This is a genomic window from Janthinobacterium sp. GW823-FHT01H08, from assembly GCF_058797855.1.
Genome location: NZ_CM179504.1, coordinates 1 through 115,343 on the forward strand (window position 1 = coordinate 1; position 115,343 = coordinate 115,343).

Sequence of the window (115,343 nt, forward strand, 5' to 3'; positions counted from 1 at the left end):
ATGGATAATTTCTGGCAGGCCTGTTCCGCGCAGTTGGAACTGGAGCTGACACCGCAACAATTCAGTGCGTGGATCAAACCGCTTATCCCTCTCGATTACGAAGAGGGCAAGCTGCGCATTGCTGCGCCCAATCGCTTCAAGCTCGATTGGGTCAAGACCCAGTTCGCCAGCCGCATCACGGCGCTGGCCATACAGTATTTCGAAGCGCCGACGGAAGTGCAGTTCGTGCTCGACCCGCGCCTGGCCCTGCCGAAAAAGCCAGTCACCGCCAGCACCCCGGCCAGCGATCCGAATGGCGGCGCGCCCAGCGCGCGCCCGGCAGAGCCGCAGCCGAGCGTGCCGGAACTGAGCATCGGCGCCGCGCCGCGCCGCGAGCAGAGCCGCATCAACACCGACCTGACCTTCGACAGCTTCGTGACCGGTAAGGCCAACCAGCTGGCGCGCGCCGCCGCCATCCAGGTGGCGAACAATCCGGGCGTGTCGTATAACCCGCTGTTCTTTTACGGCGGCGTCGGCCTGGGTAAAACCCACTTGATCCACGCCATCGGCAATCAGGTGATGGCCGACAATCCGGGCGCGAAGATACGCTACATCCACGCAGAACAGTACGTTCGCGACGTAGTGACCGCTTACCAGCGCAAGGGTTTCGACGATTTCAAGCACTACTATCACTCGCTCGACATGCTGCTGATCGATGATATCCAGTTCTTTGGCGGCAAGAGCCGCACGCAGGAAGAGTTTTTCTATGCGTTCGAGGCATTAATTGCTGCGAAGAAACAGATCATCATCACCTCGGATACGTATCCGAAGGAAATCACGGGCATGGACGACCGCCTGATTTCGCGCTTCGACTCGGGCCTGACGGTGGCCATCGAACCGCCGGAACTGGAAATGCGCGTGGCGATTCTGTTGAAAAAAGCCAAGCAGGAAGGCGTGACCTTCTCCGACGACGTGGCCTTCTTTGTCGCCAAGCACTTGCGCTCGAACGTGCGCGAGCTGGAAGGCGCGCTGCGCAAAATTCTGGCGTACTCGCGTTTCCATGGCAAAGACATCACCATCGATATCGTCAAGGAAGCCTTGAAGGACTTGCTGTCGGTGCAGAACCGTCAGATTTCCGTGGAAAACATCCAGAAAACCGTGGCCGACTTCTTCAATATCAAGGTGGCCGACATGTATTCGAAGCGCCGCCCCGCGAATATCGCCCGGCCGCGCCAGATCGCCATGTACCTGGCCAAGGAATTGACACAGAAGAGCCTGCCGGAAATCGGCGAGCTGTTCGGCGGCCGCGACCACACCACGGTGCTGCATGCCGTGCGCAAGATCGCGCTGGACCGCACCAAGAATCCGGAATGCAACCATGAATTGCATGTACTGGAGCAAACATTGAAAGGCTAAGAACGCCTGACCAAACCTGCTGCGCGTCGCGATTCGCGGCCTCCGATGCTCACTGTGCTAAAGCACAGCTCCGCGTCTCGGCCACGACTCACTGCCGCTCGCTACGGTTTTGTCAGGCGTTGCAAGCACGACTGGGCAAGACTGGCTCAAAACGTGCTTTACCCTTATTATCTGGGAGGGCGCCGCAGCCGGTCTGTCGGGGCTCCCCATGGCGAGAATTGTTAAATTAATACGTTAAACGTCGTACTGTTCAACCTATACATTGAGGATAAATATGCAATTGGTCAAAACCACCCGAGATACCCTTCTCCGGCCACTGCAGATCGTGAGCGGTATTGTCGAGCGTCGGCACACTATGCCGATTCTGGCCAATATCCTCATCCGCAAAGACGGTGAAAATGTGTCCTTCCTGTCGACCGACACTGAAGTGCAGATCACCACGCACGCGGAAATCGGTTCCGGCGCGGACGTCACCGGTACCACCGTGGCCGCGCGCAAGCTGCTCGACATTTTGCGCGCCCTGCCCGAATCGGGCGACGTCACGATGACCCTGCTCAACAAGCGCCTGACCGTGCAAACGGGCAAGTCGCGCTTCGCCCTGCAAACCCTGGCGGCGGAAGAGTTTCCAACCGTGCAACAGGCGGAGAGCTACAACGCGTCCGTCACCCTGCCCCAAAAAACGCTGAAGCACCTGTTCAACATGGTGCATTTCTCAATGGCGCAGCAAGACATCCGCTATTACCTGAACGGCTTGCTGCTGGTTCTGGATGGCAATAATGTCATCGCCGTGGCCACCGACGGCCACCGCCTGGCGTTTTGCCAGGTCGCCACCGAGCAGACGTTCGCGCGCCAGGAAGTCATTATTCCGCGCAAGACCATCATCGAACTGCAGCGCCTGCTGGAAGAGAACGATGAGCCGGTGCAGCTGGACATCGCCGCCAACCAGGTGAAACTGACCTTTGCCGACATCGAGCTGATCTCGAAGCTGGTGGAAGGCAAGTTCCCCGACTACACGCGCGTGATTCCTAAAGGCTACAAGAACGACTTCACCATCGGCCGCGATGAACTGCTGCGCTCGCTGCAACGTGCCGCCATCATGACCAGCGACAAGTTCAAGGGCGTGCGCTGCATCATCACCCCGGGCAGCATGAAGATCAGCTCGACCAATGCGGACCAGGAAGAAGCCGTCGAAGAGCTGGAAATCGACTACGGCGGCGATTCCGTCGACATCGGCTTCAACGTGACGTATCTGCTGGACGTGCTGAACAACCTGAAATGCGAATACGTCAACATCGCGCTGGGCGACTCGAATTCGTCCGCCCTGATCTCCATCCCGGACAATGCCGACTTTAAATATGTCGTCATGCCGATGCGGATCTAAAGACCACAGCAGTGACGTAGGTCGGATGAGCGCAGCGTCATCCGACATGCTGAGCGCCGTCTGTCGGGTTACGCCGTTCCGGCTAACCCGACCTACGGTCATCAGCCAGCAGCCCCGAATCAATCAGCAATCGTTATTTGAGAAAGCAGTCCATGTCCGAGAATCCACAAGACACCCCGATCCAGGCCAAAACGGAAGAATACGGCGCCTCCTCCATCCAGATCCTGGAAGGCCTGGAAGCCGTACGCAAACGCCCGGGCATGTACATTGGCGACACCTCGGACGGCACCGGCTTGCACCATCTGGTATTCGAAGTGCTGGACAACTCCATCGATGAATCGCTGGCCGGCCACTGCACGGAAATCCACGTCACCATCCACAGCGACAATTCGATCTCGATCACCGACAATGGCCGCGGCGTGCCGACCGGCCTGAAAATGGACGACAAGCACGATCCGAAGCGTTCGGCGGCGGAAATCGTCATGACGGAACTGCACGCGGGCGGCAAGTTCGACCAGAACTCCTATAAAGTCTCGGGCGGTTTGCACGGCGTGGGCGTGTCCTGCGTGAATGGCCTGTCGAAATTGCTGAAACTGACCATCCGCCGCGACGGCAAGGTCCATTACATGGAATTCGTGCGCGGCGTGCCGCAAGACCGCCAGATCGTCATGGTCGGCGACGTCGCCACCTCACCGATCAAGGTCATCGGCGACACCGACAAACGCGGCACCGACGTGCACTTCTGGGCCGACGAAGAGATTTTCACGCATGTGGAATTCCACTACGAAATCCTGGCCAAGCGCATCCGCGAACTGTCCTTCCTGAACAATGGCGTCAACATCAAGTTGTCCGACCAGCGCACGGGCAAGGAAGAAATCTTCGCCTTCGAAGGCGGCACGCGCGGCTTCGTCGAATACATCAACAAGGCCAAATCGGTCTTGCACCCGACCATTTTCCAAGCTACGGGCGAGCGCCTGTCGGACCAGAATACGAACATCTCGGTCGACGTGTCGATGCAGTGGAACGATGCCTACAATGAACAGGTGTTGTGCTTCACGAATAACATCCCGCAACGCGACGGCGGTACCCACCTGACGGGCTTGCGCGCGGCCATGACGCGCGTGATCAACAAATACATCGATGAACACGAGTTCGCCAAGAAGGCGAAAGTGGAAATCAGCGGCGACGACATGCGCGAAGGCCTGACCTGCGTCCTGTCGGTAAAAGTGCCGGAACCGAAATTCTCGTCGCAGACGAAAGACAAGCTGGTATCGAGCGAAGTGCGCGGTCCTGTCGAAGAGATCGTCGCCAAGACCCTGGCCGATTACCTGCAAGAAAAACCGAACGACGCCAAGATCATTTGCGGCAAGATCGTCGAAGCGGCACGTGCCCGTGAAGCGGCCCGCAAGGCGCGCGACCTGACGCGCCGCAAAGGCATCATGGATGGCCTGGGCCTGTCGGCCAAGCTGGCCGACTGCCAGGAAAAAGACCCCGCCCTGTGCGAACTGTACATCGTCGAGGGTGACTCGGCAGGCGGCTCGGCAAAACAGGGACGCGACCGCAAGTTCCAGGCGATCCTGCCGCTGCGCGGTAAAGTCTTGAACGTGGAAAAAGCCCGTTTCGAAAAAATGCTGTCCTCGGAGCAGATCACCACCCTGATCGCCACCCTCGGCACCTCGATCGGACCGGACGAATTCAACGTCGAGAAGCTGCGCTACCACCGCATCATCATCATGACCGATGCGGACGTCGACGGCGCCCACATCCGTACCCTGCTGCTGACCCTGTTCTACCGCCAGATGCCGCAACTGGTCGAGCGCGGCCACATCTACATCGCGCAACCGCCGCTGTACAAGGTGAAAGCGGGCCGCGACGAGCGCTATCTGAAAGATGACGCCGAGGAAGCGAGCTACATGATGACGGTGGCGCTGAACACGGCCGTGCTGGTGCCGCGCACAGGCGCGGAAGGCATTTCCGGCGACACCCTGACGGAACTGGTGCGCAAGTTCAACCTGTCGAACACCATCATGACGCGTCTGACGCGCGTCATCGACCGCGCCGCCCTGACGGCCATCATGACGGGCGTGCAGCTGGACCTGTCGACCCTGGACCTGGCGGAAGCTTCCGCCCTGGCCCTGCAGACGGCCATCAACGACAGCGCCGTGAAAGTGCATGTGCGTTCCGACGACTTGTCGGAAAAACACATGCTGCGCATCGAGCGCATGCACCACGGCAACATCAAAGTCAGCGCCATCGACGCCGACTTCGTGCAAGGCCCGGACTACGCCGTGCTGAGCAGCGGCGCCGCCACCTTCGAAGGCCTGATCGGCGAAGGCGCGTTTGTCCGCCGCGGCGAAGGCGAGCGCATGAAGGAAATCGCCGTGGTCGACTTCCACCAAGCCATGCAATGGCTGCGCGACGAAGCCGAACGCACCGTCTCGAAACAGCGCTACAAAGGTCTGGGCGAAATGAACCCGGACCAACTGTGGGAAACCACGATGGACCCGACCGTGCGCCGCCTGTTGAAAGTGCAGATCGAAGACGCCATTGCGGCGGACCAGATCTTCACGACCCTGATGGGCGACGACGTGGAACCACGCCGCGCGTTTATTGAAAATAATGCGCTGCGCGCGGGCAATATTGACGTGTAAGCGGTGGTATTTGTAGGATCTCAAAATACATGAAATAAATCTCATTATTTGAAAAAACGGCGGCTACCTAAAATGGCCGCCGTTTTCATATATTGATTTGGAAATTACCGAATGATGAAAGTTGATTTCGCAAACTATCCTTACAATATGAACGTGCCCCTCTATCCACGTAGCGGCACTAGTCAGTCATGACTACGTATTCATCTGAGAGGGGGACGTGCGTCTCAACGTGCAGCTCGCATCCGGTCAAATAGACGGTTACGCTGCTATACGAGCAAGGTTGTCCCAGACGACGGTCCAACATCCGCGAAACTCAACCGATAGTGAAGTAGGTGTGGGATAGGCAAATTCCTTCAAGCCCTAGCCATCATGGAGCAGCGAAGATACGAAGCTCAACATCGAGATTGGAGCATGCTCCAATCCATCCCTGGATTAGCTGATAGGCTTGAAGCGATTCGCTGCTCCCGGCTGCGCCGTGATTCATTTGAGCGGCAAAGTGATTTCTTGAGAAGCTGTTTGCAGCAACAATCCACACCTCTTTTTTCACCGCGTGATTCCTCCGCCTATCGGCGATGAGTTCCCATAGGCGAGTCATTTCCGACTCCAAATCCGACGTTGACTCATCGAAACGCTTGCGATCTAGCATACGAATGCGACTCTTGAGGCGATTTGCCGCTCCATTCGTTGGCCAGTCATTGAGCAGCTCAGACCAGTTCGCGGCAAGCAAATTTCGGTCGCTTGTAATTAGCATCTCCAAGTTCTTCACCGCCTGTGAACCAACTTCAGCAATTGCACCAGCAGACGACTCCGGGCGCTTGCTTGAAGACCCGCATTTCACATGAATATAAACAAGTTTTTCTGCTGAGGAGACGACGAAGTCAGCCGGCTCTGTTCCCATATCTGAACACAACAGAATGTCCGGATGAGCGACATAATCGTAAAAGGGCCCCAAGTCTGCGAGTGAAGGATTCGCCAACGAGAAATTTTTCAACTTGTCGATCAGGTAGAACACGGACAACGAATCAAACTCATCGTTTAACGGTCCGGAACTCGCCCCCTTCTCGGTCAGACCTATCTGCTGTAAAGCTGGGAGTCCAACAATAATATTACCCAGCTCAGACTTCTCGATTTCAAATCCCCCCTGTGTTGGCAAACGCAATTCGTAAAATCTACCTCCAGAATATGTGATGCCATCTTTGAACAATGCTTTGCTCAACTTCTGAGTCAAAAGGTCGCTAATGTTGTCCACCCCATCGGCATACACATCCATATTTCCCCGGGGTGAGAACGCCAGGTAAGGCTCCTGCAGGTCCACGCTAACATCGATGAGCGTTCCCTTAACTCCTTCGATCAGTTCAAACTGATTTACGCATGGATAGAAGACGAACTCATCGTCGAATTCGCTTCGTATCCCATCAACCTCTACACTAATAGGATTTTCTCCACCATCAAATTCAAACATTAGTGCTTCGAGTTCAAGCGGTCTACTAGGAACAATTGGCTTCGCGAATGCGCTTAGTACGCGACTTGTTGCTACCTCGTTCGATGTGAGACACCTTTCGATCATCTCAAACCACTCGTCCAAGTCGGATAAACTGAATTGGTGATCTTTGTGGTCTGAGATTCGCCCGGCGTCCACGCCGACATAGAAAGTTCCAGATTTCTTCCCTTGATTGTTCAAGGTGTCACACTTCAACGTTGACATCCGGTAGCCGGAAAATTGTTGCTGTCCTCCGAGCTCATCTAGATTGGGGCTTTTTAGGTGCATTGACTCTGGTCGGCGAGCTGGCCTTCCGATGGCACGTGTGCTCGTCTCCTTTGGGCGCATCTTGCCATCTCTTATCATTACCTTCAACAGCTGTTCCTGCGACAAGGGAAGTGTTAGTCCAAGTTCAGTATCGCCAGAGAATGATCGGCCGCGGCTGTCAAACACAGCAACCACATCATTCTTCAACACACGCATCAATGTGATTTCGAGGCTAGGCTCAAAGAAAAGTTCGTTCGCCAAGAACCTGGATTTATTGAATGCTACGGATAACACAACATGTATTGAAGTACCATTCGACTTAAAGGTCTTGCACAATTCTCCACAATTTGTCGAACGCCAATATAGGGTGTCTACCGCCTGATTGATGGAAAAACTGCCCTGCGTAGTGAGGAAACAAATCGACGCCGTCGGAATGACTAGAGCCTTGTCTGGTTCAAAATCGTTAATGTCAAATTTTCCGACGAAACGGCTCTGATGATAGCTATAGTTTGGGAATGCATCCAAGTACATTTCGATCAACTTCGCACTGTCTAACGAGTTAAGGAACTTCGACACGCCGGCTGCTGTTCTTAGCGACTCGTCAAAATCACGATAGCTCTCCCACATGACCAGGTTTGAGTCGTCATCCAATTCGACCACAACCGGATCGACCCCTTTGAATGCACGGACCACTCGACCGATTGTTTGAACGAGTTCTCTGCCACTACCAACTACGTAGGTTAGGACGAGCATCTTCGCACATGGGATATCAACGCCTTCATCAAGCTTATGCTGATGAACAAGGATGCGGTACGAACTCGTGGCGATGTCTTGAGGAACCGACACGCGTTCATTTTGACGCGAGTCATTCTTATAAGCATCGTGCACTGCAATCGTCGGCGCGAGCTTTGAAAGTCGGTCGAAATACTGCTGGACCTCGTCAAAGTTCTTACACTTGACGATGCACTTTAGCTCTGAATCCCTCGCTAAGAAAGCCGAAATAACAGCGTCGAGTTCATACTCAGTCACTGACTCGATGCTCGGAGCGTATAAAACTCCGTCCTCCGCAGCCTCCGCAAAAGTGTAGATGTAACTCGCTTGCGTACCAACGTCAAACTGGAAGAGATCATTACGGTAAGGGGTCGCAGTGACTATGATTCGATGGGCGTGCGTTCCGCGGACCAAGGTGCGCCACACGGGCGACGGTTCAGAATGTCCTTCATCAATGATGATGAGATCAAATTGGTCTCTAATCTTTGTAAGGTGCTCTGGTGTCTGGCGCAAGAGCATCTGGAAAGTCGTCACAAATATGCCATTCTGATCAATTTCCTTGATTGAGCGATGAACCTTTCGCTGTGCAGTCATGGAAACTGGCGCCGCCTTCTTAAAGAACTCGCCCGCGATCTGCTTGGCGAGCTGATTGCAGACGTAACGCCTATGGCAGAGTACAAGTACTTTGTGTTGTGGTGCATAGTGAGCAAGCGTCGCTATAACTCCTGATTTCCCTGCACCGGTGGGGAGACTGAGCAAGCAAGCTTTGTGCTCCTGTTGATCTAGCGGAGTGTTGAGATAACCTACACCGCAACGGACTGCGCTCCTCTGGCATTCACGTAGCGCGGCCCATATTATTTTATCAATTCCGAGGTCGTTCGTTATGGCTTGATCCACTATTTCCTTCCCGCGCGTTTACTGCGCTGGGTAACTTCGCGCACGAACATCGTCATTCAGAGCTTTACAATTTGTGCAAGATGTAATTCCGCTATTAGACTTTATCCTTATAACGTCGTTTTTTTGGCTCGCTTCGGTCGGGAGCTCTTAGGTTTCTGTTCGCTCTCTAGATTGAGATCCAACTGTGAAGCTCTCGAATTTTGCAAAACTCCCTCCACATAGTGACGAGTCTTACTCGCCAAACTTACAAATTGGGCGAGTGCTATTTCTAACTCAGCTTCGCGAACGCTCTTTTCCGGTGTCAATGGAAGTTCGCGCTCTCCTTCCTGAATGTCCGATACAAAGCGGAACTGACATGAAGCCCCTGGTATAACTTCTATGGACAAAACACGAGGGTACGCTTTAGGAATTGACTTAAAAACTTCAATTCCATCAAAAACGGAACTCATCCAAGCATATTCAACCCAGCAAATATCTGTCGTAGGTACTTCTGCCCAGTCGAATTTTGCTCTAAGTGCCCGTTCAATTCCTCTTGAGACCCGAGCCCAATTCGTGTCCCAGGTCACTGAACCAGAAAGCGCCGCCATTAGACCAAACCAGACATATGCGGCAGGGAACTGTCGCCGAAGCCGCCCAAGCAGGAAGCTATGAGAAGTTCCGCGCCCCACTAAGAATGCTCCTGCCGCAATTGTGGCTGTAATTTTCACATCAGAACTATGTAAGGAAGTTGCCTTCGCAGTAAGCCGCTGAAAACTAAGCACGCGCTCCTCAACCGAGTCACTGAAAAGCTCAGGGAAATCCCCTAGCTGCGGCACTTGTGTAGGAGCCACAGCATTGGGTGATACAGAGCTGAAATCAAATAGAGCTTCTACAACTAGCGGAGCAATTTCTGTGGGAGAAACGATTTCATCTTGGAGCGCGTTCGCTATTGCCCAGACCGGCAAGAGATCATCCACAGCAACTACGCGTCGCACAAAACGTCTATCTGCCTCCAATTTTCGCAAACGATCTACGCATGTCACTGACGCTACGTTTCCACCATAAATTAGTGAAGTGCGCGCAATTGCAGTCGAAAAACACCCCCCTGCGCGTGACAATGGCAGTGAAAGCAAATCGGCTTCGCCATCTCCTTGGGCGAGCATTTCGCCCAGAACAATGCCGGCCCACCGACTTGCATGCTGCGGGCGATGAGCTATATCGGATTCGGTGGTAGTTACAAAGCGTTCCCAATCTGTATTCGTAATCACGCGTGCAAATTGACTCAACGGCGAAGTAGGCGGTGCGAAAGTTCTCAGCCATGAGAGAGTATCGGCCGATGTCGATTCCTGTATCACGATCATCGATGGAAGACTGCTATGGTCAGCTCTCTCTTGCGATGCATGTCCTACTAAAAGTCGACCTTCTTTGAAAATCGGCGTATTTGCGCCAGCATTCCCAAGACTGCCTGCCTGAAGCTCCCCGTCAAGCAACGCTCGAGCGAACGTGTCACGCAAGTATGAGTGCCAGTAAAAATCAGTGCCAATCATGTTTTTCATGCATCACCAGGGAAAAGTTTTTTTGGGTCAAAGTGCTTGGGCTCAGAAAACGCATTTTCAAGCGCCACGCTTGTGGAACCGGTTCGGTATGCATTCAATGCCGTCTTTGCACGAGTCACGGCCGTGTAGGCCAGTTTGGTCCGGCGAAATGGATGGTTTGCGAGCTCTTCTACTCCGAACAAGTGAACTGCTCTAAACTCTGTTCCTTTACACGCATGTATTGTCATTACATGAATCCGAAAGTCTCCCCCAAAAGTCGCATCCTTGTCCTGTCCATGAACGCAAACGATAGAAGAAAATTCTGTTGAATCGAAATATTCACGCAACTGCTGCCGCGTCTCTCTAGTGGCGCAAAAAACTCCAATAGTATCTTCATTGAAAGCATCGAGCTGAATTCGTATCAACTCAAGCATAGCGGCGAATTGCGTGTCACGCGATGTGCATTCGTGCATTTTTGCAGTGGCAGTTCCTTGCTCTTGAGGATCATAGTTTGATGTTGCCTCCAACGTGTCACTTCCTGCCACTGGAGGGAGCAACCTATCAGCAACACGTGCAATTTTCTGACCTATGCGGAAATGGCGGCTAAGGACATGCCGTTCAAGATTTAGAGCAGATGCAGCATCCATGCCGTCTCGCTGATAGATGCCTTGCCTTGAATCGCCGCAAATACAAACTTTATCACTCAAGCATAACAATGCAGCTAACTCGGAACTGGTGAGGTCTTGCGCTTCATCAACGAATATCGCGCTGTACGGGTACTCTGAGGGACGTTGAGCATTTGCTTTCTGAATAAACTCAAGTATCTTTAGCCTCGCAGCATCATCAAATTCATCAGACTTTGAGATTGGAGAGCTTCCCAAACTATTGATGATGTAATCAAACGCCCAAGAATGGAATGTTCGAATTTGTCCGTCTGATATTAAACCCTCTGTGGTAATTCCAGTACGAATAAAATCAGCAAGAGCCTTCGTATATGTCAAGATCAATATATTACGTTCACCTTCTCCCGCCATATATTGAGCTCGGAGCAACAGCAAATTAGTTTTGCCTGACCCTGGAGGGCCCTCGAGCAAATGCCGCCCCTCTCGCGGAAGGTTTACGAACTTAAGCTGGTCATCATCCAGCTGCTTCATCGAACGCCACCAAGTCGAATTCATTGCGAATTTCCTTTGCCATAGTCCAGGCCCAGATCTAAGCCGTGCAGTGCTTCAATTTCAGGATGAGCCTCAATTACATCCAGCCCTCGACCGACTAGACTCGATATTACTCGAAGCACACTATTTGCTGCCTCATCTTCGCCATCCTGAATAACTGCCATAGCTGCCGCAATTTTGCTTTTGGGTTCTGCGTTTAGATCGCTCGAAGAGCAGCGCAGGTGCGCACTAATTGACACGCTGGCGGCTCGCTCATAGATTCCAATTTGCCATTCAACGTGCACGTAGCAGTCGATTTCTATTTCTGATCGAACTCCAAAAACGAGCAAGTATTCACCACCCAGGTCGCGCAACGTAAGCGGTAATTTTGGCCCGCATGTAGCTATAAGTTGATTTCGAATCCGGTCAATAAATCGACTACAAAATTGATTCCTGTCAAAGTCAAGACGCGACTGTATCGATGCACGAGCTTGCTCACCAGCTGTGCTCAATCCACGAGACAACCTTGCACTTAGAGCCATGAGCGGGTCCTGCGCACCCTCCAATACAAAGTCATCCCAACCGACTAGCTGGAGTCGAAGGTCCAGGTCCTTAACCAAACATCGAGATGACAGCGCCTTAAGCGCGCTTAGTCGACCAGGTTCGGCATCGGTGAACTCAGGAGTCTTTGTTAGCACTGCCCTCGCGACCAGCCATCGGTTTCCCATATTCATCTCGCTAGTAAACAGCGGACGTTTCATGATGAGATCGTGTAGGACCGCTCCCACTTGGTAGATATTGATTCCCCTCCAAAGTCTGGTGGAGGGTTCATCTAAGCGAAAAAGATATTCTGGCGGACTGTACTGCGCTGTTGCGAGAAATGGACGCTTGTTCCCATGATCCGTTATCGCCGCTTCATCGTTTTCAGACGTATCTATATCGCGGACCACTCCAAGATCCAGCAATTTCAGTAATTTGAAATCCGGAGAAACATGAATATTTTCCGGTTTAATATCACGATGAACTATTCCTAGCTCTTCGAGATATCGGACCGCTTCGACGAGTTGAGTAATCAGAGCGACCACGGCACCGTCTGGCAGTGTAGCAAGCTGGCCAGTCAGTTCGGGCCATGCCACGAACTCCATCTCTACAAAGGCAGTTCCCTCTGCTTCCTCCACACAGTATGTCTGTATAAGTGAAGGACAACTATGACCAATTAGGCGATTCTGGATTTGAAGCCGCTTTCGCTCGGCCGCGCCAGAAGGTCCGATTAGGAAAATCGGATCAAACACCTTGACAGCCCGGACGCCATCAGGAGTATCGACACGAAATACGCCAGCAGAACCGCCAGCCTTTAGAAAAGATGGCTTTCCCCACCCATTCTTTCCAGCGAGATAGCGATCTAGTCTAGCTGAAATGTCCTTGATTACTCCTTCATCCAGTGCTGGCATTACATCTCCGAAAAAATGCTGGGGCGAAAAGACTAAACAATGAAGGCAGGAAAGAACGGTCTTCAGACGCATGTATCCTTTCCTACCGGAAAGGCAATTTTATTACTAATTTAGGGTTAAAGTGTCAAAATTTTATAATGACCAGTTTTTTTACAATTGCACAACTGCGACCGATATGAGAATCGGCCATTGACCTGATATCTCACGCATAGCCATCTACGTTGGTAACCCTCACATTTTTTCCAACGTCAGAATTCTGACATTTTTATATCACAATTCCTTTAAAATCAAAGACTTATTGACATTTTTTACGCTAAATACTATCTTTTGGGTATTACACACGTTAGAACAGCAATAAAATGAGCCCCTTCTCGGTTTATCTTTCGGACCTTAGGAACCGCTTTGGCCTTCGCCAAACGAAGCTTGCCGAAATGCTGGGCTATGAGCAGAGCTACATCTCCGGCCTCGAACTGGGCACGAAGAACCCTTCAAACCAGGAATTCATCGCACGTCTAAGCAGTGCATTCAAGATGACAACTCAAGAGCAGGAAGAGCTCGCCAAGGTTGTTAAGCAATCACAACAACGGTTCGTTCTTCCACGCGAGGTGCATCCCGAAGCGTTTCGCCTTTGCAGCGAATTATGGGACAAAATTGATCGCATTCCGCTCCCTCAACTTCAGGCAATTCGAGCAGTCTTGAACTTGGACGTGCCCATGAACGGTCTGCCGTTGCCTGAGAGGGATGGTTCGAAAGAAACGGAGGCGCAGATGTAAAAACGGGACAAACCTATTGGCTTGCCCCGTTTTTGGTAAGCCATAGCTGCGTGCTACGGGAACCTAGGAATCTCCAGTATCGCGCTACCGACTGCGCGCGTCAAGCCGCCCCCCTCCATTCGTTACACGATCGCTTTGGTCTATTTCCCAAGGTAGGGAATTTTTCGTCCCAAATTTCGTGTTTTTTATATACGCGACGTCGACTAAAACGTCGCGAGGGCGCCGTTACGCCTGCAAATTTGACGAGGTAACAATTATGGCAATGAGGAAGGTTGTCACACCATCTGGCCGGGGCATTCGCGGCTTTTTCCCATCCACCAAGAACCAGCGAATGGTCGCGTGGGAATCCTTGCTCGAGCGCGACGCGATCATCCTGTTCGAGCTCTCACCTGGCGTTGTCTCATATGAGGAACAGCCATCCATTGAGCTGTACTACGACGGCTCTGTCCCTCGAAGGTACTACCCCGACTTCGCATTGACTCTGCGAAACGGATCTATTGCACACGTAGAAGTTAAGCCCAAGAAAAAGCTCTCTAACAAACTGGTTTACGAGCGCTTGCACCTGATTGCAGCCAGCTATCAACGGCAGTCGCGGCAATTTTGGATTTTGACTGACGATGAAATCCGCAAGCAACCCAGACTATCCAACCTAACACAGTGCGCATATCACATCAAAGCTGCACGCGTCGACCAGCCGCCAGTTTGGCAGTTGCATGAGCTGAAAAACCGTGAGGACTGGACCGTTGAGACATTAGCGAAGACGCTTGGCGGGATTTCTTTCGTGTTTCGCTTGCTCGCTTCCGGTCTGGCCTTTTGCGACCTAAGCCAACCAATCCAGCATTGCACACGTATATCCTTTACGCACGGAGAAGCACCAAATGATTCGCTTTACTTTTAGAAAAGGCCTGCGGTTTCTTGAACGTCAACGTACGTGGACGCTGATTCGACGACTGGCGAATCAAAAACTACAACTCGAAGATGAGGCCGGCGAGATCGTCACCTACACGGAATCGGAACTGAATTGCAAGTGGCTCAGACGAGAGCTCGTTATTGATGAGAGCTGCATTTCTGAGTCGAGCAGCGCTTTCTACCTGACCACACCCCGTGACTTATCCACTTATCCAGAGCACGTTCGTTCGTCCTCACTAAGGCGGCTGAAGTATCTAGTTGCCCTCGAAGGATATCTTGGTACCTACGTGCCGAAGGTACTTCAGCCGCAGATTACTGCCATCGCAGCGCAAATTGGTGATCTTAATCCGCCAAGTCCAATCACCGTGTATCGGTGGTGGAAATGCTATCGCTATTCAAAGTCAGGGGAGTCAACAGTTGACATGCGTCATCGTTCCGGGCGCCCGAAGTGCGATGCCGCAGATGCACTTTTGGAAGAATCCATCTCCACGCTCTTTTTAGATCAGCAACAGCATCCAGCCTCGGCAGTGTACGACGACTTGTGTACTCGTGTTGAGCAAGTCAACAGGCAGCGCGATCACGCCTCGCAAATCCACTGCCCATCCAGGGCAACAGTTTATCGTCGCATAGACGATTTGGAAAAGGAAATTGTCGATCGTTCTCGTCTAGGTAAGCATGCCGCTGAACGCAAGTATCGACCAGTGCTAGGCACGGTCAAGGTCAGCAAGGTGCTAGAACGCCTTGAAGTGGACCACACGCCACTGGACCTGATCATCATTGATGAAGACACAGCGTTGCCACTTGGAAGACCATGGCTTTCAGTCGCAATCGACAGATACAGCCGAGTCATCATGGGTTTCTATGTGTCCTTCAACGAACCTTCATCGTTCTCCATTCTTCAATGCTTGAAACGAGCGATCCTGCCAAAAGATGATTGGCTGAGCAACTACCCGGATATCCAGGGAAAATGGCCCTGCCATGGCATCCCAGAGTTAATCGCTACCGATAACGGCATGGATCTTCACTCTGCTGCATTTCGCGATATTTGCCTCGAGTTAGGGATCCAGTTGCTTTATTGTCCGGCGAAAAAACCAGAATACAAAGGTTCAGTCGAGCGTTTCTTTCGAACGATCAGCCAGGGCCTCGTTCATAGGCTGCCTGGTACCGTTTTCTCTAATGTAAAACAGCGGGGTGACTATCCGTCGGAAGAGCTGGCCGCAATCGATCTTAAAACCTTGATGCACTTGCTGACGAAGTGGGTAGTTGAGGTGTATCACTGTTCGAAACATCGAAAGTTACGCATGACACCGCTTGAGAAGTGGTACGAGAGCATTCCCAACCGCACCGTAGAGCTCCCGGCTTACCCCGAACAGATGGATGTTTTAGTTGGAATTCCTGCCGAGCGCACTTTGTTTCACTATGGCTTGGAAATAGACAATCTCATGTACAACAGCGAGGAGCTGCAAACCATCTTTCGCAGAAATGGGACGGAAGCAAAGACCAAAATTAAACTCAAATACTACGAAGACGACGTGTCATACATTCATGCCTTCAACCCATCCAACGATTCTTATGTACGCGTGCCCGCTGTGGATTGGGACTATGCCACGGGCCTAAACAGGCATGTCCATAATTTAATTCAGGCTGCGGCAAGAGAGAAACATGGCAGCCGGCCCGGTATCAAGCGTTTGCTTGAGGTCAAGACAGAGATACAAGAGATTGTATCTAACGCCCTGAAGAGCAAGAAAATGAAGGATCGAAAACGCGGTGCCAAGCTGACGCAGCATAACAGCGAAGGAATACTCCAGCGCAATAGCTCTCCTATCGAAAAAGCCATGTCGCCAAAAAAATCAGCCAAAGCGACTCAGCCAGTACAGGTAGATCCTGGATTGGATGACGAACTTCCATCATTCAAAGTTTCAACTCGGACGTTGCAAAGGAAAGGAGAAGGCAGTGCATAAAGATGCCATGGCGAAGCGCAAGGTGCACTCTAAGGGCCCCGATCATTACGAGAATTACACAGGCTTTTCAATCCGCCATCAAGTGATTGAGTTCAATGCATTTCGTGAAGGCTGGCAAAAAATTGCCCAAATCCATCGTCGTGGCTGTGATGCCAGAATTGCAGGTGGGCTGCTTTTAGTAGGGCAGTCGGGCGCAGGAAAAACTACCCTTATCGAACACTACCGTGACAAATTCCCCAACGAACTTCGCCCGGAGCAGACCATTGTGCCTGTCCTGATAGTTCAAACCCCAGCGATGCCAACGGTGAAAAACTTGGCAGAAGCCATACTGCATGCATTGTACGATCCGGACGTGAACAAAGGATCGACAGAAGAAAAAACCCGCCGGATCTTCAAGCTCTTGCAGGCCTGCCGCGTTGAACTACTCATCATCGACGAATTTCAGCACTTTAGTGACACGCATCGTCGTAGCGTTGCAAATCAGGTCGCGGATTGGTTGAAAAGTGTTTTGAATGTGGCCCAGATACCGGTCGTAGTAGTGGGACTACCGCGGGCTGAGAACGTGATTCACTTAAACGAGCAACTTGCCAGACGCTTCTCGTCAGGCTTTGAACTTCGCCCTTTTAGCTTCCACACGGGCGAAGGGCAAGTGGAATTCAGAGGGCTACTGAAAACCATACATTCCCATATACCTGTTCAATGTGTTGAATTCCACGAAGCCAATCTAGCATTAAGATTCTTCGTCGCAACGAATGGGCTCATCGACTACATCGCGAAGATCATTGATGAGGCAGTACAAATAGCTGGTCGTCGTGGAATATCTTATATTGATTGGAGCATACTCGCCCAAGCGTTTGAGGAGTCTGTCTGGAGAAATGTCCCAAAAAAGCTCAATCCGTTCAATCCTGATGCTGAACTTCGGCAGTTGAACAAAGTTGGCGAACCGTTTGAGCATTGGGACCCATTACGCTTACCAGGCGTAGAGTTGGAGGAAGGGCGATGAACAAGCTGCGATCGGAAAGTCACCCTGGCGATAGTATGTTACTTTGCAGGCCGCCCCGCGCGCCCACTGAGGGGATGTATGGTTTCCTATTACGCTTGGCCGAAGCAAACGGTTTGATTGGCATCGCCCAGCTTTTACCCGGTCGAAAACCTTCGATTGATGCGCTGGAACGCCGGCTTGGCACACAACGCTGGCCACAAAATCGAACAATGCTCGATGCAATTCGTCCGCAGCTAACTTGCCGCCCAGGACAACGGTCACTATGGAACCAACGGCATAGCCGTTATTGCCCTTGCTGCCTAACTGAGTCGCCGCAATGGAGATGGGAGTGGGAATTAACGCTCTTCACTAGCTGCCCCCAACACGGCGTTGCGCTGATAGAGCGCTGTCCCGGATGCAGCAAGAAACTAAGCTGGGGACGTCAAAGCCTGACCAATTGTGATTGTGGTTTTTCCTTAACTTCGGCTGAACCTATGCCCGTCTCACAGGCGGAGCGCCAGTTAGCGGAAATTTTCTATGCGAAGCTTTACCGGTGCCCGACGACGCACACACACCTGTCTGAATTATCACTTGAGCAATTAAACAGGGTTGCGTTTATACTTGGCGCATACGCAAAAAATGATGGACGCAAGTTCTCGCAGAAAATTAGAAATTTACATGACATAGATGTTGTGCGCCCACTCACGCATTCAGCCGCAAGCATACTTATGAACTGGCCTAAGAAGTTCCACAATCTGCTTGCATCGTTGCGCAAGGCGGGTGAGATCGACATACAAGATCAGCGACTGTCAAAGCGTTTCGGATTTTTCTATCAATACGTCTATAAAAACCTGAGGGATCCTGAATATTCGTTTCTTCTGCAAGCATTCGAAGGGTATATTTCACGCACATGGCGGGGAGCACTTGCTGAACGAAATTCAAGACTTTCTGTTGATATGCGCCGACGTCATACCTGGATCCCGATCAGCGCAATGGCGAAAGAGCTTAAGACGTCACCGCGTAAACTCCAACTCCTCATCAACGACGGTCGTATCGACTCCAATGTTAGTAAGACCGATACCGGCCGATCTCTCATTTGCGTGAATCGCCAGCAAATTGCAAAAATGCGGATGGAGTTAGACAACGTACTTGATCTCCAGCAGACATGCCATTTATTAGGGCTTACGAAGTCACGAACAACTCAGCTCGTGCACGGAAAAATAATTGAATCAATCTTTCAACCAAAAGGTTCAGGGACATCACGTTGGGGGATACCTCACCAGCATGTGAAAGCTCTTATATCGTTTGGCTCTGATCTACCGGTCATCGCGGAACGTGAGAGGCCTGAACTTGTTTCGCTTGCTCATGCGCTTCGTTACCTGCTTCGGGAAAAATTTCTATTTCCTTCCCTAATAATCGGAGTCATACACAGAGAGATCATGCCGTTGGCTGTCTCTGACTCCATTTCCGGCCTACCCAGTTGGCTATTCGATCGCAATGCACTTGTTGCCTGGATAAATGAGCAGCGTCGAGTTGGCATGCATGGGTGCATATCCGTTCCAGATGCAGCTCGGAAACTGGGTATACGCCAAGAGGCTATTTATCAATTCGTACACAGGTCACAATTGCGCTTCGTCCTCCATAACGAGCGCCATCACGTTCTCATCTACGAAAAAGATTTGGAAGAATTTGCAAATAAATTCGTTTTTAGTCATGAGCTTCAGGCGCAGTTCAACTTGGTTCCGTCTTACTTTATCCCACGTCTTATAGCACGTGGCGTCAGACCGGCCAGCGGCCCAAAAATCGATGGTGGGCAAATCTATCTATTTCCCCGATGTTTAGATCTTTTCGATGCAATGAACGACGTAGTCAAAAATCGTAAATCCGCGTATGGAGAAGCATCCGATTGTTCAATGTGATCGACAACTACAACCGTAAGGGCGGCGGCATCGCGGTTGATTTCTGATTGCTGCTCGAACAGGTAATCTGGCTCCTGGACAGGATCATCGAATGGCGTGACCAACCCCAGATCATTTGCGGCGATAACGGCCCGAGTACATCAGCGCTGTCCCTCTGGCCTGAGTCGCCAAGCGTGGCATACGCATTGACTTTACACAGCCAACCAGCCGCAGCAGAACGCTTATGTTGAGCGCTATAACCGCACGGTCCGCTACGACTGGTTGGCCCATCACCTGTTTGAAACGCTCGATGCGATTCAGGATTTTGCGACCTGCTGGCTGTGAACTTACAATCACGACCGGCCCAACATAGCACTTGGCGGCCACACGCCAAAACAGAAGCTTGCCATGGCCGCTTAACCTCTACTTTTAGCACGCTCTAAAAATAGGGAGTTACCCGTATATCGCTATGAACACAACTCGGCACCTGAAACTGCACTTCATAAGCTCAGCATCGAAAATGAGATAAAAAAGTAAAACGCCTCTACAGCCAGAGGTCGCTACGTACACTTCCCAGCTGACGAGCCAATTGAGCAACGCTTACCCAAATTTTTGCCGGTGAAACAGCTTCTAGGTGGGCGGTTTCCTCAACTGCCATCACCACCACTTGCAGGGGTGCTTCATCTAGGAAGTGCAGTAAATAGGACATATGATTGGCAGATACTTGTCCGGTAATCAAAGCTTGCTGCAGCTCGTCGCTAGTCAGCTCCCCCCTGTAACTAACGCTCGCGTTTTTTGCCGCCATCCACAAACCGTTTTTTTTTTGCCTCGCCTTGATCGATGGCGGAGCAAAATTGAGTCCGAGTATCCCCAGCAGACTCACCAAGCGCCCGAAACTCAGATCTCCAATAGTTCCGGCCTCCAGCTGTTGCACTGTCTGTCGCGACAGTCCAGCAAGTTTCGCTAGGCGTTGCTGCGTCAACCCAACGGCATGACGACGAACGCGGATTGATTTTCCGACCTCAGAGATGTTCATCAGCTACCACTCTATAAATGTACAAAATATCTTACATCCATTTGCAGCACATACATATACTTAACTTGCCTACTTGAAGCAATGGAAACGTCAGTCTGCAATTGAGCGGAGTGGGCGTTAGGAAATTTTCATCTATTGTGAGATTTCATGAGGAAATTTTCATGTTTTATGAGAATGGCACTGCCTTTAGTCTCAAAATACATGGATAACTTGTTGATTTTTAAAGCGTTATATTTCATCTATTTTGAGATCCTACAGTATTGTTGATAGAGGGGGCGACACAATGTGTCGCCTTTTTTTTGATCAGATTGAACAGCACGATGACATCTACCCTGAGCTACTACAATCAAAACGCGACGACTTTCTTTACTAATACAATTAGCGTCGATATGTCGGTATTGCATGACCGATTTTTATCTGCGGTGAGCGCAGGCGGAAACGTTTTGGATGCCGGTTGTGGCTCGGGGCGAGATAGCAAGGTATTTTTGGACAGAGGCTATCGTGTTACCGCTTTCGATGCCTCACATGAACTTGCGCGTTTAGCAGAGGAACACACTGGCATTCAGGTTCAGGTGCGTAGTTTTATCGATGTCAAAGAGCAAGTGTGCTATGACGGCATTTGGGCCTGCGCCAGCTTGCTGCATGTTGAAAAAGCGGAATTGCCAGCTGCTCTTGCCTGTCTGTGGAATGCACTGAAACCCGGCGGTGTGTTTTATCTCAGTTTTAAAATAGGCACGGGAGAACGTGTTCAAGATGGGCGTCACTTTACTGATGTCGAAGAGCAGCAGTTGCGTACATGGTTTACTGCCTTGCCCGAGGTGGACACCATGGCTTGCTGGCAGTCAATAGATCAACGTCCAGGCCGCAAAGAGCAATGGCTAAACGCACTCGTGCGCCGTGCAGTCGCATCACAAAATCATCTGATTACGGGTGGGAGCGATCCGTTTTTGCCGCACCTGAGCAGTTCCATTAATCAAGCATCCGAGGTCGACTTAGCTGTTGCTTTCGTTAAGACGACAGGACTGCGCTTGCTGCTGCCAGACCTGCAAAGCGCACTCAAAGGTGACAAGGAATTGAATCGCCAGCCGGCGCGTGTACGGGTGCTGACGAGCGACTATTTAGATGTGACAGATACCGAGGCCTTGCGCTTGTTGATGCTGCTGCAGGCCAAAGGCGCGCAGGTCAAAGTGCACCAATCGGCTGGCAGCAGTTTTCACCTCAAAGCCTATCTGTTCGCTCAACTCAATGACCAGCGCGTTCTAAGCGGCACGGCATTTATTGGTTCCAGCAATATCAGTAGGCAAGCGCTAACGAATGGCGTGGAATGGAACTATCGCATTGATTATCCGGGCGACAATGGCTATCTGGAAGCACGCTCCAGATTCGAAGAGTTGTTCGCTCATCCTCGCTGCGTCCCCCTAACGGATGAGTGGATCGCCCAGTATGATGCCCGCCGCGTTCCCTTACCGATGGCTGTAGCTCCAGGTAGCCTGGAACAAGATGCGCCCCCCGTTCCAACTACCGTCCAAATCGAAGCCTTATTCGCTCTGAGAGCGACACGCGATGAAGGGTTTCGACGCGGTTTAGTCGTGCTGGCAACCGGCCTTGGAAAAACATGGCTTGCCGCCTTCGATGCCAAACAGCTCGGAGCGCGACGGGTGTTGTTTGTCGCTCACAGGGAGGAGATTTTGAATCAAGCCGCCGAAACGTTCCTACGCATTCGCCCCGATGCACGCGTCGGCTTTTACGCTGGTCAAACCAGAGACAGCGAGGCCGATATCTTATGCGCTTCGATCCAAACGCTGGGGAAAGAAGTCCATTTGGAGCGATACTCGCGAGAGCATTTCGACTATATTGTCGTTGACGAATTCCATCATGCGGCCGCTCCCACCTATCGACGCTTACTGGCCTATTTCTCACCACGTTTTCTGCTGGGTTTAACGGCGACGCCGGATCGTTCAGACCAGTCCGATATCTTGTCGCTATGCGATGACAATCTGGTGTTCACGCGGGGGCTATTTGCCGGTATCCAAGCCAAGCTCTTGGTACCGTTTCACTATTATGGCATCTTCGACAGTTCCGTCGATTACACCGAGATACCTTGGCGTAGCGGGCGCTTCGTTCTTGAGCAACTGAGCAATAAATTAGCGACGCTGGCTCGTGCTAAGCATGCGCTGACGGAGTGGCAGCGCCATAAGCAGCAACGCACGCTGGCATTTTGTGTCTCGGTCGCGCATGCTGAATTTATGACCGCCCAATTTTCCAAGGCGGATATCGCTTGTGCTGCCGTGTATGCCGGTTCGCCGCTGAGTCGTGCCGATGCGCTGGAGCGCCTGCGTGACGGACGGCTCGCAGTGATCTTCTCTGTTGATCTGTTTAACGAAGGCGTGGATTTGCCGGCCATCGATACGGTCATGATGCTGCGCCCTACAGAGTCCAAAATCCTATTTCTCCAGCAGTTGGGCCGAGGCTTGCGCAAAAGCGAAGGCAAGGAACGCTTGGTTATTTTGGACTTTATCGGCAATCACAAGAGCTTTCTGCACAAACCCGAGGCCTTGTTTGAGATCGACGCCAGCTATAAAAAATTAGCGGATTTCGCACGCAAGGCAGAGGCGAATCAGCTCGATCTGCCCGAGGGATGCTTCGTCAACTACGATTTGAAATTGATCGAGTTTCTCAAGTCGTTGGACAGCGAAGGAACGAAAAACGAGTACATCGCCTTGCGCGATAGCTTAGGCCGGCGCCCGACCTTGACCGAGTTTTACCGGGCTGGCGCCAGCATGCCAGCGATGCGTAAGGAGTACGGTGATTGGTACGCTCTCGTTCAGGCAATGGATGACCTTAACGCAGACGAGCAAGTCATCGCGGCCAAGCATCGCAGCTTCTTGCGCGAACTGGAAATAACCTTGATGAACAAGAGCTTCAAGATGGTATTGCTTGAGGCATTACAGGAAATGGATGGTTGGCATACGCCACCAACAGCGGCCGCACTGTCTGAGCGCTCATGGCAAGTGCTGCAACGGCGACGCGCGCTTCTGGCAGATCTTCCGCAGCCACTGCGCGTAGGGAATGGTCAAAGCGAAGCATGGCTGCGCTACTGGTCCAGCAATCCCATCAACGCTTGGATAGGTGGCAATAGCACTGCTAAGAATAGTGATTTCCGGATGAAAGATGGGCGATTTGAAGCCGTCTTTAAGCTTCATGACGGCCATCGGGAGAACTTCGAACTGATGGTGCAAGAGATTATTGACTACCGCTTGGCTTCCTATGAAATCCGTCGCATCCAAGCAGATTTAACAAATAATGTGATTCCTTTTGTTCGCAGCGAAAAGGCGAACAATCTGACGGCACTGCCATATTTTCCAAATTTAAAGATCGCTTGCGGCCACTTTAAGACCGGGACTGTGGATGCGGAGGAGTACCGCAATCTGCCTACCAGCTACGGAAATATCGATCCGCATCGACACTTTATCGCCCGAGCATCTGGCAATTCCATGAACGGTGGAAAACACCCGATTCAAGATGGCGACTACCTGCTACTGGAACATATTACGCCCACCAATGCGGGCTCGATCACTGGCTCGGTGATGGCAATCGAGCGTCAAGATGAGTCTGGCGATGGCTTCCAGTATTTACTGCGCCATATCGTTAAAACACCTGACGGCGGCTATGTACTACGGGCAACGAATACAGACTATCAAGACATGGGCGCTACCGAGGATATGCACACTTTGGCGCGTTTCAAAGCCATTGTCAGCCCGCTCGATTTGGCCGTCGGACAGGCATTCAAGCGCGAGGATATTGCGCCGTTATTTGGCGAAACCTATAGCATCGGCAATTGGAATGTCGGGCATGTGACGCTGGCCGGCAAGAACGCAATGGTGTTGCTGGTAACGCTGAATAAGCAAGGCAAGACCGCAGATCATCGGTACGTCGATCATTGGGTCGATGACAGCACCTTTCATTGGCAAAGCCAAAATTCCACAACACCGATTAACAAAAGAGGACGGGACATTATCGAACACGAGCAAAAAGGACTCACAATCCATCTGTTTGTGCGTGAATCTAAGCTACACAACGGTAAAGGTGCGCCCTTCGTTTATCATGGAGCGGTACGCTACGTGAGCCACACAGGCAGCAGTCCGATGAGTGTCGTATTTAGCTTGGCTACGCTATAAGCATCTGATCTATCGCAGCGTGAACGCTAGTGTTGGCGCTATCAAGCCGCCTTCGGCAACAGCACTTCCCCAAAGGTTTGCAACACTTGTTCCAACTTGCCGTCCATCATCGCGTTAAGACGCCGACGATGCTGGCGGCGATATCCGGCTTGGTCTTGCTACACCAGACGGTTTGCGGCATGGCGTCGGTGTAGCTATGTTGATCGAGCAATAAGCGCACTTCCTTCATACTGTGGCGACACGAAGACACTGGCCGCCGTTTTCCTCGCCCGGATCACCACTGCCCCCAAGAAACCAGTACACTAGTTCCTGAGCGCAACTAATTTTGTACGCGCGTCATGCCGCCTGCTGTTGCCGGGAGGCGCCCCTGCCGCAAGGCGTGTTGTCTCTGGACAAATGCAATGTTCACTTCGCGCAGCCTGTCGCCTGCCTTCTATTACCTGTTCTTTTCAGGAGAACGGGAGCAGCAGCAGCGCTTTTTCAAGGAACTGCATTTCATTTCGATAGCCATCCTGACGTTTGGCCTGGCTTGCTGGCTGGTCACGTTCAGCCTGACCTTGTCGCGCGCGTCGCTCGATCATGCGCAGGCGGCGCTGGGCGTGACGGGCATGCTGGCCGGGCTGCTGCTGACTGTGTATGCGAAGTCCTTGCAGGCCATCATCACCAGCGGCACCATCAGCGTGCTGTTTATCGCTTTCGGCTTTCGCGTGCTGATGCTGGGCACGGAAGACCCCGCTTTTTGGGTATTACCGCTGGGCGTGATGATCACCCTAACGACGGCGCCCATCTTCAGCGGTATCGCGTATTACCTGGGCGTGTCGCTGTGCGTGTGGGCCATCCTGGGGCTGGGGCAGTTTCCCGTGCATGCGGGCCAGGCCGACCAGCATTGGCCCGTACTGGCCGTCACCATCAGCGTGATCATCGGCCTGGCGCTGAACATCTATTTTCTCATCTTGCGCATCCATAACTACCGCGCCCAGCGCGAGCTGGCGACGATGGCCTACAAGGATGGCTTGACCGGACTCAATAACCGGCGCATGTTCACGCAAAGCGCCCGCGTCCTGCAGCGCACGGCGCGCACGCCCGCGTATTTCCTGATGATCGACATCGACGACTTCAAGCAGATCAATGATGTGCATGGCCATGACGTGGGCGACGAAGTGCTGAAAAGGATCGCCGAGGTGATCGCGGGGCTGTCGGGCGATCACCTGTGCGGCCGCCTGGGCGGCGAGGAATTTGCCGTCATCTACGTGGGTGAAAAGAACGCGGCCTGCGCCTTTGCCGCGCAGCTGGTCGATGCGGTCGAGGCGGCTTTCGTGCCGGAACGCAAGGTGTCCGTCAGCATCGGCATGGCGGAACTGATCAAGGAAGCGGACTTGTCGCACAGCTACCGGCGCGCCGATGAATCCTTGTACCAGGCCAAGAAAAACGGCAAGAACCGCTACGTGTTCAACGCCGCCTGAATACCGCCGTCCGGCGTCGCGTCGAGCAGCGCCAGCAAGGCTTGCGGCGCAATCTTCCACGGATCGCGCTGCTCGGGATCCACCTCGCACCAGCTGTCTTGCGCGCCGATCTTGAGGATGGTCAAGGGAATGTTCTTGCTCTCAAAGAAGGCCAGCATGCGGCGGAGCAGCTGGCTGACCCTGGCATGGTCTTCCAGGTATAAAGAACACGTATAGAAACAGCCCTTCTCTCCCATGCGCAATTTCCTGGCCGCCCCGACACGCGAGTGGAGCACGTACTTGTGCAGGAACTCGGTCACGACCTCATCGTCAACGGGCGTACTGCAGGAAATGGTGATCTTGGCCATGGCAAGCGGGGCAGTGATTCAATAGACTAGCTTAGCAGAAAGCTTTTCATTCCTGAAATGCTAAGATCGCGGCGCGCGCATGCCGGCAAGCCGACCGGCTTGGCGTCTCGACAAGGATTGCCATTGAACACCCCAGGAAAATTCACTCTGCGCATGCTATCGCTGTACGCCGCCCTGTGCCTGCCGCTTGCCAGCATGGCACAAGCCATTCCTACCGAAGACGCCGCCTTCGTGGCCGCCACCGTGCCTGTCTCCGTGCCATCGCCGCCGCTCAGCCTGAACGAGCATCCACAAATCCGCGCCGGCGTCTTCAAGCTGCTCGGCTATGCGCGCGGCAACTACACGCAGGGCGATACCCTGATCGCGCTCCAGGTACTCGACAGCATGCGTTCGCTGCCAGACATCCAGCGCACCATGCTGCCCGACGGGCGTTCCGTGCTGGCGTCCATCAACCCCGACACACACGGCGCGCAGCGCGCGGCGATGCTGTTCGATCCGCAACGCAAGCTGTTGGCCCTGGGCCTCGTCAACGGTCATTGCCAGGCCGCCATCGGCGATGCCGTGCCCGCCTGCCTGCCGTCCACCCACGCCATGTTGACGGTGTTTGTTCCGTCGGGCGCGGAGGACGAGATGGCCGCGCCGCTGCTCGTGTGGGCGCGGCAACTGCCGCCCATGCTGGCGCAGGCTGCGCCGGAACAGCGGCAAAGTATTGCTGCGGTGGAATACATCACCACTCTTCCCGGCCAGCCCGGCTGGGAGCCGCGCGACGTGCCGCCCGGCTTTCCCCCCAGCTTGCTGCACCTGTTGCTGCCGGACGCGGAATTGAATAGCAGCGCCAGCGGCGGCAAGCTCATTGCACCTGCGGGCCTGGTCGGTTTGCCCATGCGCACGCCTGCGGAAGCGGCCGAGGCCGGTGACGAGCCCCTGCCCGATGCCAGCATCACCCTGCGCAGCTATGCCGATTTCCACTGGGTGCTCAACACCTATGCCAAGCTGGCCAAGGGCGCGCAAGTGCAGGGCCATGACGACAAGGTCGTGTTCACGGGCAGCGATACGAGCGGCCGCTACACGGTGACCTTGCGCGAACCGGGCAAGAAAGACAGCGTGTTCATCACCGTGGCCATCTGGCGGAAAAATTAAGGAAGGCGAACAGGGAAAGCATTGCCATTACGCACAAGAGCATAGCATTTTGGCATTTTGCGGTATGATTTCCGGCCGTGCGGCGCGGCCTCATCCCTGCCTTGCCCACCCTGCCCTTCAAGCCAGCCACGCTTGCGTCGCATCCTGCCCTAAGGAATTCATATGTTCGGTTTTAACTTGCGTGTTGCCAAGATGGTGTGGACGGCGTTCCTCATCACCTTCCTGCTCTTTCTCACCTACAAGGTCTCGTCGACCCTGATCGTGGTGGTCTTTGCCATTTTCTTCAGCTACCTCGTGTATCCGCTGATCGGACTGCTGGAACGCCATGGCCCGAAGCGCCTGCCGCGCACAGCCGCCATCGGCATCGTCTTCCTCGTGGTGATCTTGCTGGTGGCGGTGCTGGGGTCCATCTTCGGGTCGCGCATCGAGGAAGAGGCAATCAAGCTCAGCGATCAGCTGCCGACCTTGCTCAAGGGGAATAATTTTGCCGAACGCCTCCCGTTGCCCGAATTCATGGAGCCCTTGCGCGCGCGCCTGCTGTCCTTCATGCAGACGCAGCTGAGCAGCGGTACGGGACAAGCCATGCCGCTGGCGAAGGAACTGGGCTTGACCGTCATGCATGCGGCCAGCAACCTGATCTATCTGGTGCTGGTGCCCGTGCTGAGCTTTTTGCTGATCAAGGAAGGCCCGGACATGCGCGACGGCTTGCTGTCCCTGCTGAACCGCCCGAACAAGAAACTCTGGGGCGCCATCATCGATGACCTCGACATCCTGCTGTCGCGCTATGTACGCGCCCTGCTGCTGTTGTCGATCGCCACGTTTGTGTCTTACAGCATCGCCTTTTCCCTGATGGGCGTGCCGTACAGCCTGCTGCTGGCCGGCGCGGCCGCCTTGCTGGAATTCATCCCGTTTGCCGGTCCGCTGGCGGCGGCCGTCATCGCCGTGGTCGTGGCCGGTTTCAGCGGCTTCGAGCACGTGTTCTGGCTGATCGGCTTTATCGCCGCCTACCGTTTGTTCCAGGATTACGTGGTCAACCCGTATTTGATGAGCGAAGGCGTGGAAGTGAGTCCACTGATGGTGATCGTCGGCTTGCTGGCCGGCGACCAGTTGGGTGGCGTGGTGGGCATCTTCCTGTCCGTGCCCGTGATGGCGGCCATCAAGATCGTCTTCGTACGCGCGCGGGCAGCCTTGCAGGCGCGCCACGATGCACTGGAGAAAGCCGAACAGGCGGCAGAGGAAGCGCGCGCCCAGGCCCTGGCCGAGGCGGCGCTATTGCAGGAACAGGGCAGCAAGGTGGCCCTGTAACCCCGCTAGATTAAAACTCTTCCCATTCGCCGCTGCTGTCTGCGGCGGGCTTGGCAGCACGTGGCTGCGCCGGAGCGGCTGCCGAGGCAGTACGGCTTGGCGTCAGGCGCAACGCCGGGCGTTTCAAGGCCGTGCTGGCGGCGGCCACGACAGGCTTGCGCAAGGCAGGCTTGGCCGCTGCCGGGCCGCTGTGGTTGGCGTCGAGTTTAAAAATGCTGACCATCTCGGCCAGCGCCGCCGCCTGCTCCTGCATGGATTCCGAAGCGGCTGCCGCTTCTTCCACCAGCGCCGCATTCTGTTGCGTCACGGTATCCATTTCCGCCACGGCTTGATTGATCTGGCCGATGCCCAGTTCCTGCTCGCGGCCGGCGGCGCTGATTTCGCCCATGATGTCCGTCACGCGGCGGATGCTGGACACGATCTCGTCCATCGTCGTGCCCGTCTGGCTGACCAGCGCGCTGCCGGCACCCACGTTTTGTACCGATGCTTCGATCAGCATCTTGATGTCCTTGGCGGCGGAAGCCGAGCGGTGCGCCAGGTTGCGCACTTCCGTGGCGACGACGGCAAAGCCACGGCCTTGCTCGCCGGCGCGGGCCGCTTCCACGGCCGCGTTCAGGGCCAGGATGTTGGTCTGGAAGGCGATGCCGTCGATCACGCCAATGATGTCGGCGATCTTTTTCGACGATTCGCTGATGGTGCCCATGGTATCGACCACTTGCGCCACCAGTGCGCCGCCCTTGACGGCCACGTCCGAAGCGGAAACGGCCAGCTGGTTGGCCTGGCGCGCATTGTCGGAGTTCTGCTTGACGGTCGAGGTCAGCTCTTCCAGCGACGAGGCCGTTTCTTCCAGGCTCGACGCTTGCTGTTCCGTGCGGCTGGATAAGTCCAGGTTGCCCGAGGCGATTTCATTGCTGGCCGTGGCGATGGCGCCGCTGCCGTCGCGCACGCCGCGCACGGTGGTCGACAGGCGTTCCTGCATTTTCTGCAAGCCCGTCAGCAAGGCGCCCATCTCGTCGTGGCGCGTGATGACGATGTCGTTGGCCAGGTTGCCGTCGGAAATGGCGCCGAAATGGCGCAGGGCCTGGTCCAGCGGGCCAAAGATGGCGCGCAGCAGCAAGAAGCTGGAAATAATCGTCAGCAAGGCGCCCACGATCATGCCACCGATGGCCATGGTCACCTGGGTACGGTAGCTGGACTGGCTTTCCGCATACATCTTGGCGGCCGAGCTGGCCTGGTATTGCGTCAAGGTTTCAGCGGCCTGGTCCAGGGTGCGGTACAGCGGCGTCAGCCCTTTCATCATCAAGCCGTCCGCTTGCGCGATGTTGCCTTCACGCAAAGCCTTGCTCATGGTCAGCACGCCATTGTTCATGTAATCGCTGCGCTTCTTGTCCATGTCGTCGGACAGGCGCTTTTCTTCCGCGCTCTGCGGCAAGGCCAGGTACACCTTCCACGACTTGTTGGACGCTTCCAGAAATTGTTCCGCGCGAGCCAGGGTATCCTTGGCATCGGGCGCGTCCGGGTGCACCATCACACGGTCCATCGTGAACCGCGCGCGGCCCAGGGCAATTTGCGATTCGCCGATCGCTTGCGTCGAGGCCAGCTGATTGCTGTAGACCTCGTTGAGGCTGTTGTTGGCCGATTTTAGGCTGATGATGCTCATCACGCCCAGCAAGGCGATCAACACGCCCAGCACACTCATGGTAGCGATCAGACGCATTTTTATTGTTATATTCGACAGCATGCAGTTTTCCTTGGTAAGGGCGCGACCGTGCCACCGCCTGCCGGACGAGATAGCGGCAAACGCCAGATGGGCGGATCACGTGAATTGTTCAGGACAGGTCGATACGGCGTGTGCGGCGGCAGGGGGGAAGGCGGCCCGCGCATATCGTCAGGAGTGCAAGACAGGGCAACGAGGTCGAGGTTTCCTGTACTTTTAATTTCCTGACTGCAAGATACAGGGAAAGATTACCAGTAGCAACATCCGTCTGGAATTTTCACGCTTTGTAACAAGCGGATGATGTTTTTTGCGCAGAACTGGCATTCCGCTGACGTGCGCGGTCGCTTGGGAATGCCATTTATGCTAGCCATCTAGTTAATACATGGTTTCTTCGATGAGCTGGCCATCGTCGCGGAAATACTGAAACCGGCCCGTTTTCCTGCCCATGTTGTAGGCACCGATCTGCTTCGGCTTTCCGTTCTGGAAATTCTCGATATTGACGCCATGCAGCACGCCCTTGTGCCAGTTGCGGTGAAATTGCGGCAATTCGCCATCGGGATACAACAGGGTTTCCGCACCATCGCGCTTGCCGTCGGCAAACGTGCCCTGGTAACGCCGCTTGCCATCCGGATAAAAACTTTCCATCGTGCCATCGAGGACACCGAGGCGGTAATGTTCGACCAGTTCCAGCCGGCCATCGGCCGCATACTGCTCCAGCTTGCCATCGGGTTTGCCATTGAGCATGGTCAACACTTGCCAGCCGCCGTCCGGCGTCGATTTCTTCCATGGCCCCTGTTTGATGTCATCGGCATAGTTGCCGCCACAGCCAGGCTCCACCCACTGACCCTGCTTCTTGCCGTTCACATAACTACCCTGCCATTGCACCACGCCACCGGCGCGGCGCTCGCTGGGGCCGTGCAGGCGGTCTTTCACGAAATGGTCGTAACCGGTGTAGCTGTGCATGTCCGCTGCGCGCCATTCGGCCACGCCCGGGCGCACTTCCCAGCGCCCTGTGCGCTGGCCCCGCTGCATCATGCCCGTGGTGGTCTCGTCGCCGCTTGCATATGTCCACGGCCCCTCGGCCTTGTCGTCGACAAAAGCGCCAGACGAGCGAATGGTATTGGGCTCTTCGTAATGCCATACGCCGGTGCGCTTGCCCTGCGCATACAGGCCGCGGGCAAACACGCTGCCCACGCAGCAATTGACGTCGTACTCGATGAATGGCCCGTCCTGGCTGCCGGCAAAGCGTTGCGGCTGCGTTTCCCAGGTGATCCATTTGATGTGATAACTGGGCGCGAAGCCCCCTTCCCAGCCCTTGCCCAGCAGATACGTGACGGTCAGATAATGGCCATCCTTTTCCTGGTACGTCTTTTTATAGGCAAACGCGGGGGCGTCGGCCGGCTTGCCGGGCAATAATTCACCATCGATATTGAAATAGCCGGCCAGGGTGCCGTGCGCATGCTCGATGGCGTCGAACCCGGCCACGCCCGTAGGCGCGTAGGCGATGCTGTAGTCGATCAACTGCAAGGAGGCCAGCGCGGCGCGCACCTGCGCCTCGTCCATGGTTGTTGCGCCGCGCACGATGGCGTCCAGCGCGGGCTGCAAGGCCGGCACCTTGAACATCTTGCCGCCGCTGCGCTCGTAGCGGTAGGCATGCAAGCCGTAGGGTTTGTCACTGCGCGCGCCACTACGGCTGAGCACGAACGTGGTTTCGCCCTCGCTGTCGAGATCAAGCTGGAACACGGCCGCGATACTGGCCTGGCCGTACTTGTCCAGGTTCATGCGTTTTTCACTGATGCCGTTGCACTGGCAATAGTAGCCGTTGACCTCGCCATTTTCCCGCAGGAAGGCCAGCACCACGCCGCCGTCGCGGCGCTCGACGGCGCTGGCGTAGGCCATGGGCGCACCCTCATAAAAACGCGGCGCGGCCTGGGCCGGCGCCAGGGTACCCAAGGCCAGCGCCATGGCCATCGTGCTCACCCAAAATGTGTACCGCATGTCAACTCCACTGCCGAAAGCCGCCATTATGCATGGCCGTTCAGGCAAGGCCGGACACCCCAGGACGCCGGCCAAACAGCGGCCGCTGCACCGTCTGCGCCAGCAGCACGCCCAGCAGCGAGATGCCGCCGCCGACCAGGTGATAGAGATGCATGCTTTCGTGCAGCCAAACGATGGCCAGCAAGGCCGTCAGCAGGGGCAGCAGATTGACGTAGATGCTGCAGCGGTTCGGTCCCAGCAATTTGACGCCCTCGATCCACAGGTAGGACAGCACGATGGATGAGCCGATGCCCGCATAGCCGATCAGGGGCAAGGTGGTGGCGTCCAGCCGGGCGCTGCCGGGCGGCAGCAACAGAAACAGCGGCAGCATGCACACCAGGGCCGCCAGCGCCTGGCAATAAATAGCTTGCCAGGCGGGAATGGACAGACGCCAGCGGCGCAGCAGCACGCCGTACAGGGCAAAGCTCAGGCAGGCCAGCAGCATCAGCGCATCGCCCGCATGCACGCCCTGCTGCAGCAAGGCCAGCACGTCGCCGCGCCCGACCAGGTACAGCAAGCCGCCAAACGACAGCACGCCGCCGGCCGCCATGCCGACCGTCAGGCGCTCGCCCAGCAGCAGCACGCTGAGCAGTGCCGTCATCAGCGGCGCCAGCGCCGTGACGATGGCCATGTTCGTCGCCGTCGTCGATTCGGCGGCGCGGTAGGACAGGCTCTGGAACAGCGCCATCGACATCAGGCCGCACAGGGCCAGCTGCCACCACTGGCGCCGCAGCGCATGACGGTTGCGCCACAGGGGACGGGCGATAAACGGCGTCATCACCAGCAAGACCAGCACCAGGCGGTAAACCGTAATGGCCGTGGGGGCGATGCTGGACGCGGCCAGCTTCGAGACTACGACGTTGCCGGCCCACAGCAGCATGGCCAGAAACGGATACAGATAGGCGCGCACAGGCATGCGAGGCTCCATAAATAATTGCGGGTATTCATCATGCCGCAGGCGCGCCGCGCTTTCTCGCGCTAAGATGCCCACACCTATCGCAAAACTGACCTGCTTTCATGGATTGTTCCTCCCCCGCCTTTCAGGAATTGCTGCCCGTCACGGCACGCGCCATGGCGCTGGCCGTCGACTATGCGCATGGCCACGTGATTTCCGTGCACCGTCACACGCATGCGCAATTGCTGTATGCCATCGAAGGCGTGATGACCATCGAGGCGCAGGGCGGGCGCTGGGTGGTGCCGCCCACGCGCGGCGTGTGGCTGCAACCCGGCATCGCGCATCAGGTGCGCATGAGCGGCGCCGTGAAAATGCGCACGGTGTTCGTCAACTGCGCCAATTCTCCATTGCTGCCTGGCCACAGCTGCGTGCTCGACATCAGCCCCCTGCTGCGGCAACTGATCGTGGCGGCCGTCGACATCGCGCCCGATTTTACGGAAGGCAGCCGCGACTGGCATCTGCTGCAATTGCTGTTGCACGAACTAAACAGCCTGCCCGTGCTGCCCCTGTATCTGCCGTTACCCGTGGATGCGCGCCTGCGCGGCATCTGCGCGCGGCTGATGGAGCAACCGGGCGAGCAGCTGACGGTGGCGCACTGGGCGCAGGAACTGGCGATCACCGAGCGCAGCCTGCACCGTTTGTTCCAGAAACAGACGGGCATGCGCTTCGGCCAGTGGCGCCAGCAGGCGCGGCTGCTGCGGGCGCTGGAGCAATTGGCGCGCGGCGGCAAGGTCATCGACGTAGCGATGGACAATGGCTACACGAGCCAGAGCGCGTTTACGGCCATGTTCAAAAAGCATTTCGGCACCACGCCCACCGCGTTTTACCAGGCAAAAGTCATCGCCGCATAAAAAAAATGCTGCTATGCATCAATAATCATGGGCGATAAGCGCCGCTCTTGTTATCATCGCAAGCCTTATCGCACCGCGCCCATCCTGGCAGCGGTGTTGACCTCAATCACACCACCATGACACAGAATTTCTTCCAGACTTTTATCCTGCTTTTGCTCGTCACTGATCCGTTCGGCAACGTTTCCCTGTTCGTCAACGCCCTGAAACGGGTACCGATCGAGCGGCGCTGGAAAGTCGTGGTGCGCGAATGCCTGATCGCTTTCGGCATCTTGCTGCTGTTTATGTTCTTCGGCCGCCATTTCCTGAACGCCTTGCAATTGTCGGAAGTGGCGCTGCGCATCGGCGGCGGCGTGATCCTGTTCCTGATCGCCATGCGCATGGTGTTTCCGCAGCCAAATGCGGGCAATAGCGACCACGAAATGGGCGGCGAGCCGTTCATCGTGCCGCTGGCCATCCCCGCGCTGGCCGGCCCGTCGGCCCTGGCCACCGTGCTGCTGTTTTCCTCGCATGAAATGAATGAAGTGATCGCCCACGTGGCGGGATTGACGGCCGTGGCCGTCGTCTGGCTGGCCGTCTTCCTGTGCGCCGAACGCTTGCAGCGGGCGCTCGGTCCAAGGGTCATGACGGCGTTCGAGCGCCTGATGGGCTTGATCCTGACGGCGATGGCCATTGAAATGCTGCTGGCCGGCATACGCGCGTTTTTGAAGTCCGTTTAATATTGTCATTCATCCACTGGAGGAATCACCATGAGTCGTTGCGCCCACATTCGCCTGATGGCCGATTACAACCAGTGGATGAATGCCAAGGTCTACGCCGCGGCGGCCAGCTTGCCGCCCGGCGAGCTGGAGCGTGAGCGGGGCGCCTTTTTCGGCTCCCTGCTGGCCACCCTGAACCACGTGATGGTGGGCGATACGCTGTGGCTGCAGCGCTACGCGAAACATCCGGCCGGTTTCCCCCTGCTCGATCCCATTCGCGCCATCACGCCGCCCGCGTCGCTCACGCAGCCGCTGTTCGCGGCCGAGGATTTTGCCGCCATGCACGCGCACCGGCTGTGGCTGGACCAGGTCATCATCGACTGGGCCGCCTCCGTCCGCGAAGAGGACCTCGACCATTTGCTCGATTACCGCAACAGCAAGGGGCCGAACCGGCGCGAATTCTTCAGCCTGCTCATGCATTTTTTCAACCACCAGACGCACCACCGTGGCCAGGCCAGTACCTTGCTGTCGCAAGCGGGCGTGGATATCGGCGACACGGATTTACTGTTTCGCATCCCCAACCATATTGCCGACTGACGGCAGGCGGTACAGCCACGCTTTCACCCCAATCGCTGCCAGCGCCAGCCCGCCCAGCAACGCGCCGCAGGCCAGCGCCCCCGGCATGCCATAGGACTCGATGGCCATGCCGCCGGCCAGCGCGCCCACCGTCACGCCCAGGTTGATGGCGGCGATATACACGCCGATGGCGAACGCGGGCGCCTCGCGCGCTTCGCTGCTGAGCCATACTTGCGTGACGATCAGCCCGCTCGTATGCGCGGCGCCCCAGAACAGCAGCAACACGGCCAGCGCCGCCCAGCCGATGCCCGTGCCGGCATGCCGGTACAACAGCCAGTAAGCCAGCCCCAGCAGCACAGGCTGCAGCAAGACCGTGCGCAGCACATGCGTGCCCAGCTGGCGCCCCGCAAACAAATTGCCCGCCACGCCGCCCACGCCAAACACCACCAGCGCCAGCCCCGTCTGGCGCGCCGACAAGCCCGCTTCCTGTTGCAGATACGCGGCCGCATACGCATACACGGCAAACATGGCGGCAAACACCAGCACGGCGGCGGCGATCGTGAACCACAGCGCAGGTTTGCGCAGTACGGCCAGCTGGCGGCCATACGCCATCGGCGCCTCGCGCGGCGTGTCGGGCAAGAACACATATAAGCCCAGCGCGGCCAGCGCATTGACGAGGGCGCACGCGAGGAACGATGCCTCGTAGCCATATTGGGCAGCGATCCAGGTGGTCAGCGGGATGCCCAGTACCATGCCCATGCTGGTGCCAGTGAACGCATGCGCGCCGGCCCGCGCCGCATCGCGCGGCGGATACAGGGCGGCGGCGGCCACCATGGCCAGCGAGAAATACACGGGGTGGAACAGGGCCGGCACGATGCGCAGCGCCAGCAGCAGCCCGAAGCGCGGTGCATACGCCGAGGCCACGCTGGCCAGGGCAAACACGAGCAGCGAGACGATCAGCACGCTCTTGCGGCGCCACCGCGTGGCCAGCAGCACGAGGAAGGGGCCGCCCACGGCGATCACCAGGGCGAACAGGCTCACCAGCGAACCCGCCTGCGCCGCCGTCACGCCATAGCGCTGCATGATCATCGGCAAGATGCCGACGACGCCAAACTCGATGCAATACACGCCGAACAGGCCCAGCGCAAGAAAAACGATGGGGTGCGGGCGCGTCATGGCATTTCCTTGGCGCCATACACGGCCTGGCACAGTTCCGTGACGAACGGTCCCGCCATGCCCTCCAATGCCGTATTCGTGAACGCCACCACGGACAGTTCCTGCGCAGGGTCGACAAACCACGAGTGGCCATACGTGCCGCCCATGCGCCACGTGCCCGCAGACTCCGGCGTGGCGGCGGCAAGCGGGTCCGTCAAGACCGTGAACCCCAGGCCGAAGCCGCGTCCCGGCCAGAACGGCAAGTCGAAACCGCCCGTCTGGTTTGCTCCCATCTGGCGCGCCAGCGCTGGCGGCAGCAGCGGCGCGCCGCCCAGTCGCAGGGTTTCCAGCAGGCGCATGAAATCGGGGGCGGAGCCGACCATGCCGGCGCCGCCGGACGGATACGCGTGCGCGTCGAGCGCCCTTGCCGGCGACAAGGTAAAGCCGGCCATGCCTTCGAGAAACGGCAGATGGTCTTCCCCCTCGTCCAGCAAACGGCGCGGCCGGGCTTCTTCCGCTGCGCGGTCCGCATACGCGACGGCCAGGCGCGCCCCGTCCGTGGCCATAAAACCCGTGTCGTGCATGGCCAGCGGCGCCGTCACCAGCTGTGCCACGGCCTGCGCCAGCGGCAAACCCGTCACCGCTTCGATCACGGCGCCCAGCACGTCGGTGGCGATCGAATACGCCCAGCGCGCACCCGGTGCAGACGCGAGCGGCACGGTAGCGAGGCGGCGCAGGTTGTCCTCCAGGGAAATGCGGGAGGCATCCATGCCGTCCGACACGCCCGCCCGTGCATACGCCCCGCCCGGCGGCTGGAAAAAGCCGTAGTCGAGGCCGGCCGTGTGCGTGAGCAAGTGGCGCACGGTCATCGCCGCCACGGCGCCGTCCGGCTGGCGCGGCGCAAAATACGGCAGCCAGCGCGCCACCGGGTCGTCCAGGCCCAGGCGGTTCTGCCCCACCAGCGCCAGCGCGGCCGTGGAGACGATGGGTTTGCTGACCGAGGCCAGGCGGAAGACGGCGTCTTCCACCATGGGCGTACCGGCCTCGCGGTCCAGGTGGCCGGCGGCGCGGCGATAGATTTCCTGGCCGCACTGGCGCACCAGCACCACGGCGCCCACCAGGCGCTGCTGCTGCAGCACGGCATCGAGCAAAGGGTCGATGCGGGCGGCCAAGGCCGCGGGAGAGAAGTTGTACATCATGGCGTAGCCTTTCAAATGATCAGGCTGCCAAGGTAAGCGAGACGCGATCAAAGAAAAACAGGCTATAGTTTCAGTCTGTGCGAACGTTGACATCCGCAATCAAAAGGAAAATCATGGATAACCTGGCGGGATTCACGGCCTTCGTGCAGGCGGCGGAAACGCGCAGTTTTGTCGCGGCGGGCCGGGTGCTCGGCATTTCCGCCTCGGCCGTGGGCAAGAGCATCGCGCGGCTGGAAGAGCGGCTCGGCGTGCGTCTGTTTCACCGCAGCACGCGCAGCATTGCGCTGACCAGCGAAGGCACCGTGTTTCTCGAACGCTGCCGGCGCATCCTGGGCGAGATCGAAGCGGCCGAGCTGGAATTATCGAACAGCAAGCGCGCGCCGCAAGGCCGGCTGCGCGTCAGCCTGCCGCAGGTGGGCAGCCTGCTCAATCCCGTGCTGGCGGCCTTTGCGCGTGCCTATCCGCAGGTGGAACTCGACCTCGATTTCAGCGACCGGCGGGTCGACGTCATCGAAGAGGGATATGACGCCGTCGTGCGCGCGGGAGAAAGCGCCGACAGCCGTTTGATGAGCCGCCAGCTGGGCCAGTTCCAGCTGCAACTGGTGGCCGCGCCAGCCTATCTGGCGCGCAACGGCACGCCGCTGCTGCCGGCCGACCTGGCCCGCCACACTTGTTTGCTGTACAAATTTCCCAGCAGCGGCAAGGTCGAGGCGTGGCCCCTGCCCGAGTGGCATGCCCTGCACGCGGCCAGCTTGCCGACTGTGCTCAACTGTAACAACGTCGACACCCTGCTGCACTTTGCCGAAAGCGGCCTGGGCATCGCCGCCCTGCCCGACTTTGCCGTGCGCGCGGCGCTGACGGCGGGCCGCTTGCAGCCGGTGCTGGACGCGCACCGCCGGCACGACGGCGCCTTTCGCATCCTGTGGCCCAGCAGCCGCCACCTGACGCCGAAACTGCGCGCCTTCATCGACTTCCTCGCCACGCACGTGTTTCCGGAAAACTAAGCCCGCATCCGGCGTCGCGCTCGTTGTTTCCACACGACAACTTATTTAATTTGCTACCATTTTTTAAACTTTTCGCGGACTTGATACAAGTTTTTGTATTGCAGTGCGGAATTTTGAGGAACAATTACAGGCTGGCTGCCCTTACGTATAAACCCGTAGCCTTGGCCTGTCGACGTTTTCCCTCACTTCCGCAATACGAAAGCAACCATGTCACTTACACAATTCAAAATCGGCACCCGGCTCGGGATCGGATTTGCTGTCGTTCTCGGTCTGCTGGTGGCCGTCTTGCTCGTCGGCCTGTATTCCATGGGGCAACTGAGCGCACGCACGCACGACATCGTGGCCGACAAGAACGTCAAGATGGCGGCCGCCAACACCATGAGCGACAACGTGCGCAACATTACCCTGGCAATCACCAGCATTGTGGTGGCGCCGACGGAAGCGCTGGTGCAGGCGGAACTGGCCAAGATCGGCGAAGCGCGCAAGAAATACGGCGCCGCCAAGGAAACCTTGCAAAAGAAGATTTCGACGGACAAGGAAACGGCGCTGATGGCCGAACTGGACGCGGCCCTGAAATCGGGCGCGCCGCTGAACAACAAGGTCATCGAACTGCGCAATGCGGGCCAGACGGAAGAGGCGATCGCCTTTTTGACGCAGCAGGCGGCACCGAGCCTGAAGATCGTGCTGGGCGCGCTCGACAGCTTGGTCGCCTATGAAGCGCAGCAGGCGGCGCAGGCGGCGACGGACGCCGAAACGCTGAGCACGAGCGCACGCGCCTCCATGATTGCCCTGGGCAGCGTGGCCGTGCTGCTGGGCGCTTTTGTTGCCTGGATCATCACGCGCTCGATCACCCAGCCCATCAATGCGGCCGTGGCCGTGGCCGAAACCGTGGCCTCGGGCGACTTGTCGTCGCACATCGTCGTCAATTCCAGCGATGAAACGGGCCGCCTGCTGGGCGCCCTGAAAGCCATGAACACCAGCTTGCTGGGCGTGGTGGCGCAAGTGCGCAACGGTACGGATGCGATTTCCACAGCGTCGAGCGAAATTGCCGCAGGCAACCTCGACCTGTCGTCCCGCACGGAAGAGCAAGCCAGTTCGCTGGAAGAAACGGCGTCGGCCATGGAGGAACTGACCTCGACCGTGAAACAGAACGCGGACAATGCGCGCCAGGCGAACCAGCTGGCGAAAAGCGCGTCGGAAGTGGCCGTGCGCGGCGGCAGCATCGTCGCGCAAGTGGTCGACACCATGGGCACGATCAATGACTCGTCGAAGAAAATCGTCGACATCATCGGCGTCATCGACGGCATCGCCTTCCAGACCAACATCCTGGCCTTGAACGCGGCAGTGGAAGCGGCGCGCGCGGGCGAACAAGGCCGTGGCTTCGCCGTCGTCGCCACCGAGGTACGTAATCTGGCGCACCGTTCGGCCTCGGCCGCCAAGGAGATCAAGGAACTGATCGCCGCTTCGGTCGCCAACGTGGACACGGGTTCGCGCCTCGTCAATGAAGCGGGCCAGACCATGGGCGACATCGTCGACAGCATCGTGCGCGTGACCGACATCATGGGCGAAATCACCTCCGCCACGCACGAGCAGACCATCGGCATCGAACAGATCAACATGGCCATTGCCCAGATGGATGAAGTGACGCAGCAAAACGCGGCCCTGGTGGAAGAAGCGGCGGCCGCCTCGCAAAGCATGCAAGAACAGGCGGGCGAACTGGCGCACGTGGTGGGCTTCTTTAAAACCGGCAACCATGTTGCCAGCGTCAGCAAGCTGACGCCTGTGCGCGCCACGCCGGCAGCGGCTGCGCCCGCCATCGCGCGCCCCGCAGCCAAGCCCGCACCCGTACGCCAGGCCGTCGCGGCCGCGCCGGCGCGCCGCAGCAATGCCGCCGCCGAAAGCGAATGGGAAGAGTTTTAAAACACCCGTGTTAATACCAGAGTTTTAACACCCGGCAACATCGCAACGGGGAAAGCCAGGCAGGAAGTTGCTGCCTGGCTTTTTTTCGTCCGCCAATACCACTTTTTTTGCGGCAAAGCCCGCGCAATAGACAAAAGTGCAAAACGTGCAGCACGCATACGCTTTACAATCCTCGCTCGCTTTACAAAATATTGGTCATCATGAATCAGGCAGAACAGCAGCGCCTCCTGGCTATCCTGGAGTATTGGCACAAGATCGAATTCTTTATCCCGTTTGACCTGAATCAAATCACGGACGTTGAAGACCAATCCACCGTGCGTCTCCTCCACCGCGAACAGCTGGCGCAAATGCCGCCGCAGTTCGCCACGCAGTGGCCAGTCCCTTCCGACCGCGAGATCGACGGCTTTTCACTGTTCCTCGGCGTGTTCGACAAGGCCGAAATCAACAAGGCTTGCCCGCCGGCCAACGGCCCGGAAAACATTGCCGAGACAGAAAAAACAGAGCTGCCGGGACGCTCGTGCTTTGCCCGCATCAACCTCAATGCGCTGGGCGAGCCGCAGTTCGATCCCGTCTCCGTGTCGACCTTGCCGTGGGCCCTGGGCCGCGCCCGCACGCCGGACTGGTCGGGCCTGAGCCTGGACGCCTTCAGCGACAGCCAGCTGGCGCTGCAGGACAGCCTGCGCAACTTTGCCGCCGCCCGCGCCCCGCAGCCAGTGACGGACGAGGCGGGCAATGTCTCGGCGCCCCTGTCCGGCATGGAAATCGCGGCCCTGGCCGACCTGCTGCGCGACTGGGCCGGCTTCCACCCGTCCGCCGGCCAGCCGCTGGCCGTGCTGGAATTGCGCACGCGCAAGAAACGCGCGGCCGTGACGGAAGGCGACCTGGTTGAGGCCAGCCAGAACCGCAGCCTGGACTTTGGCGACGCGGTGGAGCCATCGATCGATATCCTCAACAGTTTTTACCTCGATGACCTGGAACAGATCATCCGCGCCTTGCATGGGGGCAAGTTGCCGGCGACGGTGGCCGCCTACCTGACGCCGCTGGCGCAGGACGAGCGCATCGACCTGTACAGCCCGGCCGGACGCCAGGCACTGGCCGCCATGCTCAATCCCGCGAACATGAACCGGGGACACTGGCTGGAAGACGCCAGCTACGCCATGAGCCTGATGCAGCAGTTCGCCATCCATGGCGCGCGCACGGGCTTGAGCGAACGCGGCATCTTTTCCGTCAACGGCCCGCCCGGCACGGGCAAGACGACGTTATTGCGCGAATTGTTTGCCGACAACATCGTGCGCCGCGCCAGCGTGCTGTCCTGTCTGGACCGCGCCGGCGACGCCTTCATCGGCAAGGTGGCCGTGTCCTTCGAAGGCGTGCGCGACCCGATCACCATCGCCCGCTTGCGCCCGGAATTGACGGGCTTTGAAATGGTCGTCGCCTCGTCGAACAATGCGGCGGTGGAAAATATTTCCGGCGATCTCCCGAAACCGAAACAGCTGGGCAAGGAATGGGCGCGCACGCGTTACTTTGAAAGCGTGGCGCACCGGGTCGTGGCCGACGGCAATGGCGCCAACCGCGCCCTGGACGAGACGGAAGCGCCGTGGGGCTTGATGTCCTGCGCGCTGGGCAATAGCGCCAACCGCCGCCGCTTCGTCAGCAATTTTTATGACGACGACTGGGACAAGAGCACAGCGCGCAAGACGCCGAATGCACAGAATATCCGCCAATGGCTGGCCAGCTACCAGGGCGTGAGCTTCGCCCAGGCGGCGCGCGAGTTCCGCGAAACGGAACACGTGGTGGAAAAGGCCCTGGCCGAGCACGCCCAATACGCGGCCCTGTGGCAAGCCGTGGGCACGTGCACGGAAGCCGATTTTATCCAGGCCAGCCAGCAGGCGTTGATTGAAGCCGAGCAAGAGATGGATGCAGCGAATGGCGCCCTGTCCGGCGCGCTGGCACAGCAGGACACCCTGCTCGCCAGCAAGAAGGAATTGCTGGAAGAAGAGCGCCTGGTGGCGCTGACGCAACCGGGCTTTTTTGCCCGCCTGTTCCGCACGGCCCCGGCGCGCGCCTACAAGGACGCCGTCGTGGCCAACGCCGAAGCGCAGCGCCAGGCCGCGCGCGACGTGTCCGCCATCAAGCTGCTGCTCAAGGGCGAGCTGGAGCCGCGCTGCGAGCGGGCCCGCAACAGCCTGCACATTGCCCTGCGCACGGCGCAATCGCGCCAGCGCGAATGGGATGACAGCACGGAATTGCTGCGCCGCGCGCGCATGCGTTTCCCCACCATCATCACGCCGGCCAGTCTGGACGAGCTGGACGGCGACGCCTTGCAGATAGGCGGCCTGTGGCATGAACCGGCGCTGGCGCGCCTGCGCTCGCGCCTGTTCGCCAAGGCCCTGGCCCTGCACGAAGCGTGGCTGGCGGAAGTAGCAAAAAAAGGCGGACCCGGCTTTGGCGGCAACTTGCTGGCCGTGTCGAAATTGCTGAAAAACAAGCGCGCGTATGACCAGTCGCACGTCGCCATGGTCTGGCACAGCCTGTTCATGGTGGTGCCTGTCGTGTCGACCACGTTCGCCTCGTTCGCGCGCCAGTTCCAGGGCATGGGCCCGGAATCGCTGGGCTGGCTGTTCATCGATGAAGCGGGCCAGGCCGTGCCGCAAGCGGCGCTGGGCAGCCTGTGGCGCGCCAAGCGCGCCGTCGTCGTGGGCGACCCGCTGCAGATCGAACCCGTGTTCACGGTGCCGGGCCGTCTCGTGCAGACCCTGTCCGCCCTGTCGCCGCATACGCAGGATGGCAGCTACGCGCCGACTTCCGTTTCCGTGCAGACCCTGGCCGACAAGGCCAACCGCTATGGCGCGCTGGTGGGCGCCAATAGCGCCCAGCCCCTGTGGATAGGCAGCCCGCTGCGCGTGCACCGCCGCTGCGTCGAACCGATGTTTTCGCTGGCCAACAGCATCGCCTACGAAGACAAGATGGTCTATGGGCTGGCTGAACGCACGCCGCCGGCCGGCGCGCGGGGCCTGACGCGGGGACCGAGCCGCTGGATCGACGCCGTCGGCGCCGTCAGCTACAAGCAGGTGGTACCCGTGCAGCTCGATTTCGTGCTGGAAGTGCTGTTGAAACTGTATCGCCGCGATGGCAAGCTGCCCGACATGTATGTGATTACGCCGTTCAAGGCCGTGCGCAAAGAATTGCGTTCGCGCATCGTCGACATGGACTGGGACCGCCGCCTCGGCTACGGCAAGGCGCCGACGGCGCGCGAACTGCGCCAGTGGAGCAGTCAGATGGTCGGCACCGTGCATACCTTCCAGGGCAAGGAACAAAGCGTGGTGATGCTGGTGCTCGGCGCCGACGACAGCACGGCCGGCGCCGCGCAATGGGCGGCCAGTACGCCGAACCTGCTCAACGTGGCCCTGACGCGCGCGCAGCATTATGTGTACATCGTCGGCAACCCGCTGCTGTGGGGCCAGTTGCCGCATTTTGCACCGGCGTGCGCGCAATTGCCGCATACGGGCATGCATGAGTTTTTGGTGGAAATGGGCTGATTGGCAGGCGTAGGTCGGATTAGCGCCCCAGCGCGTAATCCGACAACATTGTTGGCCGCTCTTGTCGGATTACGCGCGGCTACGCCCCGCTAATCCGACCTACGTTGCTGCGCCGGGAAGACCAAGGTAAACGTCGTGGCGGCCGCGTCGGACGCCACACTCGCGCTGCCGCCGTATAACTGCACGATGGCCGTGACGCAGGCCATGCCCAGGCCTGCGGAAGCGGCCGAATCGCTATTGTCGGATTACGCGCGGCTACGCCCCGCTAATCCGACCTACTTTCCTGCACCGGGAAAACCAAGATGTAGGTCGGATTAGCGCGCAAGCGCGTAATCCGACACCACCACCGTCAATATTACGCCGGGAAAACCAAGGTAAATGTCGTGGCGGCAGCGTCGGATGCGACCGTCGCGCTGCCGCCATGCAACTGCATGATGGCCGTGACGATGGCCAGCCCTAATCCTGTGGAGGCGGCCGAGTCGCTGCGGGCCGGGTCGGCGCGGTAGAAGCGCTCGAACAGGTGCGGCAAATGGCGCGCGGGGATGGCGGGGCCGAGGTTGCTCACGCTCAGTTCCACGCCCTCGTTGGTCGCGTGCGAACGCATTAAAATCGTGCTGCCGGGCGCCGCGTGGCGGATGGCGTTCGACAGCAAATTGCCGAGCGCGCGGCGCAGCAGTTGCGGCTCGGCCGTCACCGTGCCGCTGCCGTGGCAGGCCAGCGCCAGCTCGCGCTCTTCGGCCAGGCCTTCGAAGAAATCGGCCAGGCGCAAGAACTCGTCCTGCACGGGCAAGACTTGCTTGACGAGCACCATTTCATCCTGCTGCGCGCGCGCCAGAAACAGCATGCTGTCGATCATGCGCGACAGCCGTTCCAGCTCTTCCACATTCGACGATACCAGCTGTTCATACTCGTGCGCACTGCGCGGGCGGGCCAGCATGACCTGGCTTTGCCCCAGCAGATTGGTGACGGGCGTGCGAAATTCATGCGCCAGATCGGCGGAAAACTGCGACAGCCGCGCGTACCCCTCCTGCAGGCGCGCCAGCATGGCGTTCAGGGCCTGGATCAGGGGCAGCAGTTCCGTCGGCGCATCGCGTGCCTCGAGCTGCTGCCCCAGCTTGCCCGGCCGCACGAGGGCCGCATGGGCGGCGATATTGCGCAGCGGCCGCAAGCCCCGCAGCAGCATCACGCTGGCCAGAATCGCCGCCACCAGTGCACTGACGGCGACGGAGACGACGATCTGCCAGCGGTAGGCGGCGAACATGGCCGTGCGGTCACCGTAGACCCGGGCGACGACAATATCGGCCATCTGCGCCGGCTCGCCGATGCGGGCACTGGCCGCCACGACCCGGGCCGGATAGCCGTCGCGGCTGGTCCAGCTGACGATGTCGCTGGCCGTCACGGGCGCGTCGACGGCGACGGGTACAGCATGCGCCACCGTCTCGCCGTTCGGATTGACATCGATCAAACGCGTGCCATCGGCGCGCACGATGCGCACCAGGGAATTCTCTTGTCCGCTCATGGTGTCGCGGAAATATTGGGGCCGCTCGCGGATGATGTCCAGGGTGCCGGCATTGCCCAGCAATTGCTGAATCTGCCGCAGTTTTCCCAGCAACAAAATGTCGTCGCGGCGCTCGATTTCCGCCACAAAGGAACGGTACAGATGCATGCCCAGCCCGGCCGACACGAGCGCCACGATCAACACGAAGACAAGCGTGACGCGCAGGGTCAGCGAGCGCCGCAGTTCCGCCAGCTTCATGCGGCGGCGCCGTTGTCAGGCACCGTGGGCGCGCGCAATTCACAGACATAGCCCATGCCCCGCAAGGTGTGGATCAGCTTGGGCTCGAACGGATCGTCGAGCTTGCTGCGCAGGCGGCGGATGGCTGCGTCGATGACGTTGGTGTCGCTCTCGAAATTGATGTCCCACACTTGCGAGGCGATGATGGAACGCGACAGCACCTCGCCCTGGCGCCGCGCCAATAAATGCAGCAAGCCGAATTCCTTGGCCGTCAGGGCGATGCGCTGGCCTTGCCGGCTGACCTTGCGTTTCATCACGTCGATTTCCATGTCGCCGATGCGGATGACGTCGTCTTCACGCGGTGGTCCGCGCCGCAGCAGGGTGCGGATGCGCGCCACCAGTTCGGCAAAGGCAAATGGTTTCACCAGGTAATCGTCGGCGCCCAGTTCCAGCCCTTTCACACGGTCCTGCACTTCGTCGCGCGCCGTGAGGAAAATCACGGGCACGTCCGCGCCGCCCTCTTGCAGGCGCAGCGCACGCAAGACTTGCCAGCCGTCCATGATGGGCAGCATCACGTCGAGCACGATCAGATCGGGTGACTCCGTACTTGCCATGTGCAAGCCATCGCGGCCATTGCGCGCCAGGCTCACCGTGAAGCCGGACTCGTCCAGGCCGCGCAGCAGATAGTCGCCCGTCTTCGGTTCGTCTTCAATGACCAGGATGCGCATGGCAGCTTTCTAAGGGGAATATAAGACCATTCTACGCCGCGCGCCGGGCACCGCGGATGATAAAAATGTCATGCGGCGATCATCTTCTCGTAGGGCAACACTGACCATACTGGCGCCACCTTATCAACGGACAGCCACATGAAAACCCTGTTACTCGGCAGTACCCTGCTGTACCTGCTGGCCAGCCCCGCCCACGCCCAGCTGCGCCAGGTCGATGATCTTTCTCTGGCAATGGCCAACAAGCTGGCGAATGCGGCCATCGCCGCGTGCCAGGCGCAAGGCCGGCATATCGTCGTCAGCGTACTCGACCGTGGCGGCAATGTCGTGACCGTGCAGCGCGCCGATGGCGTCGGGCCGCACAACACGGACGCCAGCCGGCGCAAGGCCTACACGGCCCTGTCGACGAAAAACGATACTCAGGCGCTGGCCGTGGCCGCGCGCGGCAATCCCGACATGGCCAATTTGACGACCGTACCGGAACTGTTGCTGCTGGGCGGCGGCCTGCCCTTGCGCGCCAAGGGCGAAGTCGTCGGCGCCATCGGCGTCGCCGGCGGCGGTGGCGCCCTGCAAGACCGGGCCTGCGCCCATGCCGCCCTGGCCGCCATTCCTGAACTCGATTCCCCCACCCTGTGAAAGCAACAACGATGACCTATCTGAAAAAAATCACCGCCACCCTGGCCTTCGCCAGCCTGTCCAGCATGGCGCTGGCCGCCAATCCCTTGAGCGTGCACATCCTCGACCTGCAGAGCGGCCAGCCGACGGCCGGCGTGACGGTCACGCTGGAGCAGAAAAAAGGGGATGCTTGGCAACAATTGGGCAGCGCCGTGACGAACGCGCAAGGACGCATTGCGGCCATGTATCCGGCCGAGACGCCCATGCAGGCGGGCGACTACCGCATCGTGTTCAAGACAGGCGAGCACTATGCACGGCTGAAACAGGAAACCTTCTTCCCGGAAATCCCCGTGCAATTCCACGTGGAAAAGACCGACCAGCACTATCACATTCCCTTGCTGCTCAGCCCTTTCGGTTTCTCCACCTACCGCGGAAATTAAACCTGGCCGATAGTCTTCGCCGTCTGCCCGAACAGCACGCTTTTCGCGTCGCCGCTGACGGTGGGCTGCACATTGATCTCGGCCGCCCGGGCATACGCGCGCACGGTGGCGGGACGGGCGGCGATGGCTGCGAACCAGCGCGCCAGGTGCGGGAAATCTTCCAGCTTCTGGCGCTGGCGCGCGTGCGGCACGATCCACGGGTAGATCGCCATGTCGGCGATGGAATACGTGTCGCCGGCCACGAATGCGCGGTCCGCCAGGCGCTTGTTCAGCACGCCGTATAGCCGGTTCGTTTCATTGACGTAGCGCGTGATGGCGTAATCGATCGGTTCGGGCGCATATTGCACGAAATGGTGGTTTTGCCCGGCCATGGGGCCAAGGCCGCCCATTTGCCAGAACAGCCATTGCATGACCTCGGCACGTCCCCGGACGTCGGCCGGCAGGAATTGCCCGCTTTTCTCGGCCAGGTATTGCAAAATCGCGCCCGACTCGAACAGCGACAGGGGCGCGCCGCCATCGGCCGGCGCCTGGTCGACGATTGCGGGGATGCGGTTGTTCGGCGCGATGGCGAGAAACTCGGGCTTGAACTGCTCGCCCTTGCCGATATGCACGGGAATGATGTTGTAAGGGATGCCCGCTTCTTCCAGGAACATCGTCACTTTGTGCCCGTTGGGCGTGGTCCAGTAATACAGGTCGATCATCGTGGTCTTTCCAGGTAGATAAGTAGGGGCAGGCGCACTTGGCAGAACTATTGTCGCGCCGCAACTGATATGCATGGATATAATGCCACGTAAGCGAAAAACAAGACGGCGCCCCGGCAGGGCAAGCATTCACTAGCGCCGTCACGCAGGCATCCCGACATTCCAGAGTACAAACAAAGAAAGCCGACCATGCGCAAACTCCTGATCGTCACGCTGTCCGTCCTGCTGTCAGGCTGTGTCCAGGACTTCGCCATCTACATGTTCGATGGGCAAGACCATTCCCTGACCGTGCGCCGCCAGCAACGTTATTTTTGGCAAGACACCGTGGAAGTGCAGCTGATGGCCACCAACCTGCCGCAATGCCAGCGCCTGCATACGCTGTCCACCGATGCGCCGGCCGACATCAAGGTCGAGCTGTTCGCGGCCGGCGATGGCCTGTGGAATATCCGCATGGGCAAGCAGCTGTGGCAGGCGGAAACGAATACCTGCAATGAGCTGACGGAAATGGAAAACGACCCGAAAGCCGACCTGGGCCAGCCGGTCGGGCAATTCGTGGTCGTCGATGACAAGCTGGAATTCGAGCCGGCGCCGCAAGCGGCGGCACCGGCCCAATAGGAACTTAGCGCGCCGCCAGGCTGCGCAGCGGCTTTTTCGCCACGGCGCGTGGCGCGGCCGAGCTTGCCGCCAGACGCGGCGACGTTCCCGGTTCCTGCGCCGACAATTTGAAGCGCGCCACCAGTTGCGCCAGCACGGCCGCCTGGTCTTGCATGCTCGACGCCGCTGCCGCCGCCTCTTCCACCAGTGCCGCATTTTGCTGCGTCACGCTGTCCATCTCCGTGATCGCCTGGTTGACGTGGCCGATACCCGTGCTTTGCTCATGCGAGGCGGCCGTGATGTCGGCCATGATGTCGGTCACGCGCGACACGCTGGCCACCACCTGATCCATGGTCGTGCCCGCCTGTGCGACGAGCGTGCTGCCGGCCGCGATGCTGTCGACGGAAGCGCCGATCAGTTCCTTGATTTCCTTCGCTGCGCCCGCGGATCGTTGCGCCAGATTGCGCACTTCCGACGCCACGACGGCGAAGCCGCGTCCCTGTTCGCCCGCGCGCGCCGCTTCCACGGCCGCGTTCAAGGCCAGGATATTCGTCTGGAAAGCGATGCCGTCGATGACGCCGATGATGTCGACGATCTTGCGCGACGAAGCGTTGATGGTGTCCATGGTACCGATCACTTGCGCCACCACGGCGCCGCCCTGGCGGGCCACGGCGGAAGCGGACTGCGCCAGTTCATTCGCCTGCACGGCATTGCCCGCGTTTTGCGTCACGGTCGAGGTCAACTCCTCCATCGAGGCCGCCGTTTCTTCCAGCGAACTGGCTTGCATTTCCGTGCGCGCCGACAAGTCCATATTGCCGCTGGCAATCTCGCTCGATGCCGTGGCGATCGTCTCGGCACTGTGGCGGATTTCGCTGATCGCGTCGACCAGGTTGGTTTGCATGGTTTTCATCGCGTACAGCACGCTGTGGCGGTCGCTGGCATGCGTGCGCACGACGCCGCTCAAATCGTTATTCGCGATCTTTTCCGCCACGTCGGCCGCATACTCGGGATCGCCGCCCAGCGCATGGCGCAGGCTGCGGTTGATCACGACGACGACGGCGGCCAGCAGGCCGCACACCAGCACCAGCACGCCCAGCGAGGTGAGCAGCGACTGGCGGAAGGCCGCATCGATATCATCCATGTACACGCCCACCACCAGGGTCCAGGCCCACGGCTTGTAGGCCACCACGCGGCTCATCTTCGGTTCGGGCGTCTTCTGGCCCGGGCGGGGGAAGTAATAGTGGACGAAGCCCTTGCCCGCATCGGTCTTGCCGACGGCAACGATGTCGCGGTACAGATAGGTGCCGTTGGCATCTTTAAAATCCGACATGTTCTTGCCGTTGGTTTGCGGCGCGGCGGGATTCATCACCACGACGGCATCGAGATCGATGATGGACAAATAACCGGTCTCGCCGAAACGCATGCTCTTGATGACGGCCGTGGCCTGCTTTTGCGCTTCTTCCTTGGTCAAGGCGCCGCTGGCGGCCAGGTCGCCGAACATCTTGACGGCGCCCAGGCCCAGGTCGGCGGCATTGCTCAGGTCGGCGCTGCGTTCTTCGATGCGGATCTTGCGAATTTCCAGGGCGTTGTAGACAAAAATAACGGTGATGCACAACAGGCTGCAAATCAGGGGAATCCATAACTTCTGCTGGAACGTCAATTTCTTCATGCTGTGTCTCCGACTCTCTATTGTGCGGCGATGGGGCGTGGCCCGCTTCCAGCTGGGCAAGCCCGGAATGCGGCGGCGACGGTGCTCTGGCGGCACCGTTCAGACGTCTCCAGCATACGCTCGAACGACCGATATTTACAATGCCGGGAGGCAATGATTTTTGCCCGGTGTTGTTAATGCGTTGCGACAATTGATGAGAATTGATGTTGCGTTGCGATATTGCATTGCAGCAAAAAAGGCTGTGAATAGGCAGCGTCAAGGCAGGCGGAGGTGGCGGGCGTGTGTCAAAATGCACGCCAGATCGATTGAATCACGAAAGCACAGCATGACCAAGAATGAAGCCATGAAACGCATCAACGACCGCCTGGGCAAACCCACGCTGACGGACAAGAACACGCATTTTGCCAGCGTCGCCAGCTATGGCACGGACGAAGGCTGGTGGCTGAAGATCCCCTTCCTGACCTTCAAGCAGGAATTGCACTTCATCCTCAACAACGAAAAGACGAAAAGCTTCCAGCACCTGAAGATCGGCGCCAACCAGATTCTCAGCCCGGGCATGAAGTTCCGCAGCACGGGCGGCGCGGCCGACGCCTTTATGTCGGCCTCGGCGCCGAAACGCCTGATCGACTTGCTCGACGGCGGCAGCAAGTACAACTTTACAAAACACTTCGTCAACGACTACCGCTACTAAAACACCTGACCAAACCTGCTGCGCGGCGCGCTTTGCGGCCTGCGATGCTCACCGGCTCGGCGCCCCCGTACAAAAGTACGGTTGCGCTTCTTGGCCACAAATCACTGTCGCTCGCTACGGTTTTGTCAGGTGCTCTTGGCGTTGTTAGTTTTCCCTTGGAGGCAGCCAGGCCCTGAGCAAATGTTGGGCGATGTCGAGCGCGTCGTCGCGGCTGGTCCCGAAATGCAGGGGATAGCCCCAGAACTGGCCGAACATGACGGCAAAGGCCTTGCCGGCCAGGCGCTTGGCGGCGCTCGGTTCGACCAGCACCATGCCCTGGATATACGCGCGCAGGGCGGCCTTGTGCCGTTTCATCCACAGCACGGCGCGCTTGCGCTCTTCCTGCGGATGGTCATGCCCATCCTCGTCCAGGCCTTCTTCGCTGAGGATGACAAACGCTTGCTGGCGCGCCAGCAAGTCCTCGAACTGGCTGAACAAGGCATCGTCGGGGCCGCTGGCGGCGTTGTCGCGGCGCATCCAGACGAGGGGGAAATCGGTGATATCGAGTTGCATGGGGGACTCCTTCAAGGGGGTTGCCGTTTCTCCTCACCTTCATCAGAACACGGGCGGCGGCGGTTGCCGTTGAAGCGGGGCTGCGGATAGCCATATGATACCGATGACGGCGCCCGACGTCATTGCATACAATAGCCACAATATTATTCAATCCAGCCAAAGTCATCCCATGCCCCATCCCCTCTTGCCCAGCATGCTGACGGCCCATCTGGGTCTGGACGACGATGCCTCCATCCTCGATTTCGACGTCGACGGCGTGCTGCGCCCTTTGCTGGCCGTGGGCCTGGCCAGCGTGCCAGAGGATGCGGAGCAGGCGCCGCACCAGCACCGCAAGGGGCAGCTGCTGTACGCCACGCGGGGCGTGATCCATTGCGAAGTAGAAAGTGGAGTGTGGATCGTGCCGCCCCAGTGCGCCGTGTGGATACCGGGCGGCCTGATGCATTCGGCGCAGGGCGTGGGCGAGGCCGAGTGCTACTGCCTGTTTATCGAGCCGGCCACGGCGCCGGCCTTGCCGGCCATCTGCTGCACCGTGGCTGTCTCGCCCCTGTTGCGCGAACTCATCACCAAGGCGGCCGGTTTTCCCACCCTGATCGCGCTGCAGGGCGCGCAGGAACGCCTGGTGGCGACCCTGCTCGACGAATTGGCGGTCGCGCCCGTGGAAGACTTGCATTTGCCAATGCCGCGCGATGCGCGTTTGCGCCGCCTGGCCGCCCTGCTGCTGGCGCAGCCAGCCGATAAAAGCACCCTGGCCGAGTGGGCCAGCCGCATCGGCATGAGCGAGCGCAGCATGACCCGGCAGTCGCTGGAGGAAATGGGCATGAGCGTGGGCCGCTGGCGCCGGCAACTGCACGTGATCCTGGCCTTGCAACGGCTGGCGCAAGGCCACAGCGTGAAAGCGGTGGCGCTGGAACTCGGTTATGAAAATACCAGCGGTTTTGTCACCATGTTCCGCAAGGCCGTGGGCAAGCCGCCGGCCCGCTACCTGGCGGAACGGGAATCCGGACGCGCATGAAAAAAGGCGGCATATGCCGCCTTCGTCACGCATCGTCGCTGAAAATCAGACTTCGCGCGCCAGGGCCAGAAATTCCGTGCGCAGCGCTAGGTTCGGCTGCATCTCGCCCAGCATGGCCGAGGTGATGGTTTCTTCGCCCGGCGTGCGGATGCCGCGGCTTTCCATGCACAGGTGGCGGCAGCGTACGACCACGCCTACCGATTTCGGTTCCAGCACTTCCATCAGCGCATTGGCGATCTGCATCGTCATGCGTTCCTGCACTTGCAGGCGCTTGGAGAAGCAATCGACGAGGCGCGTCAGTTTCGACAGGCCGACGATCTTGCCGTTGGGCACGTAACCGATGGTGGCCTTGCCGAAGAACGGTGCCAGGTGGTGTTCGCAATGGCTGTAGACGGGGATGCCGCGCACGACGATCAGCTCGTTGTACTGTTCCGCGCCATCTTCAAAGGCTTTCAGCAAGTCCACCGGGTCCTGGCCATAGCCGGACGTCCAGTGTTTCCACGCCTTGGCCACGCGCGCCGGCGTTTCCAGCAAGCCTGGACGCTGCGGATCTTCACCAAGGCTGCTGATCAGCCGGCGCCAGTCGTTTTCGGAGAATTCTTCTTGAGACATGCTAAACCACCCTAAAATTTTCAATTGCCGCCAGTATATAGAAAATGCGGCAGGCTGCCTGAGCAGCCCCTGCTTTTCCCGCTACGCCGGCGGCCGGTGCGCGCCGACCAGCAGCGCGGAGATCGACACGCTCGAACTCGCCTCCGGCCACGCATCGCCGGGGCCGAACCAGCGCGCCTCGGCGATCTCGTTCTCGTCGAGGCGGATCTCGCCATCGAGATAATCGGCTGTAAACGCGATCATCAGCGAATGGGGAAACGGCCAGGACTGGCTCATGAAGTACTGCAAGTTATGCACGCGCAAGCCCACCTCTTCCATCACCTCGCGGTGCACCGCTTCCTCGATCGATTCGCCCGCTTCCAGGAAACCGGCCAGCGGGCTGAAGCGCTGCGATGGCGAATTTTTATGCATGGCCAGCAGCACCTGCTCGCCCTTGCGGATGAGCACCATCATGGCGGGCGAAATGCGCGGGTACGCGAGCATGCCGCAGGCGGCGCACGTAAAGCAGCGTTCGCCGCGCGTGCGCTGCATGGGCGTGGCGCACACGCCGCAATGGCGGTGCGTGCGCGCCCATTCGGCCAGCTGCACGGCGCGGCTGGCCAGGCCCAGGAAGTCATCGTCGACGGCGTTGAACAGCGAACGCATGCCGTGATACGCCAAGCCGCTATCGGCGGGCAACAACTCCGCATCCGTCCAGACCGTCTGGCAATAGCGGCCCTGCCACCAGCCCACGGGCTGGGCGCGGCTCAGGTCGATATCGAGCGCGGCCGCCTCGGCGGCAGTGGGCAGGGTCAGCCCGGGCATACGCAACAGCAGGCGCCCGCGGTGAAAGACGAATGTCAGCGTCTCGGTGGCGGCCGGGGCCGGTTCGGGCGTGTCGATCAGGGGGACGAAGGCAAGAGGCGTGTGCAGCATGTGCTGGGAAGAAATTTGTAAAGGTTGCTCATCATACTCCCGCTGCCAAACGCTTGCGCGCATAGCAGCGCCCGGACTGCAAAGCAAGCATTCATGAGCCATGCGCGTGTTTTTTTTGCGCTAAGTCCAATCCGTTGCGTAAACGATACTGATAACGATTCTCATTTACGAAATAGCGCCCAGTTATTACAATACCGCCTATTCCGTCTCCATCGCCAGCCACTTGCCCGCGTGCCCAAGCACTGCGGCGCAGAGCCAGCCAGGAACCACCACCCTGAACTTATCGAGAGAGCAAGATGGCAATCAAGAGCCGCAAACACGCCCCAACCCGTTTCAACCAGCACATCGGCGCCGCCCTGGCCGTGATGCTGCTGCCCGTCGCCGCCCAGGCGGCCGACCCGGCCGGCCAAAGCGCCCCGGCATCGCAGCAAACCCTGAACGAAATCAAGGTCGTGGGCTCGAAGGAAAATGATTTCAAGGCCGAAAAAGCCTCGTCGCCGAAATACACGGAAGATCTCGTCAACACGGCGCAAACCATCGTCGTGATCAAGAAGGAATTGATCGAACAGCAAGGCGCGCTGACCCTGACGGACGCGCTGCGCAACACGCCCGGCGTCGGTACCTTCTTCCTCGGCGAAAACGGCAACACGAACACGGGCGACGCCGTCTACATGCGCGGCTTCGATGCCTCGGGCAGCATCTATGTCGATGGCGTGCGCGACGTGGGCTCCATCTCGCGCGACGTCTTCAACATCGAACAGATCGACGTATTGAAGGGCCCGGCGGGCACGGACAGCGGCCGCGGTTCGCCGACCGGTTCGATCAACCTGGTCAGCAAGACGGCCACCATGGAAAACAAGTTCAATTCGCTGCTGACGGCCGGCAGCGGCAAGCAGAAACGCGCTACGGCCGACTGGAACCGCATCATCGACGCCGATTCCGGCACGGCTTTCCGCCTGAACCTGATGACGCAAGACAGCGGCAATCCGGCGCGCGACGAAGTCAAGAACAAGCGCTGGGCCTTCGCGCCTACCGTCACCTTCGGCATCGGCAAGCCGACGCGCATCACGGCCAGCTACCTGCACGTGGATCAAAATAACGTGCCCGACGGCTTCGTGCCCACCATCGGCCTGCCCGGCTACAGCACGCCGGACAGTATCACGCCGACGAACAAGGTCATCCGCACCTTCCTGAATAGCGCCGCCAAGGTCGATCCAAAGAATTTCTACGGTTCCACCGCGGACCACGACAAGGTCAAGGCCGATATGGCTACCTTGCGCATCGATCATGATTTCTTGCCCAACGTGCAGATTCAGAACACCACGCGCTACGGCAAGACCAAGCAGGATTACCTGTTGACGGCCTTCATGGGCAGCACCGCCAACCTGAAGACGCCGGTGGCCACCGATCCGTCGACCTGGACCCTGGCGCGCTCGCTGCGCACCGTCAAGGATCAGGAAAACACGATTCTGACCAACCAGACCGTGGTCAGCGCGCAATTCGATACGGGCGTGCTCAAGCACTCCGTGGTGGCCGGCGCCGAATTCACCAGCGAAAAGCAGACCAACTACAGCTATGTGCCTGCCAGCCTGGGCACCATGCCGGACGCCAATCTGTACCATCCGAACCCGCGCGACCCCGTCACCGGCTACCAGCCCGTGCGCAGCGGCGCCTACAGCCAAGGCGAAGTCAACACGCAAAGCGCCTATGTCTTCGACACCATCAAGTTCGGCGACAAATGGATCTTCAACGGCGGCGTGCGCTTCGACCATTTCAACACCAGCTATGACTCCGTCACCCTGCAGACGGCCGTCGCCGCAGGCCAGGTGCAAAAACTGCCGGTAGGCACGCCTATTCCTGTTCACATCACCCTGAACGACACCTTCGCCAACGGCAAGATCTCGGCCATGTACAAGCCGACGCCGGACAGCAGCGTGTATGCGCTGTGGGCCACCTCGAAGGCGCCGCCGGGCACCAACTTCACGCTGAGCACGGGCGCCAGCAGCGCGCAAAATCCGATGTATGATCCGCAGGAAACCACCACCAAGGAAATCGGCACCAAGTGGGATTTCCTGAAACAAAAACTGTCGCTGTCGGCCGCCGTCTACCAGACGGACGTGAAAAATGAAGTAGAGCAAGATCCCGTCGACCTGATCTACTATCAGAATGGCAAGAAACGCGTGCAGGGCGTCGAAATCGGCATGGTGGGCGAGATCATGCCGAACTGGCTGGTCAGCGCCGGCTACACGCGCATGAATACCAAGGTCGAGTCGGGCAAGGTCGTCACGGCCAGCGGCATCAATAACCTCAGCTACACGCCGAAACAGGCGTTCACGGGCTGGACCTCGTACACCCTGCCCTTCGGCCTGAAGATCGGCGGCGGCGCGCGTTACGTGGGTGAAATGCTGCGCGGCACCGATGGCGCCGTCGGTACGCCGGCCCGCGTGGATGCCTACTGGGTCTTCGACGCCATGGCAACCTACACCGTCAACAAGAACCTCGACTTGCAGTTGAACGCCTACAATCTGGCCGACAAGACCTATGTGGCGGCCATCAACAAGTCCGGCTTCCGCTACACGCCCGGCCAGCCCCGTTCGTTCAGCCTGACGGCGAATATCAAGTTCTAACATCTAGAGAACACGCATCGCGTCACATCAAGCCCCTCTTCGGAGGGGCTTTTTTATTGTCCTGATAATCTTGTCTTTTTGGCGCAACGCCGCCCTGCCGCGACTAGCGTATGAAAAGTCATACAGCGATGCGCTTGCGCGTCCAATATTTCGCGCAAACGTGCAAAGTTGCAACATCTAAGCAACAAAAAAGCTTCCTCAAATCAACAACTTAAGAAGTTAGGTTCCAAATTCCCATTTCAGGCATATCCTTTGCTATGTACAGGTTTTGCTGCAAATAATCGCTGGCACGCAAGGGCTTGTTTTTGAGAAATATTGACTCCAAGCTTGAGTTGCTCGCAATCAATAATCCGCTCACAGCGGCGTTTCACCGGAGGAGTCATAATGAAAAAGAAACGGCCATTAACCCTGTACATCCTGATTGCCATGATCCTCGGCATTGCCGTCGGTTATGGATGCCATTCCGCTTTCCCCGATGCGGACATGAGCAAGCAAATCGCTGGCAATATTTCCATCGTCACCGACGTCTTCCTGCGCCTGATCAAGATGATCATTGCGCTGCTGGTGTTCTCCACCCTGACGGTCGGCATCGCCCACATGGGCGACGGCAAGACGGCCGGCCGCATCGGCCTGAAAGCCATGTGCTGGTTCGTCGTCGCCTCGCTGGTCTCGCTGGCGCTGGGCATGGTGCTGTCGAACCTGATGCAGCTCGGTACCAACCTGGGCTTGCCATTGCCGGACGTACACGCTTCAACGAATCTGAAAACGGCCGCCTTCACCTTGAAAGATTTCTTCACGCACCTGGTGCCGAAATCGCCGATCGAGGCCATGGCCAACAATGAAATCCTGCAAGTGCTGGTGTTCTCGATCTTCTTCGGCGGCGCACTGGCCGGCCTGGGCGAATCGGGCAAGACCCTGACGGCCGTCGTCGACCAGCTGGCGCAAGTCATGCTGCGCATCACCGGCACCATCATGAACCTGGCCCCACTGGCCGTGTTCGCGGCAATGGCCTCCGTCATCACCACGCACGGCCTGGGCGTGCTGGTCACGTTTGCCAAGTTCATGGGCGGCTTCTACCTGGGCCTGATGTGCCTGTGGGCCCTGCTGATCGGCGCCGGCTTCGTCGTCATCGGCCCGCGCATCTTCAAGCTCGTCGGCCTGATCCGCGAACCATTCCTGCTGGCATTCTCGACGGCCAGCTCGGAAGCGGCCTATCCAAAACTGCTGACGGCGCTCGACCAGTTCGGCGTGGACCGCAAGATTTCCAGCTTCGTGTTGCCGATGGGCTACTCCTTCAATCTGGACGGCTCGATGATGTACTGCACCTTCGCCGTGCTGTTCATCGCGCAAGCCTACGGTATCGACCTGTCGATCGGCACGCAGATCACCATGCTGCTGCTGCTGATGCTGACCTCGAAAGGCATGGCCGGCGTGCCGCGCGCCTCGCTGGTGGTGATTGCCGCTACCCTGAACCAGTTCAATATTCCGGAAGCGGGCCTGCTGCTGCTGATGGGCGTCGACCAGTTCCTCGACATGGGCCGTTCGGCCACCAACGCGGTCGGCAATGCCGTCGCCACGGCCGTCGTCGCCAAGTGGGAAGGTGGCCTGGCCACCGAGGAAGAAGCAGCCGCGGCCAACGCGGCCAACCAGAACACGGAAAGCCATTGGGGCGAAGCGGATCACGCTAGCAAAGCCTGATAGCGCCATGGCCCGCCACAAGCGGGCTATTTATTTGTTGTCCATGTTGAGTAACAAGCAGTCAGGTAGTGCGATCAGTAGTCATTCCAACTTATTAGAGAGATTTTCATGAAAAAAGTCCTGTTTACCCTGCTGACCCTCGGCGCAGCCTCCACCGGCGCCATGGCCCAATCGAGCGTGACCATCTACGGCGTGGCTGACGCCGGCCTGGTGTTCGACAAGGATGCGGCCGGAGACCGCCTGAACCGCGTCGCTTCCGGCGTCGCCTCGGGCTCGCGCATCGGCTTCAAAGGCAAGGAAGACTTGGGCGGCGGCCTGGCCGCCACCTTCGTGCTGGAAAGCGGCTTCAATATCGACACCGGCACCTCGGGCCAGGGCGGCCTGCTGTTCGGCCGCCAGGCGTATGTCGGGCTGACCGGCAGCGCCGGCGCCGTCACCCTGGGCCGCCAGTACTCGCCGTACTACCTGGCCCTGCGCGACGTGGCCGATCCGTTTGTCATCGGCCTGGCCGGCACGGCGTCGAACCTGATGGTGACGAATATCCGCGTCGATAACATGGTGCAATACAGCACGCCGACCTGGAGCAAACTGTCGGCCGACCTGGCGTACGGCTTCGGCGAAGTGGCCGGCGACAACGCGAAAAACCGCAGCATGGGCGGCGCCGTGCATTACATCGATGGCCCGCTGAACGTGACCCTGACGCACCACCGCAAGGAAAATGCGCTGGCGACCCAGCAAACGCGCAACACCCTGCTGGCCACGCGCTACGACTTTGGCGTGCTGCAAGGCAACTTCGGCTACGCCGACAACCGTGCCCTCGACAACAGCAAGAGCAACGACATCCTCGTCGGCTTCAGCGCCCCGTTCGGCGCCACCAAGCTGGTCGCCTCGTACATCCGCCACAACGACAAGAGCAACCTGAACCGTGATGCCCAGCAGTGGGCCATCGGCGCGTTCTACTCCCTGTCCAAGCGCACCGACCTGTACACCGGCTATGGCCACATCAGCAACAAGAACGGCGCCACCTTCGTCGTCGGCAACGCCACCGACAATGGCACCGGCAACAGCGGTTTCAACCTCGGTATGCGTCATACCTTCTAATCGCGGCTCACGCTAGCGCAGGCCGCCGGATGCATGTCCGGCGGCTTTTTTTATGTTGAGACACATCAAGATGCGATACTGTGGGTTCTTGCAAGTTGGCAGCTGATTTTATGAATAGCAGTAACAAACCCACCCTTTCCTGGCGCCAGCGCCTGTCGCAACGGTCGGGCCGCGAAACGCTGGCCTGGGGCGTGGTGCTGGCCGCCTGCCTGGCCACCGTCTGGCTCGTGTATTTCTGGACGGAACGCATCGCCATCGGCAAACTGCAGGCAAGCGGCGCGCAGCGCCTCGAAGTGTATGTGAGCAGCCTGGAAAACGCGCTGGAGAAATACGACTTCCTGCCCAAGACCCTGGAACTGAACCGCGACGTGATCCGCCTGCTGCAACACCCGGAAGACCCGGTGCTGGTCGACACCGTCAACCATTACCTCGAGCAGATGAATGCCCAGGCGAAATCCTCGACCATTTTCATCAGCAACCTCGACGGCAACACGCGGGCGGCCAGCAACTGGCAGGGGCCGGACAGCTTTATTGGCGACAACATCTCGTTCCGCCCCTACGCCCAGGATGCCTTGCGCGGCACGCCGGGCCGCTTTTATGGCGTGGGCACGACGCGGCTGGAGCCCGGTTACTTCTTTGCCCACGGCATCTACCAGAATGGCCACATGCTGGGCCTGGCGACGGTGAAGGTGAACCTGGAAACCCTGGAAAAACGCTGGGTACAGGGCGCCGACAAGGTCATGCTGGCCGACGAGCACGGCGTGATCTTCCTCAGTTCCATGGCGGACTGGAAGTACAAGACCCTGGCGCCGCTGTCGCCCGCCGTCGTCGAAGAACTCAACCGCACGCGCCAGTATTACTCGAAGCAGCTGGAAGCCATTCCCTTCGTTTCCGACCGCCAGCTGGGCAATGGCGCGCGCGTGATCAGCGTACGCGAACAGGAACATGCCGACACGCCACCGAAGACCAGCTCGAGCGTCATGACGCAGATCAAGCTCAAGTCGCCGCAAGGCTGGACCTTCATTTACCTGTCCGACCTGGCGCAGGCGAAAGCCAGTGCGCGCGCGGCGGCCGCCTTCTCGTGCGTGCTGCTGGGCTTTTTCATGCTGCTGTTCTTTTACCTGCGCCAGCGCCGCGCGGCCGTGGCGCAAAAACTGCGCGCCCGCGAAGACTTGCAGCATGCCTACGACAACCTGGAAGCCATGGTCGAGGAGCGCACCTCGGAACTCAACGCCATGACGCAAAGCCTGAGCCAGGAAATCGAGGTGCGCAGCAAGGCCGAACAGAAACTCCACATCACGCAGAATGAACTTTTCCAAGCAGGCAAGATGGCCGTACTGGGACAGATGTCGGCCAGCATCACGCATGAACTGAACCAGCCGCTGACGGCGCTGCGCACCATGTCCGACAATGCCGTCATTCTGCTCGAGCGGGGCCGGCTCGACGACGCGCGGCGCAACCTGGCGAAGATCTCGCAAATTGCGGCCAGGATGGGGACCATTACGGGGCAATTGAAGATCTTTGCGCGCAAATCGACGACCAGCCTGACCTCCGTCTCGATTCCCACGGCGATCAGCAACGCCCTGTTCCTGGTCGAACGCCGGCTGCAGGTGGAAAATGTGCGTTTTACGTTGCAACTGCCGCCCGAGGACATCTTCGCCATGTGCGAAAGCAACCGCCTGGAGCAGGTGCTGGTGAACCTGTACGCCAATGCGCTCGACGCCATGAACGGCAGCGACGTGCGCAGCCTGCGCGTGGCCGTCGAATGCACGCACGAGCACGTGCTGATCCACGTGGCCGACACGGGGCCGGGCCTGTCGACGGAAGTGTATGAACACCTGTTCGAACCATTCTTCACGACCAAACCGCAAGGCCTGGGACTGGGTCTGGGGCTGGCCATTTCCGAACAGATCACGCGCCAGTTCGGCGGCGTGCTGCGCGCCGAAAACGCCCCCGGCGGCGGCGCCATCTTCACCATCGAACTACAGATTGCAACGCAGGAGGAAAAACATGTTTGACGGCTTGAAGGTCTTGCTGGTCGAAGACGACCCCACCGTACGCGAAGGCAGCGAACAGGCATTGCAACTGGCCGGGCTGGACGTGCTGGCCTTCCACTCGGCCGAGCTGGCCTATAAACTGCTGACGCCCGATTTCCCCGGCATCGTCGTGAGCGACGTGCGCCTGCCCGGCATGAGCGGCCTGGAATTGCTGCAAGCGGTCAAGGCGCTCGACGCCAACCTGCCCGTGATCCTCGTCACGGGCCACGGCGACATCACCATGGCCGTGCACGCCATGCGCACGGGCGCCTACGATTTCATCGAAAAACCGTATTCATCCGACCAGCTGGTCGACGTCATCCTGCGCGCGCTGGAAACCCGGCGCCTGACCCTGGAAGTGCACAGCCTGCGCCGCCAGCTCGAGGACGGCGGCGGCATCGAAGCACGTTTATTGGGCAATTCCGTGGCGATGCGCGACATACGACGCCTGATACTCGACGTTGCAGACGAACCGGCCGACGTGCTGATCTATGGCGATACGGGCACGGGCAAGGAAATGGTGGCACGCTGCCTGCACGACTTCAGCCACCGCCGCAAGCACAACTTCGTCGCCGTCAACTGCGGTGCGATTCCTGAAAGCATATTCGAAAGCGAAGTCTTCGGCCACGAACCGGGCGCATTTACGGGCGCGGCCAAGCGGCAGGTGGGCAAGATCGAGCACGCGGACCAGGGCACGTTCTTCCTCGATGAAATCGAAAGCCTGCCCCTGTCCCTGCAAGTGAAATTGCTGCGCGTGCTGCAGGAACGCTATATCGAACGGCTCGGTTCGAACGTGCCCACACCCGTCGACGTGCGCGTCATCGCGGCGGCCAAGCTGGACCTGGAAGACTTGTCTCAGCAGCAGAAATTCCGCAGCGACCTGTATTACCGTTTGAATTTGATCGTGCTGCACCTGCCGCCGCTGCGCGAACGGCGCGAAGACATTCCCATCCTGTTCGAACACTTCGTGCTGGCCGCCGCCACCCGCTACAACCGCGCCGCGCCCGTCGTCTCGAGCGCCCAGATGCGCAACCTGATGGCCCATTCCTGGCCCGGCAATGTGCGCGAATTGCGCAATATCGCCGACCGCTTCGTGCTCGGCATCGCCGGCGGCGCCTCGAGCCTGCTGGCGAGCGCCCAGCCCAGCCCGTTGTCGCTGGCGGAGCAAGTGAACGGCTTCGAACGCGCCCTGATCGAACAGGAACTGCGCGCATATGCGGGCAACGTCAGCGAAGTGAGCACGGTGCTCGGATTGCCGAAACAAACCTTGTATCACAAGATGCAGAAGTACAACCTGGTGGCGGAAGAATTCCGCTAGGCGTCTGGAGGGAGGCGAAGCGATTCAAAAAAGCAAAAAAAATATTGCCGAATGGTATATATTATTTCTTTTTGATAATTTCTTAAAGCCAATGAAAAAACCTGCTTTCCTCTTTTCCCTGTTGCTCTGCAGCGCCAGTTTTGCCCAGGATACCGCCACCACCGAAGCACCCGCCGCCGAAGCGGCCAGCGCGCCAGCGGCGCCGGCAACATCGGCCATCAGCCGCCTGCGCCTGTTCGGCCAGAATGGCGCCACGGCCTTCCTGTACCGCGACAGCAGCTGCATCCGCGGCATGTTCAGCGATGGCGTGGAAAAAGCCAGTGGCGGCATGAGTTCCGCCTTCGGTTCCCTGATCGGCAGTGTCAGCAATACCAGCCTGGGCATCCCGGAGACGGAAACGTCGAAAAACCTGTCGCGCAAGGATGGGATTTTCTCGAAAGCCTATTTCCGCGAATACGAAGTTCCAGCCGACAAGCCAAGCAGCCTGCGTATCGGCTTCCAGGACGTTTCGCCATTTTATGTGGTCAACGGCATCAACTATGAAACCGTCTCGCCCAGCTGCAGTGGCGACATCACCTTCACGCCGCGCGCGGGCGAAGATTACGAAGCGGCGTTCTCGTGGGAAGGCAAGCGCTGCAGCATCAGCATCAACCGGGTGATCGCCAAGGACGGCAAGACGGAACTGGTCCCCGTGCCCATCACGCGCGCGCCAAGCTGCTAAGCAACATCAGGCGGCCCGACGAATCCCGTGCGCAAGGGCACGACCCAGTCGGGCCGCCCGTTGGCCAGCGCCAGCCGGGCCGCCTTGTCCCAGTCATACTTGACCGCATATAACTGCGCCGTCCAGGCGCCATCGGCGCCCTGTTCCGCGATGGCATAGCGCGCGTGCGGCGTGCCGTTTTCCATCACGTGCGGATAGCCGTGGTCGTCGTCGTAGGCCTGCAAGCCCACGCTGCCCGGATTGACGATCAGCCGTCCATCGGCCAGGCGCACCTGGCGCGGCATGTGCGTGTGGCCGCACAGGATCAAGGCCGCGTCGGCATCGCCGGCCCGTTCGGCCACCTCCTGCGGCGTGGCGGCGCGGCTGCCTTGCGGCGTGACGCTGTCGAGAAAATACACGAGATCGCTTGTCGGCGTGCCATGCACGAGCAGCACGTCTTTGCGCAAGCGCAAGGTGGCGGGCAGCGCCGCGATCCAGTCCAGTTGCTCCGGCAACAGTTGCGCGCGCGCAAAAGCGTCGGACACGCCCATGCGGGCCGGGTCGCCGAACAATTGGCGCTCGTGGTTGCCGCGGATGGTGGGCAAGCCGAGCCCCATCAGGCGCGCCGCGGTGGCGCGCGGCTGCAGATGGCCCGAGACGATATCGCCCAGATTCACGGTCACGTCCACGTCACGCCGGGCGATGTCGTCCAGCACGGCCTCCAGCGCATCGAGGTTGCCGTGGATATCGGAAATGGCGGCGATTCTCATGTTCCCTCCTGTGCGCCCCATTCTGCGCGCGTCAGACGATACAGGCAATGGGTGCGCAATGCGTGTCCTGGCGGCAGGGCCGGATGCTCGAAGGTAGCAGCATCGCGGCGCATGCCCAGGCGCGCCATCAGGGTGCTCGAGCGCACGTTGGGCAAGGCCGTGAACGAGACGATCTCCGGCAGTTGCAAACGCTCGAAACCAACCTGCAGGGCGGCGTGCGCCGCTTCCTGCGCGTAACCTTGTCCCCAGTAATCGAACGCCAGACGCCAGCCGATTTCCACGCATGGCGAGCACGGCAATTGCGCGTCGGGGCTATGCAGCCCCGTCATGCCGATGAAGGCATTGTTTTCACGCAAGGTTACCGCCCATAAACCCCAGCCCCGCCCGGCGATCAATCCGCTGCAGCGCCGCGCCATGGCGTCGCTGGCGTCGCGCGACAGGGCCGTCGGGAAATATGCCGTCACGCGGGGATCGGCATTCAGCGCCGCGAATGGCGCCAAGTCGCTGTCGCGCCATTGGCGCAGCAGCAAACGCGGTGTCGCCAGCTCGATGATTGCTTGCATCGTTTTCCTCTCCTCTAACCAGGACTTACATACGGTAGGACAAATCCGACGGTAATTTGCGCCGTGCGGCTACGTAATTCAAAAGTAACAATTGCTACCATTTCCTCATTGCACTGTTGCCCAAAACGTAACGTCGCGACAGTTTTCACTTTATTTTGAGGAGTTACCCCATGTCTGTCATGTCCGTGTCCACCCGCCTGTCCCCACCACGCCCGCACCACCTCGCCTTGCGCGGCGCCATGATGCTGGGCGTGCTGGGCATTGCCACGGCGGCCGCCACTGCACGGGCCGAGCCATCGCCCACGCTGGACCGTGTCAGCATCTCGGTGGGGGCGTTTTCCGCCGATCCGCGCATCAATATCGGCGCCGACACGCAATTTGGCCGCATCGACGCGCCCGAATCGAAGCAAAGCCATACGACCATCCCGCGCATCAAGGCGGACTTGCTGATCGGCGACCGCCATGGCCTGGCATTCGACTACTACCGCTACGACAAATCCTACACGCCAAGCCTGACGGGCGAGACCGTCATCAATGGCCAGCCCGTCACGGGAACGGCCACGGCAAATGCCGATCTGAAGCTGGACCTGGCCAAGCTGGCCTATAAATGGTGGCTCGGCAGCGGCAACGACACCTTGGGCATCGGTCTGGGCGCCGCCTATTACCATGCCAACCTGAACGGCACGGCCACCGGCGTCGTCAATGGCGAAACGGCCACGGCGCGCGATTCCATCGGCGAGCACGCGTTTGCGCCGCTGCTGGAAGTGGGCTGGCGCCATGCCTTCACGCCGGATTTGCGCATGTATGCGGAAGCGTCGGGCATCAAGAAAAATGGCGGGCGCATCAACGGCCACATCTACGGCGGCAATATCGGCGTGGAGTGGTTCCCGTTCAAGAATATCGGTTTCGTGGCCGACTACGGCATCTCGAAAATCAAGCTGCACCGCGACAGCGAACGGGATGCCGACCTGAACATCCGCCTGACGGGACCGTCGGCATATGTGAAAGTACGCTTCTAAACCGGCTCAGGCCGCCGGTTTCAGCAAAGTCAGCTGGAACTGCGGCAAGTCCGGATCCTCGTACGCCTCGATCCTGGCAAACGGCAGGCACGCAAATGCCTGCCGCCAGAACGCGCAGGCAGCGGCATCGGCGCGGAACATCGCCACCAGCCACGTCTGCTCGCTGCCCAGCAGCACGCGGCGCACCACTTCCAGCGCCACGCCCCGGCGCCGGTACTTCTTCAAAATAAAGAAGTCGCTGAACTCCTGCACCGGCAGCTTGCCCGCCACGCCAGGCTCCGTGATGAAAAAGCCCGCCAGCGCACCATCGACCTCGATCCAGACGGCAGTATGCGCGGGCGCATGCACATACTCGGCCAGCCCGGCATCGCACACATCGTAGCGACCGTCGGCCAGCACGTCTTCACCGCTCCAGGCGGTATTCTCATAGCAGTACAGCTGGAACAGCCGCGCCAGCACCCCTTCTTCGCCGGGCGCAACGGCGCGTAATATCATGTTCTGTGCGACTGGCATGGTCCCGTCTTTCCGACGCCTGGCGTCGCTGAAAATAGCGAGTGTAGCACCGGGTCACTCATCCCCCTGCTGCATTCCAGCGCTGCATTGCCACGCCAACAGGCCGCGCTATCGGTGACAGCGCGGCCTGTTTTTTCTGCGCGGTCAATACCTCAACGGTACACGAGACCACCATCGATCAGCGGCGCCTGGCCCGTCATGTAATCGGCGTCAGGCCCTGCCAGGAAGGAAACGAGTCCCGCCACGTCATCGGGCGTCTCGGCGCGTCCCAGCGCGATGCCGTCCACAAATTTTTTATACGTCGCACCCAGCTCGGCGCCTGTCACTTCGGCCATGCGCTTGTCGATCTCGACCCACATGTCCGTGCCGACGACGCCAGGGCAATACGCGTTGACGGTGATGCCGTCGGCCGCCAGTTCCCTGGCCGCCGCCTGCGTCAGCGCGCGCACGGCAAACTTGGTGGCGCAATACACGCCCAGCAGAGCAAAGCCGTCATGCCCGGCGATGGAGCAGGCATTGATGATCTTGCCCTTCTGCTTGCGCTTCTTGAAGGTCTTGGCGGCCGCCTGGATACCCCAGAGCGTCCCTTGCACATTGATGCGCATGATGCGGTCGACCTCTTCCGGCGTGACGTCGAGCAGCGGCTGCACTTGCGCGATGCCGGCGTTGTTGACGATGATGTCGAAGCCGCCCAGTTCCTGTTCGGCAAACGCCACCGCCGCGCTCACCTGATCGGGCTGCGACACGTCGGCAATGAAGGTGATGGCGCGGCGCCCCAGCGCGCGCACTTCGGCGGCGGCCGCGTCCAGCTTTTCCTGGTGCAGGTCGACCAGCGCGATATCGGCGCCATCCTTGGCCAGGCGCAAGGCGATGGCCTTGCCGATACCTTGCGCGGCACCTGTGACCAGCGCGACTTTTCCGGAAATACCCATTCTGCGTTCCTTTCAATACAGGGAAGAAGAGCTGCAAAACCGGTCCGGCGCAGCGGCGCCCGCAGCCAGTTCCGCATCGAAGAGACGCTTCAGCCTACCCGAAAATCGTATTTCGCCGCATCTTGAAACGTGCGCGGCCAGAAAAACTACATAGGTCAAGAAAGGTGAAAAAACCGTCCTCGAACTGGCCATACGCGCGCTGCCGTACAGGCGCATGGCAACCGCTGGCGTAACATGGACGGCATCGCCACCGTCTGCTTATTCATCCACGTTCAAAGGAAATGCCATATGCTGCGTCGTCACCTGTCCCTTTGCCCCGGCCTGCTGCTGGCGGCCCTCGTGTTTGCCACGCCCGCCTGGAGCGCCGACCCTGTCCACAAGGAAACAGTGGAATTGACGGCAGGCAAAGCCGCGCGTAGCGTGAAAGGCAAGATCAAGGGCTACGCCACGGCCGAATATACGCTGACAGGCAAGGCCGGCCAGACCCTCAGCGTCAAGCTGAAAACCAATCAGGCGTCGAATTACTTCAACATCCGCCAGGCCGGCCAGGAGGAAGCCCTGTTCATCGGCTCGACCAGCGGCAACAGTTACCAGGCGAAACTGCCGGCCGATGGCGAGTACACCGTGCAGGTGTATTTGATGCGCAACGCGGCGCGCAGGAATGCGGTAGCCAGCTACAGTCTGGAGATGGGCTTGCGCGATTAGGCAAGGGAGTCCGCGCGGTCGATGCGGGCCGCATAACAGCCCCGCTTGGCATTGTGGACGTGGATATAACTGACGTCCGCATTGCCGAATAGTCGTGCAATGACGGCCTCGATGGCGGTGCCTTCCACCACATCGGCATCGAGCATCATGCCGTCGGCGCAATAGGCACGCAGCGACAACAAACGCCGCCGCATCGATTCCGGTACTTGATTGATGGCATCGTACACTTGCGTGGCGCCCTCGCGGACAAAAATGGCGTGGCAAGCCCGGTAAGGCGTCATGGCGGGCTGGCACACATGGTTCAACAACAGCACGGTCTCGCCCAGCGGGGCGTCCTCCAGCGTTATACGGTCAGGAAATCCGGGGTATTGGTCGACCACGTAGCGCCGCATGCCGAGCGCCGCCAGCTCGGCATCGGATAGGAAAAAAAAGGGCAGAAAGGGCTCGGGCGACAAGCCCGTAATACGAAAATCCATGCTGTTCTCCGGCGTCGTCAAAAACACCATCAGACCAGCATCGGGACAGCGCCGCCATCCGCTTCTTGCGATCGAATGTCAGCATGCGCCCCCGCATCGCCGTCTACAGCCCGTGCCCATAAAAAAAGCCTGCTTCACGGATGAAGCAGGCTCTTTATCGACAGTGTCTGACGCCAGGCGTCAGAACGGAATGTCGTCATCCATATCCGAGAAGTTCGGCGCTGGCTTCGGTGCCGGGCGTGGCGCCGGTGCCGGAGCTGGACGCGGGGCTGGCGACTGGCGCGGGGCCGGGGCGTCGTAACCGCCGCCACCGCCACCACCGTAGCTGTCATCGCCACCGCCGGCGTCGCCGCCCATGCCGGAACGGCCGCCCAGCATTTGCATCTGTTCCGCGATGATGTCGGTCGCATACTTCTCGACGCCGTCCTTGTCCGTGTATTTACGGGTTTGCAGACGGCCTTCGACGTAGACGGACGAGCCTTTTTTCAGGTATTGGCCGACGATTTCCGCCAGGCGGCCGAAGAACGAGATACGGTGCCACTCTGTCAATTCTTTTTGTTCGCCCGTGTTGCGGTCCTTCGATTTGTACGAAGTGGCCACGGCGATGTTGGCGATCGCGTCGCCGCTAGGCATGTAGCGGATTTCCGGGTCACGGCCCAGATTGCCGACGATGATGACTTTGTTGACTGATGCCATGAATAACTCCTGATGAACTGCAGCGGGAGCCGGTGTCCCGCGCGTTAGTTTAGTGTACTAAACGAGGATTATAAGCGACCACGCGACGCAAAGCACCCGCTTTCTGGCGGACGCCATCTCCCGTGCGGTGGCACGTTTTTTTCACGGCAGAGGAAAACAAGAAACTTGAATACTGGTATTATATACAGTATTCAAACGTCAGTACGCATCTGCATCAAACTTTGTCAGGGCACGTTCGCCCGGCGGCGCAATCCGCCCATGGACGCCTCAGGCATGCAGAGCAAAACCCGGCTATAGTTACAGGTTGACCCGTTGTGGCTCCTCATCTGCACCCAGGCACAATGCGCCGGCCGCACCACTCACTGAAAGCAAGGCAATCACATGGAACAGATCCGCATTCGCGGCGCTCGCACGCATAACCTCAAGAATATCAATCTCGATTTGCCGCGCAATAAGCTGATCGTGATTACCGGCTTATCCGGCTCCGGCAAGTCTTCGCTGGCCTTCGATACCCTGTACGCGGAAGGCCAGCGCCGCTATGTCGAATCGCTGTCGGCCTACGCGCGCCAGTTCCTGCAATTGATGGAAAAGCCCGATGTCGACCTGATCGAGGGGCTATCCCCCGCCATCTCCATCGAACAGAAGGCAACGTCGCACAACCCGCGCTCGACGGTGGGTACCGTGACGGAAATCCACGATTATCTGCGCCTGCTGTATGCGCGCGTGGGCACGCCCTACTGCCCCGACCATCCGGAAAACGCACTGGCCGCCCAGTCCGTATCGCAAATGGTCGATGCCGTGCTGGCCATGCCGGAAGACACCAAGCTGATGATACTGGCGCCCGTCGTCGCCAACCGCAAGGGCGAGCACGTGGATCTGTTCGAGCAGATGCAGGCGCAGGGCTTCGTGCGCTTCCGCGTGCAGAGCGGCACGCATGCGGCCAAGATCTATGAAGTCGATGACCTCCCGAAATTAAAGAAAACGGAAAAACACACGATCGACGTCGTCATCGACCGCGTCAAGGTGAATCAGGAGATCAAGCAGCGCCTGGCGGAAAGTTTCGAAACAGCCCTGCGCCTGGCCGATGGCCGCGCCATTGCCTACGAAATGGATACCGCCCAGGAACATGTTTACTCGAACAAGTTCGCCTGCAATGTGTGTGGCTATTCCCTGCAGGAACTGGAACCGCGCTTGTTCTCGTTCAACAACCCCATGGGTGCCTGCCCCGAATGCGACGGCCTGGGACACATTGAATTCTTTGACCCGAAACGCATCGTCGCGTTCCCGAACCTGTCGCTCGCGTCGGGCGCCGTCAAGGGCTGGGACCGCCGCAACCAGTTTTACTTCCAGATGCTGTCGAACCTGGCCGCGTATTACGAGTTCGACCTGGACATGCCGTTCGAGCAGCTGGACTTGAATTCCCAGCAAGCCGTGCTGTACGGTTCCGGCAAGCAAGTGATTCCGTTTACCTATGTCAACGAACGGGGCCGCACCGTCATTAAGGAACACACGTTCGAAGGCGTGGTCAATAATTTGCAGCGCCGCTACCGCGAGACGGATTCGATGGCCGTCAAGGAAGAATTGGCCAAGTTTATCAATGAAAAATGCTGCCCGTCCTGCGATGGGGCGCGCCTGCGCGTGGAAGCGCGCTTCGTCAAGGTCGGCACCGGCAAGCAGCAGCGCGCCATCTATGAAGTGGCGGGAAAACCGCTGCGCGAGACCCTGGAATTCTTTGAAAAGCTGAAACTGACGGGCGCCAAGAAAGAGATCGCCGACCGCGTGGTCAAGGAAATTATTTCGCGCCTGAAATTCCTCAACAACGTGGGCCTCGATTACCTGTCCCTGGACCGCAGCGCCGATACGCTGTCCGGCGGCGAAGCACAACGCATCCGCCTCGCGTCGCAAATCGGCTCCGGTTTGACGGGTGTCATGTATGTGCTCGATGAGCCGTCGATCGGCTTGCACCAGCGCGATAATGACCGCCTGATCGAAACCTTGAAACACTTGCGCGACATCGGCAACAGCGTGCTGGTGGTCGAGCATGACGAAGACGCTATCCGCACGGCCGACTACATCGTCGACATGGGCATCGGCGCGGGCGTGCACGGCGGCGAGATCATCGCCGAAGGCACCCTGCAAGACATCCTGAAAAACAAGAAATCGCTGACGGCGCAGTACCTGAACGGCAAGCTGAAGATCGCCGTGCCAGCCAAGCGCCATGCGAGCAACCCGGAAAAGCAGCTGGTGATTACTGGCGCGACGGGCAACAACCTCAAAAAGGTCTCGCTGAGCTTGCCGGTGGGCCTGATGACGTGCGTCACGGGTGTGTCCGGCTCGGGCAAGTCCTCGCTGGTCAACGATACCCTGTATCCGGCCCTGTCGCGCCATCTGTATGGTTCGCAGACAGAACCGGCGCCGCACGAATCGATCAGCGGCCTGGAACACTTCGACAAGGTCATTTCCGTCGACCAGGCACCGATCGGCCGCACGCCGCGCTCGAATCCCGCCACGTATACCGGCTTGTTTACGCCGATCCGCGACTTGTTCTCCACCGTGCCGACGGCCAAGGAACGCGGCTACAGCGCGGGCCGCTTCTCGTTCAACGTGAAGGGCGGACGCTGCGAAGCGTGCCAGGGCGATGGCGTGATCAAGGTCGAGATGCACTTCCTGCCCGACGTCTACGTGCCGTGCGACGTGTGCCACGGCAAGCGCTACAACCGCGAAACGCTGGAAGTGCAATACAAGGGCAAGAACATCACGGAAGTGCTGGGCATGACGGTGGAAGAGGCGCATGAATTCTTCAAACCGGTCCCCTTGATCGCGCGCAAGCTGCAAACCCTGCTCGACGTGGGCCTCGGCTACATCAAGCTGGGCCAGAGCGCTACCACCCTGTCCGGCGGCGAGGCGCAGCGTGTGAAATTGTCGCTGGAACTGTCCAAGCGCGACACGGGCCGCACCCTGTACATCCTCGATGAACCGACGACGGGCTTGCACTTCCACGACATCGACTTGCTGCTGAAAGTCATCCACCGCCTGCGCGACCAGGGCAACACGCTCGTCATCATCGAGCACAACCTGGACGTCATCAAGACGGCCGACTGGATCGTCGACCTGGGTCCCGAAGGCGGCGCCGGCGGCGGGCAGATCATCGCCACGGGCACACCGGAAGACGTGGCCGTCAACCCGGCCAGCGTGACAGGCAAGTACCTGGGACCGCTGCTCAAGCAGTAACAACAGCAGCGCAATAAAAAACGGCGCGGATTGCTCATGCAATCCGCGCCGTTTTTTATTCCCGAGTCTACGGCAATGCCGGCAGGGTCACGTTTTTGTCCTTGGCTACTTCCGCAACTTTCATTTCCATATAGCTCCAGACCTTTTCCAGCGCATCATAAAAGACAATGGCCTCATCAAGTACACGGGGAGCAAGCAAACACATGCCACGCGTCTTCTGCGCTGGGTGGTCGCTCATGGTGGCATCCCAGGACTGTACCGTCAGCACTTGAATCTTCCATCGCTCGGTCGCCTTCTTCCGGCCAGCCTCCACAGCCTTCCCGCTCTCATCCGCCCATATATTCGTAAAGAACGTCACGGAGTCGTCGTCCGACCACACGCCGCGTTGTTTCAAGGCAGCCACCATGCCATCCAGCTTTTTTTGATGTGCGGCCTGCTGCTGCCTGAGGCGCTCGACATTGTTCTTCATGCCTGCAGCAAATGTGTCGTCATATCGCTTGGCATAGTCCGCACTTTCACAATCCTGGCGGTGGTCGGCATGAGCGCCGCTGCCGAGCAGGCAGGCAGCCACGGTACTAATGATGATGATCGTTTTTTGTATTTTTTGGGCAGGCATGACAGCGAATAATTTCCATAGGACAATTATTATACCGGCAATAAAAAACGGCGCGGATTGCTCATGCAATCCGCGCCGTTTCTCTTTTGATAGCACCCCAGTCATTGCCGGCGTGTCATTTATCGCACGCCAGTCTTTGCCGGCGTGTTTCTCCCCCACTACTAAACGTTTACTCAACCAAACGCTTTTCCAGCGCAGCCTTGTGATCTACCAATTCTTGCGGCAGATGATACGCGAGTTTTTCAAACAATTCCGTATGCAATTTCAATTCTTCCACCCACGCGGCCTTGTCGATCGAGGTGATGGTGTCGAACTGTTGTTGCGTGAATGGCAATCCATCCCAGTTCAGGTCGCCATACTGCGGTGTCGTGCCGAACAGGTTTTCCACGCCGCCCGCCTTGCCTTCGATGCGCTCAAGCATCCATTTCAGCACGCGCATGTTGTCGCCAAAGCCAGGCCAGACGAACTTGCCTGCCTCGTCCGTGCGGAACCAGTTGACGCAGTAGATCTTCGGCAGGGCCGCCGGGTTGACTTTGCCCACCTTGACGCCCATGTCCAGCCAGTGCTGGAAGTAATCACTCATGTTATAGCCGATAAACGGCAACATGGCAAACGGATCGCGGCGCACGATGCCCATCTGGCCCACGGCTGCAGCCGTCGTTTCCGAACCCATGGTGGCGGCCATGTACACGCCTTCGACCCAGTTGCGTGCTTCGGTGACGAGCGGCACGGTGGTCGAGCGGCGGCCGCCGAAGATGAAGGCGGAGATCGGCACGCCGGCCGGATCGTCCCAGGCCGCGTCGATCACGGGATTTTGCGTTGCCGCAACCGTGAAGCGTGCGTTCGGGTGCGCGGCCTTGGTGCCGGACGCCGGCGTCCAGTCCTTGCCCTGCCAGTCGATCAGGTGGCTAGGCGCTTCCTTGCTCAAGCCTTCCCACCACACGTCGCCGTCGTCCGTCAGCGCCACGTTGGTGAAAATCGTGTTGTCGCGCATGGAGGCCATGCAGTTGTAATTGGTTTTTTCGTTGGTGCCCGGTGCCACGCCGAAGTAGCCGGCTTCCGGGTTGATGGCGTACAAACGGCCATCGGCGCCCGGCTTGATCCAGGCGATATCGTCGCCGATGGTGGTTACTTTCCAACCGTTAAAACTTGCCGGCGGGATCAGCATGGCGAAGTTGGTCTTGCCGCAAGCCGACGGGAATGCTGCCGCGACGTAATGCTTCTTGCCTTCCGGCGATTCCACGCCGAGGATCAGCATGTGTTCGGCCAGCCAGCCCGGGTTGTTGTCCGATGCTTGCGCTTCCTGGTAGCCCATGTTCGAGGCGATGCGCAGGGCGAAACATTTCTTGCCCAGCAAGGCGTTGCCGCCGTAGCCGGAACCGAAGGACCAGATTTCGCGCGTTTCCGGGAAATGCACGATGTATTTGGTGCTGTTGCACGGCCATTTCACGTCTTGCTGGCCGGCCGCCAGCGGCGCGCCCACGCTGTGCACGCACGGCACGAATTCGCCATCGGTGCCCAGCACGTCGTACACGGCACGGCCCATGCGGGTCATGATCTTCATGTTGACGGCGACATACGGCGAATCGGACAGTTCCACGCCGATGTGCGCGATCGGCGAACCCAGCGGGCCCATCGAGAATGGCACGACGTACATGGTGCGGCCGCGCATGCAGCCGTCGAACAGGCCGTTCAGGGTGTGGCGCATTTCGCCAGGTTCGGTCCAGTTATTCGTCGGGCCGGCCGCTTCTTTCGTTGCCGAGCAAATATACGTGCGGTCTTCGACGCGGGCCACGTCGCTCGGATCGGAGCAGGCCAGGTAGGAATTCGGGCGCTTGTCGGCATTGAGTTTTTTCATGGTGCCGCTGGCAACCATCTCGGCGCACAGTCGCTCGTACTCTTCTTGCGAACCGTCGCACCAGTAGATGCGGTCTGGCTTGGTCAGCGCGGCAATGTCGGCCACCCAGTTGATCAGTTTCTGTTGTTTAATATAAGCTGGGACGTTGAGTGCGGCGACGCCACCCATGACGGGCTGATTCATATTACCTCCAATACCAATAAAAGAAATTCTGGTCGTTCCGGCAAGACAGGCAGCATCGTTGAGAGGTGGCTGCGGCTCACTGCGGGCGGTGTGTTCACGCGGGCAGGGCTCTGGTGTCGTGTCCGCCGCGGCGTTCGCGCCAGCGGCATTTACCTGGATCATGCTCCCGGGATGCAGGAACAGTTTGCGCTATCACTATAATCACGAAGCTTCAAAAGTGCCGGCGATTGTACACCCGCGTAACGGCTATTCTCGCAAAAATGTAGGAGAATAGCTTGACTAATGTAGTAGGCTATTCAGCATTTCCCGTATCCTGTTATTTCCCTACCAAATCCTTACTAAAATCGGCCATCCACCATGAAAATTGCCATACTCGATGATTACCAGGATGCCGTGCGCGGCCTCGATTGTTTCCAATTGCTCGACGGCCACGAGGTCAAAGTGTTCAGCAACACGGCGCGGGGCCTGGGCCAGCTGGCGATCCGCCTGGCGCCGTTCGACGCGCTGGTGCTGATCCGCGAACGCAGCAGTTTCAACCGTGCCTTGCTGTCGAAACTGCCGAACCTGAAACTGATTTCGCAAACGGGCAAGGTCAGCGGACACATCGATGTGGCGGCCGCCACCGAGCTGGGCATCGCCATCGCGGAAGGCATCGGCTCGCCCACGGCGCCGGCCGAACTGACGTGGGCGCTGATCATGGCGGCGCAGCGCAAGATCGTGCCATACGCGCAACATTTGCAGGAGGGGCTGTGGCAGACGTCGTCGCTGGAGCCAAAGCACAACACGCTCGGGACGGTATTGAAAGGGCGCACCCTGGCGATCTGGGGCTACGGCAAGATCGGCCAATTGATCGCCGGCTATGGCCGCGCCTTCGGCATGACCATCCTCGTGTGGGGCAGCGAAGCAAGCCGCGCAGCGGCCGTGGCGGCCGGTGATACGGCGGCAGAATCGCGCGCGGCCTTCTTTGAACAGGCCGACGTGCTGAGCTTGCATCTGCGCCTGTCCGACAAGACACGCGGCCTGGTCACAAGCGAGGATCTGGCGCGCATGAAGCCGACGTCCCTGTTCGTCAACACGAGCCGCGCCGAACTGGTGGCCGAGGGCGCGCTGGAAGCGGCGCTGCCACAGGGGCATCCGGGCGCCGCCGCGCTCGACGTGTTTACGGACGAGCCGCTGCCGCCAGGCTCGCCGCTACTGCTGCTGCCGAACGTGCTGGCCACGCCACACCTGGGCTACGTCGAGCGTGACAGCTATGAGCTGTATTTCCGCTACGCCTTGCAAAACATCGTCGATTTTACGCAGCATCAATGCACGCGCCTGCTCAATCCCGAAGCATTGCAGCATGCGCGCCAAGCCCCTCAGGAGCGCTGAAAGCCCTTGATCAGGTCGGGCTCGCCCGTGATGCGGATGGCGGGCGCGGACAGCACGTGCCGGCCGCGCCACAGGCCGGTCCAGCCGGGCGGCCAGGCGATGTCAGGTCCACTGTACGGCGCCACGCCGGCGCGCACGGCGACCACCGGCACGGGCGGCATGTCTTGCAAGGGCTCGCCTGGCGCGCGCTGCATGTCCAGGCTGTACATGTAATCGGGTAATAAAGCGTCGCAGACGCGGCCAAACCACTCGCTATGGTCGTCGTCGCGCCCCAGCGCCTGCGCCAGGCCTTGCGGATCAAAACGGGCCAGGGCATCGATCAGGTCGCCAGTGGAAGCGCCGGGAGAGTCTCCCCAGCCCATCACGGGATTGACGTTGTAATCGGCGCCCGAGCCATACCAGCCTTCGCGCCAGGGACGCTGCATCCAGTCGCGCGGCCCCGTAAACAAATGCCAGCGCCAGTGCAGCCCGGATGGCTTGGGCCAGGAATACAGATACAGTTTTTGATAGCCGGCCTGGTGCAGTGCGCGCACCATGGCCATCAGGCGCGCATGCGGCATGCGGTCGGGCGGCGCGCGGCGAAACAGGATCGCTTCGCCATCGGCAAACTGCACGTCGTCGGTCGACAGGTTCAGGTCCAGGGTCCGCGCTTCGCTGCCGAAACGGGCGGCGATCCAGCCCGTCAGCAAATTGACGGACGTGATCACCCCGTAACCGCGGTGGCGGTGAAAAATGACGGTGCCGGGAGCGAGCGCTTTCATACGGAGTCGGGGGTGGCTGGCAAACAAAGAAACCAGTGTACTCACAGATGGCCAAATTTTCCAGATGCGGCGCAAGCGCAGGCGGCAAGCACGCCGTCCCATCCGCAGCGTCATTCACGCAAGGGCGGCAATCCACGATATCATGCGCGTCATTCTCCACTGACATCGTGACCACATCATGACATTGCGCATACTCGCCACCGGCGGCACTTTCGACAAGCACTACAACGAATTGAACGGTACCCTGGGCTTTTCCGACAGTCATTTGCCGGCAGCGATTGCCCGCGCGCGCATGACGGCGCCCGTGGCGCTGGAGCAATTGCCACTGCTGGACTCGCTCGACATGCAGGATGCGGACCGCCAGCGCGTGCTCGCCTCGTGCCGCGCGGCACAAGAAAAAGCCATCGTCATCATCCACGGCACCGACACCATGCGCGAAACGGCGCAAGTGCTGGGCGCGGCGAATCTGCAGCAAACGGTCATTTTGACGGGCGCCATGATTCCCTACGAAATCGACAACTCCGATGCCCTGTTCAACCTGGGCTTTGCCTGCGGCGTGGCGCAAACCTTGCCAGCCGGCGTCTACGTGGCCATGAATGGCCAGATTTTTGCATGGGACAATGTGCAAAAGAACCGCGCCGCCGGGGTGTTCCAGCCGCTGTGATGCAATTGCACTGCGGCAACGTCGCAGCGCAACAACAAAATGGCATGGCAATATTTCTACGAGGATAAGGAATACCCACATTAATTCCCGCGTGGAAATATTGCAAGCAAAAAAGCAATATATTTGTTCATAATTACAATTATTTCTCATGCTTCAATGCTATATTTGGCTCATCGACTAACCCTTTTTCGGGAATTCCTCATGACCAAGCGCAAATCGGCTGTACAACTGTTCCAACTGGGCGCCATTGCCGCCGCGTTTGCGCTGAGCGGCACCGCCCACGCGACGACCAGCCTCACCAATGAATATACGGTAACGGCATCGGCCACGGCCGCAGGCGCGAACACGTGGACCTTCGATTACAGCGTCTTGAACAATAACCAGGGCATCGGCGGCCAGACGGGCCTGGACGGTTTCACGATTTTCGTTCCTGTCTCCGCCACGCTGGTCGGTTCCACCGCCCCTGCACCACTGAACGGCGCCCCCGGCTTCTGGTCGCAAGGTGCCAGCGCCCAGCTCGATCTGGGCGGCGACGGCTCGCAAAACCTGGTGGCGCCATCGGGCTACGCGGCCTACACCTGGTGGGGCCAATATACGCAGTCCGTGTACACGCCAGGCTCGACCGCCAACTTCAGCATTACCCTGAGCAATGTTGCCGTCGGCGCCAACACGGTCGGCATCAGCACCTATTTCGGCTATGGCGCCGCTACTGCACAATCTGCCAGCAACCAGTATGGCAATTACTCTACCTTTACCGGTACTTTCGCTTCACCGGTGGCCGCAGTGCCTGAACCGGAAACATACGCCATGCTGCTGGCCGGTCTCGGCCTGGTCGGCTTCATGGCACGCCGCAGAAAAACAGGCAAGCACAGCGCCTGATTTCCACTCTGCAGCACCTCGACAAGCCCGCTTTCAGCGGGCTTTTTTTACATTTTTTTACTTTGCATAAATTCTGCAATACAACATTTTTCATCTAATTATTGCTGGCAAAACATCGAATTGCCAATACAATAATTTTATGTTGCAAAAAAACGCCATTGATCATTTTTAAAAACGCAGATATTTATAAATATAAAATCTATATTTAACATTTAAATCAAATATTCTTCAGTATCTCGAATTTATTGCCAAATCCGACACGGTTGAGGTGCATTTTTTCTTGCTGAGACGACATAATGTTTGCCTCGACAAGTCAAAAGTGCATTTATAACAATATTGCGCTAAGTAGTCTTCCACCTCCCACCGACGTGGTTCCGCCTACCGTACACGAGCACCGCTGGGCATCTACCCGATGACCAGAACGGTGCTCGTGTACTGCTTGTCGTTATTAAAACTACTACGGAGTAATTGTTACAATGGCATTTAAAGAAAAGATTGGCGTACGCAGCGTACGCCTGGCCCTGACCGTCCTGGCAGGCAGCGTTTTGTTCTCCGGCCAATCCATGGCGGACGAAGCAATTCAAAAAGTTGAAATTACCGGTTCGAGCATCAAGCGTATCGCTGTCGAAGGCGCCTTGCCTGTACAGCGCCTGTCGCAAGAAGCGATCGCCAAATCGGGCGCCACTTCGGTTGCCGACCTGATCCAGGCCTTGCCAGCGATGCAAGGCTTCACCATCGGCGCCGTCGCCGCCGGTTCCGACTCGGGCGGCAATACCAGTGCTTCGCTGCACGGTATCGGCGAAACCTACACCCTGGTGCTGTTGAACGGCCGCCGCATCGCGCCACAAGGTTCCGGCACCACGGTCAACCTGAACGCCATTCCGATGAGCGCCGTTGAACGCGTCGAAATCCTGACCGACGGCGCTTCGGCCCTGTACGGCTCGGACGCCATCGCCGGCGTACTGAACTTCATCCTGAAGAAAAACCAGCAAGGCGCCACCCTGGAAGCCACCTACGGCGGTCCGGAAGACAAGGGCGGCAACGCCTGGAACACCAGCGTCACCTACGGTTTCGGCGACCTGGACGAAGACCGTTTCAACGTGCTGTTGTCGTACCGCCATGACGAGCAATCGAAACTGCGCGCCACCGACCGCACGTTCGCCGCCACCTCGTACGTGCCGTTCAGCCGCAACGGCAATAACTACATCTGGGACCGCACCAGCACATCGGCTTCGCCAGCAGGCGCCACGGTTGCCTACAAGAGCGGTGCGCCATCGACCGCGTTTTCGCCTTACCTGGCTAAAAATGGCAATTGCCCTGAAGGTTTCGACGTCACCACCGCCAATGCACGCGCTTGCGGCTTCGACACGGGTTCCACCGTGGAAATCGTACCGCAATCGAAACGCGACAGCCTGTTCTCCAAAGCGACGTACAAGCTGAACGACAACCTGAATGCATTCGCCGAACTGGCCTACTCGCGCTACGACCTGACGGCGCGTATCGCCGCCAATCCGATCCCGATCGCAATCGCCAAGGACAGCGCGCTGTACAACACCTATGTGTCGCCCTACCTGACGCCAGCGCAACGTGCCGACGTCAAATCCGTGACGGCCAACTACCGCAGCACCGACTTCGGCCTGCGTGCCAGCAACACCATCACCGAAACCAAACACATGGTCGTCGGTGTGGAAGGCGAACTGGGCGCGTGGAACTTCGAAAGCGGCCTGACCTGGTCGCAAAACTCGATCGACGAGCGCTACACGGGCGGTTACCAGAAGAGCCAGGAATTCAAGAATATCCTGGCCAATCCGGACTTCAATCCTTTTGCTGCGACACAAAAGCCATCCGTGCAAGCACAGGTCGCTGGCGCGCAATTCGTCGGCTCCGTGCGCACCGCATCGACCACGATGCGCGGCATCGACACGCACGGCTCGCGTGAATTGTTCAGCCTGCCAGGCGGCAAGGCCAGCCTCGGTATCGGCGGCGACTACCGCACCTATACGTATGAGCAATCGCCAGGCGCCACCGGCGACGACATCTACAGCTTCAACACCAAGCCAGCCTACGACATGAGCCGCGACACCTACGGCGCCTTCGTCGAGTTGCTGGCACCGCTGACCAAGTCGTTCGAAATGACCGTCGGCGGCCGTTACGATGCTGTCAAGGCGATCGATGACAAGCTGAACAACAAAACTGTCGGCAAAAAAGACAGCGCCAATACCTACAAGGTATCGGCACGCTGGCAGCCGGTACAGACCGTGCTGATCCGCGGTTCCTACGGCACGGGCTTCAAGGCGCCAAGCATGCTGGACATCGCTCAGCCACTGGTCAACGCCGGCTTTACCGCCAAGAAATTTGACTGCCCATACCCAGGTAACGCACTGTGCCGCGCGGAAGCAACGCAATACAACGCGGTATCGCAAGGCAACCCGGATCTGCAATCGGAAAAATCGAAGCAGTTCACCCTGGGCTTCCGTGTCGAGCCTAGCTCGGCATTCTCGTTCGGCGCCGACCTGTGGGATGTGAAATTGCGCAATGCCGTGTCGGAAGTATCCGAAGAGCAAGCATTTGCCGATCCGGTCAAGTATGCATCGAGCTTCGGTGAATACATCGAGCCATCGACCGGCATCGCTTACTACGCGTTCAAGAAACTGTCGGTCAACATCGGCAAGAAGGAATACCGTGGTATCGACTGGGATCTGTCCGCCAACCACAAGTTTTCTTTCGGCAAGCTGACCGCCCAATTGAGCGGTACGCACATGTTGCACGCCAACTACACCAAAGCCGGTAGCGACAATGTGTTCACCAGCAACATGAACTTCTTCGGCGACACCAACGAAGTCACGTTCCGCAACCTGATGAAGCTGACGACGACCCTGGACACGGGCCGCCTGAGCAACACGGTCACGGTCAACTACCGTAACGGCTACACCGATGCTCCCGCTACCGTGTACAACCTGGCGACCCAAAAAGAAGAGAAAAACTTCCGCCTGCAAGTACCGTCGTACACGACGTTCGACTGGCAAGCACGTTTCGCCTTTGACAAGCAAACCACGATCCGCGCAGGCATCAAAAACCTGTTCGACCGTGCACCGCCGCTGTCGCTGCGCGCTTCGTCGGGCCACCAGATCGGTTTCGACCCACGCTACGCCGATCCGATGATGCGTTCGTTCTACGTCACCGGCAACTACAAGTTCTAATTTGACGTGTTGAATTAGCTTGTCCGAAAGCGCCTTGCACTTCACCGTGCAAGGCGCTTTTTTTATGCGCCCGCAAATTGCACAGGCGAAAAAAAAGGAGCCGCAGCTCCTTTTCCGTACCTATATAGCTGCTTTTATGCAGTCGCTTCGCCGCCCAAAGCTTCGACCACGTCGGCCATCAGCTTGGAGAGCTCGCCCGTCATCAGCATCACGTCGCCGTCGAAACGCTCTTCGTCGTTCTTCGTGCTCGATTCCGTTTCCTTGATCACGTCGAGCGGCTTGACGCTCTTGATGGCCAAGGACTCCGTCAGCACGAACGAGATCTTGTCGTTCCACGTCATGGCCAGGCGCGTGCACTGCTTGCCGGCCGCGATGTGGCGGCGCACATCGTCCGCTTCCAGGGTGTGGCGCACGTAGCGCACGGTGGCCTTGCTCTCGCCCGTGGCGCGCAATTCCGTATCCATGTCGACCGTGAAGCCGGCCGGCGCGTCGTCCGCCTGCAGCCACTCCGTCATCACCGCCACGGGCGAGCGCTGCACACGCAGGCTTTCCAGCGGCAGTTTATCGACGGCTTTGAGCAGCAGCTTGATGACTTCATCGGCCTTCGCCGGGCTGGCGGCATCGACCACCAGCCAGCCATTGACGGGGTCGATCCACGTCCAGACGTTGCTGCGGATGCTGAACGCGCGCGGCAGCAGTTCGTCGGCCACGCGTTCCTTCAATTCCTTCATGGCCTTTTTACCAGGCGCAAAGCCTTGCGCTTCTTCCATCTCGGCGGCGCGGGCCTTGGCCACCTGGTTGATGACAGTCGCTGGCAGCAGTTTCTTTTCCGTGCCCAGCAAGATCAGCATTTGCTTGTTGACCACGTGGACCAGGCCGCCGTTCGGGCGTGGCGTATCCCAGCCCTGGCGCATCAGATCCATGCTGGTCGCCGGCGTAAATTTGTTCGAGGACAAGGCCTCTTCCAGTTGTTCTGGCGTGTAAGCCCACGGTGCGGGCAGGCGGTAAATCTGAAGATTCTTGAACCACATAGTTTTTGTCTTCCGTTTGTTTCAGTAGTGCCAGGGGAACGCCATTCTACACTTTCGACACGGGAATGCCGTCAAAAGCGCGGACTGGCGCGGTGTTGTTGATGCATGGGGAATGCCGCTACAGGGCGGGAAACAGCTCCGCCTGGGCTGGCGCCTGCCGCGTCATGACGGCCGGATCGGACAAGGTCGAGATGCGCACGCCCAGCAGGCGGATTTTCTTGTCAAATGGCACGCGCCGCAAGCAATCGCGGCTGGCGCGCAGGATGGCGGCGGCGTCCGCCGTGGCACTGGGCAGGGTGATGTCGCGCGTGACGGTGCTGAAATCCTCGAAGCGCAGCTTGATGCCCACCGTGCGCCCCGCCAGCGACTGCTTGTCGAGGTCGCCCGCCACGCGCGTGCACAGGCTTTCCAGCTTTTCCGACAGGGTGGCGCGGTCGCGCACCACCTGCAAGTCGCGCTCGAACGTCGTTTCGCGGCTGACGGACTTGGTTTCCCGGCTCGTCTGCACGGGACGCTCGTCGATGCCCAGCGCCGCCTGGCGCAGCCAGCCCGTGTACAGGTCGCCGAACTGCGTGCGCAGCATGGCCATGTCGGCCCGCGCCAGCTCACCGATGGTAATAATGCCCAGCGCTTCCAGCTTGGCCGTGGCTTTCGGGCCGATGCCGTTGATCTTTTTCGCCGGCAAGGGCCAGACCCGCGTTTCCACATCCTCGGGCGACAAAATGGTCAGGCCGTCGGGCTTTTCCAGATCGGAACAGATTTTTGCCAGCAATTTGTTCGGCGCCAGGCCGATCGAGCACGACAGGCCCGTCGCCTCGAACACGGCCGCCTTCAGGCGCGCCGCCATGGCCGGTGCCTGCTCGCCGTATTCGGTCAGGTCGACATAGATTTCATCGATGCCCACGTTCTGGATGATGGGGCACAGCTGGGCCACTGCCTGCTTGAAGCGGGCCGAATACTCGCGGTAAGCCTCGAAATCGGCCGGCAGCAGGATGCTGTCGGGCGCCAGTTTCGCCGCCTTCATGATGCCCATGGCGGAAAACACGCCAAACTTGCGCGCCGCATACGTCGACGTGGTGACGACGCCGCGCCCCACGTAGTCGCGCATGCGCGCGAATTGCCGCGTGCCGTCTTCCTGCAACAGGGGTTGCTGCAAGCGCCCGCCGCCGATGACGACGGCTTCGCCGCGCAATTCCGGATATTTCAACAGTTCCACGGAGGCGAAAAAGGCATCCATGTCCAGATGGGCTATCCAGCGGCGCGGTTCAGGCAATGTAGGGGCAGATGTGGTCAAGGACACCTCGCGGCGGGATACTGTAGTTATATACAGTATCGCTGGAAATGCCCATGGATGCAAGTTGAAACGCACGCGCTCCGCAGTTGCTTTTCTCAATAGCAAGATTACAATCCTGACACGACTATAAAAGGAGTTGCCTTGTCTACAGCACATCAAGCTTTGCGCCGCCTGGCCGTCTGCTCATCCATCCTGCTGTCCACGCTGGCGCCATCCGCGCTGGCCGCCGATGCCGCCGCCACCGCGCCGGTCGCCGCCAAGACGGCCTGGCAGGAAACGCGCCACGGCACCGTGGTTACGGACGACTACCGCTGGCTGCAAAAGAAGACCGATCCTGCCGTGATCGACTACCTGAATGCGGAAAACGCCTATACGGCGGCCGTCACGGCCCCGATCCAGCCGCTGGCCGACAAGCTGACTGCGGAAATCAAGGGCCGCATGCAGGAAGTGGACCTGTCCGTGCCTGCGCGCCAGGGCAATTTCTACTATTACACGCGCACGGAAGCGGGCAAGCAATACCCGATTCACTGCCGCCGCCCCGTCGGCGGGAAGGGCGCGTATGACGCCCAGGCGGCCGAAGAGATTTTGCTTGACCAGAATCAACTGGCCGAAGGCCACAAATTCTTTGCCGTGCGCGCGTTTGCCATCAGCCCGAATGAACAGTTGCTGGCCTACACCACCGACACGACGGGTTTCCGCCAGTACGCGCTGCATGTCAAGGATTTGAAGACGGGCAAGTTGCTGGGCGACAGCATGCCGCGCGTCACATCCCTGGCCTGGGCGGCCGACAACGCCACCCTGATGCTGACGCAGGAAGACGCCACCACCAAGCGCGCTGACCGCTTGTTCCGCCTGGCCTTGGGCGGCATGCCGCAGCAGGTCTACCACGAGCCGGTGGAACAGTTCGCCATCCACGTGGACCGTACGCATGACAAGCAATTCTTCGTGCTCACCTCGGGCAGCACGGATACGACCGAAGTGCTGCTGCTGCCAACGAGCAAGCCGGAAGGCAGTTTCCAGAGCGTGCTGAAACGCGAAAAAGGCCACCGCTACGTCGTCGAGCACCGCGACGGCCAGCTGTATATTCTGACCAACAAGGATGCGAAGAATTTCCGCGTCGTCAGCGCGCCGGTCACCGCCCCTCAGCCGAAGAATTGGAAACCCGTCGTGCCGCACAACAAGGATGCCGTGATCCAGTCCATCGACGTATTCCAGGGCTATCTGGTGGTGATGGAAAAGGCCCGCGCCCTGAACCGCGCGCGCATCCTTGATTTTGCGCAAAAGAACTGGAAAACCGTGCAGTTCGACGACCCCGTCTATCTGGCCACGTCCGTCGGCACACCCGAGTTTTCGGCCACGCAATTTCGCATGTCTTACCAGTCGCCCGTTACGCCGCCCACCGTCATCGACGTCAGCATGAAGGATGGACAGCGCACAGTACTGAAACAGCAGGAAATCGTCGGCGGCTTTGACGGCAGCCGCTACACGACGCAGCGTCTGTGGGTGACAGCGCGCGATGGCGTGCAAGTGCCGCTGTGGGTCGTCTACAAGAAGGGCGTCAAGCTCGACGGTTCCGCGCCGCTGCTGCTGTATTCGTACGGCTCGTATGGCATCTCGACGGAAGCCAGTTTTGCCATCAGCCGCATCAGCCTGCTGGAACGCGGTGTCATCTATGCGCAAGCGCATATCCGCGGCGGCACCGACATGGGCGAAGCGTGGCATGAAGACGGCATGCTGATGAAGAAGAAAAACACCTTCCATGACTTCATCGACAGCGCCGACTACCTGGTGCGCGAAAAATGGACCAGCCCGAACCGCCTGATCATCCAGGGCGGCAGCGCCGGCGGCTTGCTGATGGGCGCCGTCGTCAACATGCGTCCCGAGCTGTTCCACGCCGTGCACGCGGCCGTACCGTTCGTCGACGTGATGAACACCATGATGGACGCCAGCCTGCCGCTGACGACGGGCGAATACCTGGAATGGGGCGACCCGAACCAGAAGGCGGCCTACGACTACATGCTCAGCTACTCACCCTACGACAACATCGCGCGCAAGAATTATCCTGCCATGCTGGTGACGACGGGCCTCAACGACAGCCAGGTCATGTACTGGGAACCGGCAAAATACGTGGCCAAGCTGCGCGCGTACAAGACGGACGGCAATCCATTGCTGCTGAAAACGAATATGGGCGCCGGCCACGGCGGCGCGTCGGGCCGCTACAACGCCATCGCCGAAAACGCCTTCAACATGGCGTGGATGCTGTCGCAGTGGAACATCACGCAATAATGTGAAAAAAGCGCTTGCAGAAGGATTTTAGCCATCCTATAATAGCGCCTCTTCCAGACGTGGTGACAAACGTCGGGATGGTTTTCTGAGACAAGCAACGGGTGCTTAGCTCAGTTGGTAGAGCGGCGCCCTTACAAGGCGTAGGTCGGGAGTTCGAGCCTCTCAGCACCCACCAAATCAGAAAACTGTCCAGTGCTTCATGGATCAGCAACACAGATCATACGAGCTTGGAGTGGTAGTTCAGTTGGTTAGAATACCGGCCTGTCACGTCGGGGGTCGCGGGTTCGAGTCCCGTCCGCTCCGCCAATAAAAGAAAAGCCCTTTGGTTCGTGGAACCGAAGGGCTTTTCCCATTTCAGAAGCCAAAAACACGTCATTACCCGCTCCCCTGAACATTTTTGCGCTTTTCAGCAAAAAAACTGCCATTCCCCCTCAAGAATAGTTGCACAAGCACGAAAGCGCCCCCTATAATAGTGCCTCTTCCAGACGTGGTGACAAACGTCGGGATAGTTTTCTGGGTATGCGGGTGCTTAGCTCAGTTGGTAGAGCGGCGCCCTTACAAGGCGTAGGTCGGGAGTTCGAGCCTCTCAGCACCCACCACCAATACAGAAAATTATCCAGTGCTTCATGGATCAGCAACACAGATCATACGAGCTTGGAGTGGTAGTTCAGTTGGTTAGAATACCGGCCTGTCACGTCGGGGGTCGCGGGTTCGAGTCCCGTCCGCTCCGCCAATAAAAGAAAAGCCCTTTGGTTCCTGGAACCGAAGGGCTTTTCCCATTCTGAAACAGCAAATGCACTAGAATCAGCGCTACCCTGACTTCGCCCCTGCCCGCATGCGCTTGCCCCGTAGTACTCCTCCCTATATCGCCCTGCGGCTGCGCCTGGCCCATCATGCTTTGCTGCAATTTGCCGCCAGCCTGACGAGTTCCATGGAAATCTTCTTTTTCCTGGCCGGTCCCGTCCTGCTGGGCCTGCTCAGCGTCATCGCCCTGCCCGGCTTTCTCGCCGTGAGCCAGCCCTGGCCCGCCGCACTGAGTATCATCGTCACGCAGACGGTCCTCACTTGCCTGCCCGCCTGGCTGCTGCGCAAACGGCTGCTGCCGGCAAGTACCGCCGTCTGGCTGCGCCAGCTCCCCTTGCCGCCGCGCCTGCGCTGGCAAGCCGATATCGCCGTCGCCGGCCTGCTGATGCTGCCGCTGGGCCTTGCGTATGCCGTCTCGGCCGGCATCTGGCTGCTGCAGTCGCCGCCGTGGCTGCGCCCCATTGCGGCGGCCGGCATTGCCGCCACCGCCGGTGCCTGGCTGCTGGCCTGGCTGCTGACGACGCTCATCGTGGCGCAACGCCTGCGCGCGCCGCGCCCCGCACAAAGGGCGCGCCCGCCCACGATGACGGCCTATGTGCCGCAACGGCCCCGCTGGCCTATCCTGTTCCTGTGGCGCCAGCTGTTCTGGCTGCCGTTCTGGCGCAATGAGAATGTGATCGGCCTGCAGCAAAGCGTCTTGCTGGCCACGGCGGGCGCCAGCATGCTGGCCTGGCTGCTGCGCGCGCCCCTGCTGCCCGCGCCGCTGCTCGGTTTGCTGGCCAGCGCCAGCCTGGTCATTGTGACGGACCGGGGCGACAAGGCCGTGCGCGAGCAGATCGCCGTGCTGCGCCCAGCGCTGAACGCCTGGCCGCTGGCCAGCGCGCCCTTGCTGCGCCTGGCCTGCGCGGCCAGCCTGCTGCCCGCCTTCGCCGTGCTGCTGGCCGGTGCTGTCTTGCTGTACGCCACCGATCCCGCCGCCTTGCAACAGCGCGTCACCAGCGTGTATGCCCTCACCGCCAGTGTCGCCCTGCTGGCCATCGTCGGCCTGCCCCGCCTGACGGCGCGCGGCAGGGTCGCCCTCGTCGTCCTGTCCATCCTTGCCTTGAGCGCCATCGGAAGCGAATTATGGAATTGAACCTGCCTTCTTCCGTGCTGTATATCGAGCACCTCGATTTTCACTTCCCCACGCACAGCGTGTTCCAGGGGTTCAACCGGCAATTCGGCCCCGGCGTCACCTGGCTGCGCGGCGCGAACGGCGCCGGCAAGACGACCTTGCTGAAGCTGGCGGGCGGCGCCCTGCTGCCCGCGCGCGGCGCCATCCGCCTGAACGAAATCGACAGCGGCTTCATGCCGCTGGCCTACCGCGCCCGGGCCTTCTATTGCGGCGGCGATGCGCCCGCCCTGCCCTGGCTGCAAGTGCACGAGTTTCTCGACCTGCACCTGGCCCTGTACCCGGGCAGCGACCAGGCCCTGCTGAACGACGAACTGAGCGCATTTTCCCTGCTGCAGACCTTACAGCAAAGCATCACCGCCCTGTCCCTGGGCCAGCATAAAAAACTGCAGCTGGCCCTGGCACTGGCCTTGCCCGTGCGCCTGCTGCTGATCGATGAGCCGTTCAATGGCCTCGACGCGGCCGCCATGGCGTACTTGCGCCAGCGACTGGCCGACCCGGCCCGCCTGGCGCGCCAGTGCATCGTGCTGACCAGCCATCTGGCGCCGGACGTGCCGCTGGCGGCGACGGTGGAAATATAGACAGGAAATACAGCTTTGCAGATCGGCAAGAACCGCTTAGGATGCCGTGTTGCAAAAACCGGCGATCCCGGTGCAGCCACGACAACAACACGGCACGGTTATTCACTGCGCCCGGCTTATTCTTGGAGAAATCATGTTGAACATCCACCGCAGCGCCCTGGCCATCCTGTGCGCCGCTATCACCACCTGCACCACTTCGGCCCTCGCCGCCGGCCCCACGGGCACGGCCGCCGACTATGGCAGCAGCGCGCCCCACGCCGCCGCCCAGCGCAGCATCGAACTGCAGCCCGACACGCGCCACATCAACGTCACGCGCGGCGAAACCGTCACCATCGCGCGCGCCGGCCAGCGTTTTACGTGGCACGTGCAAACTTTTAACCATCAAACGACATTCGCCCTGGCCGAGATCGCGCCGAAAGACATGCCCGTCGATGGCGTGCAGGTGTATGTCGCCGCCAACCCGCTGTACACAGGCAGCTAAGTTTCCTCTACGCATAAAAAAACCGGAAGGGCCTCGCGGCCTTTCCGGTTTTTTTTCAGCGTGAAGAGTTACGCCGTCAGCGCTTCTTTCGCGGCGGACTCGTCGACCACTTCCTCGTCATCCGAGCGGATCAGGTGGTCAAAGGCGGACAGGGCTGCCTTGGCGCCTTCGCCGGTGGCGATGATGATCTGCTTGTACGGCACCGTGGTGACGTCGCCGGCCGCGAACACACCGGGGATCGAGGTCTGGCCGCGGGCATCGACTTCGATTTCGCCGTGGCGCGACAGCGCGACCGTGCCTTTGAGCCACTCCGTGTTCGGCACCAGGCCGATCTGCACGAAGACGCCTTCCAGCTCGACCTTCTTCGACGTACCGCTGATACGGTCCGTGTAGCTGAGGCCATTGACGATCTTGCCGTCGCCGTGAATCTCGGTGGTCTGCGCCGACGTGATCACGGTCACATTGGGCAGGCTGTGCAGCTTGCGCTGGAGCACCGCATCGGCGCGCAGTTCCGCGCCGAACTCGATCAGGGTCACGTGTTTCACGAGGCCGGCCAGGTCGATCGCCGCTTCCACGCCCGAGTTGCCGCCGCCGATCACGGCCACGCGCTTGCCCTTGAACAAGGGACCATCGCAGTGCGGGCAGTAGGCGACACCGTGGTTGCGGTATTCCTTCTCGCCCGGCACGTTGATTTCGCGCCAGCGGGCACCGGTGGCCAGGATGACGGTCTTGGCTTTCAGCACGGCGCCATTCGCCGTTTCAATCTCGATCAGCTTGCCTGGAGTCAATTTCGCGGCGCGCTGCGTGTTCATGATGTCGACGTCGTATTCCTTGACGTGCTGTTCCAGCGCCACGGCGAACTTCGGACCATCGGTTTCCTTGACGGAAATAAAGTTTTCGATCGCCAGGGTATCGAGCACCTGGCCGCCGAAACGCTCGGCCAGCACGCCCGTGTTGATGCCCTTGCGGGCAGCGTAGATCGCCGCTGCCGCGCCGGCGGGGCCGCCGCCGACGATCAGCACGTCAAACACGTCTTTCTTGCTCAACGCTGCCGCCTGGCGGGCGCCGGCGTTGGTGTCGAGCTTGGCAAGGATTTCCTCGACATTCGTGCGTCCCTGGCCGAAATGCTGGCCATTGAGGAACATCATCGGCACGGCCATGATCTGGCGTTCTTCCACTTCTTGCGGGAACACGCCGCCATCGATGGTGGTGACCTTGATGCGCGGGTTGATCACGGCCATGGCATTCAAGGCCTGCACCACTTCCGGGCAGTTATGGCAGGAGAGCGAAATAAACGTTTCAAACTCGTAATCGCCGTCGAGGTTGCGGATCTGCTCGATCACGGCATCGTCGAACTTGATGGTGTGGCCGCCCACTTGCAGCAGCGCCAGCACCAGCGAGGTAAATTCGTGGCCCAGCGGCACACCGGCGAAACGCACGCCGATGTCGGAGCCGGTACGGTTGATGCTGAACGACGGGGTCCGTACGCCAGCGTCAAGGCGCTCGACCAGCGTGATCTTGTCGCTCAACAGGACTATTTCCTGGAGCAATTCCTTCATCTCGCGGGCTTTTGCGCTGTCATCGAGAGAAGCGACCAGCTCAAGCGGATACACCACTTTTTCCAGGTAGGATTTCAGTTGGGTTTTGAGGGTTGCATCTAACATGATTTTTTCTTCCTTTACAAATATTTAGGCGAATGCCGGGCCGGACGCCCGGTCCGGCATCGCGGTAACTACTTGTTTGCTACGTCGTGCATCGAGACTTAGATCTTGCCGACCAGGTCCAGCGATGGGGTCAGCGTTGCGGCGCCTTCCGTCCATTTTGCCGGGCACACTTCGCCTGGGTGGTTCGCCACGTACTGGGCGGCTTTAACTTTGCGCAACAGTTCCGATGCGTCACGGCCGATGCCGTTGTCATGCACTTCCAGCACTTTGATGAAGCCGTCCGGATTGATGACGAAGGTGCCGCGCAGTGCCAGGCCTTCTTCTTCGATCATGACTTCGAAGTTGCGCGACAGGGCGCCGGTCGGGTCGCCGATCAGTGCGTATTGCACTTTCTTGATGGCGTCCGAAGTGTCGTGCCAGGCTTTGTGCGCGAAGTGGGTATCGGTCGAGATGCCGTAGACATCGACGCCCAGCTTCTGGAACTCGGCGTGGTGATCGGCCAGATCTTCCAGTTCGGTTGGGCAAACGAAGGTGAAGTCGGCTGGGTAGAAGACGAATACCGACCACTTGCCTTTCAGCGACGCTTCCGTCAGGTCGACGAATTTGCCATTGTGGTATGCGGTTGCCTTGAATGGTTTAACTTGGGTATTGATCAGCGACATGTCATTTCCTCTCGTGTGGTGAATCAGTAAGACTCTAGTGTAAGGGGTTTTAACCCATATTCAAAATTGATTGTCACAATAGTTTCAATTGGTTTTAGCTATCATGACGCCATGGGAACTCCATGATAGGCAGTTCCCACGGGATTGGATAGCGGTGACAGTGGATACCCCTGCCGCCGCCAGGTGTTTCATTCCTAGTTCTTTAACTCTTCCGGTACCTTGCCGCCGTTTTCCGCCAGCTTGATCATCACCTGGCGGTGCAGCCAGATATTCATGCTGGCCGAATCGTTGGTGTCGCCTGTGAAGTGCAGCTCTTGCGCCAGTTCCTTGCGCGCGGCCAGGCTGCTGTCGAGTTGAAGCAGTTTCATCAGGTCGACGATGGACGTGCGCCAATTGAGTTTTTCCGCGTTCTTGCTGGCCAGGTCTACCAGCACCACTTCCACGTCGACGACCGGCACGGCGGCGGCCGGTGCAGGCGCTGCCGCCGGCGCTTCGGTAGCGGCGGCTGGCGTGGCTGCCGGGGCAGCGTCGGATGAATGGTGGAAGATTTTGTTATAGATATTGCTGAAAATGCCCATGAGGTCACCTCGAGTTGAGTGAATGGAAGAAGGTTTGCCTGCGCACCAGGTCCAGGACCCGTGACAGCAATGCCGGGCGCAGGCGCCAGCCCGTCGAGTATAAGCCCGTTCGGGCCGGGAGCCCCGTCCCGCAGGCTTGCGTGAAATCTGGTGGCGGACGCGCCCGTTTCAAGGATGCAAAGGCCGCCGGGCGTGCAGCAGCGCGTCGAACGCGTCGATGGCCAGCGGCGGCGCAAACAGCTCGCCTTGCGCAAAATCGCAACCGATGTCCAGCAGCAGCGCGCGCTGCTCTTCGGTCTCCACCCCTTCGGCGATGACTTGCAAACCCAGCTTGTGGGCCATGGTGACGATGGCTTCGCACAGCACCAGTTCGCTGGCCCCGGGCGCCAGCTTGCGCACCAGCACGCCGTCGAGCTTCAGGTAATCGATGCCGCACTGCTGCAATTGCGTCAGCGAGGCATGGCCGCTGCCGAAGTCGTCGAGGGCGATCTGCAAGCCCGCCTCGCGCAAGTGCTGCAGGCGTGGCGCCATGCTATTGCCGCTAGGTAAAAGTACATCTTCGCGCATGTCGAGCACGATGGCCGAAGGCGGCACATCGAGCGCCAGCAGCTGGCGCAGCCAGGTGCCGGGCGCCTCGACTTCGCGCTGCAATTCCAGTGACGACTGGTTCAGGCACAGCTGCAGCCCCGGCAAGCCGATGGCCTGGCCCTGGGCACGCCAGCTCCGCAGCTGCGCGGCCGCCGTGCGCAGCACCCAGTCGCCGATCTCCACAATCAAGCCGCTGCTCTCGGCCAGCGCCAGGAAATCGGGCGGGCACACGATGCCCCGCTGCGGATGGTGCCAGCGCAGCAAGGCTTCCGCTTTGACCAGTTTGCCGCTATGCAGCTCGACGATGGGCTGGTAATGCAGCTGCATCTGCTGTTCGTGCAGGGCCGCGCGCAAGTCCGCCCCCATGCGCATGCGGTTGACGGCCGCCACCTGCATGGCCGGCGTGAAATAACTGTAGCGGTTGCGCCCCGCGCTTTTCGACACATACATGGCCTGGTCCGCATGCTTGAGCAAGTCCTCGATGGTGGCAGCATCGTCAGGATACAGGGTGATGCCGATCGAAGCCGAGACGAAGGCCTGCTCTTGCCCCAGCAGGAATGGTGCCAGCAAGCCGTCAAGGATTTGCCGCGCGATACGGTCGACTTGCTGCAGGTCGTCGAGGTCGGACAGGATCACCGTGAATTCATCGCCGCCCAGGCGCGCCACCGTATCCGTCTCGCGCACGCCCACGCGGATGCGCCGCGCCGCTTCGATCAGCAAGATATCGCCCTGGTGGTGGCCGAGGGTGTCGTTGACTTCCTTGAAGTGGTCGAGGTCGATGAACAGGATGGCCACGCGGCTCGCGTCGCGCCGGGCCTGGGCCAGCGCCAGGCGCAGGCGCTCGTGGAACATGCGCCGGTTCGGCAATTGCGTCAGGGTATCGAAATTGGCTTGCTGCCAGATCAGCGCTTCCGTTTGCCGCTTGTCCGTCACGTCTTCCAGCATGCACAGGTGGTGCGGGCCGCCATGGCGCGCCGTGGCGATGGCCGTTACCGAAGCGTCGACCCACACCACGCCGCCATCGGGACGCACGATGCGCTTGGCGTGGCGAAAACCCTGCATGCGCCGCGCCAGCAGCTGCGCCACGTGCGCCTGCTCGCCCGCCACGTCGTCGGGATGGCTGATTTCCATCCAGCTCGTCTGCTTCATGTGCTCCAGCGTGCGCCCGGCGATGGCCAGATAGCGCGGATTGATATCCAGAAACTGTCCGCTCACGGTATCGATCAGGGCGATGCCCATGGGCGCCTGCTCGAACATGGTGCGAAAGCGCAATTCCCCTTGCCGGATGGTGTCCTCGGTGCGGCGGCGCTCGCGCGCCAGATTGCTGAAATGAAAGGCGGCCGATACGGCCAACAGGCTGCCCGCCACGCCCAGCGACAGGTACAGCCAGCCGAGGTCCGCGCCTGGCACGGGGCGATACAAAAAACCCTGGTAGGCGCGGCTCTCCGTGGCATTGCGCGGCAGCACGCCCATGGCGGCATACGTATCGGCGATATGCTGCCAGCGCTGGGGATTCATGTAGCCCGGCTCCACCAGCGTAGGCTGCAGCAGTAAATCCATTTGCTGCGCCTCGTACAGCAGGTGCGCGTGGTCGTGGCGCTGGCTGTATTTGACATGGATCAATTGCGCCATTTCCTCGCGGTGCGCCATCGCGTATTGCCAGCCGCGCAAACTGGCCGCGCGGAACGCTTTTACGCGCTCGGGATGGCGGCGCAGTTCGCGCTCGCTGGTAAACAGGTTGTCGCCGTAGAAATCGATGCCGGCCGTGCGCGGCGTAAACTGGTAATAGGGAAATCCCGCCCGGTCCAGATAGTCCGGTTCGTTGGTGGAATACGCGGCAATCGCATCGACTTTGCCCTCGATCAAATCCTCGACCCGGTAGCTGGGCGGCAAGTGGCGCATCTGCTGCGGCGCGACGCCCATTTTCCGCAGGAACAGCGACACTTCATCGGATGCGGACGCCACGTCGGCGGGTGCGCCTATCATCACGGGCGCCCCCGCCAGCTTGCGCACGTCGGGCGCGCCGCCTTGCTGGCGCATCAGCAGCACGCTGGGCGAATGCTGGAACACGACGGCCAGCACCACCACGGGTTTACCAGCCAGGCGGCTGAGCAACAAGGTGCTGTTGCCCACGCCATATTCGGCCTGGCCCGCCAGCACGGCCGCCTCGGCGCGCGGCGCGCCGCTGCCTTCGAGCAGCGTCACGTCGAGGCCCGCCTCGCGGTAATAGCCCTGCTCGATGGCCGCGTAATAGCCGGCGAACTGGAACTGGTGCGTGAAATTGAGCTGCAGGGAGACGGGCTCCAGCGCCCGGGCTTGTGTGGCCAGGCACAGCAGCAGGAAGAAAAGGCCGCGCCAGCCGCACGCCAGCCTGCCGGCGAGCGGCAAGACAAAGCGGAAAGCATCGAGGGCTTTCATCGGCATGGCGGAACACCACAGGAAGCTGCCGAGCTGGCAGGGGTAAGGCTATTGTAGCCGCCCCTTTTGCCATTGGATAATTATTTCAGTGAGAACAATAGCGTTGATGTTTTTGGCAAACAATGTCGCGTTTGTTTGCGCTAGAACACGACGCCGGCGACCAAAATGATGTTGGCATACGGACTGCACTCGCCCGTGCGCACGATGGCGCGCGCGCCCTTGCTCAATTGCTTGAACTCCTCGTGCGTCACCTGGCGCGCATCGGGCAGGGACAAGGCCGCCACCTGGGCCGCCATGGCCGGATTATGCTGCGGCAGTTCGCTGGCGAGCAAATGGTATTCCACCTGCATTTCAGTCAATACCGTATTGACGGTATCGATGAAGCCGGGAATGCCGCGCGTCAGGGCCAGGTCGATCAGGGGCACGCCCGGCTGCGACGGCAAGCCCGCGTCGCCGATGACGAGCATGTCGCCATGGCCGAGCGACGCGATCAGTTGCGACAGCGCAATATTGAGCAACGGTGATTTTTTCATGGGCGTGGTGTCGTTAGAACAGCTCGTGCAAGTGGGGAATCGAGGTTTGCGCGCCGGGCTTGGTGACGCTCCAGGCAGCCGCGCGCTGGCCTTGTTGAATCGCTTCCGCCTCGTCCATGCCGGACGCCAGGCCCGCCACAAAACCGCCAATGAAGGTGTCGCCGGCGGCCGTCGTGTCGACCGCTTGCACCGCTTCGGCCGGAAACGTGTAATCGCCGCCATACAGGGCCGCGTGCACGCCCTTGGAACCCAAGGTGATGATGACGTTGTCGCTGCCCAGCTTTTGCAGCGCGGCCGCCAGCGCCTTGGCATCCGCGCCTTCCGGGCTGACGCCGGCCAGCATGGCCGCTTCGATTTCATTCGGAATCAGGTAGTCGACCAGTTCCAGCACGCCTTGCGGCAGGCTGGCCGCCGGGGCCGGGTTCAGCACCACGGTCTTGCCCAGCGAGCGGGCCAGTTTAATGGCGTGCACGACGGTGGCCATCGGCGTTTCCAGCTGCAGCACGACGATGTCCGCCTGCTCGATCAGCTCTTTCGCCGCGTCGATATGCGCGGGGCTGAGCAGATCGTTGGCGCCGCCGGCGATCACGATGCTGTTCTGGCCATTGTCGTCGACGAGGATCGAGGCGATGCCGGACGCGACGCCGGGCAAGGTGGTGATATGGCTGTCGATGATGCCGTCGCCCACGAGGGCCGCACGCAACGTCGCGCCGAAGGCGTCGTCGCCCACGCAGCCGACCATGGCCACTTGCTGGGCGCCCGCCACCTTGCCGCTCAGGCGCGCGCAGGCCACGGCCTGGTTGGCGCCCTTGCCGCCAGGAATAGTTCTAAACGCGCCGCCCGTCAGGGTTTCGCCGGGGAGGGGCATGCGCGGCACGCGCAAGACCAGGTCCATATTGATGCTGCCGATAACCACGATCATGATGTCATTCCCATCAGTTCAGTTGCAGGTGAAGAAGTAGGTGCGGAAGAAGGTACCGTGGCGGCCACGCTGGAGCCGCGCACGTGCAGCTCTGGTGCGATGCTGCGCTGCTGGCGCGGCAAGGCGGGGTCGGCGATGCGCGCCAGCAGACAGGCGGCCGTGATGTGGCCCAGCTCGCGCGTGTTCTGCGCCACGCTGCTCAAGGCCGGATGCACGAAGCTGGCCAGGTCGATATCGTCGAAGCCGACGACGGCCAGTTCCGCCGGCACGGCAATGCCGCGCTCGGCGGCGGCGCGCAGGGCGCCAAAGGCCATCAAATCATTGCAGCAGAACAAGGCGTCGGGACGCTGGCCTGGCGGCAGCGCCAGCAAGTCCAGCGCGGCCGCATAGCCGCCCGCGCTCGTGAAATCGCCATGCACGCACAGGGCCTCGGCCAGGGTCACGCCCGCGTCCGCCATGGCGCTGCGCGCGCCATCGATGCGCTCGTTGGAAATGCTCACTTCGCGGGGACCGGCGATGCAGGCGAGGCGCCGGCGTCCCAGTCCCAGCAGATGGCGCGCGGCCAGGGCTCCGCCGGCGCGGTTGTCGACGGCCACGGCATCGATGGCCAGGTCGCTGGGCGCGCGGTCGAGCAGCACGGCCGGCACTTTCATCTTGCGCAGCAATTCGCCATCGCTGTCGGCCAGCGCGGACAAAATCAGGCCGTCGCAGCGCTTGGTCAAGAGCACGTTTAGATAGTCGCGCTGCTTGGCGGGATCGTCATCGGAATTGCACAAAATCACGCTGTAGCCGGCCGCATAGCAGCTGTCCTCGATGCCGCGCGCCACTTCCGAGAAATACGGGTTCGTATTGTTCGGAATGATCAGGCCGATGGTGCCCGTGCTGCGGCTGCGCAAGGAGCGCGCCAGCGCGCTGGGCACGTAATGCAGTGCCTCCGCCGCCGCCAGCACGGCGCGGCGCGCCTCGTCGCTGACGGGGCGGGTATTGTTGAGGACGTGCGAGACGGTGGTAAACGACACCCCCGCCGCCTGCGCCACTTGCTTGATGGTTGCCATGGGCCGGTATTATGAACGCTCGCCGCGGCGGCGGTAAGTGTCGAGCACGACGGCGGCGACGATCACCAGGCCCGTGACGATGCGTTTCACGGGTTCCGACACGCCCACCTGCGCCAGGCCCGCTTCCAGCACGGAAATGATCAACACGCCGATAAACGTGCTGATGACGGAACCGCGTCCGCCCATCAAGCTCGTGCCGCCGATCACGACGGCGGCGATCACCTGCAATTCCATGCCCACGCCGCCGTTCGGGTCGGCCGCTTCCAGGCGCGACACCTGGAACAGCGCGCCCACGCCGGCGAGGAAACCCATCAAGGCAAACACCAGCACTTTCGACGGTTTTGTGTTGATGCCGGACAAACGCACGGCTTCTTCATTGGTGCCGATGCCGATCCAGTGGCGTCCCAGCACCGTGCGCGTGAGCACCAGGTGGCCAATGACGACGATGGCGATCGAGGCGATGAAGGCGGGCGACAGGCCAAACGCAATCGGCGAGCTGATGCCGTCCACGGCGCTGCCGATGTATTCCGTGCGCGAATTGGTCACCTGATAGGCCATGCCGCGCGCCATTTCCAGCACGCCCAAGGACACGATGAACGAGGGGATGCGCCAGCCGACGGAAATGAGGCCCGTCGTCGCGCCGCACAGGGCGGCGACGAACATGCCCAGCAAAGCCGCGCTCCACACGGGCCAGCCCCAGTGCACGACGGCCAAGGACAGCACGGACGCGGCCAGCGCCATCACGGAACCGACGGACAAATCGATGCCGCCGATGATCAGCACAAAGGTCATGCCGACCGCCATCACGACGAGGGTCGGGATGTTGTTCGACAAAGTGCTGAGGGTAGCCAAAGTAAAAAAGTTTTCGCTGGCAAACGAGAACAGCACGCACATGGCCAGCAAAGCGCCGATCAGGCCCGCATAGTTTTTCAGGTCGGCCAGGCTGCGCTGCAGATACGAAGGAGAGGAGTTGGAGGTCATGGGAATCTTTCCGGCGGATCAGGCCGCAGCTGGAGTGGAGTTGGGGGTCAAATAGCCGGAGAAGGCGGCCGACAGCAGCGCGTCCTGGCTCCAGGCACCGCGCTCGAAGGTGTCGACGATGCTGCCGGCGCTCATGACGGCGATGCGGTCGCAGATCAGCATCAGTTCGCGCAAGTCGCTCGAGACGATGACGAGGCCCTTGCCCTGGCGCGCCTGTTCGGCCAGCACCTGATAAATATCAAACTTGGCGCCGATATCGATGCCGCGCGTGGGTTCGTCGAACAGCATCACGGGGCAGTCGCGGTACAGCCAGCGGGCGATCACGACCTTTTGCTGGTTGCCGCCGGACAGCTCGGCCACCGTTTGCGCGCTGTTGCGCGAACGGATGCCCAGGCGCTGAATATAGTCGTCGGCCACCGTCGCTTCGGCCGCGTCGTTGAGCCAGCCAGCGCCACTGACCGTGTCGAGCGAGGCGAGGGTCGTGTTGACGGCGATCGACTGGCGCAGCAACAAACCTTGTCCCTTGCGGTCTTCCGTGATCATGGCGATGCCGGCCTGCACGGCCGCCTGCGGCGAGTGCAAGGCGGCAGGGACTTCGCTGTCGCCGAGGAACACGTCACCCGCGTCCGCGCGGTCGGCGCCGAAGATCAAACGCAGCAATTCCGTGCGGCCCGAGCCGATGAGGCCGGCGATGCCGAGGATTTCGCCGGCGCGCAAGTCGAACGAGGTCGGCTTGACCACCTTGCCGCGCGCCAAGCCCCGCACGCGCAGCAGCGGCGCCCCTAAGGTGCGGCCGCTCAGGTCGACGGCATCGTCGGCCGAGCGGCCCACCATCAGGCTGACCAGGTCGGCGGCGGAGTGGCCGGCGATATCGTCGTCGCACACGAGCTGGCCATCGCGCAGCACGGCGATGCGGTCGGCCACGCGCTTGAGTTCTTCCAGGCGGTGGGAAATGTAGATGATGCACACGCCGTCGGCCTTCAGGCGTTCGATTTGCAGGAACAGCAATTCCACTTCGCGGTGCGTCAGCATGGCCGTCGGCTCATCTAACACCAGCAAACGGCAGGCGCCAATTAAATTGCGCGCGATTTCGATCATCTGCTGGTGGCCGATACCCAGTTCGCCCACGAGGGTCCACGGATCGAGGCCGCCCAGGCCCACTTTCTCCATCTGTTCGCGCGCGTCGCGTTCGAGACGCGTGCGGTCGATGAAGCCGAAGCGCTGCGGCAGGTTTTTCAGGTACAGGTTTTCCGCGATCGACAGGGTGGGAATCAAATTGAGTTCCTGCATCACCATGCGGATGCCCAGCGCCTCGGCCGCGCCGCGCGAGGCGGGCTGGTAGGGCTTGCCGTCGAGCAGCATCGTGCCCGTGGTCGCTTGCTCCAGGCCGCAGATGATCTTCGACAGGGTGCTTTTACCGGCACCGTTCTCTCCCGTCAGCGCCAGTACCTGGCCGGGGGCGAAACGCAGGCCCACGCCGCCCAGCACGGGGCCGACATAGGACTTGCCGATGTTATCCAGGGTCAATAGAGGGATGGCGGCTGATGGCGCCGGGAGGATGTCGGTGGGCATGATAAAACTCCGCGGAAAAAGGCGGCGGGGCCGGCGCCGCAGCCTCAGGCAGAGACGCGGACGCTGGCCCCGGCGGGATCAGACGATCAGGACTTGGCGCCCTTGGCGACCAGTTCGACCTTGGTTTCGATAACGCCACCGAGATCGGCCTGTTTCTTCTTCTGCGCCAGCGCTTTGAGCACGGTGTCGATGCCGAACACGGCTTGCTGCGAACCGAACTGGTCGGCGGTAGCCAGCACGCGGCCATCGGCCAGCATCGGCTTGATGGCGTTGATGTTGTCGTAGCCGACGACGAGGACTTTGCCCGTCTTGCCGGCCGCCTTGATGGCGGACACGGCGCCGATGGCCATGTTGTCGTTACCGCACAGCAAAGCCTTGATATTCGGGTTGGCGTTCAGCATGGCGGCCGCCACCGTATTGGCGGGGGCGATTTCCCACTGGCCCGACTGCACGCTGACGACCTTGGCACCGGCCGCGTTCATGGCGTCCTGGAAGCCCAGGGTGCGCTGCTGCGCGTTATAGGTGGTGGACACGCCCTCGATGATGCCGACGGGGTCGCCCTTCTTGATCTGCTTGGCCAGGAAGTCGCCGACGACCTTGGCGCCCTTGCGGTTGTCCGGGCCGACGAACGGCACGGTGATGCCCTTCTCTTTCAGCGCGCCCTCGTCGAGCTTGTTGTCGATATTGACGACGATGATGCCTGCGTCGATGGCTTTTTTCAGCACCGGCACCAGCGCCTTCGAGTCGGCCGGGGCGATCACCAGCGCGTTGACGCGCGAGACGATCATTTGCTCGACCAGCTTGATCTGGCTCGACGTATCCGTTTCATCCTTGATGCCGTTCGACAGCAGGTCGTACTTGGCGGCATTGGCCTTCTGATGCGCCTTGGCGCCATTTTCCATGGTCAGGAAAAATTCATTGGCGAGCGACTTCATCACCAGCGCCACCTTCGGTTTGGCAGGCGTCTGCGCCATGGCCGGCACGGCGGGCAAAGCACATACCAGGACAGCGGCGGCAATCATTTTCAGGCGAATACGGGATGTCATGAGCGTCTCCAGAGTTGTTGGTCAAGCACGTGTACTGCATGCTTTTTAGGAAATTCGTTGCGCGCAAACGTTTGCGCGAAGCGAATAGTGCCTCAATGCCCTATTACAGTGCAAGCAAAACTGTATGTGCGGTGCAGCAAAAAGCGGGCGCGACACCGCCGTCCATAGGGCGGCAGCATACTCTTGCACAGGCCACCATATTGGCAAATCGCCTAGAATATAGCCTTCCTCACCTCAGGCCATCCCCATGCACGCAAGCACGCCCGCACCACTACTCGTCCTGTGCATCCCTGGCCCGTGGACAGATCACGATGCACTGCGTCATGCGCTCATGGAGCACGGCGACGGCTATCTGTTGGCGGGGCGGATGCTGATGCACATCGACTCGGGCTTCAGCTGCGCGGTGCTGCACGAAGGCGCCGACGGACGCATGCCGCACGCGTTTGCCGCAGCCGGCTACCACTGGCGTGACACGCCCGCCATGCAGGCGATCGGCACGCACCGCTCGGTGGTGTACCTTGAAGGCGAAGGCGGCGCGCGCGCCAACGCCGAGGCGATGATGCTGGCGGCCGCCTGCCTGCTGCGGGCGGGCGGCCTGGGCGTCAAGGTGGAAAGCAGCGGCAGCGCACATGCGCCGCAGGCTTGGCTGGAGTTTACGCAACATCTGCACCTGGACAGCGCGCATGGAGCGCTGGTGGCCTATGTCGGCGACGCGGACAGCTGCTATACCTGCGGCATGCACAATCTGGGCTTGCACGACGCCATCATCGCGCGCCAGGACAGCGCGGCGCCCGCGCAAGTGCTGCAGGTGTTTACCCGCTATCTGTTCAGCGAAGCGCCCGCCATATTGGACGGCCAGACCTTCCGCGTGGCAGCCGATGCGCCGCGCTACCGCGTGCACGCGGCCGCTGGCCAGCCCTATGCGGACGACGACCTGTTCCGCAACCCTTACGGCATCTGGCGCCTGGTAACGGCCTGATCCGCTGCCGGACGGGCGCTGGCCCACTGCACCGCCAGCACGCTGGCCAGTACCAGCAGCAAGCCCAGCATCGACCAGCCCGTCATGGCCTGGCCCAGCAAGGCCCAGCCCAGCACGACGGCAATCAGGGGACTGAGCAGTCCCAGCGAGGAGACGGCCACGGGCGACAGGCGGGCGATGCCGCGAAACCACAAGGCATACGCCAGCAGCGCGCCGGCCAGGCACAGGTAGGCGTAGGCCAGCACTTGCTGCAAGGACAGCGCCGGCAACGGTGCGTCGGCCAGCCAGGCGACGGGCGCCAGCATCAGGCCGCCGAGCAGCAATTGCCAGCCCGTCAGCGCCAGCACGGGCAAGTCCGGCTTCCAGCGCCGCGTCAGGTAAGTGCCGGCCGCCATGCAGGCCGTGCCGCCCAGCGCGGCGGCAATGCCGACGGGTTCCCACACCGTGCGCGGCGACAACAACAAAACGGCCATGCCGGCCACGCCCAGCACGCTGGCAAGCAAGGCCAGGCGGGCCGGACGGCGCCCTTCCACGCCCCAGGCCAGACCCATCACCAGCAGCGGCTGGATGGCGCCCACCACGGCCGCCAGACCGCCGGGCAGGCGGTAGGCGGCCACGAACAGCAGCGCCTGGAACACGCCGATATTGAGCGCCGACAGGATCAGCACGCGGCCCCAGTCGCGCCGCGCGGGCAGGCGCCGCATGATCAGCAGCAACAGCAGGCCGGCCGGCAGCACGCGGATCAGGGCCGCCGTGAAGGGCCGGTCCGGCGGCAGCAGTTCGGACGTGACGATATACGTGGAACCCCAGATCAGGGGCGCCAGCGCCGTGAGCAGAATATCGCCCCAGGCGGGGCGGACAGAAAAGGCGGACATGTACTATCTCGACATCAAGATAAAAAGCCAGTGTGGGCGCGAACTATCTTGATGTCAAGATAAATTGACGGAGGCACCGGCGCCTGGCGGGCGTAAAAAAGCCCGGCAGGGCCGGGCTTCGGGAATGAGGCAAGGCGGCACTCTGCGCCGCCTGCCCGACGCTTAATCGCGCACGCGCTGCAGCACCGCGACCGGCATGCCGCCGACGGTGAGCGTGGCCACGTTGTTGCTGTTGCTCAGGCTGATCTGCATGGCCATGCCGCCCCCCTCTTCCGAGACGATCGTCACGACATTGCCTTCGGTGGCAAACGTGGCCGTGCTTGCGTTGCCGTTCTCGATAATGCTGTCCTTTGTAAATTCCAGGATTTTGCCCGTCGAGCCCTTCCATTTGCCCACCAGCGGGTGACCGCCAAAGCGGAACAGGCTTTTCAGCTTGTCCAGCATGCCCGCTTCTTGCGCACCCGAGGCATTGCGCATGGCGCCCGCCATGGCCATGGCGGCCTGGTGCAGTTGCGCACGGTCGGTGACTTGCCATTGCTTGTCGACCAGCGCCAGCGGCAGTTGCACTTCCAGGCCGCCGCCCGGCAAGCGTTGCAGGATCTGCGCGCGGTCCGGCGACTTGACGAGCCATGCCGCCTCATCGCTCAGCGCCAGGGTGGCCGTGGCCATCGCCGTCGGCCGCCCGCCCATCTCGCGCACCTGCTCGTAGCCGCTGACCTTGGCCACTTTCACGCCCTTGGCCACGCACAGCTTGTCGCCGCGCAAGGCGGCCTTGCCCGGCGCGGCCAGCGCATAGACGAATTGCGATTGCGCCAGCCAACCGCCGCTGCTTTGTTCGACGGGCGCGTTGTACAAGCCGCCACGCACGAGGATATCGAGCCATTGTCGAGTGGAACTGTCGTACGACGCCACGCGGATTTCTTCCTTCTGGTACGGCAAGTTGGTGAAGCACAGCAGCTTGTCGCGCGCCGCCTCGTCGGCCGCCAGATGGGCATCGATGGCGCGGCCAAAACTGCTGGCCGACGCCGCTTCCGGCGCCAGCAGCCACGCCAGGGCGCCGCCGGCCACGATGACCGCCGCCAGCACGCCGCCGGCGATGACGACTTGGCGCCGCTTCACGCCGGACAGCGCCGGTGTCGCGGCCGGCGCGGGTGCCGGTGATGGGACTGGCGCGGCATTGACGGCCTTGCCGCACTCGTCGCAAAAGCGCGCGTCGGGCGCGTGGGCGGTGCCGCACTGTTTACAGAATTGCGCCATGGTCTGCCTTACTTGAGTTTATGCGCGCATTCGCCGCAGAACACGTCATCGGACGCGACCGGGGCCTTGCAGCTCGGGCAATGCAGGCTGTCAACCGACGCAGCGGCCGGTGCGGCAGGTGTCGCGGCCTGTTCGGCCAGGGCACGCGCGCGTTCACGCGCTTCTTCGGCTTTCTTCTTGACCGTGGCCAGCCCGTCGTTCAGGCTCGCTTCCGAGGCGCTGAAATCGACATTGCGCGTGGCGTTCAGGTAAATGATGCACACACCCTTGGTAAAGATCAGGCCGGGCACCACAGCCGCGGCCGCCATCAGCAAGCCGCCGCCCAGACCGGCTGCGATGATGTAGCCGGAACCGCCACTCAGACCCGAAGCGAGGGAATACATGTTCATCTGGCCGCCCAGGCCCAAGATGCCAGCCGACATGCCGCTGGTCAGCGACACGCCGGTACCGACCACGCCAAAGATCAGCAGCGCCACAAACGTCGTGATCAGGAACAGCAGCACTTCCAGCAGGATCACCGACACCAGCTTGGTGCGCACGATCAGGTTCAGGCGGGCAATGATCTGGAACACGGTGGCTCCCGACCACGCGGCGGGGCCGGCCAGCGGCAGCATCACGTAAAACAGCGCAAACACCAGCACGCCCAGCACGATGGCCGACAGCGGGAAGACCAGCGTGTACAGCACGGGGCCGAGCACGGGGATCTTGCAGACGAACAAAATGATGGCAATGGCGATCATGGCCGCCAGCACGATCAGAAATTCCAGGAACACGACCGCGATCAGGCGGTGGCTCGTGTACAGCGAAACGAGCACGGCATCCACCAGGCTCAAGCCAGGCTGGCCCTGGGCATCGCGCATCAGCAGGATGCCGACGGCGTTGGAGCCGTAAAACATCACGAGGAAGGCCATCAGGCCGCCCAGGAAGCCCAGCAGCACGCTGCTCATGCTGCCGGCGAGCATCGTCAGTACACCACCGACGAGCACGGCGCCGATGAAGGTCAGGGCCAGCAGGGCAATCGCGCGGAAATTCTTGATGGCGTCGGTCGCTTCGATCAGCGAACCGAGCGCGGAGGAAAAGGGAAGAGGTTTAGGTGCTTCTGTGGAAATGGTCATGTCTAGCCTGGATGGGGATAAATCGGGAACGGAACGGCCGGCATGGCCGCCCCGTGGCAATCAGTGTCAGTAAGCGCGGGCCAGTTGCAGGTCGGACGCAGGCGCCTGGCGCTGGACGATCTGCAGCTTGACGTCCTGGCCGCCGACGCGCTTGCTATTCAGGTACAGGGCCGTGCGTACCGGGTAAATGCCCTGCGGCACGCCTTCAGGCATGGGAATCGAGAAGCCGCCCTTGTAGGCGCCGCTGCCGTTATTGCTGCTGACCACCTTGCGCACAGTTTTGATCAAGTCGCCATTGGGCTTGTACAGGCTCAATTCCTCTTCCACCAGCGGGTTCGGATCGCGCGTGCCGGCCGCCACTTCGATATACGAATTGGTCTGCGCCTTCTGGCCCGGACGCACGGACGATGGCGTAAAGCCCGTCTCGTACTTCACCAGCGTCGACTGCTCGGGCAGCTTGCCCTTGTTGGCCACCTTGTAGTCGGCCTGTACCTGCTGCGACGTCTTGACTTGCTGGCTTTGATAATTCAGGGCCACGCAGGCGAGTGCGCCCAGGCTGGCGCCCAGTGCCGCGCCGCGCACGGTATTGTTGCCGCCGCCCAGCAAGCCGCCCACGACGGCGCCGATGCCGGCCAGCATGGCCGTATTGCATTCGCCGCTGCCCGCTTCCGTGCCGGCGGTGGTGGTATTGCCCGTGGCGCCAGGACCGCCCGGTGCGGCGCAACCGGCCAGCATCGAAGACACGACCAGCAGCGCTACCATGGGCTTGGCAATTTGTTTCAAGTTTTTCACGTTATTCTCCGGAAGGATCAAAAATAGGGGGAAGGCAAGCCGCGCGGCTTACTCGATCTGGATTTGCGACAGCGCCTTGTCTTGCGCTTCCTTCGCCTTGCGCTTGATGTCGAGCGCATGGCGGTTGCCCGTGTCCATGCGCAACACGGCATTCGCATTGGCAATGGCGCAGTCGTACTTGCGCTGGCTCATGCAGTGGCTCGCTTCCGACAGGCTGTCCGTGATCACGCTTTCCAGGCCGCTAGTCTGTTTGACAGGCGCCGCTGGCGGTGTCACCTTGACCGGCTTGGCCGGCTTTTCCGCGACGGGAGCCGGTTTTTCCACAGCCGGGGCCGGGGCGGGTGCGGGCACCGGCTCGGGGGCGGGGGCGGGCGCGGCGACAGATGCCGGGGCGGGCGCAGCAGGCGCAACGGCAGGCTCGGCCGCCGTCGCGCCGTCGAGCGCCGGGTCGCTGATGGCCAGCGGCTGCTCGGCGGCAGGCGCAGGTTCCGCCTGCGCGGGCAAGACTGGAACAGCTTCCGGCGCCGGCACTGCCGGCTTGCTTGAGAGAAAATAGTAAGCGCCCGCACCGCCCAGCAGTACTACTGCGGCGACGGCTGCAGCGATCAGTTTCATGCGGCTGCCCGCCGCTGGGCTGTCACTTGGCGTGTCGGCCACGGGAGCTGGCGCTGGTGCGGGTTCCAGTACGGGTGCGGGTGCGGGTGCGGGTGCGGGTGCGGGTGCAGGATCGGCACGGCGCTTTTCCAGCACGGGCGGTGGCGGCGGTGGCGGCGGTGGCGCGACCGGCTCCGGGATGAAGACGGGAACGGGTTCCGGAACAGCTTGCGCGACCATTTCTGCCACTGGAGCGGGCTCAGGAACGACCACACTCACTGGTTCAGGAATCGGCGCCGGCACAGGTGCCGCAACAGGTTCTGGCGGCAGCACTGGCGCCACGGCAAAGCTGAACGCGCATTTGGGGCAGAACTTGGCGTCGGGCTTGCAATCATGGCCGCACTGGCCACAGGATTTGCCCGGCACGGCAGCGGCGGCGGTCGTGGCGGCGGCAAGCGTGGTGCCGCAGGAAGAACAGAATTTGGCGCCCGGCTTATTCTCGGCTTGGCAGGAAAGGCATTTCAATTGGCATCTCTTTTCATATCAACGCTGGGAGTCGCGTACGCTGGCGCTTGCCAGAAAGGCAGCATTGTTGCCGTACGGCTAAATATCCAACGAGTATATTTTCAAACACCAAGTTGCCACAAGGGAAAATTGCCTTTTGCTCTATTCAATTTTTAAATATTGGTAAAAATCCCGCCGCCACGGCGGTTTGCCGCCCCATCTTGGTGCGCCCATAGCAAAAAACCCGGCAACGCAGTACGCGTTGCCGGGTTTTTCAAAGGATGCCCGAGAGCCGAAGACTATCTACTTGCGTCCACCCCGTGCCGGCGCGGCATGGCCGCCCTTGGCTGGCGGCTTGCTGCCACGGCCCATCGGCACGGCGGCCGGCTTGGCCTTCGTCTTGATGGTCGACAGAATCGATGGACGCACTTTCGACTCGGCGGCCGACGCTTTGGGCGCCGCTGCCGTGCCGCCCAGGGCGATGCGGTTCTTGCCCGGCGTGACCTTGAACTTGTCCGGCGTGCCGGCGCCATGCGTCTGGCGGCTGCGTTCGCCTGCGGCCAGGCCGCCCGATTCCGACGACGTCCAGGCCGGTATCAAGTGCTTGTCGCCATTGCCGATCAAGTCGCCACGGCCCATGTTGACCAGCGCTTCGCGCAAGATCGGCCAGTTGGCCGGGTCCTGGTAACGCAGGAAGGCTTTATGCGTGCGGCGGATCTTGCCGCTACGGGCCGTTTCCACCACTTCCGAGTCGGCTGTCACCTTGCGCAGCGGATTCTTGCGCGTGTGGTACATCGTCGTGGCCATGGCCATCGGCGTGGGCATGAAGGTCTGTACCTGGTCCAGCTTGAAATTGTTTTTCTTCAGCCACAGGGCCAGGTTCAGCATGTCCAGGTCCGTCGTACCCGGATGGGCGGCGATGAAATACGGGATCAGGTATTGCTTCTTGCCCGCTTCCAGCGAAAAACGGTCGAACATTTCCTTGAATTCGTCGTAGGCGCCGATGCCGGGCTTCATCATCTTCGACAAGGTGCCCTCTTCCGTGTGCTCAGGGGCGATCTTCAACAGGCCGCCCACATGGTGCGTGACCAGTTCCTTCACGTACTCGGGCGAACGCACGGCCAGGTCGTAGCGCAAGCCCGAACTGATCAGCACTTTCTTGATGCCGGGAATGGCGCGCGCCTTGCGGTACAGGGAAATGAGCTTGCTGTGGTCCGTGCCCAGGTTCACGCAGATGGACGGGTACACGCAGGACAGGCGGCGGCACGACACTTCGATCTCTTTTTCCTTGCAGGCCAGGCGGTACATATTCGCCGTCGGGCCGCCCATATCGGAAATGGTACCCGTAAAGCCTTTGGTTTTATCGCGGATATGCTCAATCTCGCGCAGGATCGACGGTTCCGAACGGCTCTGGATGATGCGGCCTTCATGTTCCGTGATCGAGCAGAAGGTGCAGCCGCCGAAGCAGCCGCGCATGATGTTGACGGAAAAGCGGATCATTTCCCAGGCGGGGATATGCGCCTTGCCATAGCTCGGGTGCGGGGCGCGCGCGTAATTCATGTCGTACACGCCATCCATCTCGTCCATGGCCAGCGGCAGCGGCGGCGGATTGAGCCACACGTCGCGCTCGCCGTGCGCCTGCACCATGGCGCGCGCATTGCCGGGATTCGATTCCAGGTGGAACACGCGCGACGCGTGCGCATACATGACGGGGTCATCCTTGACGACGTCGTAGGCGGGCAGGCGCACGACCGTCTTGTCGTGCTTTTCCTTGGCCATGGCCAGGCGCTCTTCGCGGCTCATGATGCGGATGGGCTTGATGACTTCGGCCGACTTGGAGGCGTTTTCCGTGGCGCAGGCGGTCTTGTCTTCCTGCACCATCTCGTACGGGCTGTAGTGCGGGTCGATCTTGCCGGGCACGTCGACGCGGGTGGAATTGTGCACGCCCCAGTCGTCGCCGGGCAGCCAGCCGGCCGGCACCATGAAGGCCGTGCCGCGCAAGTCGCGGATATCCTTGATGTTTTCGCCGGCGGCCAGGCGGTGGGTCAGGTCGACCAGCGCCCGCTCGGCATTACCGAAAATCAGCAAATCGGCCTTGGAATCGGGCAAGACGGAACGGCGGACCTTGTCCGACCAGTAATCGTAATGGGCGATGCGGCGCAGGGACGCTTCGATGCTGCCGATGACGATGGGCACGTCGGAATACGCTTCGCGCGCGCGCTGGGCGTACACGGTGACGGCGCGGTCCGGGCGCTTGTTCGGTTCGGCATTGGCCGTGTAGGCGTCGTCGGAGCGGATCTTGCGGTCAGCCGTGTACTGGTTGACCATGGAATCCATGTTGCCGGCGGTAATGCCGTAGTACAGGCGCGGCTTGCCGAGGATGCGGAAGGCGTCGGCTGACAGCCAGTCGGGCTGGCTGATGATGCCGACGCGATAACCCTGCGCTTCGAGCAGGCGGCCGACCAGGGCCATGCCGAAACTCGGATGGTCGATGTAGGCGTCGCCCGTGACGAGGATGACGTCGCACTGGTCCCAGCCCAGCGCGTCCATCTCGGCACGCGACATCGGCAGGAAAGGCGCCACGGCAGCGCGGGCAGACCGCTTGGGAACGGTCGCAAATAAATTGGTAGGGGAGCTCATAGGGTACGGATTGTACCGGAATTGGCCATTTCCAACCTGACGGCCTGCTTTTTACTGTTGGATTTCAGTACAAAAAACGTTTATTTTTCAATTACTTGGGAGAAACGGGGCGGCCCCGTCGGGGCAATGCGGCCCAGTGGGACGCATTGCGATCGCGTAGCGACTGACCCCGATCAGATACCCATGTTGGCTAAAATTTCACCCAATTCGCGTAAGGCCGGCTCCAGTTTCGGATGCTTGACGGCGAACTTGGCCGACAATTCCTGGCTACGCTCGGCCAGCCCATAGGTGGTCGACTCTTCTTCCTGCTCCTGCGCGGCGCGCTTTTCCATCAGCAACTTGATGTCGACATCGAGTTTTTGCAGCAAACCATGCAGTTCTTCATCGACGGGGCCGCTGGTTTCCAGCGTCGAATGCAGTTGTTGCAGCGATTCCTTGAGTTTGCTATCCATGTTTTTTCCTGTCAGTCAGTAAATTGCGTGTCCAGGTACAGCTGTTCCACCTTGCTCCTGGCCCACGGGGTCTTGCGCAAAAACTTCAGGCTCGACTTGATGCTGGGATCGCTGATGAAGCAATTGATATCGATGTGCTTGGCCAAGCCGTCCCAACCGTAGTGGGCGTGCAGGCGCGTCACGATACCTTCCAGGGTAATGCCATTCAAATCTTGCTGACTCATATACTCTTTCAACTGCCTTCTTGTTTACATCTTACTCAATTCTACGCCGCCGGCACGGAAAGCTTGCGTGCGCCATGTCAACGCAACGCAAGCTTCTGACGAGGACGCCTTACTTGGCGTTCAAGCCCCGGCGTTCCAGCAATGGTTCCACGGTGGCGTCGCGGCCGCGGAAGTCGCGGAACAGCTGCAGCGCATCGACGCTGCCGCCGCGCGACAGCAATTTGCTGCGGAACCAGTCGCCGTTCTTGCGCGTCAGGCCGCCGTTTTCCTTGAACCAGTTGACCGATTCCGCGTCCAGCTTTTCCGACCACAGGTAGGCGTAATACGCGGCCGAGTAGCCGCCCGAGAAGCTGTGCGAGAAATACGTGGTGCGGTAGCGCGGCGGCACGGGCGCGTAGTCGACACCCGCGTCTTTCAACGATGCCGCTTCAAAGGCCAGCACGTCCGTCGGGATCTGGCTTGGCGCCAGCTGGTGCCAGCGCTGGTCCAGCAAGGCCGCCGACAGGTATTCCGTCGTCATGAAACCCTGGTTGAATTTCTTCGCCGCCGTGACCTTGTCGAGCAATTCCTGCGGCATGGCCGCGCCGCTCTGGTAGTGCTTGGCATAGTTTTGCAGCACTTCCGGCCAGACGGCCCACATTTCATTGACTTGCGACGGGTACTCGACGAAGTCGCTCGGCACGCTGGTGCCGGCAAAGCGCGGGTATTTCACGTTCGAAAACATGCCGTGCAGCGCATGGCCGAATTCGTGGAACATGGTCGTCACTTCATCAAACGTCAATAAGGTCGGCTGGCCGGCGGGCGGCTTCGGAATATTCAACTGGTTGGCGACGACGGGATGCGTGCCCATCAGCGATGATTGCGACACGTATTCATTCATCCACGCGCCGCCATGCTTGTTGCCGCGCGCATAGAAGTCGGCGATGAACAGGGCCAGCGGCTTGCCGTTGGCATCCAGAACGTCGTAGACGCGCACGTCCGAGTTGTATACCGGCAAGTCCTTACGCTCCTTGAAGCTGATGCCGTACAACTTATTGGCGGCAAAGAAGACGCCGTTGTTCAGCACGCTGTTCAATTCCAGGTACGGTTTCAGCTCGTTTTCATCGAAATTGAAACGCTGCTTGCGCAGCTTGTCCGTGTAGATGGCCCAGTCGGCCGCTGCCACCTGGAAACCGCCTTTTTCTGCATCGACCACTTGCTGCAGGTCGGCCGCTTCGCGGCGCGCATTCGCGACGGCCGGTTTCGCCAGTTCCGACAGCAGGGTGTTGACGGCCGTCGTGGTCTTGGCCGTCTGGTCTTCCAGCGCATACGCGGCGTAGTTGGCGTACCCGAGCAAGGTCGCCCGTTCGGCGCGCAGTTTGGCCAGTTTCAGCACGATGGCGCGGTTGTCGAACTCGCCGCCCTGGCTGCCGCGGTTCAGCGAGGCATCCATCAAACGCTGGCGTGTCTTGCGATCCGTCAATACGGCCAGCGGCGGCTGGCCGCTGGTGTTGACGAGGGCGATGACGAACTTGCCCGTCAAGCCCCGTTCCTTGGCGGCCGCGGCAGCCGTGTCGATATCGCTGTCCGTCATGCCGGCCAGCTCGGCACGGGTGTCGACGACGATGCTCTTGGCATTCGTTTCCTTCAGCACGTTTTGCGCGAAGGCCGTTTCCAGGCCCGCCTGCTCGGCGTTATAGGCTTTCAGTTTTTCCTTGTCCGCATCGGACAGCTTGGCGCCGGCGCGCACGAAATCCGTGTGATAGCGCTCGAGCAGGCGCAGGGATTCGGCATCGAGGCCCAGCTTGTCGCGCTTGGCGTACAGGGTGTCGATGCGGGCAAACAGTTTCGGGTTCAGCGTGATGGCGTCGCCATGCGCGGCCAGTTTCGGCGACACGTCCACTTCCACCGCTTCCAGCACGGCATTGGTATTGGTCGAGGTCATGTTGCTGAAGATGCTCTGCACGCGGTGCAGCAGCTGTCCCGTGCGCTCGAGGGCCACGATGGTGTTTTCAAACGTGGCCGGCTGGCGGTTGTTGGCAATCGCATTGACTTCGGCCAGCTGGCGTTTCATGCCTTCGGCAAACGCCGGCGCATAGTGACCATCCTTGATCAGGCCGAACTGCGGCATCTGGAACGGCAGCGGGCTCACTTTGAGCAGGGGATTCTGGGCGCTGACGGCGGCGGCAGGTGCAGCGGCGGCGGCCATGGCGGATGGGGCGGCGTGGGCCAGCATGACGCTGGCGGCGATGACGAGCAGTTGTGGACGGATCATGACATCTTTCAGGAAGCGCGGGGAAGAACCGCGATCGCGTCGCGGGCCAGTGGCAGATCATAGCAGCCTGTCACACAGGCGTCATCCAACATGGGCGATCCTGTGGTGCAGCACGCCAAATGCGCTGTTTACCACGGTTTACAGGCAAAATCCCCAAATAAAAATGGCCGCCAATTGCTTGGCAGCCATTTTTTCATTGACCCGGCCTTGACGCCGGAATCACCCGATTACTTGCCGTTCAAGCCACGGCGTTCCAGCAGCGGCTCGATCTTCGCATCGCGGCCGCGGAAGTTGCGGTAGATGTCGAGCGCGTCGGCGCTGCCGCCGCGCGATAGCAGTTGATTGCGGAACCAGTCGCCGTTCTTGCGCGTCAGGCCGCCGTTTTCCTTGAACCACTCGACCGTGTCGGCATCGAGCTTTTCCGACCACAGATACGCGTAGTAGCCGGCCGAATAACCGCCCGCGAACGCGTGCGAGAAATACGTGGTGCGGTAGCGCGGCGGCGCCGGGGCGAAATCGACGCCCGCTTCCGTCAAGGCGGTTTTTTCAAACGCCAGCACGTCGGTGGGGATCTGTGCCGGGGTCAGCTGGTGCCAGCGCTGGTCCAGCAGGGCCGAGGCCAGGTATTCCGTGGTTTTATAGCCCTGGTTGAAATTGTCGGCCGCCGTCACTTTCGCCAGCAGTTCGGCCGGAATGGCCGCGCCCGTCTGGTAGTGCTTGGCGTAGTTTTGCAGCACTTCCGGCCACAGCGCCCACATTTCATTGACTTGCGACGGGTATTCGACGAAGTCGCGCGGCACGCTGGTGCCGGCGAAGCGCGGGTATTTCACGTTCGAAAACATGCCGTGCAGCGCATGGCCGAATTCGTGGAACATGGTGTTGACTTCGTCAAACGTCATCAGGGTCGGCTGGCCCGCTTCCGGTTTCGGAATGTTGAGGTTATTCGCGATCACCGGCTTGCGGTTCAGCAAGGTCGACTGGCCCACGTAGGCATTCGCCCAGGCGCCGCCGCGCTTGTTGCTGCGCGCGTAAGGGTCGAGCGTAAAGATGGCCAATTGCGTACCGTCTTCATTGAAGACGTCGTACACCAGCATGTCGGACGTGTAGACGGGCAAATCGGTGCGCTGCTTGAAAGTGAGGCCGTACAACTTGCCGGCGGCAAAGAACACGCCCTTGGTCAGCACGCTGTGCATTTCAAAGTACGGTTTCAA

At 60.0% G+C, this 115,343-nt stretch carries 91 protein-coding genes, 4 tRNA genes and 2 pseudogenes (1 of these 97 running past the window's edge); 46 read left to right on the forward strand and 51 right to left on the reverse strand.

Annotated features, from left to right (window positions below; genetic code table 11):
• From dnaA to gyrB, 3 genes are all read left to right on the forward strand, one after another.
• Positions 1 to 1,395, forward strand: a complete 1,395-nt coding sequence (gene dnaA, locus AC3RCG_RS00005; RefSeq protein WP_070224767.1) for a chromosomal replication initiator protein DnaA — start codon at positions 1 to 3, stop codon at positions 1,393 to 1,395.
• A 274-nt stretch (positions 1,396 to 1,669) separates the two neighbouring features.
• Positions 1,670 to 2,776: a DNA polymerase III subunit beta gene (dnaN, locus tag AC3RCG_RS00010; protein ID WP_034754341.1), complete on the forward strand. Its 1,107-nt coding sequence runs from the start codon at positions 1,670 to 1,672 to the stop codon at positions 2,774 to 2,776.
• 152 nt (positions 2,777 to 2,928) lie between these two features.
• Positions 2,929 to 5,427 (forward strand): DNA topoisomerase (ATP-hydrolyzing) subunit B, encoded by a 2,499-nt coding sequence (gene gyrB, locus AC3RCG_RS00015; protein ID WP_070224768.1) that lies wholly within the window; start codon positions 2,929 to 2,931, stop codon positions 5,425 to 5,427.
• A gap of 367 nt (positions 5,428 to 5,794) precedes the next feature.
• On the opposite strand, the gene AC3RCG_RS00020 is transcribed toward gyrB, so the two are convergent.
• The 4 genes from AC3RCG_RS00020 to AC3RCG_RS00035 all read right to left on the reverse strand — a co-directional run bounded on the left by AC3RCG_RS00020 (position 5,795) and on the right by AC3RCG_RS00035 (position 13,033).
• Positions 5,795 to 8,842: a DEAD/DEAH box helicase gene (locus AC3RCG_RS00020; protein WP_492404975.1), complete on the reverse strand. Its 3,048-nt coding sequence runs from the start codon at positions 8,840 to 8,842 to the stop codon at positions 5,795 to 5,797.
• 107 nt (positions 8,843 to 8,949) lie between these two features.
• The gene (locus tag AC3RCG_RS00025) at positions 8,950 to 10,377 is read right to left on the reverse strand and encodes a hypothetical protein (protein WP_492404977.1); all 1,428 of its coding nucleotides are present in this window, start codon (positions 10,375 to 10,377) and stop codon (positions 8,950 to 8,952) included.
• Positions 10,374 to 11,534, reverse strand: coding sequence for a UvrD-helicase domain-containing protein (locus tag AC3RCG_RS00030; protein ID WP_492404979.1), 1,161 nt, complete (start codon positions 11,532 to 11,534; stop codon positions 10,374 to 10,376). Before AC3RCG_RS00030 ends, AC3RCG_RS00025 begins: the two co-directional genes overlap by 4 nt.
• Complete coding sequence (locus AC3RCG_RS00035; protein ID WP_492404981.1) at positions 11,531 to 13,033, reverse strand: protein kinase domain-containing protein; 1,503 nt, start codon at positions 13,031 to 13,033, stop codon at positions 11,531 to 11,533. Before AC3RCG_RS00035 ends, AC3RCG_RS00030 begins: the two co-directional genes overlap by 4 nt.
• A gap of 287 nt (positions 13,034 to 13,320) precedes the next feature.
• Between AC3RCG_RS00035 and AC3RCG_RS00040 the strand changes: the two genes are divergently transcribed.
• The 6 genes and pseudogenes from AC3RCG_RS00040 to AC3RCG_RS00065 all read left to right on the forward strand — a co-directional run.
• Positions 13,321 to 13,734, forward strand: a complete 414-nt coding sequence (locus AC3RCG_RS00040) for a helix-turn-helix domain-containing protein (protein WP_492404983.1) — start codon at positions 13,321 to 13,323, stop codon at positions 13,732 to 13,734.
• 256 nt (positions 13,735 to 13,990) lie between these two features.
• A complete protein-coding gene (locus AC3RCG_RS00045; protein WP_492404985.1) occupies positions 13,991 to 14,632 on the forward strand; it encodes a TnsA endonuclease N-terminal domain-containing protein in 642 nt (213 codons plus the stop codon).
• Positions 14,613 to 16,604 carry a TnsB C-terminal domain-containing protein gene (locus AC3RCG_RS00050; protein WP_492404986.1) on the forward strand — a complete coding sequence of 664 codons (1,992 nt, stop codon included), beginning with the start codon at positions 14,613 to 14,615 and terminating at the stop codon, positions 16,602 to 16,604. The genes AC3RCG_RS00045 and AC3RCG_RS00050 overlap by 20 nt, the downstream gene beginning before the upstream one ends.
• Entirely contained in the window at positions 16,597 to 17,607 is a 1,011-nt protein-coding gene (locus tag AC3RCG_RS00055) for a TniB family NTP-binding protein (protein WP_492404988.1), read from the forward strand. The genes AC3RCG_RS00050 and AC3RCG_RS00055 overlap by 8 nt, the downstream gene beginning before the upstream one ends.
• Before the next feature lie 35 nt (positions 17,608 to 17,642).
• Entirely contained in the window at positions 17,643 to 19,505 is a 1,863-nt protein-coding gene (locus tag AC3RCG_RS00060) for a TniQ family protein (RefSeq protein WP_492405052.1), read from the forward strand.
• Positions 19,481 to 19,904, forward strand: a pseudogene (locus AC3RCG_RS00065) (integrase core domain-containing protein); the annotation flags it as partial. The gene AC3RCG_RS00060 and the pseudogene AC3RCG_RS00065, both read left to right, overlap by 25 nt.
• Before the next feature lie 124 nt (positions 19,905 to 20,028).
• Here AC3RCG_RS00065 and AC3RCG_RS00070 read toward each other — a convergent pair.
• Complete coding sequence (locus tag AC3RCG_RS00070; protein WP_492404990.1) at positions 20,029 to 20,520, reverse strand: helix-turn-helix transcriptional regulator; 492 nt, start codon at positions 20,518 to 20,520, stop codon at positions 20,029 to 20,031.
• Between the two features lie 320 nt (positions 20,521 to 20,840).
• Between AC3RCG_RS00070 and AC3RCG_RS00075 the strand changes: the two genes are divergently transcribed.
• Together AC3RCG_RS00075 and AC3RCG_RS00080 are read left to right on the forward strand one after the other, a co-directional pair.
• Entirely contained in the window at positions 20,841 to 24,698 is a 3,858-nt protein-coding gene (locus tag AC3RCG_RS00075; protein ID WP_070310261.1) for a DUF3427 domain-containing protein, read from the forward strand.
• A 401-nt stretch (positions 24,699 to 25,099) separates the two neighbouring features.
• On the forward strand, positions 25,100 to 26,161 hold the full coding sequence (locus AC3RCG_RS00080) for a GGDEF domain-containing protein (RefSeq protein WP_492404992.1): 1,062 nt from the start codon (positions 25,100 to 25,102) through the stop codon (positions 26,159 to 26,161).
• On the opposite strand, the gene AC3RCG_RS00085 is transcribed toward AC3RCG_RS00080, so the two are convergent.
• Positions 26,140 to 26,508 (reverse strand): hypothetical protein, encoded by a 369-nt coding sequence (locus AC3RCG_RS00085; RefSeq protein ID WP_492404994.1) that lies wholly within the window; start codon positions 26,506 to 26,508, stop codon positions 26,140 to 26,142. The two genes, AC3RCG_RS00080 and AC3RCG_RS00085, sit on opposite strands and share 22 nt — an antisense overlap.
• Positions 26,509 to 26,661: 153 nt before the next feature.
• Between AC3RCG_RS00085 and AC3RCG_RS00090 the strand changes: the two genes are divergently transcribed.
• Both AC3RCG_RS00090 and AC3RCG_RS00095 read left to right on the forward strand, forming a co-directional pair.
• Entirely contained in the window at positions 26,662 to 27,648 is a 987-nt protein-coding gene (locus AC3RCG_RS00090) for a hypothetical protein (protein ID WP_492404996.1), read from the forward strand.
• Positions 27,649 to 27,810: 162 nt separating this feature from the next.
• Positions 27,811 to 28,953: an AI-2E family transporter gene (locus AC3RCG_RS00095; RefSeq protein WP_492404998.1), complete on the forward strand. Its 1,143-nt coding sequence runs from the start codon at positions 27,811 to 27,813 to the stop codon at positions 28,951 to 28,953.
• Between the two features lie 10 nt (positions 28,954 to 28,963).
• Here AC3RCG_RS00095 and AC3RCG_RS00100 read toward each other — a convergent pair whose 3' ends face one another.
• From AC3RCG_RS00100 to AC3RCG_RS00110, 3 genes are all read right to left on the reverse strand, one after another.
• Positions 28,964 to 30,694: a methyl-accepting chemotaxis protein gene (locus tag AC3RCG_RS00100; protein WP_070310256.1), complete on the reverse strand. Its 1,731-nt coding sequence runs from the start codon at positions 30,692 to 30,694 to the stop codon at positions 28,964 to 28,966.
• A gap of 351 nt (positions 30,695 to 31,045) precedes the next feature.
• Complete coding sequence (locus AC3RCG_RS00105; RefSeq protein ID WP_492405000.1) at positions 31,046 to 32,668, reverse strand: toxin-antitoxin system YwqK family antitoxin; 1,623 nt, start codon at positions 32,666 to 32,668, stop codon at positions 31,046 to 31,048.
• Positions 32,669 to 32,708: 40 nt separating this feature from the next.
• Complete coding sequence (locus AC3RCG_RS00110) at positions 32,709 to 33,623, reverse strand: DMT family transporter (protein ID WP_492405002.1); 915 nt, start codon at positions 33,621 to 33,623, stop codon at positions 32,709 to 32,711.
• 101 nt (positions 33,624 to 33,724) lie between these two features.
• On the opposite strand from AC3RCG_RS00110, the gene AC3RCG_RS00115 reads away from it, so the two are divergent.
• The 3 genes from AC3RCG_RS00115 (at position 33,725) to AC3RCG_RS00125 (ending at position 35,805) form a co-directional block, all read left to right on the forward strand.
• On the forward strand, positions 33,725 to 34,513 hold the full coding sequence (locus AC3RCG_RS00115) for an AraC family transcriptional regulator (RefSeq protein WP_326456693.1): 789 nt from the start codon (positions 33,725 to 33,727) through the stop codon (positions 34,511 to 34,513).
• Between the two features lie 116 nt (positions 34,514 to 34,629).
• Positions 34,630 to 35,229 (forward strand): MarC family protein, encoded by a 600-nt coding sequence (locus tag AC3RCG_RS00120; RefSeq protein ID WP_034781292.1) that lies wholly within the window; start codon positions 34,630 to 34,632, stop codon positions 35,227 to 35,229.
• Between the two features lie 30 nt (positions 35,230 to 35,259).
• Entirely contained in the window at positions 35,260 to 35,805 is a 546-nt protein-coding gene (locus AC3RCG_RS00125) for a DinB family protein (protein ID WP_492405004.1), read from the forward strand.
• Here the strand turns inward: AC3RCG_RS00125 and AC3RCG_RS00130 are convergent.
• Together AC3RCG_RS00130 and AC3RCG_RS00135 are read right to left on the reverse strand one after the other, a co-directional pair.
• Positions 35,770 to 36,960 carry an MFS transporter gene (locus AC3RCG_RS00130; RefSeq protein WP_492405006.1) on the reverse strand — a complete coding sequence of 397 codons (1,191 nt, stop codon included), beginning with the start codon at positions 36,958 to 36,960 and terminating at the stop codon, positions 35,770 to 35,772. The genes AC3RCG_RS00125 and AC3RCG_RS00130 overlap by 36 nt on opposite strands.
• Positions 36,957 to 38,138, reverse strand: a complete 1,182-nt coding sequence (locus AC3RCG_RS00135; protein ID WP_492405008.1) for a serine hydrolase domain-containing protein — start codon at positions 38,136 to 38,138, stop codon at positions 36,957 to 36,959. The genes AC3RCG_RS00130 and AC3RCG_RS00135 overlap by 4 nt, the downstream gene beginning before the upstream one ends.
• Positions 38,139 to 38,251: 113 nt before the next feature.
• Here AC3RCG_RS00135 and AC3RCG_RS00140 point away from each other — a divergent pair, with 113 nt between their 5' ends.
• On the forward strand, positions 38,252 to 39,142 hold the full coding sequence (locus tag AC3RCG_RS00140) for a LysR family transcriptional regulator (RefSeq protein ID WP_492405010.1): 891 nt from the start codon (positions 38,252 to 38,254) through the stop codon (positions 39,140 to 39,142).
• Positions 39,143 to 39,349: 207 nt separating this feature from the next.
• Entirely contained in the window at positions 39,350 to 41,062 is a 1,713-nt protein-coding gene (locus tag AC3RCG_RS00145) for a methyl-accepting chemotaxis protein (protein ID WP_099411351.1), read from the forward strand.
• On the opposite strand, the gene AC3RCG_RS00150 is transcribed toward AC3RCG_RS00145, so the two are convergent.
• Entirely contained in the window at positions 41,059 to 41,409 is a 351-nt protein-coding gene (locus AC3RCG_RS00150) for a hypothetical protein (RefSeq protein ID WP_240453476.1), read from the reverse strand. The genes AC3RCG_RS00145 and AC3RCG_RS00150 overlap by 4 nt on opposite strands.
• Between AC3RCG_RS00150 and AC3RCG_RS00155 the strand changes: the two genes are divergently transcribed.
• A complete protein-coding gene (locus tag AC3RCG_RS00155; protein ID WP_492405012.1) occupies positions 41,377 to 44,601 on the forward strand; it encodes a DEAD/DEAH box helicase in 3,225 nt (1,074 codons plus the stop codon). The two genes, AC3RCG_RS00150 and AC3RCG_RS00155, sit on opposite strands and share 33 nt — an antisense overlap.
• A gap of 355 nt (positions 44,602 to 44,956) precedes the next feature.
• On the opposite strand, the gene AC3RCG_RS00160 is transcribed toward AC3RCG_RS00155, so the two are convergent.
• Positions 44,957 to 46,357, reverse strand: a complete 1,401-nt coding sequence (locus tag AC3RCG_RS00160; RefSeq protein WP_083293608.1) for a heavy metal sensor histidine kinase — start codon at positions 46,355 to 46,357, stop codon at positions 44,957 to 44,959.
• Positions 46,354 to 47,064, reverse strand: coding sequence for a heavy metal response regulator transcription factor (locus tag AC3RCG_RS00165; protein ID WP_492405015.1), 711 nt, complete (start codon positions 47,062 to 47,064; stop codon positions 46,354 to 46,356). The genes AC3RCG_RS00160 and AC3RCG_RS00165 overlap by 4 nt, the downstream gene beginning before the upstream one ends.
• Positions 47,065 to 47,202: 138 nt before the next feature.
• On the opposite strand from AC3RCG_RS00165, the gene AC3RCG_RS00170 reads away from it, so the two are divergent.
• Together AC3RCG_RS00170 and uraH are read left to right on the forward strand one after the other, a co-directional pair.
• Positions 47,203 to 47,697, forward strand: a complete 495-nt coding sequence (locus tag AC3RCG_RS00170; RefSeq protein WP_070224784.1) for a GlcG/HbpS family heme-binding protein — start codon at positions 47,203 to 47,205, stop codon at positions 47,695 to 47,697.
• Positions 47,698 to 47,708: 11 nt separating this feature from the next.
• The gene (gene uraH, locus AC3RCG_RS00175) at positions 47,709 to 48,116 is read left to right on the forward strand and encodes a hydroxyisourate hydrolase (protein ID WP_492405017.1); all 408 of its coding nucleotides are present in this window, start codon (positions 47,709 to 47,711) and stop codon (positions 48,114 to 48,116) included.
• Here uraH and AC3RCG_RS00180 read toward each other — a convergent pair.
• Complete coding sequence (locus AC3RCG_RS00180; RefSeq protein ID WP_099411347.1) at positions 48,113 to 48,817, reverse strand: glutathione binding-like protein; 705 nt, start codon at positions 48,815 to 48,817, stop codon at positions 48,113 to 48,115. The two genes, uraH and AC3RCG_RS00180, sit on opposite strands and share 4 nt — an antisense overlap.
• A gap of 189 nt (positions 48,818 to 49,006) precedes the next feature.
• Here AC3RCG_RS00180 and AC3RCG_RS00185 point away from each other — a divergent pair, with 189 nt between their 5' ends.
• Positions 49,007 to 49,432 (forward strand): hypothetical protein, encoded by a 426-nt coding sequence (locus AC3RCG_RS00185; RefSeq protein ID WP_070224787.1) that lies wholly within the window; start codon positions 49,007 to 49,009, stop codon positions 49,430 to 49,432.
• 4 nt (positions 49,433 to 49,436) lie between these two features.
• Here the strand turns inward: AC3RCG_RS00185 and AC3RCG_RS00190 are convergent, their stop codons facing one another.
• Positions 49,437 to 51,080, reverse strand: coding sequence for a methyl-accepting chemotaxis protein (locus tag AC3RCG_RS00190; RefSeq protein ID WP_070312186.1), 1,644 nt, complete (start codon positions 51,078 to 51,080; stop codon positions 49,437 to 49,439).
• Positions 51,081 to 51,405: 325 nt separating this feature from the next.
• Here AC3RCG_RS00190 and AC3RCG_RS00195 point away from each other — a divergent pair, with 325 nt between their 5' ends.
• Positions 51,406 to 51,771 (forward strand): hypothetical protein, encoded by a 366-nt coding sequence (locus tag AC3RCG_RS00195; protein WP_070224789.1) that lies wholly within the window; start codon positions 51,406 to 51,408, stop codon positions 51,769 to 51,771.
• A gap of 144 nt (positions 51,772 to 51,915) precedes the next feature.
• Here the strand turns inward: AC3RCG_RS00195 and AC3RCG_RS00200 are convergent, their stop codons facing one another.
• Positions 51,916 to 52,323 carry a hypothetical protein gene (locus AC3RCG_RS00200; RefSeq protein WP_070224790.1) on the reverse strand — a complete coding sequence of 136 codons (408 nt, stop codon included), beginning with the start codon at positions 52,321 to 52,323 and terminating at the stop codon, positions 51,916 to 51,918.
• Positions 52,324 to 52,516: 193 nt separating this feature from the next.
• On the opposite strand from AC3RCG_RS00200, the gene AC3RCG_RS00205 reads away from it, so the two are divergent.
• The gene (locus tag AC3RCG_RS00205) at positions 52,517 to 53,335 is read left to right on the forward strand and encodes an AraC family transcriptional regulator (protein WP_070224821.1); all 819 of its coding nucleotides are present in this window, start codon (positions 52,517 to 52,519) and stop codon (positions 53,333 to 53,335) included.
• Between the two features lie 45 nt (positions 53,336 to 53,380).
• On the opposite strand, the gene folE is transcribed toward AC3RCG_RS00205, so the two are convergent.
• Together folE and nudC are read right to left on the reverse strand one after the other, a co-directional pair.
• The gene (gene folE / locus AC3RCG_RS00210) at positions 53,381 to 53,947 is read right to left on the reverse strand and encodes a GTP cyclohydrolase I FolE (RefSeq protein WP_034781250.1); all 567 of its coding nucleotides are present in this window, start codon (positions 53,945 to 53,947) and stop codon (positions 53,381 to 53,383) included.
• 81 nt (positions 53,948 to 54,028) lie between these two features.
• Positions 54,029 to 54,862: an NAD(+) diphosphatase gene (gene nudC / locus AC3RCG_RS00215; protein ID WP_492405022.1), complete on the reverse strand. Its 834-nt coding sequence runs from the start codon at positions 54,860 to 54,862 to the stop codon at positions 54,029 to 54,031.
• A 296-nt stretch (positions 54,863 to 55,158) separates the two neighbouring features.
• Here nudC and AC3RCG_RS00220 point away from each other — a divergent pair, with 296 nt between their 5' ends.
• The 6 genes from AC3RCG_RS00220 (at position 55,159) to AC3RCG_RS00245 (ending at position 64,363) form a co-directional block, all read left to right on the forward strand.
• Positions 55,159 to 57,489, forward strand: a complete 2,331-nt coding sequence (locus AC3RCG_RS00220; protein ID WP_492405024.1) for a catecholate siderophore receptor Fiu — start codon at positions 55,159 to 55,161, stop codon at positions 57,487 to 57,489.
• A gap of 384 nt (positions 57,490 to 57,873) precedes the next feature.
• Positions 57,874 to 59,187 carry a dicarboxylate/amino acid:cation symporter gene (locus AC3RCG_RS00225; RefSeq protein WP_070224793.1) on the forward strand — a complete coding sequence of 438 codons (1,314 nt, stop codon included), beginning with the start codon at positions 57,874 to 57,876 and terminating at the stop codon, positions 59,185 to 59,187.
• Between the two features lie 108 nt (positions 59,188 to 59,295).
• Complete coding sequence (locus tag AC3RCG_RS00230) at positions 59,296 to 60,288, forward strand: porin (protein WP_409027593.1); 993 nt, start codon at positions 59,296 to 59,298, stop codon at positions 60,286 to 60,288.
• Positions 60,289 to 60,398: 110 nt separating this feature from the next.
• On the forward strand, positions 60,399 to 62,306 hold the full coding sequence (locus AC3RCG_RS00235) for a sensor histidine kinase (protein WP_492405026.1): 1,908 nt from the start codon (positions 60,399 to 60,401) through the stop codon (positions 62,304 to 62,306).
• The gene (locus AC3RCG_RS00240; RefSeq protein WP_492405028.1) at positions 62,299 to 63,642 is read left to right on the forward strand and encodes a sigma-54-dependent transcriptional regulator; all 1,344 of its coding nucleotides are present in this window, start codon (positions 62,299 to 62,301) and stop codon (positions 63,640 to 63,642) included. The genes AC3RCG_RS00235 and AC3RCG_RS00240 overlap by 8 nt, the downstream gene beginning before the upstream one ends.
• 91 nt (positions 63,643 to 63,733) lie before the next feature.
• Positions 63,734 to 64,363: a hypothetical protein gene (locus tag AC3RCG_RS00245; protein ID WP_121670680.1), complete on the forward strand. Its 630-nt coding sequence runs from the start codon at positions 63,734 to 63,736 to the stop codon at positions 64,361 to 64,363.
• Here AC3RCG_RS00245 and AC3RCG_RS00250 read toward each other — a convergent pair.
• Together AC3RCG_RS00250 and AC3RCG_RS00255 are read right to left on the reverse strand one after the other, a co-directional pair.
• Positions 64,360 to 65,112, reverse strand: a complete 753-nt coding sequence (locus AC3RCG_RS00250) for a metallophosphoesterase family protein (protein ID WP_492405030.1) — start codon at positions 65,110 to 65,112, stop codon at positions 64,360 to 64,362. The two genes, AC3RCG_RS00245 and AC3RCG_RS00250, sit on opposite strands and share 4 nt — an antisense overlap.
• A complete protein-coding gene (locus AC3RCG_RS00255) occupies positions 65,109 to 65,675 on the reverse strand; it encodes a GNAT family N-acetyltransferase (RefSeq protein ID WP_070291917.1) in 567 nt (188 codons plus the stop codon). Before AC3RCG_RS00255 ends, AC3RCG_RS00250 begins: the two co-directional genes overlap by 4 nt.
• A gap of 170 nt (positions 65,676 to 65,845) precedes the next feature.
• Between AC3RCG_RS00255 and AC3RCG_RS00260 the strand changes: the two genes are divergently transcribed.
• Positions 65,846 to 66,694, forward strand: a complete 849-nt coding sequence (locus AC3RCG_RS00260; RefSeq protein WP_083287919.1) for a porin family protein — start codon at positions 65,846 to 65,848, stop codon at positions 66,692 to 66,694.
• Positions 66,695 to 66,700: 6 nt separating this feature from the next.
• Here the strand turns inward: AC3RCG_RS00260 and AC3RCG_RS00265 are convergent, their stop codons facing one another.
• The gene (locus AC3RCG_RS00265) at positions 66,701 to 67,207 is read right to left on the reverse strand and encodes a hypothetical protein (RefSeq protein ID WP_492405033.1); all 507 of its coding nucleotides are present in this window, start codon (positions 67,205 to 67,207) and stop codon (positions 66,701 to 66,703) included.
• 152 nt (positions 67,208 to 67,359) lie between these two features.
• Positions 67,360 to 68,139: an acetoin reductase gene (locus AC3RCG_RS00270; protein ID WP_492405035.1), complete on the reverse strand. Its 780-nt coding sequence runs from the start codon at positions 68,137 to 68,139 to the stop codon at positions 67,360 to 67,362.
• A gap of 288 nt (positions 68,140 to 68,427) precedes the next feature.
• On the opposite strand from AC3RCG_RS00270, the gene AC3RCG_RS00275 reads away from it, so the two are divergent.
• Positions 68,428 to 68,844 (forward strand): hypothetical protein, encoded by a 417-nt coding sequence (locus AC3RCG_RS00275; protein WP_070291905.1) that lies wholly within the window; start codon positions 68,428 to 68,430, stop codon positions 68,842 to 68,844.
• On the opposite strand, the gene AC3RCG_RS00280 is transcribed toward AC3RCG_RS00275, so the two are convergent.
• Positions 68,841 to 69,350 (reverse strand): DUF1203 domain-containing protein, encoded by a 510-nt coding sequence (locus tag AC3RCG_RS00280; protein ID WP_205602307.1) that lies wholly within the window; start codon positions 69,348 to 69,350, stop codon positions 68,841 to 68,843. The two genes, AC3RCG_RS00275 and AC3RCG_RS00280, sit on opposite strands and share 4 nt — an antisense overlap.
• Positions 69,351 to 69,500: 150 nt before the next feature.
• Entirely contained in the window at positions 69,501 to 70,016 is a 516-nt protein-coding gene (gene ssb, locus AC3RCG_RS00285) for a single-stranded DNA-binding protein (RefSeq protein WP_492405037.1), read from the reverse strand.
• Positions 70,017 to 70,397: 381 nt separating this feature from the next.
• On the opposite strand from ssb, the gene uvrA reads away from it, so the two are divergent.
• The gene (gene uvrA, locus AC3RCG_RS00290) at positions 70,398 to 73,247 is read left to right on the forward strand and encodes an excinuclease ABC subunit UvrA (protein ID WP_492405039.1); all 2,850 of its coding nucleotides are present in this window, start codon (positions 70,398 to 70,400) and stop codon (positions 73,245 to 73,247) included.
• 67 nt (positions 73,248 to 73,314) lie between these two features.
• Here the strand turns inward: uvrA and AC3RCG_RS00295 are convergent, their stop codons facing one another.
• A complete protein-coding gene (locus AC3RCG_RS00295) occupies positions 73,315 to 74,040 on the reverse strand; it encodes a hypothetical protein (RefSeq protein WP_492405041.1) in 726 nt (241 codons plus the stop codon).
• Entirely contained in the window at positions 74,033 to 75,904 is a 1,872-nt protein-coding gene (locus tag AC3RCG_RS00300; RefSeq protein ID WP_492405043.1) for a phosphoenolpyruvate carboxykinase (GTP), read from the reverse strand. The genes AC3RCG_RS00295 and AC3RCG_RS00300 overlap by 8 nt, the downstream gene beginning before the upstream one ends.
• 357 nt (positions 75,905 to 76,261) lie before the next feature.
• Between AC3RCG_RS00300 and AC3RCG_RS00305 the strand changes: the two genes are divergently transcribed.
• On the forward strand, positions 76,262 to 77,275 hold the full coding sequence (locus AC3RCG_RS00305) for a D-2-hydroxyacid dehydrogenase family protein (RefSeq protein ID WP_492405045.1): 1,014 nt from the start codon (positions 76,262 to 76,264) through the stop codon (positions 77,273 to 77,275).
• On the opposite strand, the gene AC3RCG_RS00310 is transcribed toward AC3RCG_RS00305, so the two are convergent.
• A complete protein-coding gene (locus AC3RCG_RS00310; protein WP_492405047.1) occupies positions 77,263 to 78,036 on the reverse strand; it encodes an L-asparaginase in 774 nt (257 codons plus the stop codon). The two genes, AC3RCG_RS00305 and AC3RCG_RS00310, sit on opposite strands and share 13 nt — an antisense overlap.
• Positions 78,037 to 78,214: 178 nt before the next feature.
• Between AC3RCG_RS00310 and AC3RCG_RS00315 the strand changes: the two genes are divergently transcribed.
• From AC3RCG_RS00315 to AC3RCG_RS00325, 3 genes are all read left to right on the forward strand, one after another.
• Positions 78,215 to 78,700, forward strand: a complete 486-nt coding sequence (locus AC3RCG_RS00315; protein WP_034781194.1) for an asparaginase domain-containing protein — start codon at positions 78,215 to 78,217, stop codon at positions 78,698 to 78,700.
• 201 nt (positions 78,701 to 78,901) lie between these two features.
• Positions 78,902 to 79,579 (forward strand): PEPxxWA-CTERM sorting domain-containing protein, encoded by a 678-nt coding sequence (locus AC3RCG_RS00320; protein WP_070291889.1) that lies wholly within the window; start codon positions 78,902 to 78,904, stop codon positions 79,577 to 79,579.
• Positions 79,580 to 80,055: 476 nt separating this feature from the next.
• Complete coding sequence (locus AC3RCG_RS00325) at positions 80,056 to 82,779, forward strand: TonB-dependent receptor (protein WP_070224810.1); 2,724 nt, start codon at positions 80,056 to 80,058, stop codon at positions 82,777 to 82,779.
• A 134-nt stretch (positions 82,780 to 82,913) separates the two neighbouring features.
• Here the strand turns inward: AC3RCG_RS00325 and AC3RCG_RS00330 are convergent, their stop codons facing one another.
• Both AC3RCG_RS00330 and dinB read right to left on the reverse strand, forming a co-directional pair.
• Positions 82,914 to 83,810, reverse strand: coding sequence for a recombination-associated protein RdgC (locus AC3RCG_RS00330; protein WP_034754435.1), 897 nt, complete (start codon positions 83,808 to 83,810; stop codon positions 82,914 to 82,916).
• A 118-nt stretch (positions 83,811 to 83,928) separates the two neighbouring features.
• Positions 83,929 to 85,083: a DNA polymerase IV gene (gene dinB / locus AC3RCG_RS00335; RefSeq protein WP_492405054.1), complete on the reverse strand. Its 1,155-nt coding sequence runs from the start codon at positions 85,081 to 85,083 to the stop codon at positions 83,929 to 83,931.
• Positions 85,084 to 85,245: 162 nt separating this feature from the next.
• Here dinB and AC3RCG_RS00340 point away from each other — a divergent pair, with 162 nt between their 5' ends.
• From AC3RCG_RS00340 to AC3RCG_RS00375, 8 genes are all read left to right on the forward strand, one after another.
• Positions 85,246 to 87,390, forward strand: coding sequence for a S9 family peptidase (locus tag AC3RCG_RS00340; RefSeq protein WP_492405050.1), 2,145 nt, complete (start codon positions 85,246 to 85,248; stop codon positions 87,388 to 87,390).
• A 99-nt stretch (positions 87,391 to 87,489) separates the two neighbouring features.
• Positions 87,490 to 87,565, forward strand: a tRNA-Val gene (locus AC3RCG_RS00345).
• 54 nt (positions 87,566 to 87,619) lie between these two features.
• Positions 87,620 to 87,696: transfer RNA gene (locus AC3RCG_RS00350), tRNA-Asp, on the forward strand.
• Between the two features lie 217 nt (positions 87,697 to 87,913).
• A tRNA-Val gene (locus tag AC3RCG_RS00355) sits at positions 87,914 to 87,989 on the forward strand.
• 57 nt (positions 87,990 to 88,046) lie between these two features.
• Positions 88,047 to 88,123: transfer RNA gene (locus AC3RCG_RS00360), tRNA-Asp, on the forward strand.
• 108 nt (positions 88,124 to 88,231) lie between these two features.
• Positions 88,232 to 89,329 carry a hypothetical protein gene (locus AC3RCG_RS00365; protein ID WP_254679458.1) on the forward strand — a complete coding sequence of 366 codons (1,098 nt, stop codon included), beginning with the start codon at positions 88,232 to 88,234 and terminating at the stop codon, positions 89,327 to 89,329.
• Positions 89,320 to 89,946 carry an ABC transporter ATP-binding protein gene (locus tag AC3RCG_RS00370; RefSeq protein ID WP_492404933.1) on the forward strand — a complete coding sequence of 209 codons (627 nt, stop codon included), beginning with the start codon at positions 89,320 to 89,322 and terminating at the stop codon, positions 89,944 to 89,946. Before AC3RCG_RS00365 ends, AC3RCG_RS00370 begins: the two co-directional genes overlap by 10 nt.
• A 133-nt stretch (positions 89,947 to 90,079) precedes the next feature.
• Positions 90,080 to 90,427 carry a CzcE family metal-binding protein gene (locus AC3RCG_RS00375; RefSeq protein ID WP_070288838.1) on the forward strand — a complete coding sequence of 116 codons (348 nt, stop codon included), beginning with the start codon at positions 90,080 to 90,082 and terminating at the stop codon, positions 90,425 to 90,427.
• Between the two features lie 68 nt (positions 90,428 to 90,495).
• On the opposite strand, the gene ahpF is transcribed toward AC3RCG_RS00375, so the two are convergent.
• The 10 genes from ahpF to AC3RCG_RS00425 form a co-directional block, all read right to left on the reverse strand.
• Entirely contained in the window at positions 90,496 to 92,091 is a 1,596-nt protein-coding gene (gene ahpF / locus AC3RCG_RS00380) for an alkyl hydroperoxide reductase subunit F (RefSeq protein ID WP_492404931.1), read from the reverse strand.
• 98 nt (positions 92,092 to 92,189) lie between these two features.
• Positions 92,190 to 92,753, reverse strand: coding sequence for an alkyl hydroperoxide reductase subunit C (ahpC, locus tag AC3RCG_RS00385; RefSeq protein ID WP_070219447.1), 564 nt, complete (start codon positions 92,751 to 92,753; stop codon positions 92,190 to 92,192).
• A gap of 194 nt (positions 92,754 to 92,947) precedes the next feature.
• Complete coding sequence (locus AC3RCG_RS00390; protein ID WP_492404929.1) at positions 92,948 to 93,331, reverse strand: DUF3597 domain-containing protein; 384 nt, start codon at positions 93,329 to 93,331, stop codon at positions 92,948 to 92,950.
• A gap of 168 nt (positions 93,332 to 93,499) precedes the next feature.
• Positions 93,500 to 96,343 carry an EAL domain-containing protein gene (locus AC3RCG_RS00395; protein WP_492404927.1) on the reverse strand — a complete coding sequence of 948 codons (2,844 nt, stop codon included), beginning with the start codon at positions 96,341 to 96,343 and terminating at the stop codon, positions 93,500 to 93,502.
• Between the two features lie 134 nt (positions 96,344 to 96,477).
• Entirely contained in the window at positions 96,478 to 96,870 is a 393-nt protein-coding gene (gene rbsD / locus AC3RCG_RS00400) for a D-ribose pyranase (RefSeq protein WP_099666108.1), read from the reverse strand.
• Positions 96,871 to 96,883: 13 nt separating this feature from the next.
• Entirely contained in the window at positions 96,884 to 97,792 is a 909-nt protein-coding gene (rbsK, locus tag AC3RCG_RS00405) for a ribokinase (RefSeq protein WP_070312231.1), read from the reverse strand.
• Complete coding sequence (locus AC3RCG_RS00410; RefSeq protein ID WP_492404924.1) at positions 97,789 to 98,847, reverse strand: LacI family DNA-binding transcriptional regulator; 1,059 nt, start codon at positions 98,845 to 98,847, stop codon at positions 97,789 to 97,791. The genes rbsK and AC3RCG_RS00410 overlap by 4 nt, the downstream gene beginning before the upstream one ends.
• 9 nt (positions 98,848 to 98,856) lie before the next feature.
• Positions 98,857 to 99,828, reverse strand: coding sequence for an ABC transporter permease (locus tag AC3RCG_RS00415; protein ID WP_070312235.1), 972 nt, complete (start codon positions 99,826 to 99,828; stop codon positions 98,857 to 98,859).
• A gap of 18 nt (positions 99,829 to 99,846) precedes the next feature.
• Entirely contained in the window at positions 99,847 to 101,400 is a 1,554-nt protein-coding gene (locus AC3RCG_RS00420; RefSeq protein ID WP_121670693.1) for a sugar ABC transporter ATP-binding protein, read from the reverse strand.
• 86 nt (positions 101,401 to 101,486) lie between these two features.
• Complete coding sequence (locus AC3RCG_RS00425) at positions 101,487 to 102,446, reverse strand: sugar ABC transporter substrate-binding protein (RefSeq protein WP_070219455.1); 960 nt, start codon at positions 102,444 to 102,446, stop codon at positions 101,487 to 101,489.
• 247 nt (positions 102,447 to 102,693) lie between these two features.
• On the opposite strand from AC3RCG_RS00425, the gene AC3RCG_RS00430 reads away from it, so the two are divergent.
• Positions 102,694 to 103,425 (forward strand): hypothetical protein, encoded by a 732-nt coding sequence (locus AC3RCG_RS00430; RefSeq protein WP_492404921.1) that lies wholly within the window; start codon positions 102,694 to 102,696, stop codon positions 103,423 to 103,425.
• Here the strand turns inward: AC3RCG_RS00430 and AC3RCG_RS00435 are convergent.
• The 11 genes and pseudogenes from AC3RCG_RS00435 to AC3RCG_RS00485 all read right to left on the reverse strand — a co-directional run.
• Positions 103,395 to 104,300, reverse strand: a complete 906-nt coding sequence (locus AC3RCG_RS00435; protein WP_492404919.1) for an EamA family transporter — start codon at positions 104,298 to 104,300, stop codon at positions 103,395 to 103,397. The two genes, AC3RCG_RS00430 and AC3RCG_RS00435, sit on opposite strands and share 31 nt — an antisense overlap.
• Positions 104,301 to 104,462: 162 nt before the next feature.
• Positions 104,463 to 105,557, reverse strand: coding sequence for a zinc-ribbon domain-containing protein (locus AC3RCG_RS00440; RefSeq protein ID WP_492404917.1), 1,095 nt, complete (start codon positions 105,555 to 105,557; stop codon positions 104,463 to 104,465).
• An 8-nt stretch (positions 105,558 to 105,565) separates the two neighbouring features.
• A complete protein-coding gene (locus AC3RCG_RS00445; protein WP_070312244.1) occupies positions 105,566 to 106,672 on the reverse strand; it encodes a zinc ribbon domain-containing protein in 1,107 nt (368 codons plus the stop codon).
• Between the two features lie 66 nt (positions 106,673 to 106,738).
• Entirely contained in the window at positions 106,739 to 107,464 is a 726-nt protein-coding gene (locus tag AC3RCG_RS00450) for a hypothetical protein (RefSeq protein ID WP_070219459.1), read from the reverse strand.
• A gap of 48 nt (positions 107,465 to 107,512) precedes the next feature.
• Positions 107,513 to 108,307, reverse strand: a complete 795-nt coding sequence (locus AC3RCG_RS00455) for a hypothetical protein (RefSeq protein WP_492404942.1) — start codon at positions 108,305 to 108,307, stop codon at positions 107,513 to 107,515.
• A gap of 168 nt (positions 108,308 to 108,475) precedes the next feature.
• Positions 108,476 to 108,583: pseudogene (locus tag AC3RCG_RS00460) on the reverse strand (zinc-ribbon domain-containing protein); the annotation flags it as partial.
• 282 nt (positions 108,584 to 108,865) lie between these two features.
• A complete protein-coding gene (locus AC3RCG_RS00465) occupies positions 108,866 to 111,127 on the reverse strand; it encodes a YgiQ family radical SAM protein (protein WP_492404939.1) in 2,262 nt (753 codons plus the stop codon).
• Positions 111,128 to 111,375: 248 nt separating this feature from the next.
• Positions 111,376 to 111,654 (reverse strand): DUF4404 family protein, encoded by a 279-nt coding sequence (locus AC3RCG_RS00470; protein WP_034753883.1) that lies wholly within the window; start codon positions 111,652 to 111,654, stop codon positions 111,376 to 111,378.
• Between the two features lie 11 nt (positions 111,655 to 111,665).
• On the reverse strand, positions 111,666 to 111,878 hold the full coding sequence (locus AC3RCG_RS00475; protein ID WP_071326083.1) for a VF530 family protein: 213 nt from the start codon (positions 111,876 to 111,878) through the stop codon (positions 111,666 to 111,668).
• 109 nt (positions 111,879 to 111,987) lie between these two features.
• Entirely contained in the window at positions 111,988 to 114,132 is a 2,145-nt protein-coding gene (locus AC3RCG_RS00480; RefSeq protein ID WP_492404914.1) for a M3 family metallopeptidase, read from the reverse strand.
• 227 nt (positions 114,133 to 114,359) lie between these two features.
• On the reverse strand, positions 114,360 to 115,343 hold the 3' portion of the coding sequence (locus AC3RCG_RS00485) for a M3 family metallopeptidase (RefSeq protein ID WP_492404912.1). 1,173 nt of this gene lie beyond the right edge of the window; only the last 984 of its 2,157 coding nucleotides appear in the window; the start codon falls outside the window, past its right edge — the gene reads right to left on this strand; it ends in the stop codon at positions 114,360 to 114,362.

Coding starts and splice junctions, on each gene's coding strand:
- AC3RCG_RS00270 (WP_492405035.1), bottom strand. CDS start 68,139: ATGGGTATTTCCGGAAAAGTCGCGCTGGTCACAGGTGCCGCGCAAGGT.
- AC3RCG_RS00305 (WP_492405045.1), top strand. CDS start 76,262: ATGAAAATTGCCATACTCGATGATTACCAGGATGCCGTGCGCGGCCTC.
- AC3RCG_RS00415 (WP_070312235.1), bottom strand. CDS start 99,828: ATGACCTCCAACTCCTCTCCTTCGTATCTGCAGCGCAGCCTGGCCGAC.
- AC3RCG_RS00180 (WP_099411347.1), bottom strand. CDS start 48,817: ATGATCGACCTGTATTACTGGACCACGCCCAACGGGCACAAAGTGACG.
- AC3RCG_RS00060 (WP_492405052.1), top strand. CDS start 17,643: ATGTTACTTTGCAGGCCGCCCCGCGCGCCCACTGAGGGGATGTATGGT.
- AC3RCG_RS00395 (WP_492404927.1), bottom strand. CDS start 96,343: ATGCCGATGAAAGCCCTCGATGCTTTCCGCTTTGTCTTGCCGCTCGCC.
- AC3RCG_RS00075 (WP_070310261.1), top strand. CDS start 20,841: ATGACATCTACCCTGAGCTACTACAATCAAAACGCGACGACTTTCTTT.
- AC3RCG_RS00330 (WP_034754435.1), bottom strand. CDS start 83,810: ATGTGGTTCAAGAATCTTCAGATTTACCGCCTGCCCGCACCGTGGGCT.
- AC3RCG_RS00115 (WP_326456693.1), top strand. CDS start 33,725: ATGGATTGTTCCTCCCCCGCCTTTCAGGAATTGCTGCCCGTCACGGCA.
- dnaA (WP_070224767.1), top strand. CDS start 1: ATGGATAATTTCTGGCAGGCCTGTTCCGCGCAGTTGGAACTGGAGCTG.
- AC3RCG_RS00445 (WP_070312244.1), bottom strand. CDS start 106,672: ATGACCATTTCCACAGAAGCACCTAAACCTCTTCCCTTTTCCTCCGCG.
- AC3RCG_RS00470 (WP_034753883.1), bottom strand. CDS start 111,654: ATGGATAGCAAACTCAAGGAATCGCTGCAACAACTGCATTCGACGCTG.
- AC3RCG_RS00220 (WP_492405024.1), top strand. CDS start 55,159: ATGGCAATCAAGAGCCGCAAACACGCCCCAACCCGTTTCAACCAGCAC.
- AC3RCG_RS00090 (WP_492404996.1), top strand. CDS start 26,662: ATGCTATCGCTGTACGCCGCCCTGTGCCTGCCGCTTGCCAGCATGGCA.
- folE (WP_034781250.1), bottom strand. CDS start 53,947: ATGTCTCAAGAAGAATTCTCCGAAAACGACTGGCGCCGGCTGATCAGC.
- AC3RCG_RS00315 (WP_034781194.1), top strand. CDS start 78,215: ATGACATTGCGCATACTCGCCACCGGCGGCACTTTCGACAAGCACTAC.
- AC3RCG_RS00110 (WP_492405002.1), bottom strand. CDS start 33,623: ATGCCTGTGCGCGCCTATCTGTATCCGTTTCTGGCCATGCTGCTGTGG.
- AC3RCG_RS00200 (WP_070224790.1), bottom strand. CDS start 52,323: ATGCAACTCGATATCACCGATTTCCCCCTCGTCTGGATGCGCCGCGAC.
- ahpC (WP_070219447.1), bottom strand. CDS start 92,753: ATGTCGCTGATCAATACCCAAGTTAAACCATTCAAGGCAACCGCATAC.
- AC3RCG_RS00435 (WP_492404919.1), bottom strand. CDS start 104,300: ATGTCCGCCTTTTCTGTCCGCCCCGCCTGGGGCGATATTCTGCTCACG.
- AC3RCG_RS00440 (WP_492404917.1), bottom strand. CDS start 105,557: ATGGCGCAATTCTGTAAACAGTGCGGCACCGCCCACGCGCCCGACGCG.
- AC3RCG_RS00100 (WP_070310256.1), bottom strand. CDS start 30,694: ATGCTGTCGAATATAACAATAAAAATGCGTCTGATCGCTACCATGAGT.
- ssb (WP_492405037.1), bottom strand. CDS start 70,016: ATGGCATCAGTCAACAAAGTCATCATCGTCGGCAATCTGGGCCGTGAC.
- AC3RCG_RS00370 (WP_492404933.1), top strand. CDS start 89,320: ATGGAATTGAACCTGCCTTCTTCCGTGCTGTATATCGAGCACCTCGAT.
- AC3RCG_RS00165 (WP_492405015.1), bottom strand. CDS start 47,064: ATGCGCATCCTGGTCATTGAAGACGAACCGAAGACGGGCGACTATCTG.
- uvrA (WP_492405039.1), top strand. CDS start 70,398: ATGGAACAGATCCGCATTCGCGGCGCTCGCACGCATAACCTCAAGAAT.
- AC3RCG_RS00240 (WP_492405028.1), top strand. CDS start 62,299: ATGTTTGACGGCTTGAAGGTCTTGCTGGTCGAAGACGACCCCACCGTA.
- AC3RCG_RS00410 (WP_492404924.1), bottom strand. CDS start 98,847: ATGGCAACCATCAAGCAAGTGGCGCAGGCGGCGGGGGTGTCGTTTACC.
- AC3RCG_RS00235 (WP_492405026.1), top strand. CDS start 60,399: ATGAATAGCAGTAACAAACCCACCCTTTCCTGGCGCCAGCGCCTGTCG.
- AC3RCG_RS00125 (WP_492405004.1), top strand. CDS start 35,260: ATGAGTCGTTGCGCCCACATTCGCCTGATGGCCGATTACAACCAGTGG.
- uraH (WP_492405017.1), top strand. CDS start 47,709: ATGACCTATCTGAAAAAAATCACCGCCACCCTGGCCTTCGCCAGCCTG.
- AC3RCG_RS00250 (WP_492405030.1), bottom strand. CDS start 65,112: ATGAGAATCGCCGCCATTTCCGATATCCACGGCAACCTCGATGCGCTG.
- AC3RCG_RS00420 (WP_121670693.1), bottom strand. CDS start 101,400: ATGCCCACCGACATCCTCCCGGCGCCATCAGCCGCCATCCCTCTATTG.
- AC3RCG_RS00375 (WP_070288838.1), top strand. CDS start 90,080: ATGTTGAACATCCACCGCAGCGCCCTGGCCATCCTGTGCGCCGCTATC.
- AC3RCG_RS00260 (WP_083287919.1), top strand. CDS start 65,846: ATGTCTGTCATGTCCGTGTCCACCCGCCTGTCCCCACCACGCCCGCAC.
- AC3RCG_RS00390 (WP_492404929.1), bottom strand. CDS start 93,331: ATGGGCATTTTCAGCAATATCTATAACAAAATCTTCCACCATTCATCC.
- AC3RCG_RS00190 (WP_070312186.1), bottom strand. CDS start 51,080: ATGAAGAAATTGACGTTCCAGCAGAAGTTATGGATTCCCCTGATTTGC.
- AC3RCG_RS00205 (WP_070224821.1), top strand. CDS start 52,517: ATGCTGACGGCCCATCTGGGTCTGGACGACGATGCCTCCATCCTCGAT.
- AC3RCG_RS00300 (WP_492405043.1), bottom strand. CDS start 75,904: ATGAATCAGCCCGTCATGGGTGGCGTCGCCGCACTCAACGTCCCAGCT.
- AC3RCG_RS00040 (WP_492404983.1), top strand. CDS start 13,321: ATGAGCCCCTTCTCGGTTTATCTTTCGGACCTTAGGAACCGCTTTGGC.
- AC3RCG_RS00280 (WP_205602307.1), bottom strand. CDS start 69,350: ATGGTGTTTTTGACGACGCCGGAGAACAGCATGGATTTTCGTATTACG.
- AC3RCG_RS00045 (WP_492404985.1), top strand. CDS start 13,991: ATGGCAATGAGGAAGGTTGTCACACCATCTGGCCGGGGCATTCGCGGC.
- AC3RCG_RS00095 (WP_492404998.1), top strand. CDS start 27,811: ATGTTCGGTTTTAACTTGCGTGTTGCCAAGATGGTGTGGACGGCGTTC.
- dnaN (WP_034754341.1), top strand. CDS start 1,670: ATGCAATTGGTCAAAACCACCCGAGATACCCTTCTCCGGCCACTGCAG.
- AC3RCG_RS00320 (WP_070291889.1), top strand. CDS start 78,902: ATGACCAAGCGCAAATCGGCTGTACAACTGTTCCAACTGGGCGCCATT.
- rbsK (WP_070312231.1), bottom strand. CDS start 97,792: ATGATCGTGGTTATCGGCAGCATCAATATGGACCTGGTCTTGCGCGTG.
- AC3RCG_RS00425 (WP_070219455.1), bottom strand. CDS start 102,446: ATGACATCCCGTATTCGCCTGAAAATGATTGCCGCCGCTGTCCTGGTA.
- AC3RCG_RS00430 (WP_492404921.1), top strand. CDS start 102,694: ATGCACGCAAGCACGCCCGCACCACTACTCGTCCTGTGCATCCCTGGC.
- ahpF (WP_492404931.1), bottom strand. CDS start 92,091: ATGTTAGATGCAACCCTCAAAACCCAACTGAAATCCTACCTGGAAAAA.
- AC3RCG_RS00135 (WP_492405008.1), bottom strand. CDS start 38,138: ATGATGTACAACTTCTCTCCCGCGGCCTTGGCCGCCCGCATCGACCCT.
- AC3RCG_RS00265 (WP_492405033.1), bottom strand. CDS start 67,207: ATGCCAGTCGCACAGAACATGATATTACGCGCCGTTGCGCCCGGCGAA.
- AC3RCG_RS00140 (WP_492405010.1), top strand. CDS start 38,252: ATGGATAACCTGGCGGGATTCACGGCCTTCGTGCAGGCGGCGGAAACG.
- AC3RCG_RS00160 (WP_083293608.1), bottom strand. CDS start 46,357: ATGAAGCTGGCGGAACTGCGGCGCTCGCTGACCCTGCGCGTCACGCTT.
- AC3RCG_RS00170 (WP_070224784.1), top strand. CDS start 47,203: ATGAAAACCCTGTTACTCGGCAGTACCCTGCTGTACCTGCTGGCCAGC.
- AC3RCG_RS00085 (WP_492404994.1), bottom strand. CDS start 26,508: ATGGCCAAGATCACCATTTCCTGCAGTACGCCCGTTGACGATGAGGTC.
- AC3RCG_RS00475 (WP_071326083.1), bottom strand. CDS start 111,878: ATGAGTCAGCAAGATTTGAATGGCATTACCCTGGAAGGTATCGTGACG.
- AC3RCG_RS00145 (WP_099411351.1), top strand. CDS start 39,350: ATGTCACTTACACAATTCAAAATCGGCACCCGGCTCGGGATCGGATTT.
- AC3RCG_RS00465 (WP_492404939.1), bottom strand. CDS start 111,127: ATGTCGCGTGCCGAGATGGACGCGCTGGGCTGGGACCAGTGCGACGTC.
- AC3RCG_RS00230 (WP_409027593.1), top strand. CDS start 59,296: ATGAAAAAAGTCCTGTTTACCCTGCTGACCCTCGGCGCAGCCTCCACC.
- AC3RCG_RS00070 (WP_492404990.1), bottom strand. CDS start 20,520: ATGAACATCTCTGAGGTCGGAAAATCAATCCGCGTTCGTCGTCATGCC.
- AC3RCG_RS00030 (WP_492404979.1), bottom strand. CDS start 11,534: ATGAATTCGACTTGGTGGCGTTCGATGAAGCAGCTGGATGATGACCAG.
- nudC (WP_492405022.1), bottom strand. CDS start 54,862: ATGCTGCACACGCCTCTTGCCTTCGTCCCCCTGATCGACACGCCCGAA.
- AC3RCG_RS00225 (WP_070224793.1), top strand. CDS start 57,874: ATGAAAAAGAAACGGCCATTAACCCTGTACATCCTGATTGCCATGATC.
- gyrB (WP_070224768.1), top strand. CDS start 2,929: ATGTCCGAGAATCCACAAGACACCCCGATCCAGGCCAAAACGGAAGAA.
- rbsD (WP_099666108.1), bottom strand. CDS start 96,870: ATGAAAAAATCACCGTTGCTCAATATTGCGCTGTCGCAACTGATCGCG.
- AC3RCG_RS00185 (WP_070224787.1), top strand. CDS start 49,007: ATGCGCAAACTCCTGATCGTCACGCTGTCCGTCCTGCTGTCAGGCTGT.
- AC3RCG_RS00255 (WP_070291917.1), bottom strand. CDS start 65,675: ATGCAAGCAATCATCGAGCTGGCGACACCGCGTTTGCTGCTGCGCCAA.
- AC3RCG_RS00105 (WP_492405000.1), bottom strand. CDS start 32,668: ATGCGGTACACATTTTGGGTGAGCACGATGGCCATGGCGCTGGCCTTG.
- AC3RCG_RS00130 (WP_492405006.1), bottom strand. CDS start 36,960: ATGACGCGCCCGCACCCCATCGTTTTTCTTGCGCTGGGCCTGTTCGGC.
- AC3RCG_RS00025 (WP_492404977.1), bottom strand. CDS start 10,377: ATGAAAAACATGATTGGCACTGATTTTTACTGGCACTCATACTTGCGT.
- AC3RCG_RS00325 (WP_070224810.1), top strand. CDS start 80,056: ATGGCATTTAAAGAAAAGATTGGCGTACGCAGCGTACGCCTGGCCCTG.
- AC3RCG_RS00080 (WP_492404992.1), top strand. CDS start 25,100: ATGTTCACTTCGCGCAGCCTGTCGCCTGCCTTCTATTACCTGTTCTTT.
- AC3RCG_RS00245 (WP_121670680.1), top strand. CDS start 63,734: ATGAAAAAACCTGCTTTCCTCTTTTCCCTGTTGCTCTGCAGCGCCAGT.
- AC3RCG_RS00050 (WP_492404986.1), top strand. CDS start 14,613: ATGATTCGCTTTACTTTTAGAAAAGGCCTGCGGTTTCTTGAACGTCAA.
- AC3RCG_RS00480 (WP_492404914.1), bottom strand. CDS start 114,132: ATGATCCGTCCACAACTGCTCGTCATCGCCGCCAGCGTCATGCTGGCC.
- AC3RCG_RS00120 (WP_034781292.1), top strand. CDS start 34,630: ATGACACAGAATTTCTTCCAGACTTTTATCCTGCTTTTGCTCGTCACT.
- AC3RCG_RS00035 (WP_492404981.1), bottom strand. CDS start 13,033: ATGCGTCTGAAGACCGTTCTTTCCTGCCTTCATTGTTTAGTCTTTTCG.
- AC3RCG_RS00275 (WP_070291905.1), top strand. CDS start 68,428: ATGCTGCGTCGTCACCTGTCCCTTTGCCCCGGCCTGCTGCTGGCGGCC.
- AC3RCG_RS00195 (WP_070224789.1), top strand. CDS start 51,406: ATGACCAAGAATGAAGCCATGAAACGCATCAACGACCGCCTGGGCAAA.
- AC3RCG_RS00310 (WP_492405047.1), bottom strand. CDS start 78,036: ATGAAAGCGCTCGCTCCCGGCACCGTCATTTTTCACCGCCACCGCGGT.